This is a genomic window from Dankookia sp. P2 (assembly GCF_050632255.1).
GTDB lineage: Bacteria > Pseudomonadota > Alphaproteobacteria > Acetobacterales > Acetobacteraceae > Paracraurococcus.
In genome coordinates this window covers 6,048,822-6,161,590 of sequence record NZ_CP192581.1, presented here as the reverse complement: position 1 = coordinate 6,161,590, position 112,769 = coordinate 6,048,822, and the positions used below count along the sequence as shown (strand labels likewise).

92 protein-coding genes, 3 tRNA genes and 32 pseudogenes (2 of these 127 cut by a window edge) are annotated in these 112,769 nt (G+C 70.1%); 34 read left to right on the top strand and 93 right to left on the bottom strand.

Going from position 1 to position 112,769, the window contains the following annotated elements:
- On the bottom strand, nt 1–867 hold the 5' portion of the coding sequence (gene tsf, locus ACQ86J_RS36605; RefSeq protein WP_431269344.1) for a translation elongation factor Ts. 54 nt of this gene lie to the left of the window's left edge; the window shows 867 of its 921 coding nt (coding positions 1–867); it begins with the start codon at nt 865–867; its stop codon lies beyond the left edge, outside the window.
- Nucleotides 868–903: 36 nt separating this feature from the next.
- The gene (gene rpsB / locus ACQ86J_RS36600; protein ID WP_431269343.1) at nt 904–1,800 is read right to left on the bottom strand and encodes a 30S ribosomal protein S2; all 897 of its coding nucleotides are present in this window, start codon (nt 1,798–1,800) and stop codon (nt 904–906) included.
- A gap of 262 nt (nt 1,801–2,062) precedes the next feature.
- Here rpsB and ACQ86J_RS36595 point away from each other — a divergent pair, with 262 nt between their 5' ends.
- Together ACQ86J_RS36595 and ACQ86J_RS36590 are read left to right on the top strand one after the other, a co-directional pair.
- Nucleotides 2,063–4,708, top strand: coding sequence for a M10 family metallopeptidase C-terminal domain-containing protein (locus tag ACQ86J_RS36595; protein ID WP_431269342.1), 2,646 nt, complete (start codon nt 2,063–2,065; stop codon nt 4,706–4,708).
- Nucleotides 4,709–5,305: 597 nt separating this feature from the next.
- Nucleotides 5,306–6,274: a hypothetical protein gene (locus tag ACQ86J_RS36590; protein ID WP_431269341.1), complete on the top strand. Its 969-nt coding sequence runs from the start codon at nt 5,306–5,308 to the stop codon at nt 6,272–6,274.
- Here ACQ86J_RS36590 and dnaE read toward each other — a convergent pair.
- Nucleotides 6,271–9,721, bottom strand: a pseudogene (gene dnaE, locus ACQ86J_RS36585) (DNA polymerase III subunit alpha). The gene ACQ86J_RS36590 and the pseudogene dnaE overlap by 4 nt on opposite strands.
- 46 nt (nt 9,722–9,767) lie before the next feature.
- On the opposite strand from dnaE, the gene ACQ86J_RS36580 reads away from it, so the two are divergent.
- Nucleotides 9,768–10,814 carry a DMT family transporter gene (locus ACQ86J_RS36580; RefSeq protein WP_431269340.1) on the top strand — a complete coding sequence of 349 codons (1,047 nt, stop codon included), beginning with the start codon at nt 9,768–9,770 and terminating at the stop codon, nt 10,812–10,814.
- Nucleotides 10,723–11,142 (top strand): hypothetical protein, encoded by a 420-nt coding sequence (locus ACQ86J_RS36575; RefSeq protein WP_431269339.1) that lies wholly within the window; start codon nt 10,723–10,725, stop codon nt 11,140–11,142. Before ACQ86J_RS36580 ends, ACQ86J_RS36575 begins: the two co-directional genes overlap by 92 nt.
- 2 nt (nt 11,143–11,144) lie before the next feature.
- On the opposite strand, the gene ACQ86J_RS36570 is transcribed toward ACQ86J_RS36575, so the two are convergent.
- From ACQ86J_RS36570 to ACQ86J_RS36410, 33 genes and pseudogenes are all read right to left on the bottom strand, one after another.
- The gene (locus ACQ86J_RS36570; RefSeq protein ID WP_431269338.1) at nt 11,145–11,831 is read right to left on the bottom strand and encodes an ABC transporter ATP-binding protein; all 687 of its coding nucleotides are present in this window, start codon (nt 11,829–11,831) and stop codon (nt 11,145–11,147) included.
- A pseudogene (locus ACQ86J_RS36565) lies at nt 11,824–13,072 on the bottom strand (lipoprotein-releasing ABC transporter permease subunit). The gene ACQ86J_RS36570 and the pseudogene ACQ86J_RS36565 overlap by 8 nt, the downstream one beginning before the upstream one ends.
- 7 nt (nt 13,073–13,079) lie before the next feature.
- Nucleotides 13,080–14,331 (bottom strand): annotated as a pseudogene (locus tag ACQ86J_RS36560) (lipoprotein-releasing ABC transporter permease subunit).
- Between the two features lie 62 nt (nt 14,332–14,393).
- On the bottom strand, nt 14,394–15,704 hold the full coding sequence (gene proS, locus ACQ86J_RS36555) for a proline--tRNA ligase (protein ID WP_431269337.1): 1,311 nt from the start codon (nt 15,702–15,704) through the stop codon (nt 14,394–14,396).
- Between the two features lie 512 nt (nt 15,705–16,216).
- Complete coding sequence (locus ACQ86J_RS36550) at nt 16,217–16,375, bottom strand: DUF1467 family protein (protein WP_431269336.1); 159 nt, start codon at nt 16,373–16,375, stop codon at nt 16,217–16,219.
- Nucleotides 16,376–16,430: 55 nt separating this feature from the next.
- Nucleotides 16,431–16,478: pseudogene (locus tag ACQ86J_RS36545) on the bottom strand (hypothetical protein); the annotation flags it as partial.
- Nucleotides 16,479–16,543: 65 nt separating this feature from the next.
- Nucleotides 16,544–18,204, bottom strand: a pseudogene (locus ACQ86J_RS36540) (ribonuclease J).
- Nucleotides 18,205–18,353: 149 nt separating this feature from the next.
- Nucleotides 18,354–19,159: pseudogene (locus ACQ86J_RS36535) on the bottom strand (type III pantothenate kinase).
- A gap of 426 nt (nt 19,160–19,585) precedes the next feature.
- Nucleotides 19,586–19,702, bottom strand: a pseudogene (locus ACQ86J_RS36530) (biotin--[acetyl-CoA-carboxylase] ligase); the annotation flags it as partial.
- Nucleotides 19,677–19,928 carry a hypothetical protein gene (locus tag ACQ86J_RS36525; protein WP_431272784.1) on the bottom strand — a complete coding sequence of 84 codons (252 nt, stop codon included), beginning with the start codon at nt 19,926–19,928 and terminating at the stop codon, nt 19,677–19,679. The gene ACQ86J_RS36525 and the pseudogene ACQ86J_RS36530, both read right to left, overlap by 26 nt.
- A pseudogene (gene nuoN, locus ACQ86J_RS36520) lies at nt 19,925–21,349 on the bottom strand (NADH-quinone oxidoreductase subunit NuoN). The gene ACQ86J_RS36525 and the pseudogene nuoN overlap by 4 nt, the downstream one beginning before the upstream one ends.
- Before the next feature lie 4 nt (nt 21,350–21,353).
- Nucleotides 21,354–22,864: pseudogene (locus ACQ86J_RS36515) on the bottom strand (NADH-quinone oxidoreductase subunit M).
- A 2-nt stretch (nt 22,865–22,866) separates the two neighbouring features.
- Entirely contained in the window at nt 22,867–24,777 is a 1,911-nt protein-coding gene (gene nuoL / locus ACQ86J_RS36510; RefSeq protein WP_431272662.1) for an NADH-quinone oxidoreductase subunit L, read from the bottom strand.
- 5 nt (nt 24,778–24,782) lie between these two features.
- The gene (gene nuoK / locus ACQ86J_RS36505) at nt 24,783–25,094 is read right to left on the bottom strand and encodes an NADH-quinone oxidoreductase subunit NuoK (RefSeq protein ID WP_431272661.1); all 312 of its coding nucleotides are present in this window, start codon (nt 25,092–25,094) and stop codon (nt 24,783–24,785) included.
- A gap of 67 nt (nt 25,095–25,161) precedes the next feature.
- Nucleotides 25,162–25,785 (bottom strand): annotated as a pseudogene (locus ACQ86J_RS36500) (NADH-quinone oxidoreductase subunit J); the annotation flags it as partial.
- Between the two features lie 101 nt (nt 25,786–25,886).
- Nucleotides 25,887–26,375, bottom strand: a complete 489-nt coding sequence (gene nuoI, locus ACQ86J_RS36495; RefSeq protein WP_431269335.1) for an NADH-quinone oxidoreductase subunit NuoI — start codon at nt 26,373–26,375, stop codon at nt 25,887–25,889.
- Between the two features lie 12 nt (nt 26,376–26,387).
- Nucleotides 26,388–27,400: pseudogene (gene nuoH, locus ACQ86J_RS36490) on the bottom strand (NADH-quinone oxidoreductase subunit NuoH).
- A gap of 5 nt (nt 27,401–27,405) precedes the next feature.
- Nucleotides 27,406–29,450: pseudogene (gene nuoG, locus ACQ86J_RS36485) on the bottom strand (NADH-quinone oxidoreductase subunit NuoG).
- A 6-nt stretch (nt 29,451–29,456) separates the two neighbouring features.
- Nucleotides 29,457–30,772, bottom strand: a pseudogene (gene nuoF, locus ACQ86J_RS36480) (NADH-quinone oxidoreductase subunit NuoF).
- Nucleotides 30,763–31,410, bottom strand: a pseudogene (locus ACQ86J_RS36475) (complex I 24 kDa subunit family protein). The pseudogenes nuoF and ACQ86J_RS36475 overlap by 10 nt, the downstream one beginning before the upstream one ends.
- Nucleotides 31,407–32,650, bottom strand: a pseudogene (locus ACQ86J_RS36470) (NADH-quinone oxidoreductase subunit D). Before ACQ86J_RS36470 ends, ACQ86J_RS36475 begins: the two co-directional pseudogenes overlap by 4 nt.
- An 81-nt stretch (nt 32,651–32,731) precedes the next feature.
- A pseudogene (locus ACQ86J_RS36465) lies at nt 32,732–33,350 on the bottom strand (NADH-quinone oxidoreductase subunit C); the annotation flags it as partial.
- Nucleotides 33,343–33,899: pseudogene (locus ACQ86J_RS36460) on the bottom strand (NuoB/complex I 20 kDa subunit family protein). The pseudogenes ACQ86J_RS36465 and ACQ86J_RS36460, both read right to left, overlap by 8 nt.
- Nucleotides 33,900–33,931: 32 nt before the next feature.
- A complete protein-coding gene (locus ACQ86J_RS36455; protein WP_431269334.1) occupies nt 33,932–34,300 on the bottom strand; it encodes an NADH-quinone oxidoreductase subunit A in 369 nt (122 codons plus the stop codon).
- Between the two features lie 239 nt (nt 34,301–34,539).
- Nucleotides 34,540–34,616, bottom strand: a tRNA-Asp gene (locus ACQ86J_RS36450).
- Nucleotides 34,617–34,709: 93 nt separating this feature from the next.
- A tRNA-Val gene (locus tag ACQ86J_RS36445) sits at nt 34,710–34,781 on the bottom strand.
- A 72-nt stretch (nt 34,782–34,853) separates the two neighbouring features.
- Complete coding sequence (locus ACQ86J_RS36440; RefSeq protein ID WP_431269333.1) at nt 34,854–35,147, bottom strand: HU family DNA-binding protein; 294 nt, start codon at nt 35,145–35,147, stop codon at nt 34,854–34,856.
- Nucleotides 35,148–35,354: 207 nt separating this feature from the next.
- Nucleotides 35,355–36,950, bottom strand: coding sequence for an endopeptidase La (gene lon / locus ACQ86J_RS36435; protein WP_431269332.1), 1,596 nt, complete (start codon nt 36,948–36,950; stop codon nt 35,355–35,357).
- 271 nt (nt 36,951–37,221) lie between these two features.
- Nucleotides 37,222–37,774 (bottom strand): annotated as a pseudogene (locus ACQ86J_RS36430) (LON peptidase substrate-binding domain-containing protein); the annotation flags it as partial.
- A 153-nt stretch (nt 37,775–37,927) separates the two neighbouring features.
- A pseudogene (gene clpX, locus ACQ86J_RS36425) lies at nt 37,928–39,184 on the bottom strand (ATP-dependent Clp protease ATP-binding subunit ClpX).
- A 240-nt stretch (nt 39,185–39,424) separates the two neighbouring features.
- Nucleotides 39,425–40,073 (bottom strand): annotated as a pseudogene (clpP, locus tag ACQ86J_RS36420) (ATP-dependent Clp endopeptidase proteolytic subunit ClpP).
- Between the two features lie 196 nt (nt 40,074–40,269).
- Nucleotides 40,270–41,619: pseudogene (gene tig / locus ACQ86J_RS36415) on the bottom strand (trigger factor).
- Nucleotides 41,620–41,656: 37 nt separating this feature from the next.
- Nucleotides 41,657–41,741, bottom strand: a tRNA-Leu gene (locus tag ACQ86J_RS36410).
- 118 nt (nt 41,742–41,859) lie between these two features.
- Between ACQ86J_RS36410 and ACQ86J_RS36405 the strand changes: the two genes are divergently transcribed.
- Nucleotides 41,860–42,258 carry a type II toxin-antitoxin system Phd/YefM family antitoxin gene (locus tag ACQ86J_RS36405; protein WP_431269331.1) on the top strand — a complete coding sequence of 133 codons (399 nt, stop codon included), beginning with the start codon at nt 41,860–41,862 and terminating at the stop codon, nt 42,256–42,258.
- A gap of 295 nt (nt 42,259–42,553) precedes the next feature.
- Here ACQ86J_RS36405 and ACQ86J_RS36400 read toward each other — a convergent pair whose 3' ends face one another.
- Together ACQ86J_RS36400 and ACQ86J_RS36395 are read right to left on the bottom strand one after the other, a co-directional pair.
- Nucleotides 42,554–43,549, bottom strand: coding sequence for a hypothetical protein (locus ACQ86J_RS36400; protein WP_431269330.1), 996 nt, complete (start codon nt 43,547–43,549; stop codon nt 42,554–42,556).
- Nucleotides 43,546–44,961 (bottom strand): 1-deoxy-D-xylulose-5-phosphate synthase N-terminal domain-containing protein, encoded by a 1,416-nt coding sequence (locus ACQ86J_RS36395; protein ID WP_431269329.1) that lies wholly within the window; start codon nt 44,959–44,961, stop codon nt 43,546–43,548. Before ACQ86J_RS36395 ends, ACQ86J_RS36400 begins: the two co-directional genes overlap by 4 nt.
- A 102-nt stretch (nt 44,962–45,063) precedes the next feature.
- On the opposite strand from ACQ86J_RS36395, the gene ACQ86J_RS36390 reads away from it, so the two are divergent.
- A complete protein-coding gene (locus tag ACQ86J_RS36390) occupies nt 45,064–45,711 on the top strand; it encodes a TetR/AcrR family transcriptional regulator (protein ID WP_431269328.1) in 648 nt (215 codons plus the stop codon).
- Nucleotides 45,712–45,770: 59 nt separating this feature from the next.
- On the opposite strand, the gene ACQ86J_RS36385 is transcribed toward ACQ86J_RS36390, so the two are convergent.
- From ACQ86J_RS36385 to ACQ86J_RS36345, 9 genes and pseudogenes are all read right to left on the bottom strand, one after another.
- Entirely contained in the window at nt 45,771–46,658 is an 888-nt protein-coding gene (locus ACQ86J_RS36385; protein ID WP_431269327.1) for a malonyl-CoA decarboxylase domain-containing protein, read from the bottom strand.
- Nucleotides 46,659–46,785: 127 nt separating this feature from the next.
- Nucleotides 46,786–46,968 (bottom strand): annotated as a pseudogene (locus ACQ86J_RS36380) (malonyl-CoA decarboxylase N-terminal domain-containing protein); the annotation flags it as partial.
- A gap of 320 nt (nt 46,969–47,288) precedes the next feature.
- Nucleotides 47,289–48,749, bottom strand: coding sequence for an NAD(P)H-hydrate dehydratase (locus ACQ86J_RS36375; RefSeq protein WP_431269326.1), 1,461 nt, complete (start codon nt 48,747–48,749; stop codon nt 47,289–47,291).
- A 60-nt stretch (nt 48,750–48,809) separates the two neighbouring features.
- Nucleotides 48,810–48,998 (bottom strand): ATP-binding protein, encoded by a 189-nt coding sequence (locus ACQ86J_RS36370; protein WP_431272660.1) that lies wholly within the window; start codon nt 48,996–48,998, stop codon nt 48,810–48,812.
- Between the two features lie 148 nt (nt 48,999–49,146).
- Nucleotides 49,147–49,857, bottom strand: a complete 711-nt coding sequence (locus tag ACQ86J_RS36365; protein WP_431269325.1) for a histidine kinase dimerization/phospho-acceptor domain-containing protein — start codon at nt 49,855–49,857, stop codon at nt 49,147–49,149.
- Between the two features lie 109 nt (nt 49,858–49,966).
- Nucleotides 49,967–50,317 (bottom strand): annotated as a pseudogene (locus ACQ86J_RS36360) (PAS domain-containing protein); the annotation flags it as partial.
- Nucleotides 50,318–51,590: 1,273 nt separating this feature from the next.
- Nucleotides 51,591–51,959, bottom strand: a pseudogene (locus ACQ86J_RS36355) (hypothetical protein); the annotation flags it as partial.
- Between the two features lie 668 nt (nt 51,960–52,627).
- Nucleotides 52,628–53,605: a hypothetical protein gene (locus ACQ86J_RS36350; RefSeq protein WP_431269324.1), complete on the bottom strand. Its 978-nt coding sequence runs from the start codon at nt 53,603–53,605 to the stop codon at nt 52,628–52,630.
- A gap of 430 nt (nt 53,606–54,035) precedes the next feature.
- Entirely contained in the window at nt 54,036–54,617 is a 582-nt protein-coding gene (locus ACQ86J_RS36345) for a hypothetical protein (protein WP_431269323.1), read from the bottom strand.
- Between the two features lie 281 nt (nt 54,618–54,898).
- On the opposite strand from ACQ86J_RS36345, the gene ACQ86J_RS36340 reads away from it, so the two are divergent.
- The 5 genes from ACQ86J_RS36340 (at nt 54,899) to ACQ86J_RS36320 (ending at nt 57,382) form a co-directional block, all read left to right on the top strand.
- On the top strand, nt 54,899–55,315 hold the full coding sequence (locus ACQ86J_RS36340; protein WP_431269322.1) for a hypothetical protein: 417 nt from the start codon (nt 54,899–54,901) through the stop codon (nt 55,313–55,315).
- Between the two features lie 30 nt (nt 55,316–55,345).
- Nucleotides 55,346–55,987: a ParA family partition ATPase gene (parA, locus tag ACQ86J_RS36335; RefSeq protein ID WP_431269321.1), complete on the top strand. Its 642-nt coding sequence runs from the start codon at nt 55,346–55,348 to the stop codon at nt 55,985–55,987.
- Between the two features lie 9 nt (nt 55,988–55,996).
- Nucleotides 55,997–56,458 (top strand): CopD family protein, encoded by a 462-nt coding sequence (locus ACQ86J_RS36330; RefSeq protein WP_431269320.1) that lies wholly within the window; start codon nt 55,997–55,999, stop codon nt 56,456–56,458.
- Between the two features lie 73 nt (nt 56,459–56,531).
- Entirely contained in the window at nt 56,532–56,960 is a 429-nt protein-coding gene (locus ACQ86J_RS36325) for a GNAT family N-acetyltransferase (protein ID WP_431269319.1), read from the top strand.
- Entirely contained in the window at nt 56,957–57,382 is a 426-nt protein-coding gene (locus tag ACQ86J_RS36320; protein WP_431269318.1) for a GNAT family N-acetyltransferase, read from the top strand. The genes ACQ86J_RS36325 and ACQ86J_RS36320 overlap by 4 nt, the downstream gene beginning before the upstream one ends.
- Here the strand turns inward: ACQ86J_RS36320 and ACQ86J_RS36315 are convergent.
- Complete coding sequence (locus ACQ86J_RS36315; RefSeq protein ID WP_431269317.1) at nt 57,379–57,672, bottom strand: hypothetical protein; 294 nt, start codon at nt 57,670–57,672, stop codon at nt 57,379–57,381. The two genes, ACQ86J_RS36320 and ACQ86J_RS36315, sit on opposite strands and share 4 nt — an antisense overlap.
- Nucleotides 57,673–57,734: 62 nt before the next feature.
- Here ACQ86J_RS36315 and ACQ86J_RS36310 point away from each other — a divergent pair, with 62 nt between their 5' ends.
- The 3 genes from ACQ86J_RS36310 (at nt 57,735) to ACQ86J_RS36300 (ending at nt 59,682) form a co-directional block, all read left to right on the top strand.
- A complete protein-coding gene (locus tag ACQ86J_RS36310) occupies nt 57,735–58,397 on the top strand; it encodes a zinc-binding dehydrogenase (protein ID WP_431269316.1) in 663 nt (220 codons plus the stop codon).
- 65 nt (nt 58,398–58,462) lie between these two features.
- Nucleotides 58,463–58,939: a hypothetical protein gene (locus ACQ86J_RS36305; protein WP_431269315.1), complete on the top strand. Its 477-nt coding sequence runs from the start codon at nt 58,463–58,465 to the stop codon at nt 58,937–58,939.
- 5 nt (nt 58,940–58,944) lie between these two features.
- Nucleotides 58,945–59,682: a hypothetical protein gene (locus ACQ86J_RS36300; RefSeq protein ID WP_431269314.1), complete on the top strand. Its 738-nt coding sequence runs from the start codon at nt 58,945–58,947 to the stop codon at nt 59,680–59,682.
- A gap of 509 nt (nt 59,683–60,191) precedes the next feature.
- Here the strand turns inward: ACQ86J_RS36300 and ACQ86J_RS36295 are convergent.
- Both ACQ86J_RS36295 and ACQ86J_RS36290 read right to left on the bottom strand, forming a co-directional pair.
- Nucleotides 60,192–60,470 (bottom strand): hypothetical protein, encoded by a 279-nt coding sequence (locus ACQ86J_RS36295; RefSeq protein ID WP_431272659.1) that lies wholly within the window; start codon nt 60,468–60,470, stop codon nt 60,192–60,194.
- Nucleotides 60,471–60,537: 67 nt separating this feature from the next.
- Nucleotides 60,538–62,400: an aldo/keto reductase gene (locus tag ACQ86J_RS36290; protein WP_431269313.1), complete on the bottom strand. Its 1,863-nt coding sequence runs from the start codon at nt 62,398–62,400 to the stop codon at nt 60,538–60,540.
- Between the two features lie 127 nt (nt 62,401–62,527).
- On the opposite strand from ACQ86J_RS36290, the gene ACQ86J_RS36285 reads away from it, so the two are divergent.
- A complete protein-coding gene (locus ACQ86J_RS36285; RefSeq protein ID WP_431269312.1) occupies nt 62,528–64,186 on the top strand; it encodes an NAD(P)/FAD-dependent oxidoreductase in 1,659 nt (552 codons plus the stop codon).
- Nucleotides 64,187–64,201: 15 nt separating this feature from the next.
- Here ACQ86J_RS36285 and ACQ86J_RS36280 read toward each other — a convergent pair whose 3' ends face one another.
- From ACQ86J_RS36280 to ACQ86J_RS36270, 3 genes are read right to left on the bottom strand one after another with little or no spacing between them, the layout of a single operon-like run.
- Nucleotides 64,202–64,705, bottom strand: coding sequence for a hypothetical protein (locus tag ACQ86J_RS36280; protein ID WP_431269311.1), 504 nt, complete (start codon nt 64,703–64,705; stop codon nt 64,202–64,204).
- Nucleotides 64,702–66,441 (bottom strand): hypothetical protein, encoded by a 1,740-nt coding sequence (locus ACQ86J_RS36275; RefSeq protein ID WP_431269310.1) that lies wholly within the window; start codon nt 66,439–66,441, stop codon nt 64,702–64,704. Before ACQ86J_RS36275 ends, ACQ86J_RS36280 begins: the two co-directional genes overlap by 4 nt.
- Complete coding sequence (locus ACQ86J_RS36270; protein ID WP_431269309.1) at nt 66,438–67,217, bottom strand: hypothetical protein; 780 nt, start codon at nt 67,215–67,217, stop codon at nt 66,438–66,440. Before ACQ86J_RS36270 ends, ACQ86J_RS36275 begins: the two co-directional genes overlap by 4 nt.
- Nucleotides 67,218–67,944: 727 nt before the next feature.
- Between ACQ86J_RS36270 and ACQ86J_RS36265 the strand changes: the two genes are divergently transcribed.
- The 8 genes and pseudogenes from ACQ86J_RS36265 to ACQ86J_RS36230 all read left to right on the top strand — a co-directional run bounded on the left by ACQ86J_RS36265 (nt 67,945) and on the right by ACQ86J_RS36230 (nt 74,176).
- Nucleotides 67,945–68,589, top strand: coding sequence for an SDR family NAD(P)-dependent oxidoreductase (locus ACQ86J_RS36265; RefSeq protein ID WP_431269308.1), 645 nt, complete (start codon nt 67,945–67,947; stop codon nt 68,587–68,589).
- A 131-nt stretch (nt 68,590–68,720) separates the two neighbouring features.
- Nucleotides 68,721–69,695, top strand: coding sequence for a sensor histidine kinase (locus ACQ86J_RS36260; RefSeq protein WP_431269307.1), 975 nt, complete (start codon nt 68,721–68,723; stop codon nt 69,693–69,695).
- 56 nt (nt 69,696–69,751) lie between these two features.
- Entirely contained in the window at nt 69,752–70,558 is an 807-nt protein-coding gene (locus ACQ86J_RS36255; RefSeq protein ID WP_431269306.1) for a transposase, read from the top strand.
- A gap of 159 nt (nt 70,559–70,717) precedes the next feature.
- A pseudogene (gene ppa, locus ACQ86J_RS36250) lies at nt 70,718–71,250 on the top strand (inorganic diphosphatase).
- 127 nt (nt 71,251–71,377) lie between these two features.
- A complete protein-coding gene (locus ACQ86J_RS36245; protein WP_431269305.1) occupies nt 71,378–72,691 on the top strand; it encodes a DUF445 domain-containing protein in 1,314 nt (437 codons plus the stop codon).
- A 41-nt stretch (nt 72,692–72,732) separates the two neighbouring features.
- Nucleotides 72,733–73,047: a type II toxin-antitoxin system VapB family antitoxin gene (locus ACQ86J_RS36240; RefSeq protein ID WP_431269304.1), complete on the top strand. Its 315-nt coding sequence runs from the start codon at nt 72,733–72,735 to the stop codon at nt 73,045–73,047.
- Nucleotides 72,939–73,439 (top strand): type II toxin-antitoxin system VapC family toxin, encoded by a 501-nt coding sequence (vapC, locus tag ACQ86J_RS36235; protein ID WP_431272658.1) that lies wholly within the window; start codon nt 72,939–72,941, stop codon nt 73,437–73,439. The genes ACQ86J_RS36240 and vapC overlap by 109 nt, the downstream gene beginning before the upstream one ends.
- A 41-nt stretch (nt 73,440–73,480) precedes the next feature.
- Complete coding sequence (locus tag ACQ86J_RS36230) at nt 73,481–74,176, top strand: MsnO8 family LLM class oxidoreductase (protein ID WP_431269303.1); 696 nt, start codon at nt 73,481–73,483, stop codon at nt 74,174–74,176.
- Nucleotides 74,177–74,529: 353 nt separating this feature from the next.
- Here the strand turns inward: ACQ86J_RS36230 and ACQ86J_RS36225 are convergent, their stop codons facing one another.
- From ACQ86J_RS36225 to ACQ86J_RS36205, 5 genes are all read right to left on the bottom strand, one after another.
- Nucleotides 74,530–75,048 (bottom strand): hypothetical protein, encoded by a 519-nt coding sequence (locus ACQ86J_RS36225; RefSeq protein ID WP_431269302.1) that lies wholly within the window; start codon nt 75,046–75,048, stop codon nt 74,530–74,532.
- A 68-nt stretch (nt 75,049–75,116) separates the two neighbouring features.
- Entirely contained in the window at nt 75,117–75,590 is a 474-nt protein-coding gene (locus tag ACQ86J_RS36220; protein WP_431269301.1) for a Bug family tripartite tricarboxylate transporter substrate binding protein, read from the bottom strand.
- A 2-nt stretch (nt 75,591–75,592) separates the two neighbouring features.
- A complete protein-coding gene (locus tag ACQ86J_RS36215) occupies nt 75,593–75,907 on the bottom strand; it encodes a tripartite tricarboxylate transporter substrate-binding protein (protein ID WP_431269300.1) in 315 nt (104 codons plus the stop codon).
- A gap of 238 nt (nt 75,908–76,145) precedes the next feature.
- Nucleotides 76,146–76,355 carry a hypothetical protein gene (locus tag ACQ86J_RS36210; protein ID WP_431269299.1) on the bottom strand — a complete coding sequence of 70 codons (210 nt, stop codon included), beginning with the start codon at nt 76,353–76,355 and terminating at the stop codon, nt 76,146–76,148.
- 153 nt (nt 76,356–76,508) lie between these two features.
- Entirely contained in the window at nt 76,509–76,751 is a 243-nt protein-coding gene (locus tag ACQ86J_RS36205; protein WP_431269298.1) for a hypothetical protein, read from the bottom strand.
- Between the two features lie 582 nt (nt 76,752–77,333).
- On the opposite strand from ACQ86J_RS36205, the pseudogene ACQ86J_RS36200 reads away from it, so the two are divergent.
- The 5 genes and pseudogenes from ACQ86J_RS36200 to ACQ86J_RS36180 all read left to right on the top strand — a co-directional run.
- Nucleotides 77,334–77,558, top strand: a pseudogene (locus tag ACQ86J_RS36200) (L-lactate permease); the annotation flags it as partial.
- Nucleotides 77,559–77,637: 79 nt separating this feature from the next.
- A complete protein-coding gene (locus tag ACQ86J_RS36195) occupies nt 77,638–78,183 on the top strand; it encodes an L-lactate permease (RefSeq protein ID WP_431269297.1) in 546 nt (181 codons plus the stop codon).
- A pseudogene (locus tag ACQ86J_RS36190) lies at nt 78,171–78,557 on the top strand (L-lactate permease); the annotation flags it as partial. The gene ACQ86J_RS36195 and the pseudogene ACQ86J_RS36190, both read left to right, overlap by 13 nt.
- 82 nt (nt 78,558–78,639) lie before the next feature.
- Complete coding sequence (locus tag ACQ86J_RS36185) at nt 78,640–78,798, top strand: hypothetical protein (RefSeq protein WP_431269296.1); 159 nt, start codon at nt 78,640–78,642, stop codon at nt 78,796–78,798.
- Nucleotides 78,731–78,916, top strand: a complete 186-nt coding sequence (locus ACQ86J_RS36180; RefSeq protein WP_431269295.1) for an L-lactate permease — start codon at nt 78,731–78,733, stop codon at nt 78,914–78,916. Before ACQ86J_RS36185 ends, ACQ86J_RS36180 begins: the two co-directional genes overlap by 68 nt.
- A gap of 405 nt (nt 78,917–79,321) precedes the next feature.
- Here ACQ86J_RS36180 and ACQ86J_RS36175 read toward each other — a convergent pair whose 3' ends face one another.
- From ACQ86J_RS36175 to ACQ86J_RS36140, 8 genes and pseudogenes are all read right to left on the bottom strand, one after another.
- Entirely contained in the window at nt 79,322–79,891 is a 570-nt protein-coding gene (locus ACQ86J_RS36175) for an NfeD family protein (protein ID WP_431272783.1), read from the bottom strand.
- 394 nt (nt 79,892–80,285) lie between these two features.
- Nucleotides 80,286–80,438: pseudogene (locus ACQ86J_RS36170) on the bottom strand (SPFH domain-containing protein); the annotation flags it as partial.
- A gap of 421 nt (nt 80,439–80,859) precedes the next feature.
- Nucleotides 80,860–81,543, bottom strand: coding sequence for an SPFH domain-containing protein (locus tag ACQ86J_RS36165; protein ID WP_431269294.1), 684 nt, complete (start codon nt 81,541–81,543; stop codon nt 80,860–80,862).
- Nucleotides 81,527–81,880, bottom strand: a complete 354-nt coding sequence (locus tag ACQ86J_RS36160) for an SPFH domain-containing protein (protein ID WP_431269293.1) — start codon at nt 81,878–81,880, stop codon at nt 81,527–81,529. Before ACQ86J_RS36160 ends, ACQ86J_RS36165 begins: the two co-directional genes overlap by 17 nt.
- Before the next feature lie 176 nt (nt 81,881–82,056).
- The gene (locus ACQ86J_RS36155) at nt 82,057–84,033 is read right to left on the bottom strand and encodes an AAA family ATPase (protein WP_431269292.1); all 1,977 of its coding nucleotides are present in this window, start codon (nt 84,031–84,033) and stop codon (nt 82,057–82,059) included.
- 340 nt (nt 84,034–84,373) lie between these two features.
- Nucleotides 84,374–84,709: a hypothetical protein gene (locus ACQ86J_RS36150; RefSeq protein ID WP_431269291.1), complete on the bottom strand. Its 336-nt coding sequence runs from the start codon at nt 84,707–84,709 to the stop codon at nt 84,374–84,376.
- 21 nt (nt 84,710–84,730) lie between these two features.
- Nucleotides 84,731–85,126 (bottom strand): hypothetical protein, encoded by a 396-nt coding sequence (locus tag ACQ86J_RS36145; RefSeq protein WP_431269290.1) that lies wholly within the window; start codon nt 85,124–85,126, stop codon nt 84,731–84,733.
- A 372-nt stretch (nt 85,127–85,498) separates the two neighbouring features.
- Nucleotides 85,499–87,109: a hypothetical protein gene (locus ACQ86J_RS36140; RefSeq protein WP_431269289.1), complete on the bottom strand. Its 1,611-nt coding sequence runs from the start codon at nt 87,107–87,109 to the stop codon at nt 85,499–85,501.
- Between the two features lie 567 nt (nt 87,110–87,676).
- On the opposite strand from ACQ86J_RS36140, the gene ACQ86J_RS36135 reads away from it, so the two are divergent.
- Nucleotides 87,677–87,925: a hypothetical protein gene (locus ACQ86J_RS36135; protein WP_431269288.1), complete on the top strand. Its 249-nt coding sequence runs from the start codon at nt 87,677–87,679 to the stop codon at nt 87,923–87,925.
- Nucleotides 87,926–88,387: 462 nt separating this feature from the next.
- On the opposite strand, the gene ACQ86J_RS36130 is transcribed toward ACQ86J_RS36135, so the two are convergent.
- From ACQ86J_RS36130 to ACQ86J_RS36115, 4 genes are all read right to left on the bottom strand, one after another.
- Nucleotides 88,388–89,236 (bottom strand): hypothetical protein, encoded by an 849-nt coding sequence (locus tag ACQ86J_RS36130; protein WP_431269287.1) that lies wholly within the window; start codon nt 89,234–89,236, stop codon nt 88,388–88,390.
- A gap of 16 nt (nt 89,237–89,252) precedes the next feature.
- A complete protein-coding gene (locus tag ACQ86J_RS36125; RefSeq protein WP_431269286.1) occupies nt 89,253–89,423 on the bottom strand; it encodes a hypothetical protein in 171 nt (56 codons plus the stop codon).
- A gap of 181 nt (nt 89,424–89,604) precedes the next feature.
- Nucleotides 89,605–90,021 carry a hypothetical protein gene (locus ACQ86J_RS36120; RefSeq protein WP_431269285.1) on the bottom strand — a complete coding sequence of 139 codons (417 nt, stop codon included), beginning with the start codon at nt 90,019–90,021 and terminating at the stop codon, nt 89,605–89,607.
- A 1,349-nt stretch (nt 90,022–91,370) separates the two neighbouring features.
- Complete coding sequence (locus tag ACQ86J_RS36115; RefSeq protein WP_431269284.1) at nt 91,371–91,637, bottom strand: hypothetical protein; 267 nt, start codon at nt 91,635–91,637, stop codon at nt 91,371–91,373.
- Nucleotides 91,638–92,256: 619 nt separating this feature from the next.
- Between ACQ86J_RS36115 and ACQ86J_RS36110 the strand changes: the two genes are divergently transcribed.
- Nucleotides 92,257–92,547: a helix-turn-helix domain-containing protein gene (locus ACQ86J_RS36110; protein ID WP_431269283.1), complete on the top strand. Its 291-nt coding sequence runs from the start codon at nt 92,257–92,259 to the stop codon at nt 92,545–92,547.
- A gap of 387 nt (nt 92,548–92,934) precedes the next feature.
- Here ACQ86J_RS36110 and ACQ86J_RS36105 read toward each other — a convergent pair whose 3' ends face one another.
- The 4 genes from ACQ86J_RS36105 to ACQ86J_RS36090 all read right to left on the bottom strand — a co-directional run bounded on the left by ACQ86J_RS36105 (nt 92,935) and on the right by ACQ86J_RS36090 (nt 94,535).
- Nucleotides 92,935–93,114 (bottom strand): hypothetical protein, encoded by a 180-nt coding sequence (locus ACQ86J_RS36105; protein ID WP_431269282.1) that lies wholly within the window; start codon nt 93,112–93,114, stop codon nt 92,935–92,937.
- A gap of 457 nt (nt 93,115–93,571) precedes the next feature.
- Nucleotides 93,572–93,694 carry a hypothetical protein gene (locus tag ACQ86J_RS36100; RefSeq protein ID WP_431269281.1) on the bottom strand — a complete coding sequence of 41 codons (123 nt, stop codon included), beginning with the start codon at nt 93,692–93,694 and terminating at the stop codon, nt 93,572–93,574.
- Entirely contained in the window at nt 93,691–93,906 is a 216-nt protein-coding gene (locus ACQ86J_RS36095; protein WP_431269280.1) for a hypothetical protein, read from the bottom strand. The genes ACQ86J_RS36100 and ACQ86J_RS36095 overlap by 4 nt, the downstream gene beginning before the upstream one ends.
- A 236-nt stretch (nt 93,907–94,142) precedes the next feature.
- Complete coding sequence (locus tag ACQ86J_RS36090) at nt 94,143–94,535, bottom strand: transposase (protein WP_431269279.1); 393 nt, start codon at nt 94,533–94,535, stop codon at nt 94,143–94,145.
- On the opposite strand from ACQ86J_RS36090, the gene ACQ86J_RS36085 reads away from it, so the two are divergent.
- Entirely contained in the window at nt 94,527–94,916 is a 390-nt protein-coding gene (locus ACQ86J_RS36085) for a hypothetical protein (RefSeq protein WP_431269278.1), read from the top strand. The two genes, ACQ86J_RS36090 and ACQ86J_RS36085, sit on opposite strands and share 9 nt — an antisense overlap.
- A gap of 174 nt (nt 94,917–95,090) precedes the next feature.
- Here ACQ86J_RS36085 and ACQ86J_RS36080 read toward each other — a convergent pair whose 3' ends face one another.
- On the bottom strand, nt 95,091–95,264 hold the full coding sequence (locus ACQ86J_RS36080) for an SH3 domain-containing protein (protein WP_431272657.1): 174 nt from the start codon (nt 95,262–95,264) through the stop codon (nt 95,091–95,093).
- Nucleotides 95,265–95,612: 348 nt separating this feature from the next.
- Here ACQ86J_RS36080 and ACQ86J_RS36075 point away from each other — a divergent pair, with 348 nt between their 5' ends.
- Nucleotides 95,613–95,822 (top strand): hypothetical protein, encoded by a 210-nt coding sequence (locus tag ACQ86J_RS36075; RefSeq protein WP_431269277.1) that lies wholly within the window; start codon nt 95,613–95,615, stop codon nt 95,820–95,822.
- Between the two features lie 201 nt (nt 95,823–96,023).
- On the opposite strand, the gene ACQ86J_RS36070 is transcribed toward ACQ86J_RS36075, so the two are convergent.
- The 4 genes from ACQ86J_RS36070 to ACQ86J_RS36055 form a co-directional block, all read right to left on the bottom strand.
- The gene (locus ACQ86J_RS36070; protein ID WP_431269276.1) at nt 96,024–97,577 is read right to left on the bottom strand and encodes a helix-hairpin-helix domain-containing protein; all 1,554 of its coding nucleotides are present in this window, start codon (nt 97,575–97,577) and stop codon (nt 96,024–96,026) included.
- Nucleotides 97,574–98,152 carry a PP2C family serine/threonine-protein phosphatase gene (locus ACQ86J_RS36065; RefSeq protein ID WP_431269275.1) on the bottom strand — a complete coding sequence of 193 codons (579 nt, stop codon included), beginning with the start codon at nt 98,150–98,152 and terminating at the stop codon, nt 97,574–97,576. The genes ACQ86J_RS36070 and ACQ86J_RS36065 overlap by 4 nt, the downstream gene beginning before the upstream one ends.
- Nucleotides 98,136–98,261 carry a protein phosphatase 2C domain-containing protein gene (locus tag ACQ86J_RS36060; RefSeq protein WP_431269274.1) on the bottom strand — a complete coding sequence of 42 codons (126 nt, stop codon included), beginning with the start codon at nt 98,259–98,261 and terminating at the stop codon, nt 98,136–98,138. The genes ACQ86J_RS36065 and ACQ86J_RS36060 overlap by 17 nt, the downstream gene beginning before the upstream one ends.
- A 115-nt stretch (nt 98,262–98,376) precedes the next feature.
- Nucleotides 98,377–98,883, bottom strand: coding sequence for a vWA domain-containing protein (locus tag ACQ86J_RS36055; protein WP_431269273.1), 507 nt, complete (start codon nt 98,881–98,883; stop codon nt 98,377–98,379).
- A gap of 303 nt (nt 98,884–99,186) precedes the next feature.
- Here ACQ86J_RS36055 and ACQ86J_RS36050 point away from each other — a divergent pair, with 303 nt between their 5' ends.
- Nucleotides 99,187–99,708, top strand: coding sequence for a DUF4236 domain-containing protein (locus ACQ86J_RS36050; protein WP_431269272.1), 522 nt, complete (start codon nt 99,187–99,189; stop codon nt 99,706–99,708).
- The gene (locus tag ACQ86J_RS36045; protein WP_431269271.1) at nt 99,705–99,878 is read left to right on the top strand and encodes an SH3 domain-containing protein; all 174 of its coding nucleotides are present in this window, start codon (nt 99,705–99,707) and stop codon (nt 99,876–99,878) included. Before ACQ86J_RS36050 ends, ACQ86J_RS36045 begins: the two co-directional genes overlap by 4 nt.
- A 128-nt stretch (nt 99,879–100,006) precedes the next feature.
- Here ACQ86J_RS36045 and arsB read toward each other — a convergent pair whose 3' ends face one another.
- From arsB to ACQ86J_RS35975, 14 genes and pseudogenes are all read right to left on the bottom strand, one after another.
- Nucleotides 100,007–101,344, bottom strand: coding sequence for an ACR3 family arsenite efflux transporter (gene arsB / locus ACQ86J_RS36040; protein ID WP_431269270.1), 1,338 nt, complete (start codon nt 101,342–101,344; stop codon nt 100,007–100,009).
- On the bottom strand, nt 101,341–101,778 hold the full coding sequence (arsC, locus tag ACQ86J_RS36035; RefSeq protein ID WP_431269269.1) for an arsenate reductase (glutaredoxin): 438 nt from the start codon (nt 101,776–101,778) through the stop codon (nt 101,341–101,343). The genes arsB and arsC overlap by 4 nt, the downstream gene beginning before the upstream one ends.
- A 25-nt stretch (nt 101,779–101,803) precedes the next feature.
- Nucleotides 101,804–102,025 (bottom strand): ArsR/SmtB family transcription factor, encoded by a 222-nt coding sequence (locus ACQ86J_RS36030; protein WP_431272656.1) that lies wholly within the window; start codon nt 102,023–102,025, stop codon nt 101,804–101,806.
- A complete protein-coding gene (locus ACQ86J_RS36025) occupies nt 102,007–102,153 on the bottom strand; it encodes a hypothetical protein (protein ID WP_431269268.1) in 147 nt (48 codons plus the stop codon). The genes ACQ86J_RS36030 and ACQ86J_RS36025 overlap by 19 nt, the downstream gene beginning before the upstream one ends.
- A gap of 137 nt (nt 102,154–102,290) precedes the next feature.
- A complete protein-coding gene (locus tag ACQ86J_RS36020; protein ID WP_431269267.1) occupies nt 102,291–103,262 on the bottom strand; it encodes an organoarsenical effux MFS transporter ArsJ in 972 nt (323 codons plus the stop codon).
- Nucleotides 103,169–104,560 carry an ArsJ-associated glyceraldehyde-3-phosphate dehydrogenase gene (locus ACQ86J_RS36015; protein WP_431269266.1) on the bottom strand — a complete coding sequence of 464 codons (1,392 nt, stop codon included), beginning with the start codon at nt 104,558–104,560 and terminating at the stop codon, nt 103,169–103,171. The genes ACQ86J_RS36020 and ACQ86J_RS36015 overlap by 94 nt, the downstream gene beginning before the upstream one ends.
- Nucleotide 104,561: 1 nt before the next feature.
- Nucleotides 104,562–104,948, bottom strand: a complete 387-nt coding sequence (locus ACQ86J_RS36010; RefSeq protein WP_431272782.1) for a hypothetical protein — start codon at nt 104,946–104,948, stop codon at nt 104,562–104,564.
- Between the two features lie 350 nt (nt 104,949–105,298).
- A pseudogene (locus ACQ86J_RS36005) lies at nt 105,299–105,433 on the bottom strand (protein-tyrosine-phosphatase); the annotation flags it as partial.
- Between the two features lie 245 nt (nt 105,434–105,678).
- On the bottom strand, nt 105,679–106,107 hold the full coding sequence (locus ACQ86J_RS36000; protein WP_431269265.1) for a hypothetical protein: 429 nt from the start codon (nt 106,105–106,107) through the stop codon (nt 105,679–105,681).
- A gap of 14 nt (nt 106,108–106,121) precedes the next feature.
- A pseudogene (locus ACQ86J_RS35995) lies at nt 106,122–107,086 on the bottom strand (cation diffusion facilitator family transporter).
- On the bottom strand, nt 106,972–107,640 hold the full coding sequence (locus tag ACQ86J_RS35990) for an efflux RND transporter permease subunit (RefSeq protein WP_431269264.1): 669 nt from the start codon (nt 107,638–107,640) through the stop codon (nt 106,972–106,974). The pseudogene ACQ86J_RS35995 and the gene ACQ86J_RS35990 overlap by 115 nt, the downstream one beginning before the upstream one ends.
- Complete coding sequence (locus tag ACQ86J_RS35985; RefSeq protein ID WP_431269263.1) at nt 107,591–110,548, bottom strand: efflux RND transporter permease subunit; 2,958 nt, start codon at nt 110,546–110,548, stop codon at nt 107,591–107,593. The genes ACQ86J_RS35990 and ACQ86J_RS35985 overlap by 50 nt, the downstream gene beginning before the upstream one ends.
- A 139-nt stretch (nt 110,549–110,687) precedes the next feature.
- Nucleotides 110,688–111,593, bottom strand: a pseudogene (locus tag ACQ86J_RS35980) (efflux RND transporter periplasmic adaptor subunit); the annotation flags it as partial.
- 224 nt (nt 111,594–111,817) lie between these two features.
- Nucleotides 111,818–112,769 (bottom strand): annotated as a pseudogene (locus tag ACQ86J_RS35975) (TolC family protein); it runs 233 nt beyond the window's last position.

The window sequence follows — 112,769 nt, the reverse complement described above, 5'->3', positions numbered from 1 at the left end:
GACCGGCTTGTCGATCCCCTCGCCGAGCTGGAAGCGGGCGAAGCCGGTCAGGTTGCCGCCGGCCTTCTTGACCACCGCCTTCACCCGGCTCTCGCCGTCATGAACCCAGACCTGCTCCAGCAGCACCACTTCCTCGTAGTACTTGCGGATGCGGCCCTCGACCATCTTCTCGATGATCGCCTCCGGCTTGCCCGAGGCACGGGCCTGCTCGGAGAGCACGGCCTTCTCGCGCTCGAGCGCCGAGGGATCGACGACCGAGATATCGAGCGCCTCGGGCCGGGTCGCGGCCACATGCATGCCGATCTGCCGGCCGAGCTGCTCGAGGGCGGCGATCTCGGAGGAACCTTCCAGCGCCGCCAGGACGCCGATCTTGCCGAGGCCCGGCTTGATCGCGTTGTGGGTGTAGGTCGCCACCACGCCCTCGCTGACCTCCAGCCGCTTGGCACGGCGGATGGTCATGTTCTCGCCGATCGTGGCGATCAGGCGCGTCAGCTCCTCGGCCACCGAATGGCGGGTGCCGGGGAAAGGCGCGGCCTTGATCTTCTCGATGTCGTCGCCGACCGAGAGGATCAGCCCCGCGACCTCGGAGACGAAGGTCTGGAACTGCTCGTTGCGGGCGACGAAGTCGGTCTCGGCATTCACCTCGACCATCGCGGCGCAATTCGGCGCGCTGGCGACGCCGACCAGGCCTTCCGCGGCGACGCGGCCGGACTTCTTGGCCGCGGCGGAAAGGCCCTTCTTCCGCAGCCAGTCGATCGCGGCTTCCATATCGCCGCCGGCCTCGACCAGCGCCTTCTTGCAATCCATCATGCCGGCGCCGGTCTTGTCGCGGAGGTCGCGGACCAGCAGGGCGGTGACTTCGGCCATGGGTATCTCCCGTGTCCTAAAGGGCTATCGACGCGATCAAGCCTGGGCCGGCTGGCTGCCGTCCTCGGGGCTGGCCTGGACCAGCGCCTCGAGGCTACCGGCATCCATGCCGGCCGTCGGGCTGGACTGGGCGTCCCCGAGCACCGGCTCGCCGGCCAGCTCGGCCGGGGTCAGGTCGGGGGCCAGCAGGTCGTCCTCGCCCGGCAGTTCCTCGGTCGCGCCGAGATCGACGCCGCTGGCCTGCAGCTCGGCCGAGATGCCGTCGAAGACCGCGCCGGCGACCATGTCGCAGTAGAGATTGATGGCGCGGATGGCGTCATCATTGCCCGGGATCGGGAAGGCGACGCCCTGGGGATCGGCGTTCGAGTCGACCACGGCGACGACGGGGATGCCGAGCTTGTTGGCCTCCTCGATCGCCAGCTTCTCCTTCACCACGTCGATCACGAAGATGATGTCGGGCAGGCCGCCCATCTCCTTGATGCCGCCGAGGGCGCGGTCGAGCTTCTCCTTCTCGCGGGTCAGCATCAGGATCTCTTTCTTGGTGAGACCCGTGATGTTGCCGGCGAGTTGCTCCTCCATCTGCTTCAGGCGCTTGATGGAACCGGTGATCGTCTTCCAGTTGGTCAGCATGCCGCCGAGCCAGCGGTGGTTGACGTAGTACTGGCCGCACTTGGTGGCGGCTTCCGCGACGTACTCGGCGGCGGCCTTCTTGGTGCCGACGAAGAGCACGCGGCCGCCGGCGGCGACGACATCACGGACGGCGCGCAGGGCGCGGTCCATCATCGGCACGGTCTGCTGCAGGTCGAGGATGTGGACCTGATTGCGCACGCCGAAGATGTACGGCGCCATGCGCGGGTTCCAGCGCCGCGTGTGGTGGCCGAAATGCACGCCGGCCTCGAGCAGCACGCGCAGGGAAACCTGTGGCATCGCCATGGGGCGAGGTCCTTTCTGTAGTCCGGTTGAGCCTCCGTGGCGCATCCCGGGATGTCTCCCCGGACCGGACCCTGCCACGAAGGAAGGGCGCGCCACGTGCGGACTTGCCGATCCCGAGGGACCCGGGCAGCGACGGCGGCCATATGGCACGCAGCGAGGCCCAGGGCAAGGCGAGGCGATGGCCCGGCCAGCCTTTGCACTTCCTTCATCCGTCCCGTCCAATTTTTGCGACGGGCCAGGGGCAGGATGAGGACGCAGCAGCATGGCCGGCAGGACCACCGTCAGGGCAACCGGCAACAAGGCGATCGATGGCCTGCTCTCCGGCCTGGCCTGGGACGGGCCGATCGGCTTCGGCTTCCCGGCCAACGCCGCGGAGTATGGCAGCCCCTATGGCAGCGGCGAGCCGGCCGCCGGCTTCGGCGCACTGTCGGTCACGGCGCGCGACGCGGTCCGCGCCGCCCTGCTCGGCACCCCAAACGGCAGCGGCAAGGCGGCGCTGTCGGGCCTGGGCGTCGCGCAGTTCACCCTGCTCGACCTCACCGAGGTCGGCGGCCGGGCCGATATCCGCCTGGCGGAGTCGAGCCGGCCGCCGACCGCCTGGGCCTATTTGCCCGGAACCGGGATCGGCGGGGATGTCTGGTTCGGCACCGACTATGCCGGCACGATCTTCGACTACCGCACGCCGGTCCTCGGCAACTACGCCTATGTCACGGTGCTGCACGAACTCGGCCATGCGCTCGGGCTGAAGCATGCGCAGGAAACCGGTGGCGTGGCGGGGACCGCGGTGCCCGCGGCGCAGGACAGCCTCGAATTCACCGTCATGACCTACCGGTCCTATGTGGGCGGTCCGACCACCGGCTACAGCTTCGAGCAATGGGGCGCGCCGCAGGGCTACATGATGCTCGACATCGCCGCCTTGCAGGCGATGTACGGCGCCGATTTCAGCAGCCGGTCGGGCGACACGACCTATCGCTGGGACCCGCTGACAGGAGAGATGTCGGTCGACGGCGCCGGCCAGGGCCGCCTCGGCGGCAACCGCATCTTCCTCACCCTGTGGGATGGCGGCGGGCACGACACCTACGACCTGTCGAACTATGCCGGCGGAGTGAATGTCGATCTTGCCCCGGGTGGCTGGTCGGTGCTGGCCGCCGGCCAGCTGGCGCAGCTTGGCGCGGCCCAGATGGCCCGCGCCAATGTCTTCAACGCCCTGCAGTACCAGGGCGACGCCCGCTCGCTGATCGAGGATGCGATCGGCGGCGCCGGCCACGATACGCTGCGCGGCAATGCCGCCGGCAACCATCTGCAGGGCGGCGGCGGCAATGACAGCCTGGCCGGGCTGGACGGCGCCGACACGCTGGAGGGCGGCGCCGGCAACAATACTATGGCCGGCGGCAGCGGCGACGACACCTACATCGTGGCCAGCGCCGGCGACCTGCTGGTCGAGGCGCCTGGCCAGGGCATCGACACCGTCCGGACCGGCCTTGCCTGGGCGCTCGGGGCCGAGTTGGAGCACCTGGTGCTGACCGGCACCGCGGATGTCGCCGGCACCGGCAATGCGCTGGCCAACCGGATCGAAGGCAATGCCGGCGCCAACCGCCTCGCCGGCGGGGCCGGCGACGACACGTTGCTTGGCGGCGATGGCCGGGACACGCTGGACGGCGGCACCGGCAACAACCGGCTGGAGGGTGGCGCCGGTGACGACACCTATGTCGTCTCGACCAGCGGCGACCTGGTGCGGGAGGAGGCGGGGGCCGGCACCGACCGGGTGGTGGCCTCCGTCAGCGTCACCCTGGCCGCCGAGGTCGAGCAGCTGGAACTGACGGGCAGCGCGGCCCTCACCGGCACGGGCAATGCGCTCGACAACCAGCTGCTCGGCAATGCCGGCGCCAATCGCCTGCTCGGGCTCGGCGGCAACGACAGCATCGCCGGCGGCGCCGGCAACGACACGTTGGAAGGCGGGGCGGGCGACAACACGCTCGACGGCGGCGCCGGGAACGATGTTTTCGTCGTCACTTCGGCAGGGGATGTCCTGGTCGAGGGAGCAAGCGGCGGCACCGACCTGGTCCGTGCCGCGGTCGACTGGACGCTCGGCGCAAATCTCGAGAACCTGACGCTGACCGGCACCGCCGGCCTGTCCGGCACCGGCAATGCGTTGGACAACGTCATCCTCGGCAATGCCGGCGCCAACGCGCTCCGGGGCGGCGACGGCAATGACAGCCTGGCCGGCGGCGAAGGCAACGACACGCTGGAGGGTGGCAGCGGGCGGGACACGCTGGCGGGCAATCTCGGCGACGACACCTATCAGGTGGACAGCGCGACGGTGACGCTGCTCGAATCCGCCGGCCAGGGCACCGATACCGTCCGCGCCAGCCTGTCGTGGACGCTCGGGGCGAATTTCGAGGTGCTGGTGCTGACCGGCGGCACGGCGTTGGGCGGCACCGGCAATGCCCTGGCCAATGCGATCACCGGCAATGCCGGGGCCAACCTGCTGGCTGGCGGCGACGGCGCCGACAGCATGGACGGTAAGGCGGGCGCCGACACGCTGATCGGCGGCGCCGGCGCGGACCTGCTGTCGGGCGGCGCCGGGGCGGATGCCTTCCGGTTCCTGCGCCCCGCCGAGGGCGGCGATGTCGTGACCGATTTCGACGACGCGGCCGACCGCTTCGAATTCTCCGCCGCCGGCTTTGGCGCCGGTCTGCGGGCCGGGATGGACCTCCAGGCGGCCGGCCGGCTGCAGTTGAACGAGGCCGGCACCGCGATCGGCGCACCGGCGCAATTCGTCTACGGCACTGTCAGCCACCTTCTGGCCTGGGACAGCAACGGCGCCGCCGCGGGCGGAATTACCCCGATCGCGCTGCTTCGCGACGGAACCGGCATCACCGCCGGAGATTTTATCATCATCGCCTGATATGCCTGATCATGCATAGTCATGGCGAAGTTCCCGTGAGGGTTTCCCAGCGTACCAACCTGTCACGGCGTCGGCGACTATCCCGGCAGCCAGGACCACTGAAAAACAAGAACCGCCAGTCCCCGGGCTTCCGATGCGACACGGCCAGTTTCTTGCCGGCCTGTCGGATCAGCACGTCCAGTTGCGTGCCACTGCATTTGAGGGGATTGGCAACGATGAGCGTCACGACCGGATTTCGCACTGCGCTTCGCGTGGAGCCTGCCATCCCCTGGTGGGCGCCCGCCACCATGCTGACCCTCGCGATCGCCGTGGCCATGGCCTTCGCGCCCTACCCGCCGCTGCAGGATTTCGCCGAATGGGCGTATCAGGGCGCGCTGTTGGCGCGGCTGATGCTGGGCCTGGACACGCCCGGCGTGGCGCTCGTCGCCCATCCCGTGCCGAACAGCCTGGCCCAGGCCTTACTCGGACTGCTGTCGCTGCTGCTGCCGGCGACGCTTGCGGCTCGCGTCTTCCTGCTCGGGCTGCTCGGCGCCGGGCTGGCGGTGGCCCTCGCGCTGGCGCGGCGGCACCAGCTCGGCGGCGGCCGGGACCTTTGCGGTGCTGCTGCTGGTTTCGGTCTTCGACAACGCACCTTTCTGGAACGGCTACGTCAACTACCAGTTGGCGCTGCTGCTCTTCGCCGCCTGGCTCCTGCTGCCGCCGGCGCGGCGGGCGGAAGCCGGGCCGATCCTCGCCTTCGGGCTGCTGATCTTCTTCTCCCATGCCGCGGTCTTCGCCGCCTTCTGCATCCTGGTCGGGGTCCGCGGGCTGCTCCGCCAGCGGGTTGCCGCGGCGATGCTGGGATTGGCTCCGGGGCTGCTGCTCGGCCTCTGGTACGCCCTGGCCGGCACCGGCGTGCCGGCGGAGCCCGGTGCCGGGCTCGGAAGCCTCGGCGCTTTCCTGGCCTACAAGGCCTATACGGTCGCCAAGCTCGGCCCCTACCACAATTTCGTTTTCGCCACGGGCGGCGACGAGGTGCTGCGGCCGGCCCTGTACTGGGGCGGGGCGCTGGTGAACCTGGCCTATGCCGCGCTTCTCGCCGCGGCGCTCGGCATCGGGCTCTGGCGGGGCGCCCGCAGCCGCGCCGTGTCGGCTTCCGCGGTACTGGCGGCGCTGCTGCTGCTGGCCGGGTTCCTTGCGCTGCCCCGCGTGGCGCAGCACGTGATCAATCCGGGCGAGCGGCTGCTCATCCCCGGCCTGCTGGCGCTGCTGCTGGCAGTGCCGCTGCCGTCCCTGGCGCTGCGGCCGCTGGCGGCGCTGGGCGGGCTGGCCCTTGCGGCCAACCTGCTGGTGCTGGCCACCCCCGGCGAGCGCTGGGCGACCCCGGTGCATTTCCGCGACATGGCGGCGATGGGCGGCGCCCGGGCGCTGTTCCGCCATCGGCCGACCTCCTTCGCCTGCAAATGGGAGGAGCTGCGGCACAGCGAGACGACCGGCGAGGCGCCGCGGCTGCCAATCTCCTTCCGCACCAGCCTGCTGCGGACCGATGCGGACCCCTTCGACTGCCCGGCGCCGAAAGCGCCCTAGACCGCCTCCACCTCGACGACGCCGGGCAGCACCTTCATCGCCTGCATCATGCGCGGCGAGACGTTGAAGCCGCCCGGCAAGGCCAGCTCCACCTCCTGTCCCTGGCCGGTGCGGGCGACCACGACGACCCGGCCGCGGCCGCGCCCTTCCCGGTTCAGCAGGTCCCGGATCGGGTTCACCGCGGCGTCGCCTTCCAACCAGAGCCGGATACCCTGGCCGACCTGCTGCGCCGCCTTCTCAAGCCCCTCCATGTCCTGCGCGGTCAGCCGCAGCATCTCGCCATCCAGCCGCGCCTCGGCGGTGACCAGCACGGCGGTGCCCTCGGCCATCAGGTCGCGGGCGCGGGCCAGCACCTCGCTGAACAGCGTCACCTCATAGCTGCCGGCGGCGTCCGAGAGGGTGATCCAGGCCATCCGGCTGCCGGTGCGGGTCGGCCGTTCCTTGCTGCTGACCACGGTGCCAGCCAGCTTGAGCCGCGCCGCTCCGGCCCTGGCCCGCTCCTCGATCTTGGTGGAGGGCGTGACGCCGAGCCGCTGCAGCACCGATTTGTAGGTATCCAACGGATGCGCCGAGAGGTGGAAGCCGACCGCCTCGGCCTCGTAGGACAGCTTCTCCAGTTGCGGCCAGTCCGGCATCTCCGGCAGGCGCAGCGGCTCGGGCCGCGAATCTGCGCCGCCGAACAGCGCGATCTGCGCGCTCGCGCGCTCCTCCGCCGCCGCCTGGGCGCGGCGCAGGATGACTTCGGCGCCGGCGACCAGCCTGGCCCGGTTCGTCTCCAGCCTGTCGAAGGCGCCGGCCTTCGCCAGGTTCTCGATCTGCATCTTGTTCAGCAGCTTCGGGTCGACCCGGTGGGCGACTTCGGCGACCGAGGCGAAGGGCCCCCTGGCATCCCGCGCCCGCACCAGGTCCTGCATGGCGGTGGCGCCGACACGCTTGACCGCGGCGAGCGCGAAGCGGATCGCCGGCTTGCCCTCCTCGGTGGTCTCGACCAGGAATTCGGCGCCCGACTTGTTCACGTCCGGCGGCAGGACGGGAATCCCGAGGCGGCTCGCCTCCTGCATGTGACCGGACAGCTTCTCGGTCTTGTCGAGGTCGAGGGTCATCGACGCCGCGATGAAAGCGACCGGATGGTTCGCCTTCAGCCAGGCGGTCTGGTAGCTGACCAGCGCATAGGCCGCGGCGTGCGACTTGTTGAAGCCGTATTCCGCGAACTTCGCCATCATGTCGAAGATCTCGGTGGCCTTCGCCGGCTCGATGCCGTTCTTCACCGCGCCCTCGGTGAAGATGGCGCGCTGCTGCTCCATCTCCTTGGCGATCTTCTTGCCCATGGCGCGGCGCAGCAGGTCGGCGCCGCCGAGCGAGTAGCCCGCAGCCTCCTGGCTGATCTGCATCACCTGCTCCTGGTAGACCATGATCCCGTAGGTCTCTTCCAGGATGTGGTGGATCTTCGGGTGCGGGCTCTCCCAGGGCTCGCCATGCTTGCGCTGGCAATAGGCGGGGATGTTGGCCATCGGGCCGGGCCGGTAGAGCGAGACCGCGGCGATCAGGTCCTCGAAGCGGTCGACCCGCATCTGCCGCAGGCAGTCGCGCATGCCCGCGCCTTCGAACTGGAACACCCCGGCGGCGTCGCCGCGGCGAAGCATCTCGTAGGTCTTCGCATCGTCCAGCGGCAGGGTGGCCAGGTCGATGTCCACCCCCTGCCCCTTCAGGATCGCCAGCGCCTTCTCGATCACCGTCAGGGTCTTCAGGCCGAGGAAGTCGAACTTCACCAGCGAGGCCTGCTCGACATACTTCATCGAGTACTGGGTGATCAGCATGTCCGCCCGCGGGTCGCGGTAGAGCGGGACGATCTCGATCAGCGGCTTGCGGCCGATCACCACTCCGGCGGCATGGGTCGAGGCATTGCGGTAGAGGCCCTCGAGCTGGTTGGCGATCTCCAGCAGCCGCGCCACCTGCTCGTCGTTGTCGCGCAGCTTGCTGCAGCCGCGGCTCGCCCTCGATCGCCTGGGCCAGGGTGACCGGCTTGGCCGGGTTGAAGGGGATCAGCTGGGCGACGCGGTCGACCTGGCCGTAGGGCAGGCCGAGCACGCGGCCGACATCGCGCACCGCCGCCTTGGCCTGCAGCTTGCCGAAGGTGATGATCTGCGCGACCCGGTCGGCGCCGTATTCGCGGCGGACGTAGTTGATCACCTCGTCGCGGCGGTCCTGGCAGAAGTCGATGTCGAAGTCCGGCATCGACACGCGCTCGGGGTTCAGGAATCGCTCGAAGAGCAGGCCGAAGCGCAGCGGGTCGAGGTCGGTGATCGCCAGCGCCCAGGCGGCGACCGAGCCGGCGCCCGAGCCGCGGCCGGGGCCGACCGGGATGCTCTGCGCCTTGGCCCATTGGATGAAGTCGGCGACGATCAGGAAGTAACCGGAGAAGCCCATCTGGTCGATGACGCCGAGCTCGTAGTCGAGCCGCGTGCGGTATTGCGCGCGCGCCGCCTCATCCAGCCCGAGCGTGTCGAGCCGCTGCTCCAGCCCGCGCGTGGCCATGTCGCGCACGGTCTCCGATTCCGTCATGCCTTCCCCGACCTTGGGGCAGACCGGCAGCTCGGGCTTCTTGCCCTCCGCCATCACCGCGCAGCGGCGGGCGACGGCCAGGGTATTGTCGCAGGCCTCCGGCAGGTCGGCGAAGAGCGCCCGCATCGCCGCCGCCGGCTTGAACCAGTGCTCGGCGGTGACGCGGCGGCGGTCCTCCTCGGCCAGGGTCCGCCCCTCGGCGATGCAGAGCAGCGCGTCATGCGCCTCGTGCATCGCCGGCGTCGCGAAGTAGACGTCATTGGCGGCGACGATCGGCAGGCCGAGCTCGTCGGCCAGCGCCAGCATCGGCGGCTCGATCACCCGCTCGACATCGAGGCCATGGCGGTTGAGCTCGACCGCCAGGCGGTCCGGGAAGGCGGCGATCAGCCGGCGCAGCAGCGCCTCGGCCGGGGAACGGCGACCCTCTGCAAGCAGCCGGCCGATCGGGCCGAAGGTGCCGCCGGTCAGCAGGAAGATTCCTCCGGCATGCTCCTCAAGGGTCCCGAGCGTCAGGCAGGGCCGGCCGGAGGCGTCGCTGGCGAGGAAGCTGCGGGAGGACAAGCGCTGGAGGTTGTCGAGCCCGCGCGCATCCATCGCCAGCGCCACGATGGGATCGGGCGGCTGCCGCTCGGCCTCCGGCCGGTCGTCGCTGGCGGTGCGGGAGAGGAAGAGCTGGCAGCCCATGATCGGCTGGATGCCCTTGCCCGAGCAGCCCTGGGAGAATTCCAGCCCGCCGAAGAGGTTGGCGCTGTCGGTCAGCGCCACCGCCGGCATCCCGGCGTCCTTGGCCAGGGCCGCCAGCTTTTCCGCCTTGATGGCGCCTTCGCTCAGCGAATAGCTGGAATGGGCATGGAGGTGGACGAAGCAGCCGGCCGAGTCGCTCATGCCCTCACCCTAGCACGCCGCCACCGGGCCCGGCATGCTGCGGCCCATGCCGGACAGACAGCAGGGAGCGGACCGCCGCACCATCGCCGCGGGGGTGCTCGCCATGGTGCTGCTGAGCGGCAATTTCGTCGCCTCCCGGCATGGGCTCGCCGCCGGCCTCGCGGTCGCCGACCTGGTGCTGCTGCGTACCAGCTTCGCAGGGCTGGTGCTGGGCGGGGTGCTGTGGCGGGTCGGGCTGGGCGGGCTGCCGACGGGGCGCGCGGCGGTGCTGACCCTGCTGGCCGGCGCCCCCTATTTCCTGCTCTGCGCCGCGGCGGTGCAATTCGCCCCGGCGACGCATGCGTCGATCCTCAACCCCGGCGGGACGATGCTGTTTGCCCCTCTGCTCGGCTGGTGGGTGCTGCGGCAAGCACCGGAGATCGGCGTGCGCGTCGGCCTCTTCATCCTCACAGCCGGGCTGCTGCTGATCGGCGGCGCCAGCCTGGCGGAGGGCGGCAGCCGGGCCTGGGTCGGCGACCTGATGCTGATCTTCAGCGGGCTGATCTGGGCGCTGTACGGCGTGCTGATGCGACACTGGAAGGTCCCGGGTGCGCGGGCGGCGGCGGTGGTCGGCACCGCCTCGTTGCTGTGGGTGCCGGTGCATCTCGGCGTCTTCGGCCTCGGCGGGCTGCCCGACCACCCGCGGGAGGCGGTGATCCAGGCCGCCTACCAGGGCATCATATCCGGCGGGGTGGCGGTGCTGCTCTATAGCCGGGCGGTTGCCCTGCTCGGCCCGGCGCGCGGCGCGCTGCTGCCGCCGCTGGTCCCGGCGCTCGGCGTCTTCTGGGCCTGGCTGCTGCTGGGGGAGGCGGTGACGGCGACCCAGGTGGCGGGGATGGCCCTGGTGATCATCGGCATGCTCTGCGGCGCGCTCTGGCGCGGCAAGACCGTGCGCCGGCGCACAGACCCGGTGCGGGAGGCTGCTCTAATCAGCCCGTATGCAACATACGGAGACGCCGCCGATGCCTCGCCTGCCGCTGCTCTTCCTCGCCACCGCCGCCTTCTGCCTGGTCTGCGGCGTGGGCATGGGGATCGCCATGGGAATGGCGCATGACTTCCACCTGGCGCCGGTGCATGCGCACCTGAACCTGCTGGGCTGGACCTCGCTGGCGCTGATGGGGCTGACCTACCGGGCCTATCCCGAGCTGACGGCGCGGCGATTCCCGGCGCTGGCGCAATACGGGCTTTCCGCCGCGGCGGCGCTGGCCTTCCCCTTCGGCATTTATCTCTCGATCGAGCACCAGCAGCCCGGCCTGGCGATCGCCGCGGCGACGGTCTGGATGGCGGGCGCGCTGCTGTTCCTGGCCCGGCTGCTGGGCCTGCTGCTGCGCGGCGCGTCCGCGCCGGCCCGGCCGCGCATGGAGATGCTGGCGGCGGAGTAGGCTCAGGCCTCCACTACCCGCCCATCCCGCAAGGTCACCACCCGGTCCATCCGCGCCGCGAGCTCCGGGTTGTGGGTGGCGATCAGTGCGGCCAGGCCCTGGCCGCGCACCGCGGCCAGCAACTCTTCGAAGACCAGCCCGGCGGTGCCGACATCGAGGTTGCCGGTCGGCTCGTCCGCCAGCAGCACCCGGGGCGCATTGGCCAGCGCCCGGGCGATCGCCACGCGCTGCTGCTCGCCGCCCGAGAGGCGGCCGGGCCGGTGATGCTCCCGCCCCGCCAGCCCGAAGCTGCCGAGCAGCGCCCGCGCACGGTCCCGCGCCGCGCCGCGAGCCGTGCCGGCCGCGAGCTGCGGCAGGACCACGTTCTCCTCCGCGCTGAATTCCGGCAGCAGGTGGTGAAACTGGTAGACGAAGCCGATGGTGGTACGGCGGATCGCCGTGCGGTCGGCGTCGGACAGCGTGCCGGCGGGGCGGCCGCCGACGAAGACCTCGCCGGCATCCGGCTTCTCCAGCAGGCCGGCCAGGTGCAGCAGGGTCGACTTGCCGGTGCCGGAAGGCGCGACGAGGGCGACGATCTCGCCGGCCTGCAACGACAGTTCCGCGCCCCGCAGCACCGGCAGCTCGCCCGCCTCGGTGCGGTAGCGCCGCTCCACCGCCGCCAGGCGCAGCGCCGGGATGGTCTCACTCATTCCGCAGCGCCTCCACCGGGTCCAGCCGCGCCGCCCGCCAGCTTGGGATCAATGTCGCCAGCAGCGACAGCAACAGGCCGAGCCCGACCACCTGCGCCACCTCGGCCGCATCGACCACGGCGGGGATGCGGGTCAGGAAATAAATCTCGGGGTCGAAGACCGTGGTGCCGGTGACCACCATCAGCCCCTGCCGGATGCTCTCGATATTGGCGCAGAAGGCCAGCCCGATGCCGAAGCCGGCCAGCGTGCCGACGCCGCCCACCGCCGCGCCGCAGAGCAGGAAGATCCGCAGGATCGCCCCTGCCCGCCCCCATGGTGCGGAGGATGGCGATGTCGCGCCCCTTGTCCTTCACCAGCATGGTCAGCGAGGAGACGATGTTGAAGGCGGCCACCAGGATGATCAGGGTCAGGATCAGGAACATCACGTTGCGCTGCACCTGCACCAGCTGGAAGAAGCCGCTGTTGGCGTCCTGCCAGTCGGCGATCCGCAGCGGCCGGTCGGGCAGCGCCCGGCGGATCGCCTGGGCGGCGGCGTCGGAGTCGTCCGGGTTGCGCAGGTGGACCTCGATCTGGCTGACCGAATTCGGCAGCTGGAAGAAGAGCTGCGCCGCGGCCAGCGGCAGGAAGACGAAGCCGCTGTCATATTCCTGCATGCCGACCTCGAAGACCGCGACGACCTTGTAGGCGCGCAGCCGCGGCACGGTGCCGAAGACCGTCACGCGGCCCTGCGGCGAGACCACGGTCACGCGGTCGCCGATCCCGACCTCGAGCTTCCGCGCCAGGCCGGCGCCGATGACGATCGCGTCGTCGCCCTGGAAGGCGGCCAGGTCGCCGGCGCGGATATTGCCGGCGATGATCGGCCGGGCACGCAGGTCCTCCGGCGCGATGCCGCGGACGAGGCCGCCCGCCGAGCCGCCGGCATCGGTGGTCAGCAGCACCTGCCCTTCCACCACGGGCGCGGCACGCTCGACCTGCGGCAGGGCACGGATGCGGGCGGTGGCGGTGGCGTAATCGGCCAGCGGCCCCTGCATCGCCGAGATGCCGAGATGCCCGTTGAGGCCGAGGATGCGGCCGAGCAATTCCTGGCGAAAGCCGCCCATAACCGAGAGCACCACGATCAGCGTGGCGACGCCGAGCGCGATGCCGACCAGCGAGAAGCCGGCGATGACGGAGACGAAGCGCTCGCCCTTGCGGGCCCAGAGGTAGCGCGCGGCGACCGCGCGTTCGAAGGCGCCGAACATCCTGGCCTCAGCCATGCCGCAGCGCCTGGGCCGGGTCGATCCGCGCCGCCCGCCAGCTGGGATAGAGCGTCGCCAGCAGCGAGAGGCCGAGCCCCATGGCGAGCACGGTGACCACCTCGCGCGGCTCCACCACCGCCGGCAGCTGCGTCAGGAAGAGCAGCTCGGGCCGAAAGAAGGGTGCCCTCAAGCGCCAGCAGCCCGGCCCGCAGCGTGTCGAAATTGGTGGCGATGCCGAGGCCCAGGGCGAAGCCGATCAGCGTGCCGCCGCAGCCGACCGTCGCCCCGCAGAGCAGGAAAATCCGCAGGATGGCGCCGCTGCCCGCCCCCATGGTGCGGAGGATGGCGATGTCGCGCCCCTTGTCCTTCACCAGCATGGTGAGGGAGGAGATGATGTTGAAGGCCGCCACCACCACGATCAGGGTCAGGATCAGGAACATCACGTTCCGCTCCACCACCACCGCGGCGTAGATGCTGCTGTTGGCGCCCTGCCAGTCGGCGATCCGCAGCGGCTGGCCAGCCAGCGACGCGCGCACCGCCGCCGTCACCGGCGCCACCTGGGCCGGGTCGGCGACCAGCAGCTCGATCTGGCTGACGGCGTCGCCCAAGCCAAAGAATTCCTGCGCCGCCTGCAGCGGGATGAAGACCTGGCGGCCGTCGTATTCAGGCATGCCGATCTCGAACATCGCCACCACGCGGAACCCGCGCTGCTTCGGCGCCACGCTGAAATCGGCGCCGCGCGCCTGCGGCAGGACCAGGGTCAGCCGGTCGCCCAGCCGCAGCCCCATGCGGCCGGCGAGACGGGTGCCGACCACTACCGTGTCCTCGTCGCCGAACCCGGCCAGGCTGCCGCGGCGGATTCCCCGCGCGATCACGGCACGGGCGCGCAATTCCTCGGGCGCGATGCCGCGCACCAGCCCGCCGCTGGCCCCGCCGGACTGCCCGGTCAGCAGCACCTGGCCCTCGACCGTGGGCGTGGCCTGCTGCACCCCCGGCAGGCCGCGCAGCCTGGCCGCCAGGGCCGCGTAGCCCGGAAGCGCCCGGCCCTTCTCCGGCTGCACCGTGAGATGCCCGTTCAGCCCGATGATCCGGCCGACCAGGTCCTGCCGGAAGCCGTTCATCACCGCCATCACGATGATCAGCGCGGCGACGCCGAGGGCGATGCCGGCCAGCGAGAAGGCGGCGGTGACGGAGACGAAGCGCTCCCCGCGGCGGGCGCGCAGGTAGCGCCAGGCCACCATGCGTTCGAACGGCCCGAACATCAGCTGGCGACCCGAGTCACGCGCCGCTCCTCGCCATGCTGCAGTGCTCCGCGATCGGAACGCTAGGCGCTCCTGATCCGGGCGATAGCATCCTCGACGGACAGCTCCACCCGCTCGCCGGTCGCGCGGCGCTTGAGCTCCACCATGCCGGCCGCCGCCCCGCGCGGGCCGATGATCGCCTGCCAGGGATAACCGAGCAGGTCGGCATCGGCGAATTTCGCGCCGGCACGGTCGGCCCGGTCGTCATAGACGGCGTCGGGGTCGAAGGTGCGGTAGAGCCGCTCGGACAACGCATCCGTTGCCGCGTCGCCGACCTTCAGGTTCAGCACCGCGACCTTGAACGGGGCCACCGCGTCCGGCCACTTGATTCCGGCTTCGTCATGGTTCGCCTCGATGATGGCGCCGACCAGGCGGGAGACGCCGATGCCGTAGCTGCCCATCTCCGGCGCCACCGGCTTGCCGTCGGGACCGCTGACCGATAGCCCCATCGAGGCGCTGTACTTGGTGCCGAAATAGAAGATGTGGCCGATCTCGATGCCGCGCGCCGAGACCTGGGAGGCGGCCGGGACCTGCGCCCAGGCGGCCTCGTCGTGCTTCTCGTCGGTCGCGGCGTAGCGGCTGGTCCAGAAGTCGACGGTGGGCGAGAGGTCGCCCTCGTAGTCCACGGGCTGCGACAGCACGTCGAAGTCCAGCAGGTCCTTGTGCAGGTAGACCTGGCTCTCCCCGGTCTCCGCCAGGATGAGGAATTCGTGGCTGAGGTTGCCGCCGATCGGCCCGGTATCGGCCTGCATCGGGATCGCCTTCAGCCCCATCCGGGCGAAGGTCCGCAGATAGGCGACGAACATCCGCCGGTAGGATTTCTGCGCGCCGGCATAGTCCAGATCGAAGGAATAGGCGTCCTTCATCAGGAATTCGCGGCCGCGCATGACGCCGAAGCGCGGGCGCACCTCGTCCCGGAACTTCCACTGGATGTGGTAGAGGTTGCGCGGCAGGTCGCGGTAGCTCTTCGCATAGGTCTTGAAGATCTCGGTGACCATTTCCTCGTTGGTCGGCCCGAACAGCATCTCGCGGTCGTGGCGGTCGCGCAGCCGCAGCATCTCCGGGCCATAGGCGTCGTAGCGGCCGGACTGGCGCCAAAGATCCGCGGTCTGGATCGTCGGCATCAGGATTTCCTGCGCCCCGGCGGCGTCCTGCTCCTCGCGGACGATCTGCTCGACCTTCTGCAGCACCCGCCAGCCCAGCGGCAGCCAGGCATAGATGCCGGCGCTGGTCTGCCGGACCATGCCGGCGCGCAGCATGAGGCGGTGGGAGGCGATCTGCGCCTCGGCCGGGGTTTCCTTCAGCGTGGGCAGGAAGGCGCGGGACAGGCGCAAGGCTGGCTCCTCGAGGGCAGGTCTTCGGCGTCCTTTAGAGCAGATGGCGGGAGAGCGTGAACGCCTGGACGCCCGAATCTGCGCTGAAACTAGCAGGCCAGGGCGGCAGCGGTCCTTCTTCGAACGCGGGCGGCCGTAGCCCGAACCTGCATCGACGGGAATGGCAAGCGCAAAGGACGCGGCATCTCGGCCATGTCGCAATTATCTTTCTTTGCTGCGGTGCACCACGAACGAAGAGGAAAGAATCTGACCGGATCGCGGATGTTTCCACTTGGCGGCGAAAGCCCGGCGTTGTAGACAAAGAAGGCCGCACCCGCTGGGTGCGGCCCGAGTTTAGGGAGGAAACGCCAGTCACACGGCAGAGAGAGGACCAACCCTCTCTCTGGAAGCATGGTGACGCGGAGACCGAACGCCGGACAACGGCAAAGGCTGCTGGAAAAGCGGAAAAAACGGCTCCCAGGCGCAGACTGCTCAACGAGAAGGCGACACCCGCTAAACGGCCGGAAAGTCGCTCATTTTTCCGGCAAGGCCAGCCAACCCGTCCGGAAGCTGAGCCAATCGCTCTCGACCAAAAAATAGATTCCCAGCCAAATCACCACCGAAATCGCCGTGGTGATCAGCGCCTTCCGCAGCAGACGCGGATTCTCCGGCGCGCCACGCCAGCCGGTCACCGCGTCGCCCTCGGGATCTCGGTCGCGTGCCGATCGGCAGCACCGCGAAGAGCGTGAGCCACCAGACCAGGAAGAAGACGACAATCCCGCTGACCCAGCCCATGGGACACTCCGGATGGCGCGGGTGGGGATGGCCGGGCGGGTGGCCCGGCCGGATGCCGGCAGGTGCTAGACCCGCAGCAAGTGGACCTCGACATTCGGCCGCTTGCGCAGCCGCCGGCCGATCGCCTTCCGCAGGACGGACCGCGCCGCCTCGCGCAGCGCGTCGTCCTCCCGCCGCAGCCCGCTGGGCAGGTCGCCCACCGCCCGCACCAGGTCGGCGGCGAGCTGCGCGCCGATATGGTCGTCGCCATCCAGCAGGCCGGGCGCCGAGACCTGGGGCGTGCCGAGCACCCGCCCCGCCTCGTCGACGGCGAAGGAGGCCATGACCACGCCGTTGAACAGCATGCGCTTGCGGGCGGCCAGGACGCCGCCGGTGATCGGCAGAAGGCGGCCATTGTCCACCGCCAGCCGGCCGGTCGGCACGCCCTCGACCACATCGGGCCGGCCGGGGGCGAGCTGGAGAACGTCGCCATCCTCGACCAGCACCGGGATGGCCTGGAGATCCTTGGCCAGCGCCGCGTGCTCCGACAGGTGCCGCCACTCGCCATGCACCGGCACCGCGTATCTCGGCCGCACCAGCTGATAGAGGCGCTTCAGCTCGTCCCGCGCCGGGTGGCCGGAGACATGGACCATGTGGTCGTCGGCGGTCATCACCTTGCAGCCGCGGCGCGCCAGCTGGTCCTGCAGCAGCAGGATGCCCCGCTCATTCCCCGGGATCATGCGGGAGGAGAAGATGACCGTATCGCCCTCCCCCAGCGCGATCTGGGGATGGGTGTCGGCGCCGATCTTGGCCAGGGCCGAGCGCGGCTCGCCCTGGCTGCCGGTGCAGATCAGCAGGAGGTTGTCGTCGGGGATGAACCCGGCCTCCTCCTCGGGCACGTAGGGCGGGGATGTCGCTGAGGTAGCCGCATTCCCGCGCCGCCGCCTCGGCATTCCGCAGGGACCGCCCGAACAGCGCGACCTGCCGGCCCGCAGCCATGGCGGCGCGGGTGATGCTCTCGACGCGCGCCACGTTGGTGGCGAAGCAGCTGACCGCGACGCGGCCCCTTCAGGCTGCGGATGATGGCGGTCAGGTTCCGCCGCACCTCCGCCTCGGACCCGGAATGCCCCTCGACCAGTGCGTTGGTCGGATCGCAGACCATGGCGAGGACGCCCTCCTCGCCAAGGCGGGCGAAGGCGGCCTCGTCGGTCGGCTCGCCGATCAGCGGCTCGGGGTCGAGCTTCCAGTCGCCGGTATGGACCACGATGCCATGCCGGGTGCGGATGGCGACCGCCTGGGCCTCGGGGACCGAATGGGCGACGCGGAGGAATTCGAGGTCAAAGTTCGGCAGCTTGATCCGGCCGCTGAGCGGCACGGTGGTGATCTTCGCCTCGCCCAGCAGCCCCGCCTCGCCCAGCTTCCGCCGCAGCACGGCGGAGACGAAGGGCCCGGCATAGATCGGGCAGCGCAGCATGGGCCAAAGGTGGGCCACGGCGCCGACATGGTCCTCATGCGCATGGGTGATCACCAGCCCGACCAGGCGGTCCCGCCGCTCGGCGAGCCAGACTGGGTCCGGGACCATCACCTCGATCTCGGGATTCTCCGGACCGCCGAAGCCGATGCCGCAATCGATGGCGAGCAGCTTGCCGTCACAGCGGTAGACGTTGAGGTTCATCCCGATCTCGCCGGTGCCGCCGAGGGGAATGAATGCGAGGTCACCGGCCGGATCGGGTCCGGCCGTCGTCATGTAATCGTCCATACCTGTCCCCAGGGCTGCGCCAGCCCCGAGCGGAGGCAGCCTGACCCTAGCCTTACTGTTGCAAGCGCGATGCAGTTTCCGGCCGCCTGCCCCGCGGGCGGCAAGCCTGCGGGGTCGGGCCGGAAGCTGACTCGCGCTCAGAGGGAGTCGCGCAAGACCGTCCGCTGCAAAATGGGGACCGGGTTGCGTTCCGCCAACAGGCGAAGCCCCTCGAGCGTGATATCGGGGTCGATCTTCTCGATGATCGTCGTGCCTTCGGAGAAAAGCGGGGCCAGGCCGCCGGTTGCGACCACTTTCAGATGTGCCTCGTACTCCGCCTGGATCCGGCCGACGATGCCCTCGATCAGCCCGACATAGCCCCAGTAGATGCCGGATTGCATGGCGGCCACCGTGTCCCGGCCGATCACCGCCTGCGGCCGGCCGATTCCGATCCGCGGCAGCCGGGCGGCGGCCTGGTGCAGCGCCTCGAGCGAGAGGTTCACCCCGGGGGCGATGACGCCGCCGAGATAGGCGCCGTCCTTGTCGACCACGTCAAAAGTTGTCGCTGTACCGAAATCGATGACGACCAGCGGCCCCTGGTAATGGTGGTGGGACGCCAGCGAGTTCAGCAACCGGTCGGCGCCGACCTCCTGCGGCCGTTCCACCTTGATCGCAAAGCCCCAGTCCACGGCGGCGCGGGCGATCAGCGGCTCGACCTGGAACCATTCGCGCGACAGCCGGCGCAGGTTGTACAGCGCGGCCGGCACCACCGTGCCGATGACGCGCAGCGGTCGATCTCGGCGACCTTCAGGCCGCAATGCTGCAGCAGCGCCAGCAGCCAGACGGCATATTCGTCCGAGGTCCTGTCCGGTCGCGTTGCGATGCGCCAACGGCCGCGCCATTCCGTGCCGTCGTGCACGGCGAAGACCACGTTCGTGTTTCCCGCATCGATCGCGAGCAGCATGGCCTCAGGCCTCTCCAGGGGACAGGATCTCCCCGGCGGGGATGGCCCGCCGGGTCCCGTCGATATCGAGCAGCAGGCTGCCATCCTCGGCGAGCCCCGCGAAGTCCCCCCGCCCGGCAGGGCACGGAGCGCGATGCGCTCACCGAGGGCCGGGCCGAAGCGGCGCCAGGCGGCGCGGACGGGGGCGAAACCCTCAGCTTGCTGCAAACCTCGCCAGTGGGACAGCCGGGCGAGCAGCCGGGCGGCGAATTCCTCCGGCGGCCCGGCCCCCGCGAGCACCGCGGTCGGCCGGTCCGGCAGCGCCGGCGCATGCGCCAGATTCGCCCCGATGCCGAGCGTCAGCCAAGCGATGCCGCCCGTCGGCGTCAGGGCGCTCTCGGCCAGGATGCCGGCGCATTTCGCGCCACCGAGCAGCAGGTCGTTCGGCCATTTCAGCCGCAACGCCGCGGGATCGGGCACACTCCCGGCCGCCGCCTCGGCCAGGGCCAGGCCGGCCAGCAGGCTCCATTGCGGCGCCTCACGCGCCGGGCCCGTGGGCCGCAGCAGGACGGAGAGATAGAGATTGCCGGGCGGCGAGGCCCAGGCGCGGCCCGCCCCTGCCCCGCCCGGCCGTCTGCTCCAGCGCCTGGATGGCGAGGCCCTCGGGCTCGCCGGCCTCGGCGCGGCGCGCCAGGAGCGCGGAGGTGCTCGGCAGCGCCGCATGCAGCTCGAGCCGCCAGCCAGGCGGCAGGACCGCGGCAGCGGCCCCACCCTGGCCGGAAGTGCTCACCCCAGAAGGGCCGCGGCCGCGGCCTGCGCGGCCGCGAGCATCGGCGCCGGCCACAGCGCGAACAGCGCAGTGAACAGGCCGGTGCCGGCCATCACCATGGTCAGGCTGGCCGGGGCGCGGTCGAGGCTGCCAACCGCCGCGTCGAAATACATCACCTTGACGATGCGCAAGTAGTAGTAGGCCGAGACCACGCTGGTCAGCACGCCGACCACCGCGAGCGTCCAGAAGCCGCCCTGGACCGCGGCGAGGAAGACGTAGAGCTTGCCGAAAAAGCCGGCGAGCGGCGGAATGCCGGCCATCGAGAACATGAACACGGCCATCCACATCGCCGTCACCGGATCGGTGCGGCCGAGCCCGGCGAGGTCCTCGATCCCCTCGACCGACCGGCCGGCGCGCCGCATGGACACCAGCACCGCGAAGGTTCCGAGGTTCATGAAGACGTAGATCGCCATGTAGACCAGCAGGCCGCGCAGCCCGATATCGGAGCCCACCGCAAGGCCCATCAGCGCGTAGCCGACATGGCCGATCGAGGAATAGGCCATCAGCCGCTTGAGGTTCCGCTGCCCGATGGCGGCGAAGGCGCCGAGGATCATCGAGCCGAGCGAGACCAGCACGATCACCTGCTGCCACTGCGCCACGAGGTCGCCGAAGGGGCCGAGCAGCACGCGGGCCAGCAGCGCGATCGCCGCGACCTTGGGCGCCGAGGCGAAGAAGGCGGTGACCGGGGTCGGCGCGCCCTCGTAGACGTCCGGCGTCCACATGTGGAAGGGCACCGCCGAGACCTTGAAGGCGAGGCCGGTGATGACGAAGACCACGCCAACGACGACGCCCGCAGAGATGCCGTTCGGCTCGGAGAAGGCTTCGCCCAGGCGGTCGGAATTCGTCGTGCCGGCGAAGCCGTAGACCAGCGAGCTGCCATAGAGCAGCAGGCCGGAGGCGAGCGCGCCGAGCACGAAGTACTTCAGCCCTGCCCTCGGCCGACCGGCCGTTGTCGCGGTTGAACGAGGCAAGGACGTAGAGCGGCAGCGCAAAGCAGCTCGAGCCCCAGATAGAGCGAGAGCAGGTCGTTGGCCGAGATCATGACCATCGCGCCGAGCGTGGCGAAGAGCATGAGCACGGGGAATCTCGAAGCGGGCGGTGCCCTCGCGCTCGTTGAAGTCGAGCGAGAGCAGGATGCCGAGCGCGGCGGCGGCCAGCGCCAGGAACTTCATGAAGCCGCTGAAGGCATCGGAGACATAGTGGCCGGCGAGCGCGGTGCCCTCGGCCTGGCCGAGCACCAGCACCGCCGCCAGCAGCAGCGCGCCGACGCAGGCCATGGAAACCGGGAAGAAGGTCTCCCGCTTCGGGATCACGCCGGCGGCGAGGATGACGAGGCCGGAGACGGCGAGCACCAGCTCCGGTAGGGCAAGGGTCCAGATCATCGGCTTACATCCCCGCCAGGCGCGCAGCGCCAGCGCCGCCTCGTGCCGCTGCACCAGCGCCGCGACCGAGGCTTCGAAGAAGGAGAGGAAAGACTGCGGATAGACGCCCATCCACAAGGTCAGGACGATCAGCGGCGCGAAGACCACGTATTCCCGCGGGCTTAGGTCGAGCAGCATGCGTAGATCGTCGCGGGTAATCTTGCCGAAGCTGACCCGGCGATAGAGGTAGAGCATGTAGCCCGCGCCGAGCACCATGCCGGTCGCGGCACCGAAGGCGACCCAGGGGTTCACCTTCCAGGCGCCGACGATGACCAGGAACTCGCCGACGAAATTGGCGAGCCCGGGCAGGCCGACCGAGGCCATGGTGAAGAGCATGAAGACCATCGCATAGGCCGGCATGATCCCGGCGACGCCGCCATAGCGCAGGATGTCGCGGCTATGGACGCGGTCATAGAGCACGCCGACGCAGAGGAAGAGCGCGCCGGAGACGACGCCATGCGCCAGCATGGTGAAGAGCGCGCCCGAAAGGCCCTGCTGGTTCAGGCTGAAGATGCCGATCGTCACGATGCCCATATGGGCGACCGAGGAGTAGGCGATCAGCTTCTTCATGTCCTCCTGCGCCAGCGCGACGAGCGAGGTGTAGACGACGGCCACGACAGAGAGGACGAAGATCAGCGGCGCGAAGGTCGCCGTCGCCTCCGGCAGCAGCGGCAAGGTGAAGCGCAGGAAGCCATAGGCGCCCATCTTCAGCAGCACGCCGGCCAGGATGACCGAGCCCGCCGTCGGCGCCTCGACATGCGCGTCCGGCAGCCAGGTATGCACCGGCCACATCGGCACCTTCACCGCGAAGGAGGCAAGGAAGGCGAAGAAGATCCAGGTCTGCGCCGCGCGCGGCACGGCCTGCTCGAACAGCTCGGGGATGTCGGTCGTGCCGGCATTGTACCAGAGATAGAGGATCGCCAGCAGCATCAGCACCGAGCCGAGCAACGTGTAGAGGAAGAACTTGAAGGCGGCATAGACCCGCCGCGGCCCGCCCCAGACGCCGATGATCAGGAACATCGGGATCAGCACGGCTTCGAAGAAGACGTAGAAGACGATGAAGTCGAGCGCGGCGAACATGCCGACCATCATCGTCTCGAGGATGAGGAAGGCGATCATGTATTCCCGGACGCGGGTACCGATCGCCTCCCAGGAGGCGAGGATGCAGAGCGGCGTCAGCGCGGTCGAGAGCAGGACGAAGAGCACCGAGATGCCGTCCACGCCCATATGGTAGCCGACGCCGAATTCCGGCAGCCAGGCCAGCTTCTCCTCGAACTGGAAGGCGGCCGAGGAGGTGTCGAACCGCGCCCAGAGGATGAGGCTGAGCAGGAAGACGATCAGGCTGGTCCAAAGCGCGGTCCAGCGGGCATTGCGGGCGACGACCTCCTCGTCACCGCGCACCGACATGATGATCAGCGCGCCTGCCAGCGGCAGGAAGGTGACGAGCGAGAGCAACGGGAAGCCTGCGGCGTTCATTATCAGCGCCCGATCAGGAAGAGGGAGACGAAGACGACCAGGCCGATGATCATGGCGAAGGCGTAATCCGCCACGCGGCCGGTCTGGATGCGCACCGCGCCGCGCGAGACCTGGACCGCCAGGTCCGCCGCGCCGTTCGGCATGCCATCGATGATGCGGGCGTCACCGGTCTTCCAGAAGACCTCGGCGAGCCGGCGGGCGGGCTGGACGAAGATCGCGTCGTAGAGCTCGTCGAAGTACCACTTGTTCAGAAGGAACAGGTAGATCCCACGGAAGCGCGCCGCGAGCTGCGCCGGGATGCCCGGCGCAACCATGTAGAGCAGGTAGGCGAGCACGATGCCGGCCACGCCCATGACGGTGGGCGCCAGCGGCACCCATTCCGGCACCTCGTGCATCGCGTGCAGGATGTGGTTGTGCTCGCCGTTGAAGATCGCGCCGTGCCAGAAGTCGTGCGCGTGCTCGCCGATGAAGAGCGGCGCGAAGATGTAGCCGGTCAGCACCGCGCCCACCGCCAGCAGCAGCAGCGGCACCAGCATGACCAGCGGGCTTTCGTGCACATGCTCCATCGTGTGGTGGTCCGCCCGCGGCGCGCCGTGGAAGGTCATGATGAGCAGGCGCCAGGAGTAGAAGGCGGTCAGGAAGGCGGCGACCATGCCCATCAGGAAGGCATAGGCGCCGACGCCGCTATGACTGGCCCAGGCGGCTTCGAGGATCGCGTCCTTCGAATAATAGCCGGCGAAGAAGGGGATGCCAGCCAGCGCCAGGTTGCCGATCCACATCACGGCATAGGTCACCGGGATCTTGGTCCAGATGCCGCCCATCCGCCGCATGTCCTGCTCGTCCGACATGGCGTGGATCACGCTGCCAGCCGAGAGGAACAGGAGCGCCTTGAAGAAGGCGTGGGTGAAGAGGTGGAACATCGCCACCTGGTAGGCGCCGACGCCGGCGGCGAAGAACATGTAGCCAAGCTGCGAGCAGGTCGAGTAGGCGATGACCCGCTTGATGTCGTTCTGCACGCAGCCGATGGTCGCGGCGAAGAAGGCCGTGCTGGCGCCGACGACGGTGACGATCGACTTGGCGACGGGCGCATATTCGAAGACCGGCGACATGCGGCAGACCAGGAAGACGCCGGCGGTCACCATGGTCGCGGCGTGGATCAGCGCGGAGACGGGCGTCGGCCCCTCCATCGCGTCCGGCAGCCAGGTATGCAGGCCGAGCTGCGCAGATTTGCCGCAGGCACCAAGGAAGAGCAGCACCGCGATCAGCTCGACGGCGTTGACGCCGAGGAAGGTGTCGTTGGTATGCGCCTCGACCGCCGGGAAGATGGTGGCGAATTCGATGCTGCCGAAGACGTAGTAGGTCAGCGCCAGGCCGAGCATGAAGAAGACGTCGCCGACGCGGTTGACGATGAAGGCCTTCATCGCCGCGCGGTTGGCGCTCTCGCGGTCGTACCAGTAGCCGATCAGCAGGTAGCTAGCGAGGCCGACGCCCTCCCAGCCGAAGAAGAGCTGGGCGAGGTTGTCGGCCGTCACCAGCATCAGCATCATGAAGGTGAAGAGGCTGAGGTAGGCGAAGAAGCGCGGCGGCGTCGCGTCATGCGACATGTAGCCGACGGAGTAGAGGTGGATCAGGGTCGAGATGAAGGTGACCATGGCCACCATGACGACGCTGAGCGTGTCGTAGCGGAGGGCCCAGGAGACCTCGAGTCCGCCCACGTCCATCCAGGTCCAGATCGGCTGGACCAGGGGATGGCCGCCGAGCGCGACCTGGCCGAAGGCCAGCACGCCGCAGATGGCGGCCAGCACCATGCAGAGCACGGAAGCCCATTGCGCGAGCCTGTCGCCGAGCCAGCGGCCGAAGAGGCCGCTGATGGTCGCCCCCAGCAGGGGGAAGAAGATGGCGCCGACGTACATGGAGCTCAGCCCTTCAGGGTCGAGATACCCTCGACCTCGATGCTGCCGCGATTGCGGAAGTAGATGACGACGATGGCCAGGCCGATCGCCGCTTCCGCGGCCGCTACGGTCAGGACGAACATGGCGAAGATCTGGCCCGTCAGATCGTCCAGCCAGGCGGAGAAGGCGACGAAGTTCAGGTTCACCGAGAGCAGGATGAGCTCGACGCTCATCAGGATGACGATGACGTTCTTCCGGTTCAGGAAGATGCCGAAGACACCCAGGACCAGCAGGATGGCGCCAACCGTCAGATAATGCGCGAGGCCGATGGTCAGCATCAGTGGTGCCCCCGTGTCCATGGCCGGCGTCGTGCGTGACCTTCGGCGCCTCGGCTTCCGGCTCCGGCGGTCGGCGGATGCCGAGCACCTTGATGCCGGCGCCGGTCGGCACCTTCTCCATGCTGATCGAGCCGCTGCGCGAGACCTGCGCGCCGATGTTCTGCCGGCGGGTGCCCGCGCGCTCGCGGTGCGTCAGCACGATGGCGCCGATCATGGCGACCAGCAGGATCAGGCCGGAGGCCTGAAAAAGGTAGACGTAGTCGGTATAGAGGATCCGCCCGATCGCCTCGGCATTGGTGACCGTGGCGCCCGGATTGGGCGAGAGCCGCAGGTCGTCCGCCTGGTCGGCGAAGGTCCAGCTGCCGAGCACCAGCACCAGCTCGAGGAACAGGATACCGCCGACCACGGCGCCGATCGGCGCGTAGCGCTGGAACCCTTCGCGGAGCCGGGCGAAGTCGATGTCCAGCATCATGACGACGAAGAGGAAGAGCACCGCGACGGCGCCGACATAGACGATGACCAGGATCATCGCCAGGAACTCGGCGCCCGCGATCAGGAACAGCGCCGCGGCGTTGAAGAAGGCGAGGATCAGGAACAGCACGCTGTGGACCGGATTGCGCGCCGTGACCACCATGACCGCGGAGGCGATCAGGATGGCCGCGAAGAGATAGAAGGCGAGCGCGGCGATCATCGCGTGCCTCCAGGCCGTTGCTGCATCATGGCATCGTCCGGTGTGGCGCCGAAAGGGCGCGGTAGACAGGGACCGGCCGCTTGCGGCGGCCCGGGAATAGGTCAGCGATAGGGGGCGTCGAGCTCGAGCCGTTTGGCGAGCTCCGGCTCCCACCGGTCGCCGTTCGCCAGCAGCCGCTGCTTGTCGTAGAGCAGCTCCTCCCGCGTCTCGGTGGTGAACTCGAAATTCGGCCCCTCGACGATGGCGTCGACCGGGCAGGCCTCCTCGCACATGCCGCAGTAGATGCATTTCACCATGTCGATGTCGTAGCGCGTGGTGCGGCGGCTGCCATCCTCGCGCGGCTCGGCCTCGATGGTGATGGCCTGGGCCGGGCAGATCGCCTCGCACAGCTTGCAGGCGATGCACCGCTCCTCCCCATTCGGGTAGCGACGTAGCGCGTGCTCGCCCTTGAAGCGGGGCGAGATCGGGCCCTTCTCATAAGGGTAGTTGATGGTGACCTTGGGCTTGAAGAAGTAGCGCAGCGTCAGCGCCATGCCGGAGACGATCTCCGACAGCAGCAGGCTGCGCGCAACGCGATCGAGGCTTGCCATCTCGTCCGATCCTTACGCCGGCAGCCAGCCGGCCAGCTTGAGCACGGCCGCGGTGAGCACCAGCCAGACGAGGCTGAAGGGCAGGAAGACCTTCCAGCCCAGCCGCATGAGCTGGTCGTAGCGGTAGCGCGGGAAGGTCGCGCGGACCCAGATGAAGGTAAACAGGCAGAGACAGATCTTCAGGATGAACCAGATCGGCCCGGGGATCCAGATGAAGGGCTCGATCGCCATCGGCGGCAGCCAGCCGCCGAGGAACAGGATCGTCGTCAGCGCCGACATCAGGATCATGTTCGCGTATTCGCCGAGGAAGAACAGCGCGAAGGACATCGAGCTGTATTCGACGAAGAAGCCCGCGACCAATTCCGACCTCGCCTTCCGGCAGGTCGAAGGGCGCCCGGTTCGTCTCCGCCAACGTGCTGATGAAGAAGATGACGAACATCGGGAAGAGCGGGATGAAGAACCACACCCTGCTCTGCGCCCGCACCACCTCCGACAGGTTCAGCGAGCCGACGCAGAGCAGCACGGTCACGATGACGAAGCCCATCGAGACCTCGTAGCTGACCATCTGCGCCGCCGAGCGCAACGCGCCGAGGAAGGCGTATTTCGAGTTGGAGGCCCAACCGGCGATGATGATGCCGTAGACGCCGAGCGAGGAAATGGCGAACAGGTACAGCACCCCGACATTGATGTCGGCGATCGCCCAGCCATCGTTCACCGGGATCACCGCCCAGGCCAGCATCGCCAGCATGAAGAGCAGCATCGGTGCGAGGATGAAGAGGAAGCGGCTTCGCGCCCGAAGGAACGATGGTCTCCTTCATCAGCATCTTCAGCGCATCGGCGAAAGGCTGCAGCAGGCCGAAGGGACCGACCACGTTCGGCCCCTTCCGCATCTGCATGGCGGCCAGCACCTTGCGCTCGGCCAGCGTCAGGTAGGCAACGCCGATCAGCACGGGGACCAGCAGCGCCAGGGTCTGCGCCACGGTGATCGCCAGGATGCCAACCGGCGAAGCGAGAAAGCCGTCCATCGATCCTACTCCGCCGCCAGCGCCGCGGTGGGCGCGGCATAGACCCTGGCGCATTCCGCCATCGTGGCGGAGGCGCGGCTGATGGGATCGGCCTGCCAGTAGTTGCCGGCCGCCGGCGCGAAGGCCGCATCCGTCACCGCCGTGGCGTCGCCCGCGGGGCCCGCGAGGTCGGGGCAGCCGTGCGGCACGAATCCCTCGCCGCCGAAGGCCGGGTTCACCGCGGCAAGCCGCGCGCGCACCGCATCCAGCGAGTCATAGGGCAGCCGCTTGCCCAGCACCTCGGAGGCCGCGCGGATGATCTTCCAATCCTCCCGCGCCTCGCCGGGCGGGTAGACTGCGAGGCGCCCGCGCTGCACGCGGCCCTCGGTGTTCACCCAGGTCGCGTCCTTTTCCGTATAGGCCGCGCCGGGAAGGATCACGTCGGCCCGCGCCGCCGCAGCCTCGCCATGATGCCCCTGGTAGACCACGAAGGCGCCGTCGGGGATCGCCGCCGGATCGACCTCGGCGCCGAGCAGCCAAAGCGCCTGGGTCTGCGGCGCGATCGCCGCGCCACCGGCCGGCGGGACGAAGCCGAGATCAAGCGCCGAGACCTGGCCACCGAACTGGTGCAGCAGGTTGAAGCCGTGCCAGTCGGCCTGCAGCATGTTGTTCTGCGCCGCGACCCGCCAGGCCGCCGCCAGCACCGCCGCGCCGTCCGCGCGGGTCAGCGCGCTGCGGCCGAGGATGAGCATCGGCCGCTTGGCGCCGCGCAGCACCTCGTTGAAGCGGTGCGTGCCGGCGGCCAGGGCACGGAGCGTGACACCCCCTCGCCCAGCCAGTCGTGCCGGTAGGTCAGGTCGAGGCCACGCGGGCCGATGAAGCCGACCGGGAAGCCGCCCGCCACCACCCGCTTGCGGATGCGGGCGTTGATCACCGGGGATCTGGTGCGCGGGTTGCTGCCGATGACCAGCAGCGCATCCGCCTCCTCGATCCCGGCGATGCCGGTGTTGAAGGTGTAGTAGTCGCGCCGCGAGGCATCGAGCGCCGCGCCGTCGGTCCGGCATTCCAGGTTGCGGCTGCCGAGCGCGGCCATCAGGTCCTTCAGCGCCACCAGCGCCTCGGCATCCACCAGCCCGCCGGCGACGGCGCCGATGCGCTCGCCGGGCGTGCCCTTCAGCTTCGCCGCGATCGCGCCGAAGGCCTCGGCCCAGGTGGCGGGCTTCAGCTTGCCGTCCACCTTCACCCAGGGGCGGTCAAGCCGGCGGCGTTTCAGACCATCGAAGGAGAAGCGGCCGCGATCGGCCATCCACTCCTCGTTCACGTCGTCATTGGTGCGCGGCAGGATGCGCAGCACCTCGCCTGAACGCGCATCGATGCGGATATTGGTGCCCGTCGCGTCCAGCACGTCGACGCTGTCGGTCTTGCGCAGCTCCCAGGGCCGCGACACGAAGGCATAGGGGCGGCTGGTCAGCGCGCCGACCGGGCAGATGTCGATCAGGTTGCCGGACAGCTCGGTGGTCAGCGCCTTCTCGACATAGGTGCCGATTTCCATGTTCTCGCCGCGGTTGGTCGCGCCGAGTTCCGGCACGCCGGCGACCTCGGTGGCGAAGCGCACGCAGCGGGTGCACTGGATGCAGCGGGTCATGATGGTCTTGACCAGCGGCCCCATGTACTTGTCCTTGACCGCCCGCTTTTCTTCCTTGTAGCGGCTGTGGTCATGGCCGAAGGCCATCGCCTGGTCCTGCAGGTCGCACTCGCCGCCCTGGTCGCAGATCGGGCAATCCAGCGGGTGGTTGATCAGCAGGAATCCCATGACGCCGCGGCGGCCGTTGCGGACCATCGGGCTGTCGGTGAAGACCTTCATGCCGTCGGCGACCGGATAGGCGCAGGAGGCGATGGGCTTCGGCGCCTTCTCGACCTCGACCAGGCACATCCGGCAATCGCCGGCAACCGACAGGCGTTCGTGGTAGCAGAAGCGCGGGATCTCCTTGCCGGCGGCCTCGCAGGCCTGCAGCACGGAGACGCCGTTCGGGACCTCGACCTCGATCCCGTCGACCGTGACCTTCGCCATCGTGGCTTACTCCGCCGCCATCGGCAGCGTGGGCGCGGGCGAGCCCTTCGCGGCCTTGTAGGCGGCAATGCGTTCTTCCATCATCGGCCGGAAGTGACGGATCAGGCCCTGGACCGGCCAGACGCCGCCATCGGCCAGCGCGCAGATCGTGTGGCCCTCGATCTGCCGCGTCACCTGTTCGAGCACGTCGATCTCGTCGACCTCGGCGCGACCTTCGACCATGCGGTCCATCATGCGCTTCACCCAGCCCATGCCCTCGCGGCATGGGGTGCACTGGCCGCAGCTCTCATGCTTGTAGAAGGTGGACAGCCGGGCGATCGCCTTGATCAGGTCGGTCGACCTGTCCATGACGATGACGCCCGCCGTGCCGAGGCCGGTCTTGTGCTCGCGCAGCGCGTCGAAGTCCATCAGCACGTCGTCGCAGACCGCCTTCGGGATCATCGGCGTGGAGGAGCCGCCCGGGATGACCGCCAGCAGGTTGTCCCAGCCGCCGCGCACGCCGCCGGCATGCTTCTCGATCAGCTCGCGCAGCGGGATCGACATCTCCTCCTCGACATTGCAGGGCTTGTTCACATGGCCCTGGATGCAGAAGATCTTGGTGCCGCTGTTCTTCGGCCGGCCGAAGCCGGCGAACCAGGCCGCGCCGCGCCGCAGGATGGTCGGCACGACGGCGATGGTCTCGACATTGTTGACCGTGGAAGGGCAGCCATAGAGGCCGACGGCGGCGGGGAATGGTGGCTTCAGCCGCGGCATGCCCTTCTTGCCCTCGAGGCTCTCGATAAGCGCCGTCTCCTCGCCGCAGATGTAGGCGCCGGCGCCGCGATGGACGTAGAGGTCGAAGTCCCAGCCGCCCCCACAGGCATTCGGGCCGAGCAGCCCGGCCGCATAGGCCTCGTCGATCGCCGCCTGCAGCACCAGGTGCTCGTTGTAGTACTCGCCGCGGACATAGATGTAGCCGGCATGCGCGCCCATCGCCACGCCGGCGATCAGGCAGCCCTCGATCAAGGTGTGCGGGTCGTGCCGCAGGATGTCGCGGTCCTTGCAGGTCCCGGGCTCGGACTCGTCCGAGTTGACCACCAGGTAGTGCGGCCGGTCGCTCGCCTGCTTGGGCATGAAGGACCATTTGAGGCCGGTCGGGAAGCCGGCGCCGCCACGGCCGCGGAGGCCGGAATTCCTGCGACCTCCTCGATGATCCAGTCGCGCCCCTTCTCGATCAGCCCCTTGGTGCCGTCCCAGTGGCCGCGGCGGCGCGCCGCATCCAGCTGCCAGCCGTGCAGGCCATAGAGGTTGGTGAAGATGCGGTCCTTGTCGCTCAGCGCCACGGCCTTACTCCCGGCACGTCGGTCAAAGTCAGCGGCCCGCCCACCGGCGCGCTGGTCTGGCGCCCGATGACCGAGCCCGGCGCGGGCCGCTCGCCGCGCCGCAGCGCCTCGATCAGCTTCCACCGTGCTCTCGTAGTCCAAGTCCTCGTAGTAGTCGTCGTCGACGCGCAGGATGGGCGCGTTGACGCAGCCACCGAGGCACTCGACCTCGGTCATGGTGAACATCCCGTCGGCGCTGGTCTCGGCCGAAGCCGGCGACATGGCCGGCATCCTTGCAGGCGCGTCGTCACCTCGTCCGATCCGCGCAGCCAGCAGGGTGTCGTGCCGCAGACCTGCAGGTGGTACTTCCCGATCGGCTTCATGTTGAACATGAAGTAGAAGGTGGCGACCTCGTAGACACGGATCGGCGCCATGCCGAGCCGCTCGGCCACCGCATCCATCCCCTTGTTCGGCACCCAGGCGCTGCCGGTCTGCCGCTTCATCTGCCGCTGCACCACATACAGCAGCGGGATGACGGCGCTGGCCTGCCCGCCTGCGGGGTAGCGCTTGACGATGATCTCGATCGCCGCGTTGCTCTCGGCGTCGAAGACGAAGCTGTCCGGCTGGGTGAACTCAACCGGGGTGTCAGGCGTGGTCACCGGTCGATCTCCCCGAAGACGATGTCGAGCGAGCCGATGATCGCCACGGCATCCGCCAGCATGTGTCCCTTCGAAAGCACTTCCATCGCCTGCAGATGCGCATAGCCCGGCGCGCGGATCTTGCAGCGATAGGGCCGGTTGGTGCCGTCAGCCACCATGTAGACGCCGAACTCGCCCTTCGGCGCCTCGGTCACCGTGTAGGTGGCGCCTTCCGGCACGTGGTAGCCCTCGGTGTAGAGCTTGAAGTGGTGGATCAGGCTTTCCATCGACCGCTTCATCTCGCCGCGCTTCGGCGGCGTGATTTTGTTGTCGAGGATCTTGGTCGGGCCCGGCTTCAGCCGCGCGAGGCACTGCTCCACCATGCGCAGCGACTGCGTCATCTCCTGGATGCGCACGAGGTAGCGGTCGTAGCAGTCGCCGTGCCGTCCCACGGGGATGTCGAAGTCGAGGTCGGCATAGATCTCGTAGGGCTGCGACTTGCGCAGGTCCCAGGGCAGGCCGGAGGCGCGGATGCAGGGGCCGGAGAAGCCCCAGGCCATCGCCTGCTCTGCGGTCATGACGCCGATATCGACGGTGCGCTGCTTGAAGATGCGGTTCTCGGTCAGCAGCCCCTCGAGGTCGCGGAGGAATTCTCGGGGAACTGCCTGCACCAGTTGCCAATGCGGTCCTCGAGCGCGCGCGGGATGTCCTTCGCCACGCCGCCGGCGCGGAAGTAGTTGACGTGGTAGTGGCTGCCGCCAGCCGCCTCGTAGAATTCGAGCAGGTGCTCGCGCTGCTCGAAGCCCCAGAGCGCCGGGGTGATGGCGCCGCAATCGAGCGCATAGGTGGTGACGTTCAGCAGGTGGTTCAGGATGCGGGTGAGCTCGGCGAACATGGTGCGGATGACGCGGGCGCGCTCGGGCACCTGGTCCTCGATCCGCAGCAGCTTCTCCACCGCCAGGACGTAGCTGTGCTCCATGCACATCGGCGAGACGTAGTCGAGCCGGTCCATGTAGGGCATGGCCTGCATGTACGTCTTGTACTCGATCAGCTTCTCGGTGCCGCGGTGCAGCAGGCCGATATGCGGGTCGGCGCGCTCGACCATCTCGCCCTTCATCTCGAGGATGAGGCGGAGCACGCCATGCGCCGCCGGGTGCTGCGGGCCGGAATTGATGGTGTGGCTGTCGACCTCGACGGTGCGCGACACCGGCTCGTCCCCGGTCCCCGAGACGAAGCCCTGCGGATCCGCGGCAGCGGCCATCGGCCCCGCCTCGGACGCCATGGCGGAACTGCCGCTCATGCTCCGGTCCCCTGGGCCTTCGGCCCTTCGATCTCGGTTGAGGTGGACCTTCTCGTCGCCCGGCAGGGTGGTCATGCCTTCCCAGGGGCTGAGGAAGTCGAAATTGCAGGAAGTCCTGCGTCAGCGTCACCGGCTCGTAGACGACCTGCTTGCGCTCCTCGTCGTAGCGCACCTCGACATAGCCGGTCAGCGGGAAGTCCTTGCGCAGCGGATGCCCTTCGAAGCCGTAATCGGTCAGCAGCCGGCGCAGGTCGGTGAGGCCGGCGAAGACGATGCCGTACATGTCCCACGCCTCGCGCTCGTACCAGGTCGCTACCGGCCAGATGGCCGCGACGCTCGGCACCGGCGTCGCGGCGTCGGTCCCCACCACCACACGGATCCGCTGGTTCAGCGAGAGGCTGAGCAGGTTGTAGACCACCTCGAAGCGCAAGGGCCGCTCCGGCCAGTCGGTGCCGCAGAGGTCCATCAGCTGCTCGAAGGCGAAGCCCTCGCCGTCGCGCAGCAGCGTCATGGCCGGCAGCAGCGCCTCGCGGCCGATGCGCAGCACCAGCTCCTCGCCGCGCTCGACCTCGATGGACTGCACCGCACCCTGCGGCAGCGCCGCGCGCACGGCCTCGCCCAGCGCCGCCAGCGCCGCGGCCTTGTCGATCGTATCAGCCACGCAGGATGGTCCCCGTCCGCCGGATCTTCTTTTGCAGCTGCAGGATGCCGTAGACGAGGCCCTCCGCCGTCGGCGGGCAGCCCGGCACGTAGACATCCACCGGCACGATGCGGTCGCAGCCGCGTACCACGCTGTAGGAATAGTGGTAGTAGCCGCCGCCATTGGCGCAGCTGCCCATGCTGATGACCCAGCGCGGCTCGGACATCTGGTCGTAGACCTTGCGCAGCGCAGGCGCCATCTTGTTGGTCAGCGTGCCGGCCACGATCATCACGTCAGATTGCCGCGGCGAGCCGCGGGGATGATGCCGAATCGGTCGAGGTCGTAGCGCGCCATGTAGGCGTGGATCATCGGCACCGCGCAGCAGGCGAGGCCGAAGGTCATCGGCCAGAGACTGCCGGTGCGGGCCCAGTTCACCACCTTGTCGAGGTTGGCGACGACGAAGCCCTTTTCCTCGATCTCGCCCGTGATCCCCTTCACCACCGCATCCTGCGCCGCGCCGGGCGCCAGGTGCTCGCGGTTCCAGGCAACCGTATCCGTATTTCCGCTCATGATGCTCTCCGGTCGGGGGACGGCCTGAGCCGTCACTCCCAGTCCAGGGCGCCCTTGCGCCATTCGTAGACGAACCCGACGGTCAGCACGCCGAGGAAGGCGATCATCGACAGGAAGCCGAACCAGCCGATCTGACCGAGCGAGACGGCCCACGGGAACAGGAACGCCACTTCGAGGTCGAAGATGATGAAGAGAATGGCGACCAGGTAGAACCGCACGTCGAAGCGCCGCCGCGTGTCGTCGAAGGGCTCGAAGCCGCATTCATAGGCCGACAGTTTCTCCGGGTTTGGCTTCTGCCGGGCGACCAGCAGGCTGCCGCCGACCATCGCGGCGGCGATGCCCCCGGCGATCACCAGGAAGACCAGGATCGGAAAATATTCGCCCAGTAGCGGTTGGGTCATCTGTGCTCCGCCCCTTGGTGGCGCCGCGTCCGTCAAGGCGCGGCCGCGGCATGCCCTGCCCCGGCGAATGCCGCAGCGCAGCGCGGCCGGACATTAGCCACGACCCGCGGTTTTCGCATAGAGGGCAGGACGCCTTTCTCAAGTCCCAGGTGGTGATTTTTGCCCGGAACGAAAAGGGTCCAGAATACGGCAAAGGCGCCGTTCCCTGCGGAACGGCGCGCCTTGGCGTTTGCGACGAATGGCGCGAGTGACGGGGCTCGAACCCGCGACCTCCGGCGTGACAGGCCGGCGCTCTAACCAACTGAGCTACACCCGCTTGCGTCGTGGCGGGGGTTTATGCCGCCGGTTGGGGGTGTCAACGGGGTCGAACGAACGAACCGCCGAGGTTCCCGACTTCGCTGTGGATGAATGGGCGCTGAGGGATCTGAACCCCCGGCATCTTCGGTGTAAACGAAGCGCTCTACCGCTGAGCTAAGCGCCCCCGGGGCGGAGAATGCCCCTACCTTCAGGGAAAAGAGCGGGCCGGCGTCGCCGCCGGCCCCGTCCTGGTCCCCTACCCGGCAAGTCGCCGGCTCAGTTCACTCGCATCCTTCAGGCCCTTGCCGGCCTTGAAGCGAACAGTGTTGGTCGCCGGGATCTTGATCTCCTCGCCGGTGCGCGGGTTGCGACCCGTACCGGCCTTGCGCTTCGAGGTCGAGAAGGTGCCGAAGCCGACCAGCCGCACATCGTTCTTCTTCTTGAGCGAGGTGGTGATCGCCTCGAACACCGCGTCCAGCACGTCGCCCGCCTTCGCCTTCGGCAGGTCGCCCGCTTCCGCGACGATCGAGATCAGATCCTGCTTGTTCATGCGTAAGCCCCCTTCCCTGGAAATCCACCGCCGCGCCCGGGTGCACCCGGGTCGGAAACTCGGCGCGACTGTAAGAGGGGCGATTCTGGGGCGTCAATCATTCGACTCGGAAAAACGGCAGAAATCCGCGCCTTTCGCCGGGTTTGTGGCGCCCGAAATACAGATCGGGCGGGCCTTTCGGCCCGCCCGTAATACAACCGAAGGGTGTCAGTGCGGCAGGGCGGGCTTCGCCGCATCGCCATCCGCCGCGCGCGGCGTCGGCGATTCGGCCGGCTCCTCCCAGGTGATCGCCTCGGGCTTGCGCACCAGCGCCGCCGCGATCACCTCGTCCACATGCGAGACGGGGAAGATGCTCAGCCCCTTCTTCACGTTGTCCGGGATCTCCGCGAGATCCTTCTCGTTCTCCTTCGGGATGAAGACCGTGGTGGTGCCGCTCCGCAGCGCCGCCAGCAAGCCCTTCAGGCCGCCGATCGGCAGCACGCGGCCGCGCAGCGTGATCTCGCCGGTCATCGCCACGTCGCGCCGCACCGGGATGCCGGTGAGGACGGAGACGATGCTGGTCGCCATGGCGATGCCCGCGGAGGGGCCATCCTTCGGCGTAGCACCTTCCGGCACGTGCACGTGGATGTCGCGCCGGTCGAACAGCGTCGGCTTCAGGCCGAAGCTCGTCGCGCGGCTGCGGACATAGGACATCGCCGCCGAGACGCTCTCCTGCATGACGTCGCCGAGCTTGCCGGTGGTCTGCACCTTGCCCTTGCCCGGCACGGTGACGGACTCGATCGTCAGGATCTCGCCGCCCACCTCGGTCCAGGCCAGGCCGGTGACCACGCCGACCATGTCCTCCGCCTCGGCCTCGCCGTAGCGGAACTTCCGGACCCCTGCAGACTTTCTTCGAGGTTCTTCGGCGTGATGGTGACCTTCTTCGCCTTCTTCGAGACGATCTCGCGCACCGCCTTGCGCGCCAGCTCCGCCGACCTCGCGCTCGAGGTTCCGAACGCCGGCCTCCCGCGTGTAGTAGCGCACCAGGTCGCGCAGCGCCTCCTCGGTCACCGACCACTCACCGTCCTTCAGGCCATTGGCCTCGGACTGCTTCGAGATCAGGTGCCGCTTGGCGATCTCCACCTTCTCATCCTCGGTGTAGCCGGGGATGCGGATGATCTCCATGCGGTCCAGCAGCGGCTGCGGCATGCGAAGCGAGTTCGCCGTGGTGACGAACATGACGTCCGACAGGTCGTAGTCCACCTCGAGGTAGTGGTCGGCGAAGGTCGCGTTCTGCTCGGGGTCCAGCACCTCGAGCAGCGCCGAGGACGGGTCGCCGCGCCAGTCCGCGCCGAGCTTGTCGATCTCGTCGAGCAGGAAGAGCGGGTTGGAGGTCTTCGCCTTCTTCATGCCCTGGATGACCTTGCCGGGCATCGAGCCGATATAGGTCCGCCGGTGGCCGCGCACCTCCGCCTCGTCGCGCACGCCGCCGAGCGACATGCGGACGAAGTTGCGGCCGGTGGCCTTGGCGATCGACTTGCCGAGAGAGGTCTTGCCCACGCCGGGCGGGCCGACGAGGCAGAGGATCGGGCCGCGGATCTTCGGCGAGCGCGACTGCACCGCCAGATACTCGATGATCCGCTCCTTCACCTTCTCCAGGCCGAAGTGGTCGGCGTCCAGCACCTTCTCCGCCTCGACGATGTCGTTGCGGACCTTGCTGCGCTTCTTCCAGGGGATGCTCAGCATCCAATCGAGGTAGTTGCGCACCACCGTCGATTCGGCGCTCATCGGCGACATGGTGCGAAGCTTCTTCAGCTCGGCCATGGCCTTCTCGCGGGCTTCCTTCGACAGCTTGGTGGCCTTGATCTTGGCCTCCAGCTTCGGCGGCCTCGTCCTTGCCGTCCTCGCCCTCGCCCAGCTCCTTCTGGATCGCCTTGAGCTGCTCGTTCAGGTAGTACTCGCGCTGCGTCTTCTCCATCTGCCGCTTCACGCGGTTGCGGATGCGCTTCTCCACCTGCAGGACGCCGATCTCGCTTTCCATATGGGCGAAGACCCGCTCGAGCCGCGCGGCGGTGCCGGCGGTCTCCAGCAGCTCCTGCTTCTCGGGAATCTTCAGCGAGAGGTGGGCGGCGACGGTATCGGCCAGCTTGTTCGGGTCGTCGATCTGGTTGATCGAGACCAGCACTTCCGGCGCGATCTTCTTGTTGAGCTTAATGTATTGCTCGAACTGGCCGACCACGGTGCGGGCGAGCGCCTCCGACTCCGGGCGCGGTGCCTTCCGGCTCCTCGAGCGCCGAGGCATAGGCCTCGGAAATGGGTCTGCGTCTCCTTGAAGCCGGCGATCTCGCGCGCGGCGGCCGCCCTCGACCAGCACCTTCACCGTGCCGTCCGGCAGCTTCAGCAGCTGCAGCACGGTGGAGACGGTGCCGACGTCATAGAGGTCGTCAGCGCCGGGATCGTCCTGCGCGGCGTTCTTCTGGGCCACGAGCAGGATCTGCTTGTCGTCGCGCATCACCGCTTCCAGCGCGCGGACGGATTTCTCCCGGCCCACGAACAGCGGGCACGATCATGTGCGGGAAGACGACGATGTCGCGGAGCGGCAGGACGGGGAGCAATTCCCCGCGGAGGGTTTCGGGCTTGTCCGCCATGATGGACCTCGCTGAAGGACAGTCGACGCCTGGGGCACCCGAGAAGCGGCATGACCCGTGGCGTCACGGGATTGCAAAATAGATGGGGGCCGGGCCTTGGCCTCTCAACCCCTTGAATTCTGGCGCGGCCTGGAACGGCCGCGCCCGGCACGATCAGGCGGAGCTCTGCTCCGCCGCGCGCTCACTCGTAGATGAAGAGCGGGCTGGCCCGGCTCTCGGCCACCTCGCGGTTCACCACCACCTCGTCCACGTCGTCGAGGCCGGGCAGGTCGAACATGGTCGACAGCAGGATCTGCTCCATGATCGAGCGCAGGCCACGGGCACCGGTCTTGCGCTGGATGGCGCGGGTGGCGACCGAGCGCAGCGCGTCCTCGGTGAAGGTGAGCTTGGTCCCCTCCATCTCAAAGAGCCGCTGGTACTGCTTCACCAGCGCATTCTTCGGCTTGGTCAGGATCTCGATGAGCGCCTTCTCGTCGAGGTCCTCGAGCGTGGCGACGACCGGGAGCCGGCCGATGAATTCCGGGATCAACCCGAACTTCAGCAGGTCCTCCGGCTCCACCTCGCGCAGCACCGCGCCGGCGCGGCGCTCGTCCGGGAGCGGACCTCGGCGCCGAAGCCGATGCCCGAGCCCTTGCCGCGGGCACCGATGATCCGCTCGAGGCCCGCGAAGGCGCCGCCGCAGATGAACAGGATGTTCGAGGTGTCGACCTGCAGGAATTCCTGCTGCGGGTGCTTGCGCCCGCCCTGCGGCGGCACCGAGGCGACGGTGCCTTCCATGATCTTCAGCAGCGCCTGCTGCACGCCCTCGCCCGAGACATCCCGCGTGATGCTGGGGTTGTCGGACTTGCGGCTGATCTTGTCGACCTCGTCGATGTAGACGATGCCGCGCTGCGCCCGCTCGACATTGTAGTCGGCCGACTGCAGCAGCTTGAGGATGATATTCTCGACATCCTCGCCGACATAGCCAGCCTCGGTCAGCGTCGTCGCATCCGCCATGGTGAAGGGCACGTCGAGGATGCGGGCGAGCGTCTGCGCCAGCAGCGTCTTGCCCGAGCCGGTCGGGCCCAGCAGCAGGATGTTCGACTTGGCGATCTCGACGTCGTTGTTCTTCGCGCCGTGCGCCAGCCGCTTGTAGTGGTTGTGCACCGCGACCGAGAGGACCTTCTTCGCATGGTCCTGGCCGATGACGTAGTCATCTAGGACCTTGCAGATCTCCTTCGGCGTCGGCACCCCGTCGCGCGACTTCACGAGGTGCGTCTTGTGCTCCTCGCGGATGATGTCCATGCACAGCTCGACGCATTCGTCGCAGATGAACACGGTGGGCCCGGCGATGAGCTTCCGGACCTCGTGCTGCGACTTCCCGCAGAACGAGCAGTAGAGGGTGTTCTTCGAGTCGCCGGACTTGCTCATGGGCACTCCGCCTGGATGGGCCGGCCAGGGCCGCCGGCGCCTTCTCGCATGGGAAGGCGCGGACCGCCCGGGCCCCACCCCTCGAAATCGAGAGGGGGCCTGGGATGGGACTGTAGCCCCCCTGTCATCGGGGGGAAGCACGACGGATGGCCAGGGGCCGGCCGAACACCAACCGGTGCGGCAACATCCCGTCAGGACGCCGCCGGCGATACGATCGGGTCCCGGCCGGCGCCCGGGTCGTCAGGACTTCGGCACCTCGGCGCCCGGGGCGGCCGGGCGTTCCAGCACCACCTCGTCGACCAGGCCGAAGTCGCGTGCCCTCCTCGGCCGACATGTAGCTGTCGCGTTCCAGCTTGGCCTCGATCGCGGCGATCGGCTGGCCGGTATGCTTCACGTAGATCTCGTTCAGCCGCTGCCGCAGCTTGAGGATCTCGCGCGCCTGGATCTCGATGTCGGTCGCCTGGCCCTGGGCGCCGCCGGAAGGCTGGTGCACCATGACCCGGGCATTCGGCAGGGCGAAGCGCTTCCCCTTGGCGCCGGCGGTCAGCAGCAGCGAGCCCATGGAGGCCGCCTGGCCGATGCAGACCGTGCTGACCGGGGAACGGATGTACTGCATGGTGTCGTACATCGCCAGGCCGGCCGAGACCACGCCGCCCGGGCTGTTGATGTAGAAGGCGATGTCCTTGTTCGGGTTCTCGCTTTCCAGGAACAGCAACTGGGCGCAGATCAGCGAGGAGACCTGGTCGAAGACCGGCCCCGTCAGGAAGATGATCCGCTCCTTCAGCAGGCGCGAGTAGATGTCGTAGGACCGCTCGCCCCGCGCCGTCTGCTCGACGACCATCGGCACGAGGGTGTTGTTGTAGACCTCGACCGGATCACGGTCCCGCATGGTGCAACCTTTCACTCGTTCGGCCCGGCGGACCCTTGCCCGGTCGGCGGCACGGACCGGCCGGGGTGGCCGGGCAGCCATGCCGCCCACGGGCCGGGTTCGCCTCAGCCAATGTGGGGCAACCCCGGCGCCGCCGGAAGTCCCCGCCGGATGGCGGGGTTGCCGGGCGCGCCCGGACGGGTCCCGAAGCGCCGAATCAGGCGGCCTCGGCCTGGGTGGTCAGTTCCTCCGGCGCGACCTGCCGGTCGGTCACCTGGGCCAGCTTCAGCATGAAATCCACCACCTTCTCCTCGAAGATGGGGCTGCGGAGGTTCTCCGCCGCCTGCGGATTCTTCCGGAAGAATTCCATCACCTGCTGTTCCTGGCCCGGGTACCGACCAGCTTCCTGACGCATCGCCCTTGCCAATTCGTCACCGGTCACGGTGATGTTGTTGGTCCGGCCGATCTCGGAGAGCAGCAGGCCGAGGCGGATGCGGCGCTCGGAGATGCCGCGGTATTCCGCCTTCAGCGTCTCCTCGTCCTTGCCCTTGTCGTCGGCGTCGAGATTGCCGGCCTTCAGGTCCTGCTCCACCCGCTGCCAGATCTGGGCGAACTCGGCCTCGATCATGCCCTCCGGCACCGGGAACTCGGCCTTGGCCGCCAGCGCGTCCAGCAGCGACCGCTTCACCTTCAGCCGGGCCAGGTTGTCGTATTCCTGCTGCAGGCTGCCGCGCACGGCCTCCTTCAGGGCGTCGAGCGTGTCGAAGCCGATCGCCTTGGCCATCTCCTCGTCGGCCGCCGGCACGATGGAGCGCTTCATGCCCTTGGCGGTGACGGTGAAGGTCGCTGCCTTCCCGGCCAGCGCGGCGGAGCCGTAATTCTCGGGGAAGGTCACCTTCACCAGCCGCTCGTCGCCAGGCTGCATGCCGACCAGTTGCTCGGTGAAGCCGGGGATGAAGCCGGGGCCGTCGACCTCGATCGGCATGTCGCTGGCGGTGCCGCCCGGGAAGGCCTCGCCCGGCCCCTCCTCCCCTTCGGCGGGATCGATCCGGCCGACGAAGTCGCAGACCAGGATGTCGCCCTTCTCGGCCGGCTTCACCTCGGTGACGTCCTCGAGCTTGCGGTTGCGCGAGGCGATCGTCTCCAGCGCCTTGTCCACCTGCTCGTCGGAGGGCTCGGCCTTCAGCCGCTCCACCGCGATCCCGGCGAAGTCCGGCATCGGGATCTCCGGCAGGATCTCCAGCTCGACCTTGAACTCCAGGTCGGATTCGGGGGCGAATTCACCAGCTCGATCTTCGGCTGCAGCGCCGGGCGGAGGCCGCGGTCGGTGACGACCTGGTCGGCCGCCTTGTTCACCGACTGCTCGAGCACCTCGCTCATCACCGCCTGGCCGTAGCGCTGCTCGACCACCTCGGGCGGCACCTTGCCCGGGCGGAAGCCGGGGATGCGGAGGTCGCGGCCCAGCTTCGGCCAGCCGCTTCCGGCGCTCGGCGGCGATGTCGCCGGCGGGCACCACCACCGTATAGGCCCGCTTCAGCCCGTCGTTCGCGACCTCGGTCACCTGCATTGTCGTCACACCCATCCAGACCTGGCGAGGGGCGGCCTGGTGCGGGCGGAGGGATTTGAACCCCCACGGCTTGCGCCACTGGAACCTAAATCCAGCGTGTCTGCCAATTCCACCACGCCCGCGTGGACGCCCCGCGGTATTGAAGACCGGGCGTGTAGCGCAGGCGGGGGTTCATTGAAAGGAGGGGTCAGATCGGCGAGCCGCTTGAATCCCGACTAGTCGGCCGACTAGTCTGCCCGGATGGACGGCAGCATCGGCGCCTATGAGGCGAAGACCCACCTTTCCGCGCTGCTTGACCGGGTCGCGCGGGGCGAGAGCCTGACCATCACCCGGAACGGCAAGCCGGTCGCCCGGCTGGTGCCGGCCGAAGCCGCGCCGGCCAGGCCGGAGTCCGGCCGAGGCGGCGGCGCGGATCGTGGCGTTGCGGGAGGAGTTGCAGGCCGAAGGGGTGCGCGTGTCGCAGCAGGACATCCGCGACTGGATCGCCGAAGGGCGACGCTGAGCGGTGCGAGGCTACGTCCTCGACGCCTCCTTCGCCCTGGCCGTCCTGCTGCCGGACGAGGCCTCGCCGGTCGAGGAGGACCAGCCGGCCGGCATCGTCGCGGCAGGCCTGCACGTCCCGGCGCTCTGGTGGGTTGAGGTCGGCAACAGCCTGCTGACGGCGGAGCGCCGCAACCGACTGAGCTCGGCGCGCCGCGCGCAGGTCATGCGGGTAGCCCAGGGCTTGGCACCGGAGACGCATCCGCACCTGCCGGAGGCCTGCCGGGGCCGGCCGCTGGACCTCGCCCGCCTGCACGGCCTGACGCTCTACGACGCCTGCTACCTCGATCTCGCCCTGCGAGCTGGACGCGTCCCTGCTGAGCACGGACCGCGCCCTGCGCCGCGCCGCCAGCGCCGAGGGCATCGCCCTGCTGCCGGCCTGACGCGCCCTACCCTACCCCAGCAGGGCCTGGGCGCAGGCATCCAGAATCGCGTCCACGTCGAGGCCATATTCACGATAGAGGTCGGGGATGTCACCCGACTGGCCGAAACGGTCGACGCCGAGCGGCACTACCCGCTGGCCGCGCACCGCCCCCAGCCAGGCATGCGCCGCCGGGTGGCCGTCGATGACCGAGACGATCGCCGCGCCGGCGCCAGCGGCGCCAGCAATTCCTCGACCCAGGAGGGGGCGCCGAAGCCCGACCGCGCCTTGCGCCGCGCCGCCAGCCACTCGGCATGCAGCCGGTCCGGCGAGGTGATCGCCAGCAGCCCCGCCCCCGGCTCCTCCGCCCGCAGCTCCTCGAAGGCGGCGAGCGCCTCCGGCGCCACCGGCCCCTGATAGGCGATGGCGATGCGGGCACCCGGCGCGGGGGACCATCCAATGCCCGCCGGCCACGACCGCGGCCGGGTCCAGCGTGCGCTGCGGCTGCTCCAGCCCGCGGGTCGAGAGCCGCAGCCAGACCGCCGAGCCGTCCGGCTTCTGCATGTGCTCGAAGCCCCAGCGCATCAGGATCGCCAGCTCGTCGGCATAGGCCGGCTCGAAGCTGGCGAGCCGGTCCTGCGCCATGCCGAGCAGCGGCGTGTTGATGGACTGGTGCTGGCCGCCCTCGGGCGCCAGCGTCAGGCCGGACGGCGTGCTGACCAGCATGAAGCGCGCATCCTGGTAGCAGGCATAGATCAGCGCATCGAGGCCACGGTTGACGAAGGGGTCGTAGACCGTGCCGATCGGCAGCAGCCGCGCGCCATAGAGGTCGTGCGCCAGGCCGAGCGCCGAGAGCATCAGGAACAGGTTCTGCTCGGCGATGCCGAGCTCGATGTGCTGGCCCTCCGGCGACATGCCCCAGCGCTGGGCGCTGGCCAGCTTGGCGTCGCGGAAGACGTCGTTCTTCAGGTGGCGGTCGAACACGCCGCGGCGGTTCACCCAGGGGCCGAGATTGGTCGAGACCGTCACGTCCGGGCTGGTGGTAACGATCCGCCTGGCGATCGCCGCCGCCTCCCCTGGCCGCGGCCGAGCTCGGCCAGCACCTCGCCGAAGGCCTGCTGGGTGGAGAATTTCCGCCCCGCCGCCACCTTCGGCCGGGGGAAGCTCTCCTGCGGCACCGCGACCGGCGCGGCCTTCAGCCGGCGGCCCTCGGGGGCGACCGGGGTGGCGAAGGGGACGCCGCGGAGGAAGGCCTGCAGCTCCGCCTCGGGCAGGTCCAGCCCCTCGAAGCGGTCCCATTCATGGCCGTCGCGGATGCGCATCTCCGCCTTGAAGCCGGCCATCTGCTCCTTGGTCATCAGCCCGGCATGGTTGTCCTTGTGCCCGGCGAAGGGCAGGCCCATGCCCTTCACGGTATAGGCGATGAAGCAGGTCGGCTGGTCGCCGGCGGCATCCTGCGCCCGGAAAGCCTCCAGCAGCGTCGCCACGTCATGGCCGCCGAGATTGGTCATCAGCGCGCCGAGCTCCTCGTCGGACAGCGGGTCGATGATGGCGCGCACCCCCTCCTCGCGGCCGAGCTCGGCCAGCAGCGCGTTGCGCCAGGCGGCGCCGCCCTGGAAGGTCAGCGCGGAGTAGAGGCTGTTCGGGCAGTCGTCGATCCAGCGGCGGAGCGATTCGCCGCCTTCCCGCGCGAAGGCGGCCTCCAGCTTGCGGCCGTATTTCAGGGTGACGACGTTCCAGCCCATGTCGCGGAACAGGCCCTCGATCCGGCCGAACAACCGGTCCTGCACCACGCTGTCGAGGCTCTGGCGGTTGTAGTCGATGATCCACCAGACATTGCGGACATCGTGCTTCCAGCCCTCCAGCAGGGCCTCGTAGATGTTGCCCTCGTCCAGCTCGGCATCGCCGACGATGGCGATGTGGCGGCCGGCGGGGATGTCGGCCCGGCCGAGCCCGTGCAGCCGGACATAGTCCTCGACCAGCGCGCCGAAGCTGGTCAGCGCGACGCCGAGGCCGACCGAGCCGGTGGAGAAGTCCACCTCCGCCCCGTCCTTGACCCGGGAGGGATAGGGCTGGATGCCGCCGAACTGCCGGAGCGTCTCGAGCTTGTCCCGGCTCTGCCGGCCGAACAGCCAGTTCACCGCATGGAAGACCGGACCGGCATGCGGCTTCACCGCCAGCCGGTCCTGCGGCCGCAGGATCTCGAAGTACAGCGCCGTCATGATCGAGACGACGGAGGCGCAGGAGGCCTGGTGGCCGCCGACCTTCAGCCCGTCGCGGTTCGGCCGGACGTGGTTGGCATGGTGGATCATCCAGGCCGAGAGCCAGAGCAGCTTGCGCTCCATGGCATGCAGCAGGTCGAGCTGACGGGTCGGATCGACGGCCGGCTGCCCGGCGCCCGGGGGCTCGGCGATGGTGGCGATGCGGCCCTGGACGGTCATTCCGGTCTTCCTCCCGAACCGGGGCGCCCTGGTTCGCAAGGCGGCTTGCCGGCCGTTCTTCTGCTGCTGAGACCGGGCGAACATAGGGCGCCGCGCCGGGCCATGGTATCCCAGGCCCATGGCACTACCCGAGAAAATCCATCGCGCCTACCACCATGGCAGGCTGCAGGAGGCGCTGCTGGAGCCGCCGCGGCGCTGGTCGCGGAGCGCGGGCCGGAGGGCTTCTCCCTGCTCGACGCGGCGCGCGCCTGCGGCGTCTCGGCCTCTGCCCCGTACAAGCATTTCGCCGACAAGGCGGCGCTGCTGGAGGCGTTGGCCCGGCGTGGCGCGGCGCTGCTGAACGCGCGGCTGGCCGCCGCCTGGGGCGGGGGCGAGCCGGGGCCCGCCGAGGCCTTCCTGCGGATCGGCCATGCCTACATGGCCTTCGCGCGGGAGGAGCCGGGCCTCTATCTCTCGCTCTACCGGCCCCGCAGCGCTCCGCCGGAGCCCGCGCAGCCGGAGGACTCGCCGCTCGGCGACGCGCTCGCCGCGCTCGGCATCGGCGGCGGCGCCGCGGCGGAGATCGGGGTGCAGATCTGGGCGCTGAGCCACGGGCTGGCCAGCCTGGAGCGGGCCGGGCAACTGCCGCTGCCGGCGGAGCGGCTGATCGATTCAGGCGTCGGCCGGCTGCTGCGGGGCTTCGCGGCCGAGGCCGGACCGGCGCCCGCGACGGCCGCGCAGCGCTCGAACGCGACCGCCGCGCCGCCGTAGCGCATTGCTTCCACGGCAGGTTCAGGCGTCCGAGCCTTCACGCCCCCCGGCCATCCGATCTAGCCGACCCGCGCCAGCTTCCTGAGCGCGGCGGCGGCGGGCCGCTTGCCCTCCCCTGCGTAGGCCTCGTGGTTCTCCTCGATCCGCGCCGGGTCGTAGAGGTAGTTCACCATCAGCCCGCAGCTCTCCTTCATCCCCTTCTCGCTGACATCCGCCCGCCAGTTCAGCCGTTCCACCCGCGCCCCGTTGGACAGGTGGAAATGCGCCACCGGGTCGCGCGCGCGCCGGGCCTTCGCCCTGGCGGACTCGTTCAGCAGGTAGCGGGCGCAGGCGCGCAGCAGGACCGGCTCGAGCGCCTTCGCCAGCGCCTCCTCCCGCTGCCAGCCGCGCCGGGCCAGCACCCGGGCCAGGGTCTGCACCGGGGTCTCCACCAGGATCGGCGCCGCGAGCATGCCCGCGCTCGCCCCCGGGCTGGCCGGCGCCGGCAGCGCCAGGCTGCCCGGCGCGTGCTGGCGCAGGACCGCGGCCGCCTCCTCCTCGATCAGCGCCGGGTCGCCCTCCGCCAGCTGCGCCGCCAGCCAGCGGCTGAAGCCCGGGATCGGCGAGAGCGTGGCGAAGGCGCGGATGTTCTTCAGTTCCGCCTGCAGCAGCGACACCACCCGCTTGATGAGGAAGTTGCCGAAGCTGATCCCGTCCAGCCCGCGCTGGCAGTTGTTGATCGAATAGAAGATCGCGGTATCCGCCGCCGCCGGGTCGAGCACCGGCGCCTTCTCGTCCAGCAGCCGCTGCACGCTGTCCGACATCCCCTTGACCAGCGCGACCTCGACGAAGATCAGCGGCTCCTCCGGCATGCGGGGGTGGAAGAAGGCGTAGCAGCGGCGGTCGCTGTCCAGCCGGTTCTTCAGGTCGCGCCAGGTGCGGATGCGGTGCACCGCCTCGTACTGCACCAGCTTCTCCAGCAGCGCGGCGGGCGAGTTCCAGTCGATCCGCCTGAAGCTCGAGGAAGCCGACATCGAACCAGCTCGCCAGCAGGCCCTTCAGGTCGGTCTCGAGCGCCTGCAGCAGGGCGTCGCCGCCCATCGCCTGCAGCAGCCCGGCGCGCAGGTCGACCAGGAATTTCATGCCGTCCGGGATGGCGGTGAACTGGGTCAGCAGCCGCAGCCGCGGCGGCTCCAGCGCCCGGCGCAGCCGGGCCTTGGCGGCGGCCTGCTCGGCCGGGCCGGCGGCCTTGCGGAGGCGGTCGATGGCGAAGTCCATCGCCGCCTCGTCGCAGTCGAAGCCGGCCAGGGTGCGGAGGAAGTCCACCCGTCCCGCCGCATCCAGCGCCAGGTAGGCCTGGGCCAGCTTGGCCGCGCGGTTGCGCGCCGAGACCTCGCCGCCGCGGCCGTCGAGGCAGGCGCGCATCTGCTCGGCGATGCCCTCCGCCTCGCCGCCCACCACCCGCTCCGCCATGTCGCGCCAGAGGCTGGTGACGCGCCGCAGCGCGCGGTCGAACAGGCCGGTCTCAAGTGCCAGGTCGGACATGCTTCGGTCTCTCCGGGGCGGCACCGGTAACATGGTGAAACCCAGCGCGATTGTCAGCACGCCTTGAGGTTGAGGCGAGCCAATCCCATGGCATTTGGCAGGAGCGTGATGAGATCCTCCGCAACCAGGCCCGGCCCGTATGCCCGCGCCGCCTCGCCCTGGATCCAGGCGCCGCAGCCGGCCGCCTCGAAGGCCCGCATCCCCTGCGCCAGCAGCGCGGCGATGCTGCCGGCCAGCACGTCGCCGGTGCCGCCCGTCGCCAGGCCGGGCGGGGCGTTGGCATTGATCGCGGCGCGCCCATCGGGGGCGGCGATGACGGTATCGGCGCCCTTCAGCAGCACCACCGCGCCGGTCGCCGCCGCGGCGGCGCGGGCGGCGGCGAGCTTGTCGTCCCCGGCGGGGCCGAAGACCCGGGCGAACTCGCCGGCATGCGGCGTCAGCACGGCGCAGCCGGCCAGGGCCTGCGGCATCCCGGCGCAGGCGCCGAGCGCCCCGGCATCGGCGACCACCTGACGCCCGGCCTCGACCAGCCGGCGCAGCGCCGCGCGGGTCGCGGCATCCCCCGGCAGCCCGGGCCCGATCAGCCAGGCGCGGCGGCGGTCGTCGGCCAGCAGCGCCTCGAGCCCGGCCTCGGAGACAATGGTCCCCGGGTCGCCGGCGCGGTAGAGCGCGGCGGCCGCGGCATCCGGCGCCAGGATCGTCACCAGCCCCGCCCCCGCCCGGTGCGCCGCGCCCGCGGCCAGCCGCGCCGCCCCGGTCATCTGCCCGCCGCCCAGGATGGTCAGGTGGCCGCGGCTGTACTTGTGCGCCTCGGCGCCGAATCCCGGCGGCCGCCAGAGCCCCGGCGCATTGCGCCAGGCGCGCGGCCCGACGCGGTCCAGCACGCCCTCCGGCAGGCCGATATCGGCCAGCACCACCTCGCCGCACAACCCGCGTCCCGGCAGCAGAAGGTGCCCCGGCTTCAGCCGGAAGAAGGTCACGGTCAGCGCCGCTTGCGGCGCGAAGCCGCGCGGCTGCCCGGTCGCGCCGTCGAGGCCGGAGGGCACGTCGACCGCCAGCAGCGGCGCCCGCACCGCGCGCAGCACCGCGGCCGCCGGCCCGTCCAGGTCGCGCGCCAGCCCGGCGCCGAAGACCGCGTCGATCACCAGGCCGGCGCGCGCCGCCTCGGCCGGGCCGAAGGGGACCATCGGCCCGCGCCACGCCGCCGCCGCCCCGGCGGCGTCGCTGCCCGGCCGAGGCGGCGCCAGGGCGGCGACGGCAACCGGCCAGCCCGCCTGTTCCAGCAGCCGCGCCGCGACATAGCCGTCGCCGCCATTGTTGCCGGGCCCCGCCAGCACCAGGCAGCGCACCGGGCGGAAATGCCGCCGCGCCGCCCGCGCCACCGCCCGGCCGGCCGCCGCCATCAGCACCGGACCGGGCGTCCCGCCGGCGATCGCCGCGGCATCGGCGCGGCCCATCTCCTCCGGCGTCAGCAGGGCCAGGCGTGACAGGTCCAGGTGCGGCGCGATCGGCATGACGGTCCCTCCCCGCCCAGCATACCGCCTCCGGGCGCCGCCGCCCGCCGCCGATCCGACTCAGCCCGCCGGGCCAGCCACCCCCATCGCCCGCGGCAGCAGGACGGTGAAGACTGCACCCTCCGGCCCGTTCCGCACCTCGATCCCGCCGCCCATGGCCTTGACCAGCCCATGGCAGATCGAGAGGCCGAGCCCGGTTCCCTGGTCGGCATCCTTGGTCGAGACGAAGGGCTCGAAGAGCCGCGGCAGGATCGACTCAGGGATGCCGCCCCCGTATCGGCCAGGGTCAGCCGGACCATCCCCGCCGCCACCCCGGCCTGCGCCGCCGCCACCTGGATCCGCCGCGGCGCGCCGGGTGGCAGGCCGCGCAGCGCATCGGCGGCATTCACCAGCAGGTTCACCAGCACCTGCTCGATCGAGACCAGCTGGCCGAGCGCCACCGGCACCGGCTCCTCCAGCGCGCGGTCCACCTCGATCCCGGCCTCGCGCAGTGGCCCGCCGACCAGCGCCAGGGCGCAGTCGATCGCCCGGTCCAGCGGCACCGCCTCGGGCGGCGCGCCGGGTCGCCGCCGCGGGCGAAGCGGCGGAGGTTCTCGATGATCCCGGCGGCGCGCTGCGCCTGGGAGGTGATGCGGTCGAGGCGCGGCAGCGCGGCGGCGGCATCGCCGCGGCGCAGCGACCGCAGCGCGTTCTCGGCCGCCAGGCTGATGGTCGCCAGCGGCTGCTTCAGCTCATGCGCCAGGCCGGTGCCCATCTCGCCCAGCGCCGCCAGCCGGCCGGCCGCCGCCGCCTGCGCCTGGGCGGCGCGCTCGGCGGTGACATCGGCCATGAAGCCGACCACCTCGACGCTGCCATCCGCCAGCCGGTCGAGCACGGTCAGCGTGCTGTGCACGTCGGCCCAGCCGCCATCGGCCCGCAGCAGGCGGTGGTCGTAGCGAACGGTGCCGTCGCGCAGCAGCAGGGCCAGCCGGTCCGGCAGGGCGGCCCGGCTGGCCGGGTGGATGATGCGGGTCAGGCCACCCGGCGGGTTCACCGTCTCCCAGCGCCAGCCGGTCAGCCGCTCGATCCCGCGGCTGAGATAGGTTCGGCTGGAGATGCCCCCCGGCATCGATCCGGCCGCGCAGCACCACCACCGGCGCGGCGGCCAGGGTGCGCTCGAGCTCGGCCTGGGCCGCGCGCTCGGCGGTGACGTCGACGATGAAGCCGACCACCTCGGCGCCGCCGTCGTCATCCATGCCCAGCGCCACCAGGGTATGCCGGGTCCACACCCAGCTGCCGTCGGGACGCCGCATGCGCAGGTCGCGGACACCGATGCCCTCCGTCACCACCCGGCGGTAATGCCCGGTCCGGTCCTCGATATCGGCCGGCTCGGTGATCCGCAGCATGCCGCCCCGCGGGTTCACCTCCTCCCAACGCCAGCCGGTCAGCCGCTCGATCCCGCGGCTCAGATAGGTGCGGCTGAAACGGCCCTCGGCCGTGATGCGGCCGCGATAGACCGCCAGCGGCGCCGCCCGCAGCACGCCCTCGAGCGCCGCCTCGGCGGCGCGCTCGCGGTCGATGTTGAGCATGTAGCCCGCCACCTCGCCGCTGCCGTCCGGCTGCAGCGCCAGCCGCACCAGGTAGGAGCGCATCCATTGCAGCTCGCCATCCGGCCGCCGCATCCGCCACTCGACCGTGGCCTCGCCCGATTGCAGCGCGGTGCGGTAGGCGGTCGGGAAGTCCGGCGGTTCGGCCCCGGCCAGGTACCACCAGTTCTTCCTGCGGGGCGAGCACCTCGGCCGGCCAGCCGGTGACGCTGGCGATGTCGCCGGTGCGGTAGAGCAGGCGGGAGCTGCCATCCGCCGCCGCCCGGCGCAGGAAGATGATGGCCGGCAGCCCGGCGAGCAGCCGCTCGACCTCCGCCCGGCCGGCCTGCAGCGCCGCCGACTCGCGCTCCCGCGCCGCCTCGGCCGCGGCATATTCGGCCGAGACGTCGAGCGTGGCGCCGACCACCTCGCCGCCGCCCGCCGGGTGGCGCGACAGCCGCCGCAGGTGCGACCGCATCCAGCGCAGCCCGCCATCCGGCTGCCGGTGCTGCCAGTCGACCCGGTACGCGCCCTGCTCCAGCGCCTGGCCCAGGGCCGATTCCATCGCGTGCTGCGGCGACACGCCCGCGGGCGGCGCGACGAAGCGGTCCGGATCGTCGCCATGGGCGAGCGCCGCCTCCAGCGGCCAGCCGGTGACCCCGGTGACATCGCCGGCGACGTAGCGTCGCTGGCTGGATCCGTCCGGCGCCACCTCGCGCAGGAAGATCACCGCCGGCAGGTTCGCCAGCAGCCGCTCGACCTGCGCCCGGCCTTCGCGCAGCGCCGCCGCCTCGCGCTCGCGCGCCGCCTGCTGCTCCGCCGCCGCCGCGTATTCGGCCGAGACGTCGAGGACGTAGCCGACCACCTCGCCGCTGCCATCGGGCCGCCGCGACAACGGCCGCGCATGGCTCCGCATCCAGCGCGGCGGACGCCCCTCGGGCTGGCGGATCTGCCAGTCCGCCGTGACCGTGCCCTCGCGCAGGGCGCGGCTGCTGATCGGCATCTGGTGCGCCGGCGCATCGGCGCGCAGCTCGGCGATGTCGGCCAGCCCCGCCACGACCTCCTGCGGCCAGCCGGTCACCGTCTCGATGTCGCCGCCGCGATAGAGCAGGCGGAACCGGCCGTCCGGATGGGCGTCGCGGTGGAACAGCACCGCCGGCAGGTTGGTCAGCAGCCGCTCGACCTGCGCCCGGCCCTCCTGCAGCGCCGCGGCGGCCCGCTCGCGCGCCTCCCGCTCCTCGGTGATGTCGACCAGGAAGCCGAGCAGCTCGGCCGGGCGGCCGTCACCGGCCGGGACCGCCAGCACGGTATGGCGCGCCCAGATCCGGCGGCCATCGGCGCAGCGCAGGCGCATGTCGATCGCCACCTGGCCGGACTCCGCCGGCCGCATGACCTGCAACCGGTCAGCCTCGCTCTCGAATCCCATCAGCGCACGCAGCGCGCCGCTGCGGCCCTGGAAGCTGGTCCAGAGCCAGCCGGTCAGCCGCTCGATGCCGCGGCTCAGATAGGTCCGCTCGAAGGTCCCGGGGGCGGTCTCCTGCGCCCGGTAGACTGCCACCGGCGCCTCGCCGAAGGCGCGGTCGAGATCGGCCAGCGAGGCCTGCGCCGCGCGCTCCGCGGTGACGTCGGTGAGGAAGGCGATCATCTCGCCGCCGCCCGCCGCATCCCGCTCGACCAGGGCCAGGGTCTCGCGCATCCAGAGCCAGTGGCCGTCCGCATGCCGCAGCCGGAGGTCCTGGACCAGGTGCCCGGCCGAGAGCAGACGCTGCATGAGCTCGGCCTCGCCCTGCTGCTGCGCCTCGTCCAGCAGGCCGCGCAGCCCGCCCTCCGCATTGATCACCGCCCAGGGATGGCCGGTCAGCCGCTCGATCCCGCGGCTCATATAGGTCCGGGTGAAGCCGCCATCCGGCGCGACCCGGCCGCGGAAGACCACGACGGGCGCGAGGCCGAGGGTGCGGTCGAGATCGGCGGCGGCGGCCGCGGCGCGGTCTCGCCGCCGCGTGCTCGGCATCCACGTCGACGACATAGCCGACCACCTCGCCGCCGCCATCCTCGCGCTGCGTGATCCGGCGGGCGAACAGGAGCCAGCGCCAGCTCCTGTCGGGCTGCCGGGCACGCCAGTCGAGGGTGGCGGTGCCGTCGCGCAGCACGGCGCGGACGAACTCCTCGAAGGGCGGCGTCTCCGGCGCGTAGATCCGGGTGAAGGGGTCGCGGTCGACTCCCGCTCCGGCCAGCCGGTCACGGCCAGGTGGTCGCCGCCGCGGTAGAGCAGGCGGGAGCCACCGTCGGGCGCGCAGTCGCGGTGGAAGAGGATCACCGGCATGCCGGCATGCAGCCGCTCGACCTGGGCCCGCCCGGCCTCGAGCGCCGCGGCTCTCCTGCTGGCCGGGCGGGCGCGCTCGGCGGTGATGTCCTGGACATAGCCGACCACCTCGCCGCCGCCATCGGCGCGGGGCCGGACCAGCCGCCCGACGGTGCGCACCCAGCGCAGGCTGCCATCCGGCTGGCGCAGGCCTGCAGTCGTTGGTGCCGCTGCCGGCGGCAAGGATCCGCCGCATGGATTGGGCGGCAGTCAGCGAGCCGGGGCCGAGCAGCGCGTCGAGATCCGCCCGGTCGGCGAGCGTCGCCGCCGGCCAGCCGAAGACCGCTCTCCAGGTCGCCGCCGCGATGCAGCAGCACGGAGCTGCCATCGGCGGCGACGTCGCGGTGGAAGATGACAGCCGGCAGCCCGGCCTGCAGCCGCTCCATCTGGGCGCGGCCCTCCTGGCAGCGCCGCGGCCTCGCCGGCCTGGGCCGCCTCGGCCGCCGCCGCCAGCGCATATTCGGCCGAGACGTCGAGCACGTAGCCGACCACCTCGCCGCCGCCATCCGGCCGCAGCACCAGCCGGCGCGCCTGGCTGCGCATCCAGCGCAGGGTGCCGTCCGGCGTTCGCAGCCGCCAGTCGAGCCGGCCGGTCCCGTCGCGCAGCACCTGGGCTTCGAAGCCGGCGAGGGCGTCGCCTCCCCGCCCTCGACCAGGCCGGCCATGGTGGCGGCGTCGGCGAGCTTTGCGGCCGGCCAGCCGGTCACCGCCTCGATGTCGCCGTCGCGGTAGATCAGGCGGGTGGTGCCGTCGGCCGCGAGCTTGCGGTGGAACAGCACCGCCGGCAGGGCGGCGTGCAGCCGGGCGACCTGCGCCCGGCCTTCCTCGAGCGCCGCGGCCTCGCGCTGCAGGGCGGCGCGGGCCTCGGCGGCGGCGCGGTACTCGGCATCGACGTCGAGGACGTAGCCGACCACCTTCGGCGCCGCCATCCGGCCGGCGGGCGATGCAGCGCGCCACGGTGCGGACCCAGCGCAGCGCGCCGTCCGGGCGGATGATCCGCCAGTCGACCCGGGCCCGGCCCTCGCGCATGACCTGCTGCAGGAACGCGGCGATGGGCGGCGCGCCCGGGCCGCTCAGGTGGTCGATGTCCGGATAGGAAGCGCGGGGAGGCGGCCGACCAGCCGGTCACCGCCTCGACATCGCCGCCGCGATAGGCCAGCCGGCTGCTGCCGTCGGGCGCCACCTCGCGCAGGAAGACCAGGGCCGGCAAGGCGCCGTGCGCAGCCGGAGGATCTCGTCCCGCCCGGCCTGCAGCGCCGCCGCCTCGCGCTGCGCCGCGCCGGCAACGCGCGCGGCGTCCGTGCTCCGCCGCCCGGATGCTGGCCAGGGCCAGCCCGGCGAAGCCGATCACCACCGCGATCAGGGGGGCGGCCAGGAAGACGAAGCCGCCGAAGGCGAGCGCGCAGGCCGGCCAGGGCGAGCCCGGCGCGGGCCAGCAGGCCGAGGCCGGGCAGCAGGGTCAGCAGGCCGAGCGCGAGCGCAGCGCGGCGCAGCCCGGGACTGCCGCGCAGCCGCAGCACCTCCTGCGCGCCGAGCAGCAGCAGGCCGCCGAACAAGGTCCCGGCGGAGGGCGGCGCGCAGCTCGGCATGGGCCCGCAGCGGCGGGAGGCCGGCGCAGGCCAGCACCCAGAGCAGCGGCGGCAGCAGCACCCAGGGCCAGGCCAGCCCGGCGCCGCGCAGCCGCCGCGCCCCGGCCCAGAACAGCGCCCAGCCCAGGGCATAGAGCGGCGTCGCGCCGAAGGTCAGCAGCGGCTCCGGCACCCGGCCGCGCTGCGCATAGAGCAAGGTGGCCAGCGCGCCGAGGCTGCAGAAGCCGGCCCAGGCCGCCAGCCAGTCCGGCCGCCCGGCGGCGCGCCAGGTGGCCAGCAGCAGCGCCGCGGCCATGCCGGTGAGCACCGCGCTCAAGCTCAACATGGTGGCGAGGTCGAGGGTCATGAGCATGGCGGCGGTGTCCCTCGGCGAAACGGGCGCCGGGCAGGGCGAGCCGCCAGGATCGGCAGGGGCCCGGCACGCAACCGATGCGGGCCTTCTTCAGCTTTCATCGCCTGGAAGCAACTACTGGCTCACGGTTCCGCGATCTCTATTCGCCATGGCCCATCCGTTGCGGGGTCATGGACCTGCCGGGCGGCGGCGAACCCGAGGCGGCGCGGCGCGCTTCCGCCGGCACCATGCGGGGCGATCGGCCGCGGCCCGGCCCCGCCCTGCCCGAACGGGGAACCGCCATGCCACGCCTCTCGCTTGCCGCCGTCCTGCCGCCGCTGCTGGTCGCGGTGTTCGTCGTGCTCTTCCTGCACCAGCGGATGGCCGACCCTCCGGTCCCGCCGCCACCCGCCACCACCGCCGCGGCGCGCGAGGCGGCCGGGCAGACCGCGGCCACCGTCAGCGCCGCCCCCGGCGTCGAGCCAGGCGCCAGCACCGGCGGCCCGGCGGAGCCGGCGCGCCGCCATCTCCGCCCCGCCGCCGGCGGCGATGGACCCGGTGCCGGCCGGCACGCGGGATGTCGCCGCCGCCCGGCAACCCACCCTCCTCCGCCACGCCGCTCGCCCCCTCCGGCGAGCCCTCGCGCGCCCCGGGCGGGGGCTGAAGGCGCGGCCCGCCGCGGCGGGCCGCCGGTATCCCCTCCCCGGCATCCGGGCTAGGTTGTGCACTGCGGGAGTGGAGTCGCGGGCATGGCCTTCGTGGTGGCGGTGGCACAGCAGAAGGGCGGGGCCGGGAAATCGACGGTCGCCGCCAACCTCGCCGCCACGCTGGCCGCGCTGGGGCACAAGGTCGCCTTGCTCGACATCGACCCGCAGGCCTCGCTCGGCCGCTGGCACGCCGAGCGGCTGAAGCGCGGGCCCAAGGCGGGCCGGCTGGATTTCGACACCGCCGCCGGCTGGCGGGTGCCGGCCGCGCTCGACCGGCTGCGGCCGGGGCATGACTACGTCATCCTCGACACCCCGCCGCATGCCGAGACGGAAGCCAAGCTGGCGATCCGCACCGCCGACCTGGTGCTGATGCCCCTCCAGCCCTCGCCGGCGGATCTCTGGGCCTGCGAGGCGACGCTGAAGCTGGCGAAGGAGGAACGGCGCCGGGTCGCCGCGGTGCTGAACCGGGCGCCGGCCCAGGGCCGGCTGAAGGCCACCATCCTGGCGGCGCTGGAGAAGCAGGGCGTCGCCGTGCTCGACCAGGCGATCGGCAACCGGGTGCAGTTCGCCAATGCCTTCCTCGACGGCCTGGCGGTGACCGAATCCGCGCCGAAGGGCCCGGCCGCGGCGGAGATGCGCGCGGTCGCGGCCGAGATCATCGCCCTGGCCCGGCGCAAGACCTGAGGATCATGCATGCTTGGCAAGCTTCTCTACACGCTGCACCTGCTCGGTGCGGTGCTCTGGGTCGGCGGCATGGGCTTCGCGCTGCTGGCCCTGCGCCCGGCGCTGGCGCCGCTCGAGCCGCCGCAGCGGCTGCTGGTGCACCAGGGCGCGCTGAAGCGCTTCTTCCTGATCGTCTGGCATGCCATGCCGATCCTGCTGCTGACCGGCTACGCGCTGCTGTTCGGCTGGTATGGCGGCTTCGCCGGCTCCGGCTGGCACATCCATGCCATGCACCTGGCGGCGATCATCATGGCGGCGGTCTTCATCGGCATCGTCACCGGGCCGTGGAAGGAATTCCGCGCCGCCATGGCGCGGGAGGACCGGCCGGCCGCGGCCGCGGCGATCGACCGGGTGCGGCAGCTGGTCACCGCGAACCTGGTGCTCGGCCTGCTGACGGTGGCCGTCGCCGCCTGGGGCCGCTTCCCCGGCTGATGCACGCTCGGGCAACATCCCGGCGACACACTGCGTTCGCCCCGCGCAACCGGGCCAGGATCGACCGACCGCCATGACCGCCTCAGGCATCGAGATCAGCGAGGACGACTACCCGGAGATGGATGCGGTCGCCGCCATCCAGCGCGGGTTGCACGCCTTCAACCAGGAGATGGGCGGGCCCTACGACCGGGAACCGGTGACGGTCCTGGCCCGCGACGCGGCCGAGACGGTGCGCGGCGGGCTGCTCGGCCTGACCTACTGGAACTGGCTGTTCATCGATTGGCTCTGGCTGGCGCGCGATACCCGCGGCCAGGGCCTCGGATCGGAACTCCTGACGCGGGCGGAGGACATCGCCCGCAAGCGCGGCTGCACCGACGCCTATACCGACACCTTCAGCTTCCAGGCGCCGGGCTTCTGGGAACGCAACGGCTACGTGGAATCCGGCCGGCTCGACCACATGCCGCGCGGCCATTCTCGCATCTGGTTCCGCAAGGCGCTGTGACCCCGGACCTCGTCCTCGAGGTCTTGGCGCGGCCCTCGGCCGCCGACCGGCATGCGGTGGGGCGCGGGCTCGGCGCCTACAACCGCGCCGCCTATGGCCGGCTGCGCGGCAGCGCCCGCTGGATCCTGGCGCGGGACGCCGCGGGCACGGTGCAGGGCGGCGCCAAATGCGAGGTCGCCTGGGGCTGGGTTTATGTCGACTGGCTCTGGGTGGCGGAGGGGATGCGGCGGCAGGGCCTCGGCGGGCGACTGCTGGCGGCGGCCGAGGCGCTGGCGCGCGCGGAGAGCTGCCTCGGCGTCCACCTGAACACCTGGTCCTTCCAGGCGCCGGAATTCTACCGCAAGCAGGGCTTCGCCGAGGTCGGCCGGGTCGAGGACATGCCGCCCGGCGCCATCCGGCACTGGTTCGCGAAGCGCATCTAGGGTCCACTCCCCCGGAATCGAGGACCAGGGAGATCGCCATGAAAGCCGCCGTCGTCACCGCCAGCGGGGTGCAGGTCCAGGATGTGCCGGAGCCCAGGCCAGGGCCGCAGCAGGTGCTGGTCCGGGTCCGCGCCGCCGGGCTCAACCGCGCCGACCTCGCCGTCGCCGCCGGCCATGCGCATGGCGCGATCGGCGGCGCCGGCACCATCGTCGGCATGGGATCCGCCGGCGAGGTGAGTCGCGACCGGCGCCGAGGTGCCGGGCTCGATCGCGCCGGGCATGCGGGTCATGGCCAGCGGCGCCGCCGGCTCATGCCGAGTACGCGCTGGCCGATTGGGGCCGCGTCTTCCCGGTGCCCGACGCCAACATGGGCTGGGTCCAGGCGGCGACCCTGCCGATCGCGCTGCAGACCATGCACGACGCGGTGGTCACCAATGGCGGGCTGCAGCGGGGCGAGAGCATCCTGATCCAGGGCGCGTCGTCCGGCGTCGGGCTGATGGGGATGCAGATCGCGAAGCTGATGGGCGCGAAGCAGGTGCTCGGCACCTCCCGCAACCCGGCCTGGCGGGCGAAGCTGGCCGAGTTCGGCTGCGACCTGGCGATCGACACCGGCGATGCCGCCTGGCCCGACCAGGTGCTGGCGGTGACCGGCGGCCGCGGCGTCGAGGTGATCGTCGACCAGGTCTCCGCCAGCGTCGCCAACGGCAACCTGAAATGCTGCGCGATCCTCGGACGGATCGTGAATGTCGGCCGGCTCGGCGGCTTCACCGGGGAGTTCGACTTCGACCTGCATGCGGCCCGGCGCATCCGCTACATCGGCGTGACCTTCCGCACCCGCTCGGTCGAGGAGGTGCGGGAGATCGTCCGCCGCACCCGCGCCGACCTCTGGTCCGCAGTCGAGGCCGGCACCCTGCGGCTGCCGATCGACCGTACCTTCCCGCTGGCCGAGGCCCCGGCGGCGCTGGCGCACATGAAGGCCAACCAGCATTTCGGCAAGATCGTGCTGGAGTGCTGACATGGACGGGATCGACTCGCCGCCCGCGTAATGTATAACGCGGCACCGCCGACCTGAGGTTCTGCATGACAGTCCAATGCCCGACGGCCCGCCGCCGGTCGCTGCTCCGCCTGGGCGCCGGCGGCGCCGCCGCCCTGGCGCTGCCCGCCTGTTCCCTGCCGGTGCGCGGCCCCGCCGTGCCGCGCGGGGCGGCCAGCAGCGCGACGGTGCTCGGCCTGCCGAACGAGCGGTTCTTCCCGACCGAGCCATCCGGCCAGGCGGCGCTGCAGCGAGGATTCATCGCCGCCGTCGAGCGCAAGCTGGTCGCGCGCGGCTTGCCGCCGACCGCGCCGCTGCCGAAGCTCGACCTGCTCGGCATCTCGGGCGGCGGGGAGAACAGGGCCTTCGGCGCCGGGCTGCTGAACGGCTGGACCGAGCGCGGCGACCGCCCCGAATTCTTCCTGGTCACCGGCATCAGCACCGGCGCGCTGAGCGCCCCTTCGCCTTCCTCGGCAGCGCCTGGGACGAGCCGCTGCGACGCGTCTACACCGAGATCACGCTGAAGGACGTGATCATCCAGCGCCGCATCACCGCGGCGATCTGGAACGACGGCATGGCCGACAACAGCCCGCTGTTCCGCACCATCTCCCGCTACATCGACGCGGCGATGCTGGCCGAGATCGCCCGTGCCTACGAACACGGCCGCCTGCTGCTGATCGGCACCTCGGACCTCGACGCGCAGATGCCGGTGATCTGGAACATCGGCGCCATCGCCGGCAGCGGCCACCCCAATGCGCTCGAGACGATCCGGCGCATCCTGCTGGCGTCGTCCGCCATTCCCGGCGCCTTCTCCCCCGTGCTGTTCGACGTGACAGTGGACGGCAAGCACTTCCAGGAGCTGCACGTGGATGGCGGCGCCTTCGCTCAGGTCTTCCTCTATCCCAACAGCGTCTCACGTTACCGGCAGGACCGGATGGCGCGGCGCCTGCCGGTGGCACCGGCCCGGGCCTGGGTGATCCGCAACGGCCGGCTCGATCCCGAATGGGCCTCGGTCGACCGGCGGACGATGGGCATCGCCAGCCGGGCGGTCACGTCGATGATCTCCTCCGCCGGGTACAACGACGTGTGGCGGATCTATTCCGCCGCCGAGCGCGACGGCGTGGGCTTCAACCTGGCCTTCATCGGCCGCGACTTCACCGTGGAATACGACAAGCCCTTCGACCAGGCCTATATGCGCCCGCTGTACGAGTATGGCCGGCAGCGGGCGCTGGCCGGCGATCCCTGGGTGAAGCGCCCGCCGCTGTAGCGGCGGACCTTACAGGATCGGCCGCCAGGGCGCCGGCAGCGGGCTGTAGCCCTCCGCCTCCTTCCGCACCTGGCCGGGGCCGGGGAAGTCCATGTGCATCCCGGCCACCGGAAGCCGGTCGGCAGTTGCGCCTCGCCGAGCAGGCGGCGGGATTCGGCCAGGTCGGCCTCGCCGGAGATGGCGGGCGGCAGGTCGATGACGCCGTCGCCGACCGCGGTGACCTCGATCCCGCCGGTCCGGGCGCGGTGGAGGCTGGCAACCTGGCGGCCGGCGGGCGGGGCGGCGGCGAAGCCGGGGATCGCGGCGAGCGCGCCTGCGCCCGCGAGCAAGGGGCGGCGGGCTCCCTGAGGGTCGCGCTCGTGCGGGGCGCGTTTGGTTGGGGGAGCGTAGCGGATATGCGGGTGGGGAGAAGCCGGGGCTCCGCCCCAGGCCCCGGCGGAGGGACGCCGCCCCTCCGCACGCCCCGCCAAAGGCCGAAGGGCCTTCGGGAACCTGGAGTCCCGCAGCGATCAGCAGCCGGGGCCGATCTCCCGCAGGTCGTCCGGCGTCACCTCGCCCTCGGCGCTGCTGAACACCGGCGCCCGGCTGCCGCCCTGCTGCGCCACGCCGCTGATCCGGTGCTGGCCGCTGTCATAGACCGTCACCCGCCCGTCCCGGCGGATCGCCAGCCGCCGCGCCTCGGGGAAGAAGGCGTATTGCAGGCCGTCCTGCCCGCCGCTGCTGGCGGGCTGGCCGAGTTCCTCCGGCCACCAGGCCGGACCGAAATCCAGTGGCTGCATCGGCTTCATCGGTTCCACGGCGCGAGCCTCCTGCTGCATGCCACCGAGCAACGCCGCGCCGACGCTGCGGTTGGCGCTAGCCCCGCGCCGCCAGCAGCACGCCGCCCAGCGTCAGCACCAGCGCCATCAGGTGCCGCATCCCCAGCGGTTCCCCCAGCAACGCCGCACTGGAGAACACCCCTATCACCGGCACCAGCAGGCTGCCCATGGCCGCCAAGCCGGCCGGCAGCAGCCGCAGCGCCCGGAACCATGCCAGGTAGGCCGCGCATTGCGCCACCACCGCCACATAGATCAGGCAGCCCCAGCCCATCCAGGTGACGCGGCCGAAGTCCAGCGTCTCGAAGCCGAAGGCGATCACCCAGGCCGGCAGCGTGCCGATGGCGATCTGCCAGGCCACAAGCGGGACCGGCGGCATCGCCACCGGCCAGCGCTTGGTGAAGACCGCGCCACATGCGAACATCAGCGCGGTGCAAAGGATGGCCGCCACCCCCGGCAGCTTCGCCGCCAGCGCCGCGACGCCGCCCGACAGCGCCCCGGCCATCAGCAGCGTGACGCCGGACAGCCCCAGCCCCAGCCCGGCGAAGCGCTGCCAGCCCGGCCGCTCCCCCAGCACCGGCCAGGCCAGCACCGTGGCCCAGACCGGCATGGTGTAGGCGATGATCGCCGCCTCCGCCGCGTCCAGCCAGAACAGCGACAGCGGCGCCACCACGGACCAGGCGGAGACGTTCAGCACCGAGGCGACGGCCAGCCGCCCCCATTGCCCCCGGCCCGGCCAGAGCCGGTCGCCCTGGGACGCGGCCACCGCGACCAGCAGCGACACCGCGCCCAGCGCCGCGACGACGCGGAAGGCATAGGGCGGCCAGTCCCGCATCAGCAGCTTCATCACCGGCCAGTTCAGCCCCCAGGCCGTCGCGGTGACCATCAGGTAGCCGAAGCCGCGCAGCGGCAGCGCGCCCTTCTGCGCGGCGACTCTCCAAGACAGCAGCGCGGCCACCCGGGCCACCGCCGCCGGCGGCAAGGGTCCCTGCCCGACCGCGGCGATCGCCGCCTCCAGCTGCCCGACGGAGGCCGTGCCGATCAGCGCGCAGCCCATCCCGGGCGCGAAGGCGGCGTAGCGGATGGCAAGCTCGGCCAGCGACCCGGCCACGTCCTCGGCCACCAGCGGCGACAGCCGCCGCGCCGCGGCGACGTCCTCGGCATAGCTGCCGGCCGAGGCGATCGGCGCCACCTCCGGCATCGCCACCGGGTGCCGCGCTTCCTCGCCGGAGAGCGCGCCGGCGGCGAGGATGCGGATGCCGATCAGCCCGACGCCGTTCGCCGCCGCCACCTGGCCCAGCTGGGCGAAATCCTGGGCGACGACGCCCTTGTGCGCCGGCGCCAGCCAGCTCGGGTTCAGCGCGTTGAAGGGGGTCTGCGCGGTGTCGAAGGCGCCGCTCTCCAGCACCTTGCGCAGCGCCGGCACCGTGCCGAGCGCGGTGATGCCGAGGAAGCGGCACTTGCCCTGGTCGCGCAGCCGCTGCAGTGCCGGCACCGCCTCCCCCAGCACCTGCTCCACCGTCATCCCCTCGGGCGTGCCGATCTCGTCATGCAGCTGGAACAGGTCGACGCTGTCGCGGCCGAGCCGCCTGAGGCTGGCCTCCAGCGAGGCGGCGATCGCGCCGGCGATGTCGCCGCGCGTGGCCGGGGGCAGCCGCACCTTGGTGCCGAGGATCGGGTCGGCGCCCAGCGCCTTCAGCGCCCGGCCCAGGCTTTTCTCCGACTCCCCCATGCCGTAGAAGGCCGCGGTATCGACATAGGTGATGCCGGCCTCGAAGGCCCGGGCCAGCGAGGCCTCCTGCTCGGCCGCCGTCCCCCGCACCATCAGCCCGCCGACCGCCCCGGCGCCGTAGCCCAGGACCGAGACCCTGAGCCCTGTCCGCCCCAGCACGCGCTGTTCCATCCGTCGTCCCTCCCGGCTTCGTGGCGCCGGCGATCCACGTCCCAGGTGTTTCCACCCGGGACGATCGCAGGCTATCCCGCCACCTTCGCCCGCCGCTTCCGGCAGGTCCACCTCGCCCCCGGGTTCCATGATCCGCCTCACCGAGCTTCGCCTGCCGCTGGACCACCCCGAGGACGCGCTGCGCGCCGCCATCCTGGCGCGGCTCGGGGTGGGCGACGCCGCGCTGCAGGCGGTGCAGGTCTTCCGCCGCGGCTACGACGCGCGGAAGCCGCGCGCCATCATGCTGGTCTACACGGTGGACGTGGCGGTGCAGGGCGAGGCCGCGCTCCTGGCCCGCCATGCCGGCGACGCGCGGATCGGCCCGGCGCCCGACACCGGCTACGAATTCGTGGCGCGCGCGCCAGCCGACGCGACGCGGCCGATCGTCATCGGCACCGGCCCCTGCGGCCTGATGGCGGCGCTGGTCCTGGCGCAGATGGGCTTCCGGCCGATCATCCTCGAGCGCGGCACGGTGGTCCGCGAGCGCACCAAGGACACCTGGGCGCTCTGGCGCCGCGGCGTGCTGAGCGCCGAGAGCAACGTGCAATTCGGCGAGGGCGGCGCCGGCACCTTCTCCGACGGCAAGCTCTATTCCGGCATCAAGGACCCGCGCCATCTCGGCCGCAAGGTGCTGACGGAGTTCGTCAAGGCCGGCGCGCCGGAGGAGATCCTCTACGTCTCGAAGCCGCATATCGGCACCTTCCGCCTGGTGACGATGGTCGAGAGCATCCGGGCGCAGATCGAGGCGCTCGGCGGCGAGTACCGCTTCGGCACCAAGGTGGTCGACCTGGTCATCGAGGCGGGCGAGCCCCGCCGCATCCGCGGCGTGGTGCTGGAGAGCGGCGAGAGGCTGGCCGCCGACCAGGTCATCCTCGCGGTCGGCCACAGCGCGCGCGACACCTTCCGCATGCTGCGCGACCGCGGCGTCTTCCTAGAGCAGAAGCCCTTCAGCATCGGCGTCCGCATCGAGCATCCGCAGTCGATGATCGACCGCGTCCGCTTCGGACCCAACGCGGGCAACAAGCTGCTGGGCGCGGCCGACTACAAGCTGGTGCACCATTGCGGCAATGGCCGCAGCGTCTACAGCTTCTGCATGTGCCCAGGGGGCCGCGTCGTCGCCGCCACCTCCGAGCCCGGCCGCGTCGTGACCAACGGCATGAGCCAGTACAGCCGCGCCGAGTTCAACGCCAATGCCGGCATCGTCGTCGGCATCTCCCCCGCGGACTATCCGGGCGACGTGCTGGCCGGCGTCGAGTACCAGCGCCACTGGGAGAGCCTGGCCTTCCAGGCCGGCGGCGGCGACTACCGCGCCCCGGCGCAGCTGGTCGGCGACTTCCTCGCGGGGCGGCCGAGCACCGCGCTCGGCGATGTCATCCCGAGCTACCAGCCCGGCGTGACGCCGACCGACCTGGCGCGCTGCCTGCCGGACTTCGCCGTGACGGCGATGCGCGAGGCGCTGCTGGCCTTCGACCGCCAGGTCCCCGGCTTCGCCCGGGCGGACGCGGTGATGACCGGGGTCGAGACCCGCACCAGCAGCCCGCTGCGGATCCGCCGTGGCCTCGACCTGCAGAGCCTGAACACGGCGGGTCTCTTCCCCGCCGGCGAGGGCGCGGGCTACGCCGGGGGGATCCTCTCGGCCGGCGTCGACGGCATCCGCATCGCCGAGGCGCTGGCCCTCGTCGCCACCGGCCAGCCGGTGCCGCGCGAGCTCAGCCGCGGCACCGAGACGCCCGTCACCTACGGCTGACCCCGCCGCGGCGGCTCAGGCGAAGGCCAGGTCGCCCAGCGCCGGATGCAGCAGCGCGGCGGCGTGGTCGATGCCGGAGGCCAGCGGGTCCGGCAGCAGCGGGTGCTCGGGCTCGAGCGGATGCGCCGCGGCCATGGCGGGGCTCAGCTGCTCGAGCGTGTCGGCATGCAGCGGCGCGTCATGCTGCGCCAGCGTGACCGGCAGCGCCGCCTGGCTGGCGTCGAGCGCCGGATGCGCGGCCGCCGGCAGCGGATCCGCCGGCTTCGCAGCGGGGGCCGCCGCCACGCCAGGCTCGGTTGCCTGCACCGGATCCGCCAGGTGCGCCGGGCCAGCATCCTGCGCCGCCGCCGGCGCCTGGATACCGGCCGGCGCTTTGGTCGCGGCCGGCGTTTCCACCGCAGCGAGGTGAACCGGACCGGCCTCCTGCGCCGCTGAAGGCGTCGCCTTCGCCGAAGGGTCTGCGACCACGGGCTGGGTCGCGGGCGCATGCGGCTCGACCGTCGCGAGCAGGGCCTTCACCGGGTCGGCAGGCTGCGCCGCGCCGGGAACGGCCTCCGGCCCCGGGAGGTACAGCGCCGAAGCGCCGGCCTCCGCCACGGCCGGAACGGCCGGCGCCTCGTTGGCCGGCGCGGCGGGACCATGCATCGCGGCCGGCGTCGTCGCAGCATCGGGCTGAAGCGCGCTCGCCGGCTCCGCCGGCGCATGCGGCATGGCCACCGCCTCGGTGGGCTTCCCCGTGGCGGCCTCCGCGACCGCAGGGACCGGTGGCTGTGCCGGGCCGCTGCCCGGCGCGGCCTTCGCGGCCTCCGCCAGGCCGGCAGATACGGCGGCGCCGCCGACGGTCTCGGCCGGCCCCCGGCCTCAATCGCCCCGGCCGTGGCCGCGTGGACGCCGGCCTGCGCCAGGCTCGCCACCACCAGACCGACCGGGCCGCCGGCCGGCGTCGCTTCGGTTGCCGGACCGGAGGCCGCGGCCCCGGCCGCATGGCCTTCGGCCACGGTCGTGCCGGCCACGGCCTTCGCCGGATCCGCCGCACCGGCCGCAGCCAGGACGCCGGTGGCGGCGGCGCCGGGCAACGGCGTGCCGGCCCCGGCCCCTGCCGTGTGGGCATCGCCGAGGACCAGGCCGGCGGCCGCCTTCGCCGCATCCGCCGCGCCGGCCGCAGCCAGGACGCCGGTGGCGGCGGCGTCGGGCAGCGGCGTGCCGGCCGCCGCCTTCGCCTCCGTCGCAGCGGCCGGCAGGCCGGAGGCCGCGACCGCGTGAGCATCGGCCGGGACCAGGCCGGCGGCCGCCTTCGCCGCATCCGCCGCGGCCAGAACGCCGGTGGCGGCGGCGCCGGGCAACGTTGTGCCGGTCGCCGCCTTCGCCTCCGTCGCAGCGGCCGGCAGGCTGGAGGCCGCCGTTCCCGTCGCATGGCCATCGGCCAGGACCGTGCCCGCCGCGGCCTTCGCCGCATCCGCCGCGCCGGCCGCAGCCAGGACGCCGGTGGCGGCGGCACCGGGCAACGCTGTGCCGGCCGCCGCCTTCGCCTCCGTCGCAGTGGCCGGCAGGCCGGAGGCCGCGGCTGCGTGAGCATCGGCCGGGACCAGGCCGGCGGCCGCCTTCGCCGCATCCGCCGCGCCGGCCGCAGCCAGGACGCCGGTGGCGGCGGCACCGGGCAGCGCTGTGCCGGCCGCCGCCTTCGCCTCCGTCGCAGCGGCCGGCAGGCCGGAGGCCGCGGCTGCGTGAGCATCGGCCGGGACCAGGCCGGCGGCCGCCTTCGCCGCATCCGCCGCGCCGGCCGAAGCCAGGACGCCGGTGGCGGCGGCGCCCGGCAACGCTGTGCCGGCCGCCGCCTTTGCTTCCGTCGCAGCGGCCGGCAGGCCGGAGGCCGCCGCTCCCGTCGCATGGCCATCGGCCAGGACCGTGCCCGCCGCGGCCTTCGCCGCATCCGCCGCGCCGGCCGAAGCCAGGACGCCGGTAGCGGCGGCGCCGGGCAACGCTGTGCCGGCCGCCGCCTTCGCCTCCGTCGCAGCGGCCGGCAGGCCGGGGGCCGCCGTTCCCGTCGCATGGCCATCGGCCAGGACCGTGCCCGCCGCGGCCTTCGCCGCATCCGCCGCGCCGGCCGCAGCCAGGACGCCGGTGGCGGCGGCACCGGGCAGCGCCTTCGTCGCATCGGTGGCGGCGATGCCGGTCACCGCGGCCGCCTTCCCTGTCGCCACGCCGTCCACGGCGCCATCCGCGGCGGCAACGCCTTTCGCGCTTGCAGCCTTCACCGCAGCGGCCTCCGCCTGCCGCGCGGCGGACTGCCCGGCCGGCCCCTCGCTTTCCTTGCCCTGCGGCACATCGACGGCAGCGACCACCGCCGGCGCCGCGGCCTTGGCGGCCTCGAGCTTCGCCGGCTCGACCCTGGGCGTCTCGACCAGCTCGGGCGTCGCATGCCGCGGCGCAGGCGCGACCTGCTGCGGGGCCTCCGCGGCACCGCCGCCGGGGTCGCCAGGGGGCCGGGCACCGGGCCGGGATCGAAGGCCAGGCTCTCGGTCACCGGCTTCAGCGCCGGCGCCGCCTCGGCCGGCCGCGCCGCGGCGGGGCTCAGCACCGAGGGTGCCGCCGCCTCGGCCACCACCACCGGCCTGACCGCCGGGGCCTCGAGCTTCTCCGCGCCGGCCGGCGCCTCGGCCGGCTGCACCGGCCTGGCCGCCGCCTCGGTCTGCGCCATCGCCTTGGCGCCGAGCGCGGCGGCCTTGGCCGCCTCGGCCCGCGCCGCCGCCTCCTGCGTCGCGCCGCGGAAACTCGCCGGCAGCACCGCCGCGGCGGCATCGGCCTGCATCACCCCGGCCGCCAGCCGAGCCCCGGCGGCGTCCTCCGCCGCGGCCGCCGCCGGCCGCAGCATCGCCGGCAGCACCCATTCGGCGACGAAGCGGGCGCCCTCCAGCGGCGTCGCCGCGGCCGAGGCCGCGAGGCCCGTGCCATGCGCCCAGCCCGGTGGCATGCCGGGCGCCCAGCCCGGCACCGGTGCCGCCCCGGCGCCTGCCGCCAGGGGTCGCGCCATCGGCGCCGGTATCCGTCCCGCCACTCGCCTCGGCCCATTGCTGGGCGGCGTCGCTGCCGCCGCGGGCCAGCGGCGGCGCGGCCGGGTCGTGTAGCGGGAGCCCCTCCGCCGCCCCGTCCGGCGCATGCCGGCCGAGCAGCATCAGCAGCACCGCGCCATAGATCCCGAGCCCGGTCGCCTCGGTCCAGCTCACCGCGCCGCGCAGCTTCTCGTGCAGCCGGGCGCGCGCCCAGGCGGCATTGCTGGCCATCTCCTCGCGCCGGGTGATGACCCGGGCCGGGATCCGGGCTTCGGCTGCCGCAGCGGCGGCAGGTCGCTCTCGTCGAGGAAGTCTTCGTCGCGGCGGGAGGCAAGCCGGAGCCGGAGCTTCGGGCGGCCTGACCGATGATGCACCATGACGCGTTCTCCCTGGCTGTCGCGGCGCCGCCCAGGGGTGGGTGCCGGGGCGGGTGCAGCCGAGGGATAGTATACGAGATCTAACAACGGGCCATCGGCATCGGCACACGACACCGTGGGTGGAGGCTGGGCGCGCCCGGCTGCGACCCACGGGACACGGCCTTGCGGCGCCGGCGGGTGCTTGCGAGGCTGCCAAGACAGCCAAGCAAGGGAGAGGAACGCCAATGCGCGTCGCCAACAAGACCGCGCTCGTCACCGGCGCCGCCAGCGGCATGGGCGCCGCCACCGCCAGGCTGCTGGCGCGGAGGGGGCCAGGGTCGCCGTCGCCGACATGCTGGAGGAGGAGGGCCGCGCCGTCGCCGCCGAGATCGCCGCAGCCGGCGGCACCGCGATGTTCCTGAAGCTCGACGTCGTCGAGGAGCCGCAATGGGAGGCGGCGGTCGGCGCCGTGCTCGGCGCCTGGGGCAGGCTCGACGTGCTGGTGAACAATGCCGGCATCTCCGGCAGCGCCACCAGCGACCTCTACGACACCGGGCTCTGGGACCGGATCATGGCGGTGAATGCGCGCGGCTGCTTTCTCGGGGTGAAATACGCGGTGGCGGCGATGCGGCGCGGCGGCGGCGGGTCGATCGTCAACCTCTCCTCGATCTCCGGCGTCGTCGGGCAGGAGCGCATCCACTGCGCCTACAACGCCTCGAAGGCCGCGGTGCGGCTGCTGACCAAGTCGGTCGCGGTGCAGGAGGGCGCGGCCGGCATCCGGATCAACAGCGTCCATCCCGGCCTGATGCCGCCGATGCGGACCAGCGGCGCGACGGCCGACCCGGTCTTCCGGGCGAAGATGCTGGGGCATGTGCCGCTCGGCCGGTCGGGCGAGGTGGACGAAGTGGCGCGGGCGATCCTGTTCCTGGCCTCGGACGAGAGCTCCTACATGACCGGGTCGGAGATGCATGTGGACGGCGGCTACCTGGCCTGCTGACCTTGGCGTGAGGGCGGACGGCCGGGCGCCCACCCGTCCCGCCGCGCACTTTCATTCGTCTCCCGTCGCGAGATATGGTGCGAGCGCTGGCGCTGGCGCTGCCGACTCCGCAGCTTGGGGCGGGAAGGATCATGGCCTGGGTCGGACCGGTCTCGGCGATCCTGCGGCCGCACCCGACCGGGGTGCGGGCCTGGGCCATCGCCCTCGCCCTGTTCGCCGCCAGCCTGGCGGCGCGCCTGGCACTGGAACGCTGGCTGGCGCCGATCGCCTTCCTCACCTTCTACCCGGCCATCATCGCCGCCGCCCTGGTCTGCGGCTGGCGGCAAGGCCTGCTGGTGGTGGCGCTCTCTACGCTCGCGGGCTGGTACCTGTTCCTCGAGCCGCACGGCAGCTTCGCCTTCCGGAACAGCGGGACGCCCGTCATCCTCGCCGGCTTCGTCACGGTGGCGCTGTTCCAGGTGGTGCTGCTCGCGGCGCTGGCCGAGGTGATCCGGCGGCTCGAGGCCCTGCAGGCGGCGCATGCCGACCTGTTCCGCGAATTGCAGCACCGCGTCGCCAACAACATGCAGCTCGTCGCCTCCACGCTGCATGTCGCGCAGCGCCGCATCACCGATCCGGAGGCGCGCGAGGTGATCGGCCAGGCGACGGCGCGCGTCGATGCCATGGCGCGGCTGCACCGCAAGCTCTACGACCCAGACAGCTACCGCAACGGGCTGGAGCCGGTGCTGCGCGAGGTGCTCGGCGAAACCTTCCAGGGGCTGCCCGTCCGGCTCGACATCCGGCTCGCGCCCGGCCCGCTGACGATCGGCCAGATGACGGCGATCGTGCTGCTGGTGAACGAGGCGGCGATCAATGCCGCCAAGCATGTCTTCCGGCCGGAGCAGGGCAGCGCCTTCGAGGTCGCCCTGCGGCCCGGCGCGGACGGCCGCCTGCTGCTGGAGATGCGGGACGACGGGCCCGGGCTCGGCCCGGCACAGCCCGGCGGGGAGGCCTCGCGCCGCCTGGGCATGACGATCATGCAGTCGCTGGCCCGCCAGCTCGGCGGCTGCCTCGAGGTGCTGGACGGCCCAGGGATGGCCTTGGGCGTCCACTTCGCCTCCCGCTGACCTGCATGGGGGGTGCGAGGGGCCTCACCCCCGCTGCCTTCGTCCCAGCTTTTGCCTTGCTTTTATTCCTATTTTCGTGCTTCGTTCCAGGTCCTGGCAGGAAGGACCCCCGATGCGCCGCCGCCCCCGCTTCGACCCCGCCATCCCGCCCGAGATCCTGCCCCCCGACTTCGCCACCCGCCACGACCTGCACAACTACCCTCTACCTCCGCCCGACCTTCGGCCTGCTCAGGCCGCAGCCCTGGGCGCCGCTGACCGATGCCGAATGGGCCGCCCTCCGCCCCATCCTCGCCGAGCATGGCTGCGGCGTCGCCGACCACCCCCGCCCCGGCCGGCCCATGGCCGATGCCCGCGCCCGGCTCGACGCGATCTTCCGCGCGGTGACGCTGAAGCGCCCCCGCCCGCAGGGCGGCGGCCGCGCCGCCTGGAACCAACTACCGCCCGAATTCGGCAAGGCCGACACCGTCTCGCGCACCTACCGCCGCTGGTGCGCGGCCGACCTCTGGATGCGCCTGCTGCAGGTGGTCGGCGCCGAGGACTGCCCCGAGGTGCTGGCGCGGCTGACGCACCGCATCTGCTGCGCCTTCCGGCGGGGGATCCGGCTGATGGGCCTCAGGGCGATCGTCCTGGCGCGGCGGCTCCGGCTCTACTCCGCCCTGCCGGCGCCCTCCTTCTGGCTGCCCGATCCGGATTTGTCCGAGATCTACATGCCCGTCATCTCTCGCCCTGCTGCGCCACGCCAGGGAGCATTGGGGCCGCCGGCTGGGCCAGGCCAACCTCCGCCTGATCGCCTCCATGCACCGCGCCATGGGCGGCCGGGCCAGGATCGCCGGGTGGATGGAGCCGCCGTGAGGGCGGCGTGACGCCGGCGGTGGTTGGTGGCATGAGGGGCCGCGCCGCGGTCGGCGGGCGGGGCTTCGGCCCTGGCCCGCGGGCTGTTATGTTGCGGTGCGGCATGGGTCAGGAAAGGCCTGCCCGGACATCCGCCCCAGGCGCAACACGGCGCTGCATCGGAGAAAGACATGCGTATCGACGCCATCAGCATCGGCAAGAACCCGCCGGAGGATGTCAACGTCATCGTCGAGGTCGCCATCGGTGGCGAGCCCATCAAGTACGAGATGGACAAGGACGCCGGGACCCTGGTGGTGGACCGCTTCCTCTACACGCCGATGCGCTACCCGGGGACTACGGCTTCGTCCCGCATACCCTGTCCGATGATGGCGACCCGATCGACGTGCTGATCGCCAATACCCGGCCGATCATCCCCGGCGCGGTGATCGCGGTCCGCCCCGTCGGCGTGCTGAAGATGGAGGACGACGGCGGCGGCGACGAGAAGATCATCGCGGTGCCGGTGCCGAAGCTGACCCGGCGCTACGAGAACGTGCGCAACTACACCGACCTGCCGCAGATCACGCTCGACCAGATCCAGCACTTCTTCGAACACTACAAGGACCTCGAGCCCGGCAAGTGGGTGAAGGTCGCCGGCTGGGGCGATGCGGCGGAGGCCAAGCGGCTGATCGTCGAGGCGATCGAGCGGGCCAAGGCGAAGGGCTGACGCTGGGCGGCCGCCGCCTGCCCCGCGCCGTGGCGCGGGGCGTCCCGCTGCCCGGCCGGTGCCGGGCGCGTCCCGCGGCGGCCGGTCCGCTGGCACCGGCGCCGCGGCCTTCCCATGTGGGCGGCCGATGAACGCGCTTCCCCCGAACGACCCGGCGCTCGGCGCCGCCCCGCGGCTGGCCGACCCGGAGGCCCCGCTGCGCCGGGCGCTGGCCCGCCACCGTGCCATCGCCACCGGGCTGCTGGCCGGGATGGCCGCGCTGATGCTCGGCGCCTATGCCCTGCCGCCCGGCTACTGGGCGGAGCTGCTGCAGGCCGCGGCCAAGGCCGGCGTGGTCGGCGGCGTCGCCGACTGGTTCGCGGTGACGGCGCTGTTCCGCCGGCCGCTCGGCCTGCCGATCCCGCATACCGCGATCATCCCGGCGCAGAAGGAGAGGCTCGGCCAGGGGCTCGGCCGCTTCGTCGCCAACCATGTCTTCACCGAGGCCGAGGTGGCCCGGGTGCTGGGCCGGCTGGACCTGGCCGGCATCGCCCGCAGCTTCCTGGCGGACCCGGATACGGCGCGGCCGGCGGCGCAGGCGCTGGCCGCCTCCCTGCCCCGGCTGCTGGCGAGCCTCGAGGACGGCCGCGCCCGGCGGCTGCTCGGCCGGCTGCTGCCGCGGCTGGCGGGCGGCGCCGGCGGTGCCTGCGTGGTGGCCCGCGCCCTGCGCGGCCTGGTCGAGGGCGGCCGGCACCAGGAGGTGGTCGACCTGGCGATCACGGAGCTGCGCCGCCTGCTGGTGGAGAAGGAGGACCAGCTCCGCCAGACCATCGAAGCCAAGGTGCGGGAGGAAGGCGGAAGGCTGGTCGGCTGGGCGCTGGGCGCGACGGTGGCGGGGCGGGTGCTGGCCGGGGTGAATGCCGAGCTGGCGCGGATGGAGGCCGCCGACAGCGACCTCCGGCGCGCCTTCGAGGTCTGGCTGAAGACCGAGGTGGAGCGGCTGGAGACCGACCCGGAACGCGCCGCGGCGCTCGGCCGGGCGATGCGGAAGGCGATGACCCACCCGACCGTCGCGGCCTGGGTGGAGGATGTCTGGGCCCGGCTGCGGGCGGCGCTGGAGGCGGATGCGGGCAACCCCACCGGCCGCAGCGTGGCGCTGCTGGAGGGCGCCTTCGCCAATGCCGGCACCCTGCTGGCCGAGGACCCGGTGGCGCGCGAGCGGCTGAACCGTGCCGTGCAGCGGCTGCTGGTGCGGCTGATGCCGGCGGCGCGGGCGCAGCTCGCGGGCTTCATCGCCCAGGTGGTGGCGGGGTGGGACACCGCCCAGGTGACCGAGAAGATCGAGCTGCGGGTCGGCCGCGACCTGCAATACGTGCGGATGAACGGGACGCTGGTCGGCTTCCTGGTCGGTGGGGCGCTCTACGCGCTGCTCACCGCGGTGTTCGGTCGGGTGGCGTTCTGAAATGTTGTGTACCCACGCCTCCTATGGTACACACACCCATCATGCGCACCAATATCGAGATCGACGACGGGCTGATCGCCGAGGCCATGGCGCGCGGCGGCCATCCGACCAAGAAGGCGGCGGTCGAGGAAGGCCTGCGCCTGCTGGTCCGCCTGGCCCGGCAGCGGGAGGCGGTGGAGGCGCTGTGGGGCAGCATCCCCGATTGGCAGGCGCCGCCCACGGACCAGCCGCTTTCGCCGCAGCAGGATTGGGCGCTGCACGAGGACCAAGCACCGCTCCGCGGTGGAGACCAGGCACCGCTCCGCGGCGGGGATCAAGCGCCGCTCCACGGCGGGGACCGGGCGCGGCTCCGCTGATCGCGGTCGATTCCAGCGTCCTGATTGATGCGCTCCGCGGCCGGCCGACACCGGCCACGCTCGCCTTCCGGCGCCTGATCGCGGTCGAGGAGGTGGTGATCGGCGACCTGGTGCTGCTCGAGGTCCTGCGCGGGGTCCCGAGCGAGGGACAGGCCCGCAGGCTCGAGCGGCAGCTCGCCGTCTTCCGCCAGGTGCCGATGCTGTCGCCCGAACTGGCCACCCAGGCCGCGGCGCATTACCGGCGGCTGCGGGAGCGGGGCGTCACCCCGCGCAGCACGCCGGACCTTATCATCGCCAGCTGGTGCATCGCCCATGCGGTGCCGCTGCTGCAGCGCGGCCGCGACTTCGCGCCGATGGCGGACCACCTCGGCCTGCAGCTGGTGGCGGCATGAACGCCCCTTCCCCTCCCGGCGGTCCTGCCTACACTCCCGGCATGACCCTCGGCCTCAGCATCCTCGACCAGTCCACCATCGCCTCCGGCCGCGGCGCCGACGCGGCGATCCGGGAAACCCTGGCGCTGGCGCGGCTGGCCGACCGATGGGGCTACGGCCGCTACTGGCTGGCCGAGCACCATAACAGCGACAGCCATGCCGGCTCGGCGCCCGAGATGCTGGTCGCCGCCATCGCCGCCACGACGACGCGCATCCGCATCGGCACCGCCGGCGTCATGCTGCCGCACTACTCCGCGCTGAAGGTGGCCGAGCAGTTCAAGGTGGCCGAGGCGATCGCGCCGGGGCGGATCGATCTCGGCGTCGGCCGCGCCCCGGGCAGCGACGGCCGCACCGCCTTCGCGCTGAACCCCCGGGCCAATGAAGCCGCGGACAATTTCCCCAACCAGGTCATGGACCTGCTGGGCTGGCTCGGCGACGGGCTGCCGGAGGGGCACCCCTTCCGCCAGGTCGCCGCCAACCCGCAGGTGCCGGGCCGGCCGCAGGTCTGGATGCTGGGCAGCAGCGACTACGGCGCCCAGGTCGCCGCCTATTTCGGCCTGCCCTACTGCTTCGCCCATTTCATCAGCGACCGCGGCTCGGAGCAGGTGACGGCGCTGTACCGGAGGGCTTCCGGCCGCATCCGGGCCAGGCCGGACGGCTGGCCGCGCCGCATTGCGCGCTCGGTGTCTTCGCCCTGACCGCGGAGACCGAGGCCGAGGCCTGGCGGCTTTACAAGTCGCGCGAGCTCTGGCGGCTGTATCGCGACACCGGCCGCTTCCCGCCGCTGCCGAGCGTCGAGGAGGCCGAGGCCTACCCGTTCACCGAGGCCGAGCGGGCGCATCTTGCGCCGATCCGCGCCAAGGCCCTGGTCGGCGCCCCGGAACAGGTCAGGGCGAAGCTGGAGGCGCTGGCCGCCGCGCATGGGGTGCAGGAGGTCGCGGTGCTGACCCCCTGCCACGACCCGGCGGCGCGGCAGGCCAGCTACCGGCTGCTGGCCGAGGCCTTCGGCCTGGAGCACGGGCCGCTGCCGCTGGCGGCGGAATAGCGCTGGCTAGCGGTTCGCCCCGCCGCCCTGCACCGCCGGGGCCGGCATGCTGGCCCCGGCCTGGCCGGCCGCCGAGACCACCTGGCCGCGCAGCTCCGACAGCAGCTGCAGCGCGTCCTGCGCCGCCGCATCGGCCTTCTCCTTCGACAGCGAGCGGTCCGGCCCCACATCGGCGAGGTCGTGCTGCATGCGGCGCTGCGCCTGCTGGTAGGCGACCGTCTCGGAGAAGGCGGCGGGCACCTTCTGCATGTCGTGCCAGGCGGCGCGGAGCGCCTGCATCAGGTCGATGCGCTCCTGCGAGGCAGCGCCCGCCTGGCTCTCGGTGCGGCCGGCGGCATGCGCCTCGCGCGCGTGGGCGAGCTGGGTCTCGGCCTCCTGCAGCACCAGGGCATAGGATTGCAGCGCGGCGCCGGGGCCGCTGGCGGGGGTGGCGCCGCGGGCCGTCTCCTGCACCGATTGGGCGGCGGCCGGGCCCAGGGGCAGGGCCAACAGGGCCATCGCGGCCAGGGCCGGGAACACACGCATGCTCATCTCCTCCGTCGCACGGGCGGCGAACGCGAGGCCGGGCGAGGCGGTTGCCGCGGTGGCAGGCCTCAGTCGGGGCGGATGGCATTCTCCCGCACCACCGCGCCCCAGGTGGCGACCTGCCGCTCGAGGAAGGCCTGCAGCGCCGGCGGATCGGACAGCACCAGGCGGGCCTGCTGGGTCTCCTCCATCTGGCGGCGGATCCGCTCCTCCGACAGGCTGTCGCGCAGCGCGGCGTTCATCCGGGCGACCAGGGGCGCGGGCGTGCCGGCCGGGGCGAGAGACGCCCCACCAGGCCTCGGCCTCCATCCCAGGAAGCCGGCCTCCGCCGCGGTCTGCACCTGCGCCAGGGCGGGCAGCCGGGCCGGGCCGAACTGGGCGATGGCGCGCAGCGAGCCGCCGGCGACATGCGGCGCCAGCAGCGCGGCGCTGCCGATCATCACGTCGACATGGCCGGCGACGGTGTCGTTCACCGCCAGCCCGCCGCCGCGATAGGCGACGTGCGGCATGCGGGTGCCGGTGCGCGACTGCAGCAGCATCATGGTCAGGTGGCCGATCGTGCCGTTGCCGGCTCGAGCCGTAGGAGACCGCGTCCGGCGCCCGCTTCGCCGCCGCCACCAGCCCGGCGAGGTCCTGGAAGGGCCGGTCGGGCCGGGAAGGCAATGACATAGGGGGCGCCGCCGATCAGCATCACCGGGTCGAGGTCGCGGGTCAGGTTGAAGGGCAGGTTCGGCAGCAGCGCCGGCAGCACAGCGTGGCTGTCGAAGGTCAGCAGCCAGGTCTGGCCGTCGGGAGCGGCGCGGACCACCGCTTCCGTGCCGATGGCGCCGGCGGCGCCGGAACGGTTCTCGACAACCACCGGCTGCCCGAGCCGCGAAGTCAGCCCGACCGAGGCGAGCCGGGCGACGGCGTCCGTCGAGCCGCCGGCGGCGAAGGGAACGATGAGGCGGATGGCGCCGGCCCCCGGGAAAGGGCCGGGGCGGCGAGCGCCATGCCGGCGAGGCCGAGCGCCGTCCGGCGGGCGATGCGATGGGTCATGGTGTCCTCCCTTTGTCTTGCCTTGGCTTCTACAGCAACCTGCTGGTTTGCCCCAAGCGTCAGTCCGAAGGGAAGTCGTCCGGCCGGGAGGCGTGCCGATGCCGGTGCGGCCGGCGGTGCCGCCACCAGTCCAGCACCGGGCCAACCCCCAGCAGCGGCGTCGCCGCCAGGGTCGCCAGGGCCAGCCCGGCGGCTGCCAGCCGGGCACCGAGCGCGAAGGCCAGCACGGTCAGCCCCGCCAGCAGTCCGATCGACGCACCGCCCAGCAAGGCCCAGCCGATCAGCCGGCGGTGCCGCGCATCCAGCCAGGCGGGCGGGGTGCTCCGGTCGGTGCGTGGCGTGCCGTCCGGGGCGACGTCATAGAGCCGCTTGGGATCGACCTCGAAGGGTTGGGGCAGGCGGCACCTCCGGCAACCGCTGGCTCAGCGGCGCAGGACCACGAAGCGGACGGCGCCCCCGCCGGGCGGCGAACCCGGCCCCGCCCCTGGCACGCCGTCCCGGCGGAGTCGCCGCAGCCGCCACCAGAGCGAGACGAAGGCGACCAGCCCGGCGCCGATCGCCACCGGCAGCAGCAGCCCGACGAAGAGGATGGCGAGTGCCACCAGCAGCAGCCCGCCGGCGGCGAGCGTCAGCAGCAGCGCCACCCCGCCGACCTTGCCGAGCACGCGGTCGAGCGCCGCTGCGCGGCGGCGGCAGCGGGTCGCGGAACTCGCCCTCCGGCGTCATGTCCAGGATGGGCGGGGTCGGGTCCTGGAAGGGCGGGCCCTGGCGCCGGTGCGTGTCCATGCAGGGGATGTTGCCCAAGCCTGCCTCCGGTTCAAGCCCGCGCCGCGGCGGGCTGCGCAACGAAGCGTATCGGCGCAGGATGTCGTTTTAGCGACGTGCGGGCGTCCGACCATATCGCCTTCCCATCCTGTTTCATCTAACAGGCGCTGCAGCAAGGCCCGGCATCAGACCGGGTACCGGGGGAAGAGCCGCGCCCGGCCATTGCGACCTGAGGCAGCGCCGATGGCGTGCCCGCCGTTGCTGCGGCGGCGCGATCCAGCCGGCGAGGACATCGGGCCGCTGCGGCCCGCTTCCGGGGGAGACGTCCAGCAGCCCGACGCGCAAGGAGGCGCAGCACCCGCCCATGGCCACCTGGAACCAGCTCTACGACCCCTTCGGGTCGATCCTGCTATCAGCCCTCGTCGCCGCCCTGCCGGTGGCGACCATGCTGATCGCCCTCGCCTTCCTGCACATCGCAGCCCATGTCGCCGCCATCGCGGCGCTGGTCGTCGCGCTGCTGGTCGCGGTCTTCGTCTTCCGGCATGCCGGCCGACATCGCCGGGCGGGCGGCCGGACTGGGCATCGCCAGCGGGTTGTTCCCGATCGGCTGGATCGTGCTGAACATCATCTTCCTCTATCGCCTGACGGTGGCCAACGGATCGTTCAAGCGGCTGCAGGAGACGATCGCCGGCGTGACGCCGGACCGCCGGCTGCAGCTGCTGCTGATCGCTCTTCGCCTTCGGCGCCTTCTTCGAGGGCGCCGCGGGCTTCGGCACGCCGGTCGCCGTGACCGGCGCGGTGCTGATCGGCCTCGGCTTCTCGCCTCTCGCCGCCTCCGGCCTCTCGCTGATCGCCAATACCGCCCCGGTCGCCTATGGCGCGCTGGGGACGCCGGTGATCGCGCTGGCCGGCGTCACCGGTCTCGACCTGATGGACCTCTCGGCCATGATCGGCCGGCAGCTGCCCTTCTTCTCCCTCATTGTCCCCTTCTGGCTGATCTGGGCCTTCGCCGGCTTCCGCGGCATGGTCCAGATCTGGCCGGCGATCCTGGTCACCGGCGTATCCTTCGCCGTGCCGCAGTTCCTGGTGTCCAACTACATGGGCCCCTACCTGGTCGACGTGATCGCGGCGCTGGTCTCGCTGGCCTGCCTGTCGGGCTTCCTGCGGGTCTGGCAGCCGAAGGAGATCTGGACGAGCGCGAAGCTCGGCGGCCGCGCCGCGGCGGTCGAGGAGGCGACGGCCAAGGGACCGGCCCCTCGCCGGCCGGCGGCGTGGGCGAGACCGCGATTGCCTTCAACGGCAGCACCCTGCTGGCCTGGATGCCCTGGCTGATCCTGACCGTCTTCGTCTTCCTCTGGGGCCTCGGCGACATCAAGGCCTTCCTCAACGGCCTCTACAACCTGGCGATCCCGATCGACGGCCTGCACCGCGCGGTCATCAAGGTGCCGCCGGTGGTGGCCGCGGCCACGCCGGAACCCGCGGTCTTCGCCTTCAACATCCTGTCGATGACCGGCACCGGCATCCTGCTCGCGGCGGTGCTCGGCGGTTTCGCCATGGGCTTCGGCCTGGTCGCCATGGTCCGCGAATACGGCAGGACCATCTGGGTGGTGCGCTACTCGCTGCTGACCATCGCGGCGATGCTCGGGCTTGGCTACCTGACGCGGTATTCCGGGCTCGACGCGACCATGGGCCTCGCCTTCGCCGCGACCGGGATGCTCTATCCCTTCTTCGGCACGCTGCTGGGCTGGCTGGGCGTGGCGCTGACCGAGCTCGGACACCGCCTCAAACGTGCTGTTCGGCGGGCTGCAGAAGATCACCGCGCAGCAGATCGGCCTCTCGCCGGTGCTGATGGCGGCGGCGAATTCCTCGGGGCGGCGTGATGGGCAAGATGATCGACGCGCAGAGCATCGTCGTCGCCTCCACCGCCACCGGCTGGTTCGGGCATGAGGGCGAGATCCTGCGCTACGTCTTCTTCCACAGCATCGCCCTGGCCTGCCTGGTCGGGCTGCTGGTGACGCTGCAGGCCTATGTGCCGCCCTTCACCGCGCTGGTGGTGGGCGGCTGAATGGAGAGCGCGGTTTTGTGCTGGTCCAGCCGGCACGGGGCCGCGCTACCCTCCCCGCGACATGGGGGAGTTCGGAATGCGGTCCATCCTGGTCCTGGCGCTCGGCGCCGCGCTCGTGGCGCCGGGCAGCGCATCAGCCCAGGGTACGGGCGCCGGCGGCACCCCTCGGCTGGTCGCCCTGGGGCGGGCCGGACAGCCCGGGCGGGATGTTCGGCGGCGACCCGCTGGAGGCCGATACGGACCGCGACCGCGCGGTCACCCATGACGAGGTCTGGACCTGGCTCCGCCGCCGCTTCGACATGGCCGACCGCGACCGCAGCGGCAGCCTGGAACCGGCCGAGATCCCCGCGCATCCGCAGGCGCAGTCGGGCTTCCGCGCGGCGGATGCCGACCGCAACGGCCGCGTCACCATCGAGGATCCAGGCCGCTCTCGGATCCTGGTTCCGCGCCCAGGACGCCGACCGCAACGGCAAGCTGACCCGGCGCGAGGTGCCGAAGCCGCCGAAGCCGAAGCAGAAGCCGGCGCCCTCGCCCGCCCCGGGTTAGGCTCAGGCGATCGGCCGCACCACCAGCACCGTCCCGGCCACGCCCTCCACCCGCACCCGCTGCGGCGCCTCCGGCACCGTCGCGTCGGGCCGGCAGCCGGGCCGGCCAGTCGCTGTCGCCGATGCGGACACGGAGCTCCGGCCCCTCCATCGGCAGCAGCATCCCGTGCCGGCCGACCAGCCCGGCATCCGGGGTGTTGACCCGCGTCGCCGGGCGCCGCGCCTTCATCCGCAGCGCGAGCGCGATGCCGGCGGCCAGCAGGCCGAGGAAGATCGCCACCACCGCCGGGAAGGGCGGCAGCGCCACCAGCACCACGATGCCGGTGCCAACCGCCGCCAGCCCGACCCAGAGCAGGAAGATGCCGGGCAGGCCGAGCTCGGCGATCAGCAGCAGCAGTCCGCCGAGGATCCAGATCAGCCCTGTTTCCACGGTCCGCCCCCGGCAGCGTCGAGGCGGGCGGCGCCGGCGGGTGCGTCGCGCCGGCCGGCCGCAGCAGCTCCAGCGCCTGCACCACGCCGCCGGCCAGCGCGGCGGATTCCATCGGCACCACCACCAGCTTGCTGTTGGGGTTGCCGGCCAGCGCCTCGAAGGCCTTCACGTAGCGGTCGGAGATGAAGTAGCGCAGCGCCTGCTCGCCGGCGCCCGCCGCCGCCTCGCTGACCATGCGGGTCGCCGCGGCCTCGGCCTGGGCCAGCCGCTCGCGCGCCTGGGCGTCGCGCTGTGCGGCTTCCTGGCGGCCCTCGGCGGCCAGGATCAGCGCCTGCTTGTCGCCCTCCGCCCGCATCACGGTCGCGCGGCGCTCGCGCTCGGCGGTCATCTGCAGGTTCATGGCGCGGACCAGGTTCTCCGGCGGCTCGACCTTGCGCAGCTCGACCCGGCTGACCTTGATGCCCCAGGGATCGGTCGCGCCGTCGAGGATGACGAGCAGGGAGGAGTTGATGCGCTCCCGGCTGCTCAGCGTCTGGTCGAGGTCCATCTCGCCGAAGTATCCGGATCTCGGCGACTGTGCCTGGGTGAGTGAGTGTCGGTAGCCCCAACTTTGCGGCCATTCGACGCGCCTTTCATCGCTGCGGGGTCCATGAACCGCCGCCATCTCCGTTGCGTGGAGTGCTCCAGGGCTTTGTTGCGACTGCCCATCGCCGCCATCGCAACACCGAAGGGCAGTTTGACGCAGCCGGTTGATGCCGTCGCGTCCCCGTGTTGCGCTGCACGTCAGCTCCGCCGGAAGTAGACCGAAGGATCGCCCGACCTCCCCAGCGTTCGGCATCGCGTTCGGGCATTCGGCATCGCGTTCGGGCAAGGGATAATGCGGCCGGCTGCGGTCACGCCCGCACAGCTGGGCTCGAGCGCCCGGTAGCGCCGACTCGGCAACCAGCATCACCAGCCCTGGGGAGAATCTACGTCAGCCTTGGTTCCATGGGTTCGGCGGCGGGGCTGGAGGCGGACCGGACGGCAGTGTCCCGGGCACTGGCGCCCGCGGTGGGTCCCGCTGGACGAGGAGGCTGCGCAGGGTGGCCCGGCTTTAGCGATTCCAACGCGGCGGTGACGCCGCCCGTAAGGCCCGCGGCCTCCATCGGCACCACCACCAGTTTGCTGCTGGGATTGCCTGCGAGTGCCTCGAAAGCACGGACGTATCGGTCGGAGATGAAATAGCGCAACGCTGCTTCGCCTGCTCCTGCGGCGGCCTCGGCCACCAACCGGGTGGCTACGGCTTCCGCGGCGGCCAAGCGTTCGCGGGCCTGGGCATCACGCTCGGCAGCCTGCTGGCGGCCTTCGGCGGCCAGAACCAAGGCCTGCTTCTCACCCTCGGCGCGCTGGATCGCCGCCGCGCGTTCGCCATCCGCCCGCATCACGGTGGCGCGGCGCTCGCGCTCGGCGGTCATCTGAAGGTTCATTGCTCGCACGAGATTTTCCGGGGGCTCCACCTTTCGGACCTCTACTCGGGTCACCTTGACTCCCCAAGGATCGGTGGCGCCGTCCAGGATCGCCAACAGGGAGGAGTTGATGCGTTCCCGCCCGCTCAACGTCGCGTCGAGATCTAGCTCGCCAATAACCCCTCGCAGATTAGTGGTGGCCAGCACGGTTAGCGCCTGCTGCAAGTTCTCGCACTTGGTAGGCGGCCTTGGCCGGTTCCATGATCCTGTAATAGACGATGCCGTCCACTGCCACCGTGGCATTGTCCTGGGTGATCACGATCTGCTCGGGGATGTCGAGCACCACTTCCTGTACATTCATTTTGCGGCCGACCGCGTCCACGTAGGGGACGATGAGGTTCAGCCCTGGGTGCAGGAGCCGCGTGAATGCACCAAACCGCTCCACCGTCCACACCTCGCCCTGGGGCACGGTTCGGATGCCCTTGAAGGCGGTGAACACCGCGAGAAGCAAAAAGGCGACAAGGACAATTTGGCCGATAGCCATCTGGCTCCCTCCAGGCTGTGGCGGGAACATAATGTCTCCTCGCACCGCTCGGCGCGATGATCGTGCCTCGGCCGGGTGTCGGCGTCGCCGCGCGCCGGCGCGGCCAGTGATCGCCGCGACCGGCTGATTTCCCCTCCCCGGCACCGGTCGGCGATGCGTGCATCCGTGCGGCGGAGCTACGCGTTGTCGGGCACCGCTGCGCCTGGATCGAACGAGACGTTGCGGCGCAGCGCCGAGGGCGGCGCCTGGACGGCGGACCTCATCAGAGTTTCGTCCCCGACCAGCACCGCGGTCAGGCGGGCCCGGGTAACCGCCGTGTACAAGAGGGTGCGGTCAAGGAGCCGACTATGGGTAATCGGGACGATGACGCGTTGCCAGGCGCTTCCTTGGGCCTTGTGAACGCTGATGCTCCAGCCCCTGACCAGCTTCTGCAGATCGGCCTCTCCGATCTCGAGGTCCTGGCCATCGTCCCAGGAAACCATCGCGCCGTTCCTCGTGGGAGCCCGGACCACACCCAACGACCCATTCATTAGGACTGCCGTGACCTCTTCGCCATCCTCGCCACGCCGGCCGGTGGGGCGTTCGTAGTCGTTCTTTACCCACAGCACCTTGCTGCCGATGGCCAGACCCCAATGCAGGATGGAAGGCTGCGCTCGCATCCAAATGCGCTCGACGTCGTCGGCCAGCGGCTTCGACCCAGCAGGGCCGAGACGCCTCGGGCAGAGAATCTGGACGTCGGCCTCGTGCATCCTAGCTATGCCCTCGGGATCTGGCCTGGAGGAAGGGGTGCCGACCATGGCCTCCCACACCGCTATTGCGGCAGCACCTATGTCTGCGGGTGCGCTCCGGAGCAGGAACACGCCCTCTGCACGGGGGTTCGAGGGATCGAATTCCGGCAGGTCGGGCCAGGTGCCAGCGCGGATCGCGGCTGCAATCTGTGGGATGCCGCTTGCGGCGTCCTGACGATGGACGGTGTCGAGCACTACGCGCGGGAGCCCATCCGCCTCGGCTAGCATGTGAAACACCAGGCCTGGTCCGATCGGCGGCAGTTGCCCCGGGTCGCCAACGAAGCAGATATCGACTCCGATCGGGAGGTCCCGAAGGATCCTATACACCGACGGCAGATCGACCATTGACGCCTCGTCGACAATCAAGACGCCGCGGCTGCCGCGGATCTTTCCCTTTTCCAGCATTTTGAGGAAGCGGTAGATGGTCATCGCCTCAGCACCGGTAGCTTCGGTGATCCGCTTCGCCGCGCGGCCGGCTAAGGCGACTTGCGGAAAGGGGATATGGCGGTCATCGCCCTTGCCCTCGACGCGGGCATCGCCGGCCAGCAGCACCGCCTTGATAATCGACGTCTTTCCAGTGCCAGCTCCGCCAGCAATGACCGAGACCGGCGACGAGACCGCCATGTGGACGGCTTCGCGCTGCCGATTGGTGAGCCGGAAACCCTCCTCCCGCTCCACGGCCGCGATCGCGCCGGCAATGGCTTCGCCACCGGGCGCGGGCGTCGGACGGGAGAGCCGTTCACGGAGCCGCTGTTCGATCGTCCGCTCCATCACCCAAGCCGCGCGCGTCTGCCAGGCCTCGGCATTAGGGGAGACCCGGATAAGTCGCCCGGTCCGAACTCCCAAGTCGAACGCCGCGGGCGCCGCCCATCCGGCGCGGCCAAGGAGCTCCCTTACGAGCCCGACGATTTGGTCCCTGGTTGACGCGGTGTGCGCCCTCTGCCAACGCCGAGCTCCGGCCTCTTCGACTGCGGCGAGGAGGCGGCGTTCGTCGTCGAGTGCGAGTCCGAGGCGCAGTGCCCGCTCATCGACATCCACCCAGCTTTCGAGCAGCATTAGAATGTATGGATCGGCCTCAATCTTCTCGATCACCCCTGCTCCCCAAATCGCGGCCGCGGCGGCGGCCGTCCGGGGCGACACGCCATAGCGATCGAGCCACTGAAACACGCGGACGTCGTCCGCAAGAAGGCCGAAGCCCTGCAGGATAGAGGAGGCTAGATCCACGCCTACGATGTCGGCTAACTTCCGGCCATCCCGCCGTTCGAGGACCTCGTAGACCTCGTCCCCAAGAGCGTCCCAGAGGCGCTCGGCGGTCTTCCAGCCGACGCCTTTGATTTCCCGGTTCGTGGCGAGAAACCGGACCAACGCCCGTCCCCGAGGCAGCATTGGCAACGCTACACTGGCGGCGATTTGCTCGCCGTACTCGGGGTGCGTAGTCGCTACCCCGGTAAAGCGCCGAGTTTCGCCCTCGACGGGCGCGCGGGGTAGGATCTCTGGACGCAGAGTCACTCGCTGGAGCCCGCCTTTCGGGTCGCGCCCGATGGCAATGCCACCGCCAATGCGCTGAATGCCGGGGTGGAAGCTGGTAACGGTAAGTTCGGCGGTGACGGACGGGATGGGGAGATTTCATGGCAACTTCCCGCGGTCCAGCATGAGATCCTCTATGGCTCGGAAGCGGCGCATCTCGGCCTTGAGCCGATAGTTCTCAGCCTCCAGAATGAGCACACGGCCCCTCCAGCCGCGCCCGCTCCTCGTCGATCTTCGACTCTTGCTCGCGGATGAAATCGGCTTGGTCGAGCGCGGAGAGGTGGCGCTTGCGGTCCTCCTCGTCCGCCTTTCGAAGCAGTTCCTGGCACCTCGGGTTGGTTGTGAAGATTTTGCGGTCGAACCCGCACTCGGCGGCCAAGGCACTGCGGTTCAGCTCGCCATGAAACCGGGGCAAAGGAATGCCCGCCCCCGCGTAGCGGACCAGCACTTCGACCAGCGTCGCAACGTGCTCTTCCGCGACTTGCTGCCCCGACTTGCCACTTCCCTTCGCCATGTCACTCCCTCAGCACTTGCCCTAACCGACGCAAGCCTCGGCCGGCGGCATGGCCCCGATAGCGTCAAGTCGCCTCAGTGCAGCGTCGTGGGCCTCGAACAACTTTAGCCAAGCCCTCATGCCTCCCATCTCGCCAACCGCCAGGATCACCGCGCGATGGCTCGCAATAAGTAGTTCGCGGTCACGTTCCAGTTCAGCGATCTTGTTGTCCCGCTCGGCGATAGCGGCGACGAGGCGTGGCTTCGATGTCTTGTCGGCTTTCTCAGCGACGAAGCGGACCTCCCTTTGACGCGCTTGATACTTCTCGAGGAGCGCTCGCCGCTCCTCTACGCGGGTAATGTCGGAAGGGTGCTTCAACACGCCTCGTGAACGCCGGACGGCGCCCCTGGCGGTGATGTCGTCGTCATCGAAGAGCACTCGCCTCGAGCGCTTCTTCCAGCAGCGCTAGAACGTCGGACGACTCACGCATCGCTCATGTCCAGCACGGACCTTCCACTAAGGGCATTGACGGCTTGTGCTTCGGCATCAGCGGGAACCTCGCGCACGGTCGCGGGAGCATCGAGGACCGTCGTGCCGAGTGTCGCTTCAATTGGCTTGTAGAGGTCGAGGCCTCCGGGAAAAGGCTTTGCCCCCGGGCGCGTGGTCAGTGCCGTCTCAATGTTTTTTCAGACGGACCCGAGCGTGCTTCGAGTTGGTTCGATCGGCCCGGTCGGTTCTCGGGCTCCGCCTCGATCTTGCGGATAGCGGACGCGATCCGAGCGTGCAGTCTTTTCAAGGACTCTTTGTTCTTCAGGCTTTTCCGAACGAGCGAGGTGCCGACAACCGTTGTAACATTCCGGATTTCGGGCAGGGATCGACAGTGAACGCATTCACGCAGAAACCATATGGTGTGATATGCAGCCCGTCGGCTTCAGCCAGGAGATAGTCGAGCGCCGCGTCGTCGCCCAGGTCCCGTTGAACCCGGCGGAATTCCTCCACCAAGGGACCGTTGACCCGTCCGGAGACGATCAACTTGTAAGTCTGCGTAGCACGTGGCCCGAGCTTCTCCTCCACTTCCTCAGGGAGGGCAACGCCGTCTAAATGTTCCTGCAAGCTACGGTGGTCGTACACCTGGGATTGCTGAACTGACGTGCGGTTGAACCGTTTCGTAACGATAGCGTCGGAAACCCCGCGCCGCTTCAGCTCGGTATTTTGAAGGTGGCGCGCTGCGTGAGTGTGAAAGGTGAGCCGCTTATCCTCGTCGGTTCGGCCGTACGCATTAAATAATGTAAGATGACGGTCTCTGTGGGTCGCTCCAGTTAGGTTATGTTGAAGCTCGTGAATGTGAAATGCGCCGAGATTGAAGTAGCGGCCGAGATGATTAAAAGGAGCAGTTCTGGCATGAAGCAATTTTGGCTTCAGAAATAGCCGGTCATGAGGGTACAAAAAGCTCCCGCCGGACACTTTGTACGGCGTCCAATCTGGACGACGGACCGCAGACCATTGTCGGATGGCGTGCTCCACTTCAGATACAAGGAAGTGCATTTCGCTCCAATTGCGCCGACCACCTGGGCTGCTGGCCAAGAGAGCGCCTTTTGCGTCCCTGGCTACGAAAGTGCTCCACTGCCTCGTGAAAAACTGCTTAACCTCATCGCGCGTGTTTGTCTGATGAACTTGTCGCATCTTGGTGGAATTCGTCGCCAGCGACGGAGACGCGAGCCAAGCGAGTTGGTCGGCCAACATCTCTTCGGAAACAGAGGCATCAAATCTGGGCCGGATGCCATCTGCACCTTCAGTGCCCCGAAGATAGAGTTGGATTAGCCTGTCCGGGATAGAAGCAGACGAGACCCGAAGGTCGCCTGTCAGCCGAACGTACACCTCCCAGGCGGGAAGGAGCTGATCCGACTTACAGTCCGGGAAGAATCTCCCCGCCTCCGATTGCTGCTTAAGCGTTTCGCGCATTGCGCGAGTTACCCGCTCGACCTCATGGAGCGTCTCCAACACCACATCCTCGAACATGACTGGGACGTGCTGGCGCCTAGGCAGCAGGACCAGGCCATCCGGTGCCTCATCGTCATGCTGCTTTTCTGCGAAGTGGCGGATCGAAAGCGAACGCGATACGCCGCCCCGCCTGCCCGCAGGCACCCCTTCAATGTCCGTCCACTCTTGCCACCGCTCCCAATCGAGGGGCAGCAGCGACACTTCGCCAGCGCGAAGCCCGGTGATGATGTGAATGCGTGCCGCAGCAAATAGCTGGAGGTCATACACTGAGCTTGGCTCTTCCACAAAGGCGATGCGGCAAAGCTCCCAGAAGGCAGCGGTGTCGGGGAGCTTCAAAACATCTTTGCGGTCGTGGAGCTTCTCGAGCACCTGTTGCCGCCGAACCCGAGATTTGCCGCCGGCAGCAGTGAAGCCGGTCAACGGCGTCCTGGCCTTTGAGCGACTGCGGGTCTGGGTAAGGCTTGCAGTGGACTACAAGGTTGACTCGAGCTAGCAGGTGCAACTTGTCCATGTACCTGACAACGATAGCGAGCATCCGCGCCATCGTACCCGTTTCGACGCGAAGCAACGCATTGTAGGCCATCTGCGCCTGCTCGCCGGTCAGTTCACACGGGTCGCTGTCGGGTGCGCACATGGCGAGGGCCTTCACCATATTTGCATGGGTTTGAGCCGTGGTAGCTTTGTTTCGGTCCACAAGGAGACTCGTAATTCCCACCGCTTGGTAGAGGTCGCGCCAAGGCTGCGGCATGACGAGACAGGGGAGGTCTGGGAGATTTCTCGCGCGACGAATTTCGTTGAGCGCTTTCAGTGCTGGCGGGTGCCATCCAAACCCCGTCAAATAGCGCTGCGATGATGGGCGCTTCACCAGCGCATCCAGATTCCAGCGGTAGTCACGAAGGATGCTGCCATCCGAGGAGTGGGGCGCATCCCAGACGAGTCCTTTTCGGGCTGCAATCGTCTTAGCCGTTTGGATGTACTGGAGCATCGTTGGCGTCACTAACCCTGTTCCTCCACTTCGCCATCGCTGGCTTCAGCGGCGACCCGATCCGCCGCTTCGATTGTTTGGCGAAGTTGACCGAATGCCGGAGAACCACCTACCTCGCTGCCAGCCTTGTAAAATTGATGAACTACCTCCCGCAGGTCGTCGGCTACCTGACGGTGGATTCCGGAATCCCGCACGGGCAGGAATTTGCGACAGGTGTAGCAGGAGAGGACAGGGTTCTTGACGCAGGCTGACTGTCCAACGCCACACGCCCCGATACCCGCGATCGGGATGCCATGCGGCACCCCGCCAACTTGCCTGTCTTCCGGGAGCGTCATCAGCACCGCTTTGTCGATTTTGCGGGTGCGGGCGACCCCTCGACACCACGGTAGATCTGGGACAGACCCATGGCCCGATTTACCGTCGCAGCTTGGCTGGCCGACGCATCAAAGTAGAGTTTGGCGGTCCCAGTCCACGCGTGCATAAGGAAGTCGGCGATCTCCTCATACGACGCACCCGCGTCCGCGAGTCGCTGCGCGCCCGTGTGGCGCCAATCGCCTGGACTCCAGGTTTCCCCTGACAGCTTTTGGGAGAACGCGATGATGCGCTTCTGCACGGATCGCGTCGTTAGGCGGAAGAACGCCTCGGGGTGCACGTTTTCGGGGACGGGAATGCCTTCAAATCGGCGACCGAACTCAATGAAAAGAGGACACCATTCACGCTTGACACGCCGTGTGTGGAAAGCCTGAGCTTTGCCGTGCTGCTTTGTCATGACAAAGCGGATGTGGACGGCACCGGTCTGGTGAAATCGTACGTCGTCCCGCTTGACGCCGAGCCGTCTGCCCCGGTCGGACCCCATGCTGGAAACTTAGCGTCAGCAAGCAAATCGAACGCAGCAGTTCCGTGTCGATCGTGGCTGGCGAAACCTTCGCAATGGATGCCATCTCATCCAGGTAGTCGGCGACGGCGCCCTGATGTTCGACAGGGATGAAGCAATCTCCCGCTCTCAACGCCGCATAAATGTCGACCTTCGGAGACGGGAGAGCCCGAACAAAATCCTCGTATTCGTCGGTCCACTCGTTGATTGAGAGCGCGCAAAAACTGTGCAGCATCTGTTTGAGTGCCGCCCACTGCCCATGCTGCGTTGCTGCGTCAGCGTCAAACCACCTAATCCATGCACAACGAAAGTCGGCAGGCGACACAGAAGCCGCGGTGGTGATTGCTCGGTTGGCCAAGCTGGGGTCCACTAGGAGACTCCCCAGGCGTGTGCGGATCGTCTTCGCGTCTAACCGGCCGAACCAATGCAACAGTGCATGCCGCAGGATGTGCAACACGTGATGGTCGAATGGGCTGAGGTCGATGACGTTGTTGACGCCATCGGCGGTTATAGTCAGCGACCGAGACGTCGGGTAGTTATGGATTGTGTGCCACCTGTCCGTGAAGTCATCGTAGTAACGAACAATCCGCGGCAGCGAAGGCAGGTGACTCAGCAGTGGCCCGATCCGATCGGCGAGTGCGGCAACTGCAAGCTGCGCCGCCGGTCCCTCCTGTACCATCGGGATCATGCAATGCCTCTGTCGCTCAGCTGGCGTCGAGTTCACGCAGGGCATTGACATGGGCGTCGAACCTAGCGTCGATCGCGTCCGCCGCATCGGTCAGCCAATAGGCCCGGGCGTAGTGCATTGGCATCGCCGATCCCGAGGACCAGCCGAAATACACCCTCATTTTGCCAAGCGCGTCCTGAGTGTCCATGCCTTGGTCCTTGTATCTTTTCAGCCGCACAACTGCCGCTGTGTGGCGGCAATCGTGCGGCGAGACGGATCGTTTTCCGCGCCTTTTAAGCTCCGATTTCGCGCGTTCTGACAGCCCTTCGGTGGCGAGGGCAAACGCATCACCAACTGTCTGGGGCGCAATCGGGCTCCTCTTTTGAGAACTAAAAGATAGGGGTGATCGACTTTACCCTCCAGTTGTCTACGTAGTTCTCAACAAGCCTGAGCACGTCCTCCGTCACTGGAAGCTGTCGCCGCGATTGGGGACTCTTCAGTGATGGCGCGACCGATCTCGGATCTTCATAGCCTTCGGCTTCTTCCTCATCCTGATCGACCAGCGTGGTCACGTTCACCCACCTGTACCATTCCTCTTTGTTGTGATCGTATTCCGCGTGGAATGCGTCAACCGAAAGCATAAGCGCCTCGCCACGTCGAAGGCCGAGGTGGAGGTACAAAATGAACAAAAGCCAGTTTCGACACCGCTGCGCTTTTGTACGGAAGGGATTCCGCTTAGACGACGGATCGAAGATTTCATACAGGTCCTGGACAACAGCAGCGGGCAGCGCTCGAAGCGGCGCCATGGACTTTTTGGCGCTGGGGCTAGCTGGGTATAGAGCGCGTTGAGCCGGACAAGCCTGGCGTTCATCTCCTGAACATCACCGCTCACGGCCCCGCGGTGCCGCATCATAGTGTTGGCAAACATCAGTGCCGAGTCCCACACAGGGGCGAGATCCACCCCTCGGACGGCCGCGTCGTTCCGAAGCTCTGCGAGGAAACTGGTAAGAACCTCCTCAAGAGAGGCGAAGTCCGCGGCGGTGATAACGTTGTCCAAGTCGTCGCGTCCTCGGACCCTCGTAGCCGCCTTGTATAACCTGTCGATGCCAGCGAGATGCCCGGCCAGCGTCCCTTCTTCCGCTCCGGCCCGCAAGACATCGGCCCAAACCACTGGCCAAAAACGCGGCCGACCGTTCCCATCAAGCAGGATCCACCCTCGCAAAGCCGATGGAACTTCATGGTGTCGACATCGAACTCTGGTCACTGCGATTTTGGCCCTACCTAGCGGACCCGCCCATTCTATGGCATGCACAGCCACACCAAGTTCTCGCCTTGTACAGATGCATCACAAAGTGTCACAATGTTCTTTATTTGTTCTCTTTTTGTTCTGCAAAGGCGAAGCCAGCTCGGGAGTTCGTGCGGGAACGGGATCCGGTTTGATTGCGACAAGGCACACGGGTTCTGGAGCAGAAGTAGTTTTTCAGGTGTTAGCCGAAACAAATATTCGGCTCACGGCTACCTCTTCAATCACAAGCGCCCTAGCCGCCCAGCGTTGCGGTCACTCGACCGCTGCGAAGGCTGGACTGAGATTCTGGATTTCGCGCACGGCCAGCAATGATGTGAAACCGCGGCGCATATTCGATTTCAGCTTTCATCTCGGCGACGCCACAACACCGTAGCTATCGAAACAGAAAAAATAGCAGTGTTCGTGAGCGCGACGACGGCGAAACGCCCTTCTGTTTGTCCCGCGACGAACATCAGAAACACTGCGACAAAAGAAAGGCGAACGAAACTAAGTCAGATCGCGACACGCCGGATCCTCCTGCAACAGAATGATGGCTTATCATAGTTGTGTTATATCTAATTGAACCATTCGGCTACCTTGTCTAGCGGTGCCGAAATCCGGATCGCCCGACCGCCACTGAACTGCACCACTGTTGTGTCACAGCATTCGTCTCCGTCACTCAATACAAGCACCGCCCCGAGACGAATTGCATGGCGAACGCCGTCCCCGTCTGTAACAATGATAAATGGGCCGATCCTCCAGCCGGACGACGAAGTGTCCGGCACTTCAATCTCTCGCATGAGCGCAGTCCCGGTATTTAGGTTGGCACCGTTCGGGTGTGAACTCGGATGATGACCAGGCAATATTCGTTTACTTTGCACTGGGGTTGCGCTTAGGCATTAGCACAACGCTGTTCCAAGACTTTTCCAGGTCGCGCGGCGAGGGCGAGGCGAGTATCGGCACACCAGCAAGCCTGAAAACATAGCCGCGGGCTGTGTTGGTGGTCAGTCCACTGAACGGCAAGACGACTGCATAAGTGACTGGCGCATGTTGCAATCCAATCTCGGAGGTTGATTTTGGACGCAGGAAAGCCTCAATTTTATTCCCTTCTACTGCGCCGACCTCGGCGACAATCACGCCGAATTTTGATCGCTTGCTTGGAGATCTGGACGGATGTATCTCCCGGCGCCGAGTCGAACCGTTTCCGCCTCAATAACCGCTCCGGGAGATAAGGCTCGGAGTAAGCCAGCCGCGGCTCCTCGGAGATGCCGGTGATGCTCTCTTTCGTGTCTAAGTTTGGGGCCCCAGATTTCACGAAGTGCGTGTGTTGCGTCGGAGGCGGTAGGTACCCAGCGCACAACAAGTGGGTCACATATTACACTGCCTCTTTGCAACGCAGTGGCAAGCAGATTGCACGCAAACCCAGATCGCGGATTTCCCTGGGCGTCTCTATGTAGCGCTAAAGCTAAGATATCAGATATGGCTGTGTTGATGCGATGCGCGGGAACGAAGCGGGGCGTTTTCAAGGCTGGAGCGATGATGGCTCGTTGATAAGGGCCAGCATGGTCCTGAGAGATTCGACGATTTGGCATCCCAGCGACTCCGTTGCGATGGGGACGACGCAGAGGTGGCCGACACAGGATGACCGACGCTCTGGTTGTTATAAATCAACAATTCTGTCAGAATTGCAACATGAAGTTGCCATCCAAAACCGGATTTGTTGACGGCCGCCGTGCTAACCCGTCTTTGAGTCGCGATGAGCGACGCGGATCGGATCATAACGCCTGCGCAGGCCCGCGCTGCGCGCGCCCTGGTGAGTTGGTCACAAAGGGATCTCGCCGCGCACGCAGGTGTCGCTGAGCCGACGATCACGCAGTTTGAGCGCGGCAATCGAAATCCTTCTCGCGCCGTAGCTCGGGCGATCCGAACAGCCCTTGAGACTGCTGGCGTCGAGTTCATTGCTGCGCATGCAACTAGCCTCACTGGTGGTGAGGGAGTTAGACTGCGACTGCAGGAGTCTGAAGTGGCGAGGAAAAGAACAGAATAGGACCATCGCCCAAAGACTCAGCATAAATCGGGAAGATCACCTTCCACACGCGCCATAACTGTTCTGCGTGGCTCGCCCGCGTGTTGCAGGTAATACGGCACAGAAGACGATCCGAGCTCTTGTCATCGACAGATCTTCTGTAAGTGGTTTCCCCAGTTGACTAAGGTAAGCCGCCGCCGGGCACCAGATGCTGTGTTTCGTGCCGGGGACGCATGATCAAAGGTCGCCGAGGACGCACACCGCCGCGGTCGCTAGGAGTGCTGCGGCTGTTTCCGGCATCGTCTCGGTGCCCCAGCGGAGGACCGGGAGGGCAACGTTCGGTCCCGAGCGCCCGCGCTGACGGCCGTCCGACTGCGAGGCGGAGGTCCGCGGCCGATCAGGCCGGGGTCAAGCCTGCCCGGCAGCGCGGGCCGCGATGACGCGTGGGTCGACTGCCCTGGCCGCTTCCGCCATGCGTTCTCCGGCGATCACGTGGACGACGCCGTTCCGCCGCACGATCGCCGGCCCGAGCGTGTTGCCGACCAGGTTGAAGATCCCGAGGACGGCGTCCCACTCGCGCACGTACACCGTACCGTCCCAGTCCACGAACGCGTGGTGGGTGCCTGCCGGGTGGGGCGGCGGCTCCGCGGCCCGGGTGGACCACACCGGCCGCGGAAGCGCCTGTGGAACCGGAGGACGGCGCGTCGCTTCCACCCCGGCGGGAGCTTGGCCGTCGTGTCGTCGACCCCGTCGATGTAGAAGCCGTGCGCTTCCTCGAAGGGGAGTCGGCGCCGAAGAGCGCGAAGATCTCCTCCGAGACCTCGTAGCCCGGCTTGCCGCGCTCCAAAAGCCTCGCGTTCGCGGGGTAGGCGTCGATCTCGCCGGAGGTCCGCATCAGGGCCGGTGCGTCCGGCCAGTCGACCAGGACGGACTGGCTCCCGACCACCACCACTGCGTCTGTCCTGAAGTGCGCGGCGAGGGCCCGGACGGCCCGCTCGAGGTCCTCCCGGGTCCTGACCGAAAGCGGGGCGGGCACCGGTCCGGCCTACGCGGCCAGGGCGAGCTTGGCCTTGCGCCAGATGCGCCGCCGCAGCGCCTCGTCCCGGAATCCCACGAGGGGGAGTGGCGAGGAGAGCCGGAGGCGCTCCATCTCGGGGCCCCGGCTCACGATGGCCCGCCTGACGTCCGCTGGGCCGCGGCCGAGGAGGCGGTCCCACTCCGCGGCGCAATCCAGCGCCCCCCTTCGGCCAAGCGCCGCCGTACGAAGTCGCGCGCCCGCTCAACCAGCGCCGGGTCCCGCGCGAGGCGGCGCGCGATCAGGCGGTGCATGATCAGCTTCGCCCGGTCGTTGACGCTCTCCTTGTTCACGGCGCTCGGCATGGATCTCTCCCGGGTCCGCTCCGAACGGACCTCGACAGCTTAAATGTCGCAACGAACAGCCTGAAAATCCACCACCGCCCGGTGACGCTCCGGTGCGGGACGCGACCGGCGGCGGGTCAGGCCGCCTCGGCAGCGCGCCCGGAAACGAAGTCGCGGTAGGCGCGGTGTGGCAGCCCCGCCAGCCCGCCCAGCAACTGGTCAAAGCTGGTGTGGCGGAAGTTGCGCCGGCTCCAGCGCTACGCGAACTCGTCGAGGTGGGCCCGCAGGTGCGCCCAAGGCATCATTACGTGGGCGGCCATCTTGCCGACCACCTTGGGCTGGTGGTCGTACTCGCCGGCGAGCGCCCAGTAAGCGGGCAGGCCGTCCGTCAGCAGGCCCGACTTCGGCGCCACCGCGCCGCGCACGAAGGCGCCAATCTTCTCCCCCGAGTAGTCGGGCAGCACCGCCAGCCTGGCGCGGCCGGGCCGGCCCTCCTCGCCGATCTCGACCGCCCCGATCAGCGCGACCTTGCCGAGGTGGTTCCGCCCGCGGCTGTTGGCCGTGAGGTCGTCCTCCTTGCTCCGGCACGGGATGCTTGCCTCGTCAACCTCGACCAGCCCCCGGAACAATGCGCCGCCGATTTGTTCCACAAGGTCCTGAAGTCAGGCTGCCGCATCGAAGCGGCAAGGCTGCGGACCGCCGAACGCCTGACCAAGTTGATCGCGCTGTTCTGCATCCTGGCCTGGCGCGTTTTTTGGAGCACCGTGGTTGCCCGCACCGCGCCATGTGCCCCGACCAAGACGATGTTGACCGAGACCGAAGTCGTTCTCCTCGACCGCACTGTGAGAGACCGACCATCAACACCTGCAGCAGCTACGCTGTCGCGCTACCTCAGGAAGATCGCCTGCCTCGGCGGCTACCTCGCTCGCGCCCGCGATCCACCACCCGGCATCATCGTTATGTGGCGCGGCTGGTCACGTCTGACAGACATGATGCTCGGAGCGGACGCCATGCAGCAGAAATATGGGTAATCGGAAGCGTGAGTGGACGCTTACGATGGAACACTGGCGACAATGGTACCTCCGGCTTGCGGCCTACGGGCCCTGGGCATTAGCCATAAGTAGAACAAGGCCGGGCATTCCCGAGCGTCCGCTTGTCCGTGGCATCCAGATTTTGCCGCAGTCATCGCGCAATAAAGCCCGGACCTACGGGACCGAGTCCACCAGCCCGGAATACACCCAGCCCCACGGTTCTTCGTCCCCAACCTGAACCCATCCAGCGTTCCTTGAGAAGACTCGCAGCCTGGCACCACCCGGCGCTGTGCGCACGATTGTTGAGTTCCCGTTCGGGGCTGCCCTGACATACCCAGCCTGCTTCATCGCAACGTGCTCGATTTCGCTCATCCTCGGTGCTGCCGAGGCTGGATTGGTGACCTGAGGCCAAGGAGGACCTGCCGCAGGCGGGGGTGTCTCGACCGGCTCCGCTCTCCATGGCTGCGCCAAGCGAGATGCCTCGCTGCCCTGCGGGGTCCGCACCGCCGGAGCAGGTTGACCTGCCTGCACCGGCTGGGCGGGCGCTGGCGAGGGCGCCGGAGGCGTGCCGGCGGGTGTCGAGGGCCGCACATTGGCTATAGAGGGCGGACTGTATCCGGGACTGGATGGACGGTGTCCGATTCCCGTGACCAAGGCCAGCGCCGCGACCGCGCCCGACATCGCTATTAAACGCTTGTGGGTCGTCCTGTCCTCGGGGACGACGGCGGCATCGGCGAGGGCCTGGGCATACTGGGGCAGGAGTTCCGCGGCCCGACCTTCGAGGGCTTGGCGTCGGGTCGTGTGGGCGACCACCGCGGCTCGCAGGCGGGTCAGTCCAGCGGCGACCTCGCGCTCCAGCTTCGTCCGCTCCGCGGCAATGTCGCGCTCGACCAGCGTAACCTCTGACGGCGACACCCCCTCGGTTTGGATCGAACCGGAAGGTGGCCTCGTGCGACCGGCGCCAGGCCAGGAGCTTGGCCACCGTGGCCGGGCCGAAGCCGGGCACGGCGAGCAGCCGGTGGCTGACGATATCGCTGGCGGCGTCGATGCCATGGCTGGCCAGGGTAGCGACCCGGGTCGGGCCGATCCCCGGAACCTTGGCATTGGTTAGGGAGAAGCGGTCCAAGTGGTCCTCGAAGCTGCTTGTCCCGCCGCTGCTCCTGCAGCTTCTGCAGGCGCTTGGCGCGTTCGCCTGGAAGAAGGTCGTGCTGATCCTTGATGCGGCTCAGACCGGCTCGGATCTCGGCAGTCCCCGGTCCAGGTAGTGGTGCGGCCCAGGCCCGCTGGAGCGCCTCCCAGTCCCGCTTCACGTCGGCCAGCTTTTGCTGGAAGGGGTTCTGGCGGTTGGTGCGGGCGTTGCGATGGATGATGAAGGCAATCACGCCGATGGCAGGCACCATCACTGCGCACAGGTCGGGCGGCGCGATGGCGAGGGTGCCAAGAAGGCTTGCCCCCACAGAGGCCCACGCTACGTATTTCAGGTTGCCTCCAACCCCGGCAAGCGCCAGCGCTGGAGAAGACGGGGCCGGGGCCGCCCCGGGCGGGAGGCGGACATCGGCCGACCGATGGAGGGTCAGGGACTTTCGACACTTCCTGCCATAGGGCGGCCATGCCGGTGACGCCGACTGTCGCCCCGGGCTTGAACACTACGGGAAACAGCGTGATCCCGCTGGCGTTCTCGATGGCGCACCAGGGGCAGGCGCTCAGGCCCTTGCGATAGTAGTGACCACCGTTCGTACCGCAGACCCGCAGATCGGACGATAGCTCGCCCAGAGCCGCCACCCACTGGTCCGCACCAGGCCGCCCACCGCGCACCGTCTCGGGAGCGAAGGCCTTCTCGAAGAGGTCCTGAATGGTCGGCGTTAGTGCACCGATTGGCAGGCTGCCCGGAGGTGGCTCCATGGCCGTCCGAGGCCGGTCTCGGGAGTAGGCGTAGCGCGACGCCTGGATGGCATCCTCGATCGAGGGCGGCTCGCCAGCGCCCTTGTAGCGGCCCGCGAAGGGATGGCGGGCGATGCAGAGCAACTGAAAGACGATGACGGCCAGGCCGAAGCTGTCCTGGTTCGGCGTCCTGACCACCCCGGCGTAGCTGGCGCGGCCCTGCATCTCCGGCGGCTGGTGGGTGCCCACGCCAACCTCACAGAACCAGGTGCTGCTGCCCTGGATGACCTGGAAGCTGTCGCAATCGATCATTCGAACGGTGGCATCTTGACCGACCACGAGGTTGCCGTGGTTCACATCACCGATGACCAGTCCCGCGGCATGCACGGTCGAGAACGAGCGCGCGGCGTTGGCGGCGGCGTGGATCAGAAAGCGCCAGTCGGCCGTCGGGAACTCCTGGAGGCGGAGCTTGGGCCCGTAAAGTTTGAAGACGGGTTCGTGCCCGCCGACCTTGGGCATCGTGAAGCCCGCGACCTTTCCCGACGGATCCTGCAGCGTCCCCGTCGGCCAGGCAGCGATCTTGAGAAGCGAAGGGGTCGCCATCCTCGCCATGGCGGAGAGCTTGGCGGCGTGCTGGGCACTGGGCGGCTTGAGGTAGACCTTGGCGACAGCATCCGGCTGCCCGACCACGTCAAAGACGGCGCCCTCTCCACCGCGGCCGAGTTCCTTGCCCAGGGCAATGGGATTGCCCGAGGCGTCGAGAAGTCGGCCCGGCTTCACGGGACGGAGATCTTCTCGAGTGGCAGCGCCCGGGTGGCGATGACCAGGGTCTTGTCGTCGTCCGTACGCCTGTTGACGTGGTCCGATCCGAGGTAAGCCGCCAATCCCGGGGACGGCGCTCCTGAGTGGTCCGGCTCGGTGCTTGCCAGCCACTCGAAGATGGGCTGGAAGGCCGGGCCGTGGACCGTCTTCGCCGCCATGTCGAGCACGAGACGCTCGATGCCATCCGAGAAGATGGCGATCTCATCCATCGCGGGCTGGATCTCGAACTGCAGAACGCGCTCCGCACCATCCTGGGTGATGAAGTAGGTGCTGTTGGCGTACTCGCCGTGCTGCGGCCAGAAGATCCATGAGTACCCGGAGGCCTCCTCGCTCGAGACCACGATGGCGCCGTCTCCGATCTGGACGTAGGCCGCCGTATCCGGGCCGACAACGGCGCCGAGCAGGGTGCAGGCGTAGTCGTTCGGCTCGGCGCCGTCCCGGGCGGCGCGGGCACCAATAGCGTCCCGGATGTCGTCGAACCACACATCCACGAAGTCGCGGTCGATGGCCTTGAGGTCAGGCGCCCCGGCCACGGCTTCCGCGGAACCGTTCCAGGAAGCTCTCCACGGCCAGCGCCGATCCGATGTCGGACCGCTTGGCTGTGCCCGCCCCATCGCTCACCGCGGCGACCAGCACCTCCATTCCATCGGCGGCTTTCACCACACGACAGCCCCCGCATCCTGGCAGACAGTGCCGTTCTTCTGGTGCGAGGTGCCGATTGAGGAAGCGAAGGCGGTCCGCCACCCTCTTCCGGTGGTCACACCGCGGACCATCCGGAGGGTGGCGGCAGGGCGACGAGTTGGCCCGGCTGGGACCGTGCGACGCCACCCAGGGAGCTGGACAACCAAGTGAACAGCTCCCGGAAGCTGAGGCCTTGGAGCTTCAGCGGCGGGCGGTTCGGGCTGCAGATCTGGCCGAGCTTGCCCATGTCGGCACCCTCGACGCCAACCGCGAAGAAGGAGAAGGCCTTTCCGCTCCGGGCTGTCTCCTGGCGGACACGCTCGGCTGCAGCAGCGTAGTTGTCCGTCGGCGCACCATCAGTGATCAGGAAGACCCAGGGGCGGTAGTAAGCCACGCCCGCTTGCTTGTAGATCGCCTTGCGGGTCTCGAGCATGTCTAGGCCCTGCATGATGGCCGCGCCCATGGGTGTGTCGCCCCCGGCATGCAGGGTGGGGGGCTGGAACAGGTCGGCGGTCTCGAAGTCCGAGAGCACGTTGACGGGCCCGAAGGTCATCATGGCAACCTCGACGCGCTGCGAGGCCATCGCCGTCCCCAGTCAGCTCCTCCCTAAAAGTTCGGAGGCCGTCGTTCAAGGCGGTGATCGGCCTCCCGTTCATGGAGCCCGAAGTGTCGAGGAGTAGAAGGCAGGGGCACCTCGGCTCAGGGGTTCTCGATCAGACTGGGCGGGACGAAGGGGATCTGGTCCGAGAAGCTCATGGGCATCCTTCCGGGGAGACTGGTAGGATAAACAGTTGACGCACCTCGCAACAAGTCAACTCCCGGCAGGAACGGACGCATCCTTGCCAGGGTCCTGGTGCCTGTGCTGACTTAGCAACGGAGGGAACGAATGGGCTGGCGCTTCAGGAAATCATTCAAGATCCTCCCGGGTGTCCGGATGAACGTCGGGTCGAAGGGCGTGACAAGTTGGTCCTTCGGTGGCCGCGGCGTCAGGGCCAATGTCGGGAAGCGCGGGACTACGACGACCTACAGCCTCTTCGGCACGGGTCTCTCGTATCGGACCCATATTCCTCGAGCGCGACCCGGCCAGGCGACCGTCGCGGTCAGGCCCGGTCCTCAGGTGGCCCCGCCGCCTTCCTCGCCGGGACCAGCGTTAACCAGGCGACGGCCGGTGGGAGTCTACGCCCTCGTCGGGGTGGCCGCGCTGATCACCTATGTCGTGCTGAAGCCAGAGGGGTCTCCACCCCAAGATCGGGCCGCGCCCGTGCAGGCCAGCTATCGCGCTCCGGAGGAGTCGCGCTCCTCTCTCCCGGCAGTACCGGCCACCGTTACAACTGCCGCTGCAGCGCAACGCCGAGGGTCGCCGCGCTTGCGTCCTCGGCGGGTTCCGTTCCTCCGGGGGAGGCTATGACGACGACCGGTGCCAACGTTCGATCGTCGGCGTCGATGTCTGGCTCGGTGGTTCGAGTTCTCGATGCTGGCACGCGAGTGCGGGTGGTGGGCCAGGAGGGAAGCTGGCGCCGGGTCGCCGATCCGAGCGGGGAGCCCTGGGGCTGGGTGCACGGTTCTATTCTTCGGTAGGCTGCCCCTCAATACGGTTTCGGGCCGCCACCCGGGAAAACCTGTTGTCCGCCTGCGGACTCTTTTGGTTTGTCTGGAAGGTGCGACCGAAAATTGGCTGAGCTGACGGCACGATTGGTTAAAAGCATTCATGGGTACCCGCCACCTGGGACGGGCGGCATCGGCCAGCGCGGCAGCGAGCCCCACTCGGCCGGGGAGAAAAGGCGCAGGGAGTCCCAGGCCGACGGCCAGGCGCCACCCGGTCCGTGGTTCGCGTCGAAGATCTCGAAGTCGAGCCCCGTCCGATGCAGGAAGTAACCGACCGCGAGGCCGGACTGCCCGCCGCCGATGACGATGACCTGTCTGCTCTGGGTTCCCGGCATCCGGGGTCTAGCGAGCCGCCACCCGGCCTGCCCCTCGGTCGTCACCAGCCGCGGGTCCGCATGACGATGTGGACGACCGAGAGCATCACCGGCACCTCCACAAGCACGCCGACCACGGTGGCCAGCGCGGCGCCGCTCTCGAACCCGAACAGGCTGATGGCGGCAGCCACCGCCAAGCTCGAAGAAGTTGCTGGCACCGATGAGGGCCGACGGCCCGGCGACGCTGTGCGACGAGCCGCACTGGCGGTTCAGCAGATAGGCAAGGCCCGCGTTGAAGTAGACCTGAATGAGAATGGGCACCGCGAGCAGCAGGATGACCAGCGGCTGCGCCAGGATCTGTTGGCCCTGGAAGCCAAAGAGCAGCACCAGGGTGGTGAGCAAGGCGACCAAGGACATTGGGTTCAGCGCCTTCAGGGTGCGCTGCAGGGCCACCTCGCCACCGGAGGCGAGCAGCGACCGACGCCAAATCTGCGCCGCGACGAGGGGCACGATGATGTAGAGGCCCACTGAGAGCAGCAGCGTGTCCCAGGGCACGGTGATGGCGGACATGCCGAGCAGCAGGCCCACCACCGGCGCGAAGGCCACAACCATGATGGCGTCGTTCAGCGCGACTTGGCTGAGGGTGAAGTTCGGCTCGCCATCCGTCAGGCGGCTCCAGACGAACACCATCGCCGTGCAGGGCGCTGCGGCGAGCAGGATGAGCCCGGCGATGTAGCTGTCGATCTGTCCGGCGGGCAGCCAGGGCCGGAACAGCCAGCCGATGAAGAGCCAGCCGAGCAGCGCCATGGAGAAGGGCTTCACTAGCCAGTTCACGCCGAGGGTGACGGCGATGCCTCGCCAGTGCTGCGCGACCTGCCCCATGGCGGCGAAGTCCACGCGGAGCAGCATGGGCACGATCATCAGCCAGATGAGTGCCGCGACCGGGATGTTGACCTGGGCAACCTCCAGCCCGCCGAGGGCGTGGAAGAAGCCCGGCATGACCGCGCCGAGCGCGATGCCAGCGACGATGCAGAGCGCGACCCAAAGGGTCAGGTAGCGCTCGAACGTGCCCATCGCCGCCTTGCGGCTCTGGATTGCGGCCTCCGCCTGCGCCGACACGCTCATGCCGCCACTCCCTTCGCCACCCGGCGGCCCCGCTCATCGACGACTGGCTCGCCGTCCTCCTTGGCGAAGGCGCCGCGCTGCGGGTTCGGCAGGATGTCGAGCACCGCCTCGGACGGTCTGCACAGCTTCACCCCGAGCGGCGTCACCACGATGGGCCGGTTGATGAGGATGGGGTGCGCCATCATCGCGTCGAGCAGCTGGTCGTCGGTCAGCGACGGGTCGCCGAGGCCGAGTGCCGCATAGGGCGTGCCCTTCTGGCGGAGCACATCGCGCACCGGCACGCCTATGCGCAGGATGAGGTCCTCCAGCTCCTTCCGGGAGGGTGGCCTCTTCAGGTACTCGATGATGGTCGGTTCCTTGCCGCTGTTGCGGATGAGGCCAAGGACGTTGCGGGACGTCCCGCAGGCCGAGTTGTGGTAAATGGTGACGGTCACGGGGCTCTCCGGACGTGGTCGAGCTTCAGGCGGCTGAGGCGCCCTTGGACGCGCTGGCCGTGGCGGGGTCGCAGGCGGGGCCGCAACTGGCGTTGCCGCCGCAGCAATGCTCGGTCAGGTAGGCCACGAGGCCGTTCATTGTGTCCGGGACCATGGCGTAGAAAAGCTGGCGGCTGACGCGCCGCTGGGTGACCAGGCCCGCATGCAGGAGCTGCTGCAGGTGGAAGGTCAGCGACGACGGCGGAATGCCCAGCCGCTCGGCGATGACGCCCGCAGGAGCCCATCCGGCCCCTGCTCGACCAGAATGCGGAAGACCTGCAACCTCGAATCCTGGGCCAAGGCCCCGAGCGCCGCGACGGCCTGTTTGGAATCCATCTGGCTGTCCCTACGACATTTTGTCCTTGGTCGTAGGATGCGGTGGCCCGCGCCTCGGATTCAACGGCATTCATCGAAATGTCGCAGCCAGTGTGGCAGCGCCGATCGGACCCAAGTCCGATCGGACTGAAGCCCGATCAGACCGCAATCCGGCGTTCCTGGGCCTGCAGGGGCAGCATAAAGGTCAGCGTCATGCAGGCCGCCAGCATCGCCGCCGAACCCCAGAGGCATGCCTGAAGGCCACCCCACTGCGTCAGGATGCCGGACAGCAGGATGCCGAACAGGCGCCCTCCGGCATTGGCGGCGTAGTAGAAGCCGACGTCCTCGGCGGCCTTCTCCGAGCCTGCGTAGGCCAGGATCAGATAGCTGTGGAGCGACGAGTTGACCGCAAAGGCGAAGCCGAACACCGCCAAGCCGACGACCACGATGACATCCGGACGCCCGACGTCGCCGGTGGCCAGCAGGAGGGCGATGGCGGCCGGGATCGCGGTCAGGGCCGCAGCCCAGAGCCGCGCCTCGGGAACCTCCCGCGACAGCCCGTCCTCGCTGCGGCGGACGACCGACGGCGCCAGGGCCTGCACCCCGCCGTAGCCGATGGTCCAGGCGGCGAGGAAGGTCGAGACCCCGACGTAGTGCCAGCCCTGGCTGTAGAGGAAGACCGGCAGGCCGACGACGAACCAGACGTCGCGGGAGCCGAACATGAAGATCCGGGCGCCAGCGAGCAGGTTCACGCCCCGGCTCTTCGCCATGAGCTTCGAAGCTCTTCGATGCCTTGGCCTTGCCGAGCTCGCGCGGCAGCGACAGCAACACGCCTGCCAGGGCGGCGGCCAACAGAGCCACACCAGCAGCCAGAGCGCCGGACGGAACCCGACGAACTGGAGCAAGGCGCCGCCCACGAAGAAGCCGAAGCCCTTCATGGCGTTCTTGGAGCCGGTGAACCAAGCCACCCATCGGAACAGCTGACCGGCGCCCTGCTGCGAGGTCGCCTTGATGGCGGACTTGGAGGCGGTCTTGGTCAGGTCCTTGGCCACCCCGGAGATGCCCTGGGCGGCCACCACCCAGGCGACCGACCTGGCCGCGCCCCAGGTCGGGTCGAGCGCCGACAGCACGAGGCAGTCCGCAGATCTGCAGGCTGAGGCCAACGGAGAGCATGCGGGGGATGCCGAAGCGCGCCGCCAGCCAGCCTCCACCGAAGTTGGCGAAGATGCCCGCCGCCTCGTAGAGCAGGAACAGGAAGGCCAGCGTGAACGGCGTGTAGCCGAGCTGGTAGAAGTGCAGCAGCACCAGCATCCGCAGCGCCCCGTCCGTGAGGGTGAACCCCCAGTAGGCGCCGGTCACGACGAGGTAGTTGCGGATGCCTGACATCATGCCCCCGTTCGATGACGATGTTGGCCAGGTCCACCATCCGGCAGGCGTAGCCCATCTCGTTGTCGTACCAGGCGTAGACCTTCAGCAGGGTGCCGTCGGTCACCATGGTGCTCGGCCCGTCGACGATCGCGCTGCGGGTGTCGTTGGCGTAGTCGGCCGAGACCAGCGGTCGCGTCTCGAAGCCGAGGATGCCTGCGAGCGGCCCGGCCGCCGCCGCGCGGAACAGCTCGTTGACCTCGGTCTCGGTGGTCTCGCGCCGCATCTCGAAGACGGCATCCGTCAGCGAGGCATTCAGCACCGGTGCCCGGACGGCGTGACCGTTCAGGCGGCCCTTGAGCTCAGGGTAGATGAGCGAGATGGCGGTGGCGCTGCCGGTTGTCGTCGGCTGGAGGGACAGCATGGCCGAGCGGGCTCGGCGCAGGTCCTTGTGCGGCGCGTCCACGACCACGTTGGTGTTCGTCGGGTCGTGGATGGTGGTGATCTGACCGTGGCGGATGCCGATGGCCTCGTGGACCACCTTCACCACCGGGGCGAGGCAGTTGGTAGTGCACGAGGCGGCGGTCAGCAGTCGGTGTTCTCTCGGGTCGTAGCGGTCGTCATTGACGCCGACGACCACGTTCAGAGCGGACCCGTCCTTGACCGGCGCCGCCACGATGACGCGCTTCACGCCTCGGTCGAAGTAGCCCTGGAGCTGCTCCTGCTTGAGGAACTTGCCGGTGCATTCCAGGACGATGTCGCAGCCCAGGTCGCCCCAGGGCACCTCGGCCGGGCTGGCTTCCGCAGTGAATCCGATGCGCCGATTGCCGATGGTGATGGCTCGGTCTCCCTCGGCGCCTATCCGCTCGCGCCAGCGGCCGTGGATGCTGTCGAACTCGAGGAGGTGGGCCGTCGCCTCGGCGCCGCCCTTGAGCTCGTTCACATGGACGACGTCCAGCCGGTTGGCCGCGCGCGGATCCTCGTTCTCCCGGAAGACGCCACCTAGGGCCGCGCGGAGCGCCAGCCTCCCGATGCGGCCCATGCCGTTGATGCCGACGCGCATCTCAGCGGCTCCCATCGAGGGAGACCGGAGCCTCGCCGAGGTCGTTCAGCCGGTGCCGCAGCGACATGCGGTCCAGCGAGGCGATGGGCAGGCTGGTGAAGATGCCGATGCGCCGGTGCAGGCTCGCGTAGAGCTCGTTCAGCAGCAGCGCCCGCTCGGTGGTCCCCCGGCGAACTGGGCTGGACTGGGCTGGGCCGGGCAGCGGCCAGGAGGCCGTGATGGCGTGGTCGCCGAAGTCCGGGCAGTGCTGGCCGCGCAGGGTGTCGCAGAGAGCGATGACGAAATCCATGCGCGGCGCCTCGCCATGCGTGAACTCGTTCCAGGACTTGCAGCGCAGGCCGGAGATGTCGTGCCCCAGGGCCTGGAGCTTCTCGACGACTTCGGGCATTGGCCGCGGCGCCGGGTCCGACCCCGGCCGAGTAGGCCCGGAACCGGTCCCCTCCCACCTTGTCCAGGATGGCCTCGGCCATCAGGGAGCGCGCCGAGTTGCGTGTGCACAGGAAGAGCACGTTGAAGGCCGGTGTCATGGATTTCCTCTCGACGACGGGGGCGGGACCGAGGCGGGCGATGTCGCCACAGAGCTCGGGTTGGCCGGAGCAGCAGGTCTCGGTCAGGAAGGCGACCAGCTCGGCGGAGCGAGGCGAGCCGGACCGCGTGGATGACCTGACGGCTCTGCCGGGTCGACTGGGTCAGCCCGGCGCGCTCGAGTGCGCTGAGGTGGAACGACGCCGTCGAAGGCGGCAGGCCGAGGCATTCGGCCACCTCGCCCGCTGGCAGGCCGGTCGGCCCTGCGGAAAGCAGTACGCGCAGGAGACCAAGGCGGGTCTCCTGTGAAAGGGCTCCGAAGACCTGGGCGGCATCTCTGGCTTCCATATTTCCATTAAAGCCGTCATGTCCTCGGCCGTGTGTGACATTTGCGGGTCAGGGGTCGGGCCTGGGTGCCCTTCGCGGCAAGAGAGCCGCCTATGGCATCCGGCACCTAGGGCTAAATCTCGGGCGGTCTTGCCGTCAGACGGCGACGCGCCCGCAGGTCGGCAATCTTGCACTCCACCTCCGCCAAGTGCTCATGCGCGATGCGATCGCGGCGTCCTGGGCCTCGCCTACCTTGAGAAGTTGCTCTAGCCCCAGTCGGCGGCCCCCGACCCGTCCGGCCGCGAGAGCCTCAGAGCCAGGACGCTCGCCGCCACCGAGCCCAGGGTGTCCATGACGATGTCGATGATGGTGTCGTGCTTGCCCTTGATGACGTCGCCCGGGGCGACCTGGTCAAAGCCCCACTCGGCCACCTCCCAGAGCGCGCCGATGGCGATGCCGACGCTCGCCACCAGGAGGACCAGCAGGAGGCGGTGGCCGCGCTCCCCGTCGAGCGCCCGGCCGCACACGAACAGGGCGAGCCAGAGCGTCAGGGCGAGGATGGTGCAGGCGTGCAGGACGCGGTCGAACCACCAGAACCGCTGGTACAGGTCGAACACGTAGCCCGCGACGTTCGCCGCCCCCATGACAGCGAGCAGCGCCCAGGGGATCCAGCGGCCCTCGGGGGTTGGCTGCATGGCCATGCCCCGCGTCAGACCACGTGGTCCGGCCGCAGACCGCAGGCCCGCGCCGCCTCGGGCGTCTCCAGCTGCACCGTGGGGTGCGCGATGCCGAACCGCTCCCGGCAGCCGGACTGCACGCGCACGAGAAGCTCGCGGTCGCCGCCCGCGTCGTCGCGGACCAGGTGCGCGGTCAGCGCCGTCTCGGTCGTGCCCATGGCCCAGATGTGCATGTCGTGGACCTCGGTCACCCCGGGCAGGCCAGCCAGCCACGCCCTCACCTCGTCCGGGTCGATGCCCGAGGGGACGGCGCCCATCGCCAGGTCCACGGAGTCCCGCAGCAGGCCCCAGGTGCCGACCAGGATCACCGCGCCGATGGCGAGGCTGACCGCCGGGTCGAGCCAGAGCCAGCCGGTCTGGCGGATCACCAGCGCGGCGATGATGACGCCGACCGTCACCCCCGCGTCCGCCGCCATGTGCAGGAAGGCGCCGCGGACGTTGATGTCGCCTTTGCGGCCCGACATGAAGAGCCACGCCGTCCCGGCGTTGACCGCCACCCCGACCGCCGCCACCCAGAGCACCGTCCCGCTGGCGACCGGCTCGGGTTCGGCGAGGCGCCGGACCGCCTCCCAGCCGATGGCGCCGACCGCGACCAGCAGGAGCACCGCGTTGGCCAGCGCCGCCAGGGTGGAGCTCGCCTTCCAGCCGTAGGTGCGGCGCCGCGTCGGGCCCCGCTTGGACAGCAGCGTCGCCCCCAGGCCAGCAGCAGGCCGAGCACGTCCGAGAGGTTGTGCCCAGCGTCCGCCAGCAGGGCCAGCGAGCCGGACAGGATGCCGAACACGCCCTCCAGGACCACGTAGATCGAGTTCAGGGCGATGCCGATCAGGAAGGCCCGCCCGAAGTCCGCGGGCGCGTGCGAGTGCCCGGGGCCGTGCGCGTGGGAGTGCCCGCCCCCGTGGTGGTCGTGGTGCCCGCCGTGGTCGTGGTCATGCGGCATGTTGAGTTCCCCTGTTCCCTGCCCTGTAAACGCCCGGCCCAGAGCTGCTGTTCGTTGGCGTGGAGGGCACGAGCGGCCGCGGGCCCGAAGTCACCATCACGGCGGCCACCGCCACTGAACCCGCCGGTCCTTGATGTCGCCGAGGCGCCCGGCGGCGCCTCGGCGTTCGCCCCTACTTCGCGGGCAGCGGCTCCGGCACCCGCGCCCGGCGCCCCGAGCCGGGCACCGGCGCCAACCCGGGGCCGCCCGACCGAGTCCTCGGGCGGCGGCGCGTCGGCGCTGCCGAAACGGGCGTAGAGGGCGGGCAGCACCATCAGGGTCAGCAGGGTCGCGGTGATCAGGCCGCCGATGACCACCGTGGCGATCGGCTTCTGGACCTCCGCGCCCGCCCCGGTGGCGATCGCCATCGGCACGAAGCCGAGCGAGGCGACCAGCGCCGTCATCGCCACTGGCCGCAGCCGGTCCATCGCCCCCTGCCGGATGGCCTCGTCCCGGCCCAACCCCTCACCGCGCAGCTGCTTGATGTGGTTCAGCATGACCAGGCCGTTCAGCACCGCCACTCCCGAGGAGTGCGATGAAGCCGACCGCCGCCGAGACCGACAGCGGCATGTCGCGCAACCAGAGCAGGGCGACGCCGCCGGTCAGCGCCAGGGGTACCGCGCTGAACACCAGCAGGGCGTCGCGCGGCGAGCCGAGGGCCGTGTAGAGCAGCAGGAAGATCAGGAAGAAGACGCCGGGCACCACCACCATCAGGCGGGTGCGCGCCGCATCGAGGTTCTCGAACTGCCCGCCCCAGGTGATCGAGTAGCCGGGCGGCGGCCGGACCTCGCGCTCCACCCGCGCCTGCGCCTCCGCGACCACCGAGGCGATGTCGCGGCCGCGGACGTTCGCGGTGACCACGACGCGTCGCCTGCCGTTCTCCCGGCTGACTTGGTTCGGCCCCTCGGTCAGCCGGAAGGAGGCGAGGCTCCTGAGCGGCACGGTCGCCGCGCCGCCCGCGCGCCCCTCCCCGGGCAGGGCCACCGGCAGGTTCCGCAGCGCCTCGAAGTCGGCGCGCACCGCCTCCGGCACCCGGACGACGATGGCGAAGCGGCGGTCGCCCTCGAAGACCCAACCGGCCTCGCGGCCGCCGATGGCGGTGCCGATGACCTCCTGCACCGCGTTCAGGCTGAGCCCGCGCCGGGCGATCTCGGCCTTGTCCACGGTGATCTCGAGGAAGGGCAGCCCGGTCGCCTGCTCAACCCGGACGTCCTCGGCACCCGCGACGCCGCGCAGGATGCCCGCGACCTGGTTGGCGGCCGCGAGCATCGGCCCGAACTCCTCGCCGAACACCTTCACGGCGAGGTCGCCGCGGGTGCCCGCCAGCAGCTCGTTGAACCGCATCTGGATGGGCTGGGTGAACTCGTAGTTGTTGCCGGGCAGTTGTCCCACGGCCTTCTCGATGCGCCGCACCAGATCCTCCTTGGGCAGCGCCGGGTCCGGCCACTGGTCGCGCGGCTTCAGGATGATGAACGCGTCCGAGACGTTGGGCGGCATCGGATCGGCCGCCACCTCGGCGGTGCCGGTCTTCGAGAAGACCACCGCGACCTCGGCGAAGCGCGAGACGGTGTCCTCGATCCGGAGCTGCATCGCCTGCGACTGGGTCAGCGACGTCGAGGGGATGCGCAGCGCGTGCATGGCGATGTTGCCCTCGTCGAGCTGCGGGATGAACTCCGAGCCAAGCCGCGAGCCGAGGAAAAGCGAGACAAGGAAAAGCAGCGCCGAGGCGCCGACGACCGGCAACGGGCGCCGCAGGGCCAGACGCAAGGCCGGGGCGTAGCCGCGCTTGAGCGCCCGCACCAGCCAGTTGTCCTTCTCCTGCACCTTGCCGGTCACGACCAGCGCAACCATCGCTGGGACGAAGGTGAGCGAGAGGACGAAGGCCACCGCCAGCGCGATGATCACGGTCAGCGCCATGGGCGCGAACATCTTGCCCTCGACGCCCTGGAAGGTGAGCAGCGGCACGTAGACGAGGATGATGATTCCTTGGCCGAACACCGATGGCCGGATCATCTCCCGTGCCGAGGCGGCCACCGTCCGAAGGCGCTCCTCCAGGGAAAGGGCGCGCCCGAGCGCGTGCTGCCGCTCGGCCAGGTGGCGCAGGCTGTTCTCCGCGATGATGACGGCGCCGTCCACGATGAGGCCGAAGTCGAGCGCGCCGAGGCTCATCAGGTTGGCGCTGATGCCGCCCTGCAGCATGCCGGTGGCGGTCAGCAGCATGGTCACGGGGATGACGAGCGCCGTGACCACCGCCGCCCGCAGGTTTCCGAGCAGCAGGAACAGCACCACGACGACCAACAGCGCGCCCTCGGCCAGGTTCTTGGCCACCGTGTGGATGGTCGCGTCGACCAGTTCGGTGCGGTTGAGCACGGTGCGCAGCTGGACGCCGGGCGGCAGGGTGCGGGCAATCTCCTTGACCTTGGCGTCGACCGCGGCGGCGACCGTGCGGCTGTTCTCGCCGATCAGCATCAGCGCCGTGCCGACCACCGCCTCCTTGCCGTCGGCACTCGCGCTGCCCGTCCGCAGTTCCCTGCCGACCTCAACCCGGGCGAGGTCGCGCACCCGCACGGGCACGCCCTCGCGGGTCGCCACCACGACGTTGCCGATGTCCTCGATGGTCTCGAGGCGGCCGCCGGAGCGGACCACGTAGCCCTCGCCACCACGCTCGATGTAGCCCGCGCCACGGCTGGCGTTGTTGCGCTCCAGCGCCTCCGCCACGTCGGCGAAGGACAAGCCGAGCCCGATCAGCCGGGCCGGGTCGGGCTGGACGTGGTACTGCTTCACGAAGCCGCCGATGGCGTCCACCCCCGCGACGCCCGGCACGTTCCGGAGCTGCGGCCGGATGACCCAGTCCTGCAGGGTGCGGAGGTAGGCCGTGCGCTCCAGCTCCGTGGCAAGGCGTTGCCCCTCCGGGGTCAGGTAGCTCCCGTCCGCCTGCCAGCCCGGCCTGCCTTCGCGCGCGGTGTCGCCCTGCTTCCGCGGTGCCCAGTCCACGGTCCACATGTAGACCTCGCCGAGGCCCGTCGAGATCGGGCCCATGCGCGGCTCGGCCCCCTCCGGCAGCACCTCGCGCGCCTCGGCCAGCCGCTCCAGAACCTGCTGGCGGGCGTAGTAGATGTCCAGGTCGTCGCGGAAGACGGCGACGACCTGGCTGAAGCCGTTGCGCGACAGCGAGCGCGTGGACTGAAGGCCGCGGATGCCCGCCAGCGCGGTCTCCACTGGGAAGGTGACCTGCTTCTCCACCTCGTAGGGCGAGAGGGCGGGCGCGACGGTGTTGATCTGCACCTGGTTGTTGGTGATGTCGGGCACCGCGTCGATGGGCAGCGACTGCAAGGAGCGTAGGCCAAACCCGGCAGCGGCGGCGACCAGCAGCACCACCAGCCAGCGCTGGTGGACCGAGAAGTCGAGGATGCGTGCGATCATGGTCCGGCGCCCCTAGTGCGAGTGCTCGGCCTCGGCCTTGCCGAGTTCCGCCTTGAGGACGAAGGTGTTGGCGGCGGCGTATCAGCTCGCCCGGGTCGAGGCCGAAGACCACCTCGACCCCGTCCCGGTCGCCACGGCCGAGCACCACCTCGCGCTTCTCGAAGCCCTCGGGCGTACGCACGAACACCACGGTCTCGCCGCCGATTTCTTGCACGGCACCGCGTGGCACCAGCACGTCCACGCGCCGTTCCTCGGAGGCGACCTCGGCGGTGACGAAGGCGCCCGGCCGCAAGGTGCCCTCCGGGTTCGGCACCTCCACCACGGCGCGGGCCGAGCGCGTCTCGGGATCGAGCACCGGGCTGAGGAAGACGATACGCCCCTCGCCGTGCGCCTCTCCGCCGATGCGCACCGTCATGCCCTCCTTCACGAAGGCCAGGTCGGTGGGAGGGACCGCCATCTCCACCCAGACGGTGGAGAGATCGGCCAGGGTGTAGACCTCCGCCTCGGCCGGGACCGCGTCGCCGAGCATCTTGGGACGGGACGTGACCCGCCCGGCGATGGGCGCCCGGACCTCCTGCCGCCGCAGCGCCTCAATGGGCTGGCGAGGCAACGCCTCGATCTCTGCCTGGCCGAGGCCGATGGCGGCCAGCTTCTGGCGGGCGAGGTCGAGGCGGATCTGCGCCTCCTGCCAGTCGGTCCGCGCCTTGAGGAAGTCCTGCTCGGCGGAGACCCGGCGTTGCCACAGCCGCTGCTCCCGCTCGAAGGTGACGCGGGCAAGCTCGGTGGTCCGCAGCGCGGCGAGGTATTCGCCCTTCGCGGTGGCGATCTCGGCGCTCTCGACCACCGCCAGGACCTCACCGGCCGCCACCACCTCCCCGAGCCGCCTGTTCAGAGCGGTGACGATGCCCGCCACCCGGGCGGGGACATGGGCCAGCCGGTCGGCATTGGCGGCTACGGTCCCGGGCAGCGACACGCGCCGCGCCACCGTGCCTGGACCCGTCTCCGCCACCTCGATCCGGGCGCCCGCGATCTGCTCCTCCGTCATGTGGACGGCGCCCTCGGGGACCTCGTCGCCGTGCTCCTCCCCGGGACCATGGGCGTGGCCCTTGCCGCCGCCCTCGGGTTCCGCGGCGCGAGCCGGGGGCGCGGTCCCGACCGCCGGGGCGAGGCCGAGCGTAGACCGCAGGGTGGCGGGCACGCCGGGCACCAACGTGGCGGCGCCCAGGGTGACCAGGGCGCCCGCGAGGAAGGTGAGAACGGATTTCATGGTCACTGCTTCCCGGCGGCGGCGGAGGTCGGCATGGAGGTGGCAGCGCGGCCGCGCAGCCGAGCGATGTCGGCGCGCACCTGCTGCACTTCGAGCAGGGCGGCGTTGAGCTGCTCGCGCGCGTCGGACAGGGCACGCTGGGCGTCGAGAACCTCAAGCAGCGAGAACTTGCCAGCCGCATAGCCCTCGCGCGCCGCCGCGGCGGCCTCCCCGGCCGCGGGAAGGACAATGCGGCGAAGGAGTCCGCGGCGCGCCAAGCCTGATCCAGGCGCCGCTCAGGAATCTGCGAGGCCCGCATCGAGGTAGAGCCGTCCGCGTTCCGCCTCGGCCTCGGCCCGGCTCACCTCGGCGCCCGCGCGGAGGATGTTGCCCTGGTTCCGGTCGAAGACCGGCAGCGGCACGCTGAGGCCGAGCACGAAGGCAGTGTCGCCGCCAGACTCGCGGAACCGCCGGACCCCGGCGCCGACCGACACGTCCGGAATGGCGTTCCGGCGTTGGAGGTCCAGCTCAGCGCGGCGCTGGTCGATGAGCGCGTCCAATCGGGCGCGGTCGAGCTGCCCTGGCGGCAGGGCCGCCGCCCGGCCGGGGTCGGGGCGCGGGCCGACGTCGTCGAACCAGGTCGCCCGGGCGGGCATGACCTCCACCCCGGGCGACGCCAGCAGCACCGAGAGGGCGCGCAGCGCGACCGCCGCCTCCCGCTGCGAGCGCTCGGCGAAGACCGCGGCGGTCTCGCGCGCCACCTCGGCGCGGCGCTGCAAGGGGAATGCCTCACGTCCGGCCTCGACCCGGGCGCGGGTGGCGCGCAGCACCTCGTCGGCCAGCCGCACCCGCTCGCGGGCGATCTCCACCGCCCGGCCCGTGGCCACCGCCTCGGCCATGGCGCGGACGACCTCGCGCACCAGGTCCAGGCGCACCGCCTCGACGTCGAGGCCGGTCAGCCCCACGGCCCGGTTC

What these genes read in the sequence shown, in the direction of transcription:
- ACQ86J_RS36025 (WP_431269268.1), bottom strand. Translation starts at nt 102,153, where the DNA reads ATGGATTCCAAACAGGCCGTCGCGGCGCTCGGGGCCTTGGCCCAGGAT.
- ACQ86J_RS36245 (WP_431269305.1), top strand. Translation starts at nt 71,378, where the DNA reads ATGAACGCGCTTCCCCCGAACGACCCGGCGCTCGGCGCCGCCCCGCGG.
- ACQ86J_RS36015 (WP_431269266.1), bottom strand. Translation starts at nt 104,560, where the DNA reads ATGCGCGTCGGCATCAACGGCATGGGCCGCATCGGGAGGCTGGCGCTC.
- ACQ86J_RS36010 (WP_431272782.1), bottom strand. Translation starts at nt 104,948, where the DNA reads ATGCCCGAAGTCGTCGAGAAGCTCCAGGCCCTGGGGCACGACATCTCC.
- nuoK (WP_431272661.1), bottom strand. Translation starts at nt 25,094, where the DNA reads ATGCTGACCATCGGCCTCGCGCATTATCTGACGGTTGGCGCCATCCTG.
- ACQ86J_RS36285 (WP_431269312.1), top strand. Translation starts at nt 62,528, where the DNA reads ATGATCCGCCTCACCGAGCTTCGCCTGCCGCTGGACCACCCCGAGGAC.
- ACQ86J_RS36405 (WP_431269331.1), top strand. Translation starts at nt 41,860, where the DNA reads ATGGACGGCAGCATCGGCGCCTATGAGGCGAAGACCCACCTTTCCGCG.
- ACQ86J_RS36080 (WP_431272657.1), bottom strand. Translation starts at nt 95,264, where the DNA reads ATGAAGCAGGCTGGGTATGTCAGGGCAGCCCCGAACGGGAACTCAACA.
- nuoL (WP_431272662.1), bottom strand. Translation starts at nt 24,777, where the DNA reads ATGTACGTCGGCGCCATCTTCTTCCCCCTGCTGGGGGCGACCATCAGC.
- ACQ86J_RS36345 (WP_431269323.1), bottom strand. Translation starts at nt 54,617, where the DNA reads ATGCTCATGACCCTCGACCTCGCCACCATGTTGAGCTTGAGCGCGGTG.
- ACQ86J_RS36270 (WP_431269309.1), bottom strand. Translation starts at nt 67,217, where the DNA reads ATGGCGCGACCCCTGGCGGCAGGCGCCGGGGCGGCACCGGTGCCGGGC.
- ACQ86J_RS36055 (WP_431269273.1), bottom strand. Translation starts at nt 98,883, where the DNA reads ATGGCCTCGCAGCGCGTCGAGGTTGCCATGATGACCTTCGGGCCCGTC.
- parA (WP_431269321.1), top strand. Translation starts at nt 55,346, where the DNA reads ATGGCCTTCGTGGTGGCGGTGGCACAGCAGAAGGGCGGGGCCGGGAAA.
- ACQ86J_RS36595 (WP_431269342.1), top strand. Translation starts at nt 2,063, where the DNA reads ATGGCCGGCAGGACCACCGTCAGGGCAACCGGCAACAAGGCGATCGAT.
- ACQ86J_RS36160 (WP_431269293.1), bottom strand. Translation starts at nt 81,880, where the DNA reads ATGGCTATCGGCCAAATTGTCCTTGTCGCCTTTTTGCTTCTCGCGGTG.
- ACQ86J_RS36305 (WP_431269315.1), top strand. Translation starts at nt 58,463, where the DNA reads ATGACAGTCCAATGCCCGACGGCCCGCCGCCGGTCGCTGCTCCGCCTG.
- ACQ86J_RS36120 (WP_431269285.1), bottom strand. Translation starts at nt 90,021, where the DNA reads ATGGCGCCGCTTCGAGCGCTGCCCGCTGCTGTTGTCCAGGACCTGTAT.
- ACQ86J_RS36580 (WP_431269340.1), top strand. Translation starts at nt 9,768, where the DNA reads ATGCCGGACAGACAGCAGGGAGCGGACCGCCGCACCATCGCCGCGGGG.
- ACQ86J_RS36000 (WP_431269265.1), bottom strand. Translation starts at nt 106,107, where the DNA reads ATGCAGCCAACCCCCGAGGGCCGCTGGATCCCCTGGGCGCTGCTCGCT.
- arsB (WP_431269270.1), bottom strand. Translation starts at nt 101,344, where the DNA reads ATGAGCGTGTCGGCGCAGGCGGAGGCCGCAATCCAGAGCCGCAAGGCG.
- ACQ86J_RS36150 (WP_431269291.1), bottom strand. Translation starts at nt 84,709, where the DNA reads ATGGCGAAGGGAAGTGGCAAGTCGGGGCAGCAAGTCGCGGAAGAGCAC.
- ACQ86J_RS36220 (WP_431269301.1), bottom strand. Translation starts at nt 75,590, where the DNA reads ATGATGCTGCTGCAGTCGCGCACCGGCACCCGCATGCCGCACGTCGCC.
- ACQ86J_RS36350 (WP_431269324.1), bottom strand. Translation starts at nt 53,605, where the DNA reads ATGGCGGCGCCGAAGGTGGTCGGCTACGTCCTCGACGTCGATGCCGAG.
- ACQ86J_RS36230 (WP_431269303.1), top strand. Translation starts at nt 73,481, where the DNA reads ATGACCCTCGGCCTCAGCATCCTCGACCAGTCCACCATCGCCTCCGGC.
- ACQ86J_RS36095 (WP_431269280.1), bottom strand. Translation starts at nt 93,906, where the DNA reads ATGCCGAGCGCCGTGAACAAGGAGAGCGTCAACGACCGGGCGAAGCTG.
- nuoI (WP_431269335.1), bottom strand. Translation starts at nt 26,375, where the DNA reads ATGGCAAGCCTCGATCGCGTTGCGCGCAGCCTGCTGCTGTCGGAGATC.
- ACQ86J_RS36240 (WP_431269304.1), top strand. Translation starts at nt 72,733, where the DNA reads ATGCGCACCAATATCGAGATCGACGACGGGCTGATCGCCGAGGCCATG.
- ACQ86J_RS36390 (WP_431269328.1), top strand. Translation starts at nt 45,064, where the DNA reads ATGGTATCCCAGGCCCATGGCACTACCCGAGAAAATCCATCGCGCCTA.
- ACQ86J_RS36180 (WP_431269295.1), top strand. Translation starts at nt 78,731, where the DNA reads ATGGGCAAGATGATCGACGCGCAGAGCATCGTCGTCGCCTCCACCGCC.
- ACQ86J_RS36125 (WP_431269286.1), bottom strand. Translation starts at nt 89,423, where the DNA reads ATGGACACTCAGGACGCGCTTGGCAAAATGAGGGTGTATTTCGGCTGG.
- ACQ86J_RS36315 (WP_431269317.1), bottom strand. Translation starts at nt 57,672, where the DNA reads ATGACCCGCATGCCCGGCGCGATCGAGCCCGGCACCTCGGCGCCGGTC.
- ACQ86J_RS36365 (WP_431269325.1), bottom strand. Translation starts at nt 49,857, where the DNA reads ATGCCGGGGGGCATCTCCAGCCGAACCTATCTCAGCCGCGGGATCGAG.
- ACQ86J_RS36260 (WP_431269307.1), top strand. Translation starts at nt 68,721, where the DNA reads ATGGCCTGGGTCGGACCGGTCTCGGCGATCCTGCGGCCGCACCCGACC.
- rpsB (WP_431269343.1), bottom strand. Translation starts at nt 1,800, where the DNA reads ATGGCGATGCCACAGGTTTCCCTGCGCGTGCTGCTCGAGGCCGGCGTG.
- ACQ86J_RS36440 (WP_431269333.1), bottom strand. Translation starts at nt 35,147, where the DNA reads ATGAACAAGCAGGATCTGATCTCGATCGTCGCGGAAGCGGGCGACCTG.
- ACQ86J_RS36395 (WP_431269329.1), bottom strand. Translation starts at nt 44,961, where the DNA reads ATGACCGTCCAGGGCCGCATCGCCACCATCGCCGAGCCCCCGGGCGCC.
- ACQ86J_RS36570 (WP_431269338.1), bottom strand. Translation starts at nt 11,831, where the DNA reads ATGAGTGAGACCATCCCGGCGCTGCGCCTGGCGGCGGTGGAGCGGCGC.
- ACQ86J_RS36045 (WP_431269271.1), top strand. Translation starts at nt 99,705, where the DNA reads ATGACGACGACCGGTGCCAACGTTCGATCGTCGGCGTCGATGTCTGGC.
- ACQ86J_RS36325 (WP_431269319.1), top strand. Translation starts at nt 56,532, where the DNA reads ATGACCGCCTCAGGCATCGAGATCAGCGAGGACGACTACCCGGAGATG.
- lon (WP_431269332.1), bottom strand. Translation starts at nt 36,950, where the DNA reads ATGGCCGAGCTGAAGAAGCTTCGCACCATGTCGCCGATGAGCGCCGAA.
- ACQ86J_RS36225 (WP_431269302.1), bottom strand. Translation starts at nt 75,048, where the DNA reads ATGCGTGTGTTCCCGGCCCTGGCCGCGATGGCCCTGTTGGCCCTGCCC.
- ACQ86J_RS36060 (WP_431269274.1), bottom strand. Translation starts at nt 98,261, where the DNA reads ATGGAGGTGCTGGTCGCCGCGGTGAGCGATGGGGCGGGCACAGCCAAG.
- ACQ86J_RS36050 (WP_431269272.1), top strand. Translation starts at nt 99,187, where the DNA reads ATGGGCTGGCGCTTCAGGAAATCATTCAAGATCCTCCCGGGTGTCCGG.
- ACQ86J_RS36575 (WP_431269339.1), top strand. Translation starts at nt 10,723, where the DNA reads ATGCCTCGCCTGCCGCTGCTCTTCCTCGCCACCGCCGCCTTCTGCCTG.
- ACQ86J_RS35985 (WP_431269263.1), bottom strand. Translation starts at nt 110,548, where the DNA reads ATGATCGCACGCATCCTCGACTTCTCGGTCCACCAGCGCTGGCTGGTG.
- ACQ86J_RS36455 (WP_431269334.1), bottom strand. Translation starts at nt 34,300, where the DNA reads ATGACCCAACCGCTACTGGGCGAATATTTTCCGATCCTGGTCTTCCTG.
- ACQ86J_RS36340 (WP_431269322.1), top strand. Translation starts at nt 54,899, where the DNA reads ATGCCACGCCTCTCGCTTGCCGCCGTCCTGCCGCCGCTGCTGGTCGCG.
- ACQ86J_RS36290 (WP_431269313.1), bottom strand. Translation starts at nt 62,400, where the DNA reads ATGGAACAGCGCGTGCTGGGGCGGACAGGGCTCAGGGTCTCGGTCCTG.
- ACQ86J_RS36265 (WP_431269308.1), top strand. Translation starts at nt 67,945, where the DNA reads ATGCTGGAGGAGGAGGGCCGCGCCGTCGCCGCCGAGATCGCCGCAGCC.
- ACQ86J_RS36110 (WP_431269283.1), top strand. Translation starts at nt 92,257, where the DNA reads ATGAGCGACGCGGATCGGATCATAACGCCTGCGCAGGCCCGCGCTGCG.
- ACQ86J_RS36130 (WP_431269287.1), bottom strand. Translation starts at nt 89,236, where the DNA reads ATGATCCCGATGGTACAGGAGGGACCGGCGGCGCAGCTTGCAGTTGCC.
- ACQ86J_RS36295 (WP_431272659.1), bottom strand. Translation starts at nt 60,470, where the DNA reads ATGAAGCCGATGCAGCCACTGGATTTCGGTCCGGCCTGGTGGCCGGAG.
- ACQ86J_RS36330 (WP_431269320.1), top strand. Translation starts at nt 55,997, where the DNA reads ATGCTTGGCAAGCTTCTCTACACGCTGCACCTGCTCGGTGCGGTGCTC.
- ACQ86J_RS36375 (WP_431269326.1), bottom strand. Translation starts at nt 48,749, where the DNA reads ATGCCGATCGCGCCGCACCTGGACCTGTCACGCCTGGCCCTGCTGACG.